The sequence below is a fragment of the Methylocella silvestris genome, assembly GCF_002891535.1.
Lineage (GTDB): Bacteria > Pseudomonadota > Alphaproteobacteria > Rhizobiales > Beijerinckiaceae > Methylocapsa > Methylocapsa silvestris_A.
The window spans coordinates 625250-739300 of record NZ_PDZR01000001.1 but is presented as its reverse complement, the minus strand read 5'-3'; the positions used below and the strand labels follow the sequence as shown (position 1 = coordinate 739300).

The 114051-nt window shown below is 61.8% G+C and carries 109 protein-coding genes, 2 tRNA genes and 1 pseudogene (2 of these 112 only partly in view); 31 read left to right on the top strand and 81 right to left on the bottom strand.

The features are described 5' to 3' along the window. A protein-coding gene (gene modB, locus CR492_RS03495) for a molybdate ABC transporter permease subunit (protein WP_102842268.1) crosses the window boundary here: on the bottom strand, positions 1–320 show its 5' end (the start). The gene continues 373 nt to the left of window position 1, outside the view; 320 of the gene's 693 nt are visible here — the first part of the coding sequence; its start codon is at positions 318–320; its stop codon lies off the left edge, out of view. A gap of 14 nt (positions 321–334) precedes the next feature. Then, positions 335–1132 (bottom strand): molybdate ABC transporter substrate-binding protein, encoded by a 798-nt coding sequence (gene modA, locus CR492_RS03490; RefSeq protein ID WP_102842267.1) that lies wholly within the window; start codon positions 1130–1132, stop codon positions 335–337. Between the two features lie 268 nt (positions 1133–1400). On the opposite strand from modA, the gene CR492_RS20385 reads away from it, so the two are divergent. Together CR492_RS20385 and CR492_RS03480 are read left to right on the top strand one after the other, a co-directional pair. Then, the gene (locus CR492_RS20385) at positions 1401–1640 is read left to right on the top strand and encodes a hypothetical protein (RefSeq protein ID WP_146030157.1); all 240 of its coding nucleotides are present in this window, start codon (positions 1401–1403) and stop codon (positions 1638–1640) included. Beyond that, positions 1637–2089 carry a PilZ domain-containing protein gene (locus CR492_RS03480; RefSeq protein WP_102842265.1) on the top strand — a complete coding sequence of 151 codons (453 nt, stop codon included), beginning with the start codon at positions 1637–1639 and terminating at the stop codon, positions 2087–2089. The genes CR492_RS20385 and CR492_RS03480 overlap by 4 nt, the downstream gene beginning before the upstream one ends. Positions 2090–2267: 178 nt before the next feature. Here the strand turns inward: CR492_RS03480 and CR492_RS03475 are convergent, their stop codons facing one another. The 9 genes from CR492_RS03475 to flhA form a co-directional block, all read right to left on the bottom strand. Continuing rightward, entirely contained in the window at positions 2268–2837 is a 570-nt protein-coding gene (locus CR492_RS03475; RefSeq protein WP_146030156.1) for a hypothetical protein, read from the bottom strand. A 326-nt stretch (positions 2838–3163) separates the two neighbouring features. Then, entirely contained in the window at positions 3164–3733 is a 570-nt protein-coding gene (locus CR492_RS03470; protein WP_180982399.1) for a hypothetical protein, read from the bottom strand. A 339-nt stretch (positions 3734–4072) separates the two neighbouring features. Continuing rightward, on the bottom strand, positions 4073–4483 hold the full coding sequence (locus CR492_RS03465) for a hypothetical protein (protein ID WP_146030155.1): 411 nt from the start codon (positions 4481–4483) through the stop codon (positions 4073–4075). Between the two features lie 35 nt (positions 4484–4518). After that, positions 4519–5061 (bottom strand): hypothetical protein, encoded by a 543-nt coding sequence (locus CR492_RS03460; protein WP_102842261.1) that lies wholly within the window; start codon positions 5059–5061, stop codon positions 4519–4521. Continuing rightward, positions 5058–5537: a rod-binding protein gene (locus CR492_RS03455; protein WP_102842260.1), complete on the bottom strand. Its 480-nt coding sequence runs from the start codon at positions 5535–5537 to the stop codon at positions 5058–5060. Before CR492_RS03455 ends, CR492_RS03460 begins: the two co-directional genes overlap by 4 nt. Positions 5538–5565: 28 nt before the next feature. Then, complete coding sequence (locus tag CR492_RS03450; protein ID WP_102842259.1) at positions 5566–5982, bottom strand: hypothetical protein; 417 nt, start codon at positions 5980–5982, stop codon at positions 5566–5568. Between the two features lie 86 nt (positions 5983–6068). After that, entirely contained in the window at positions 6069–6251 is a 183-nt protein-coding gene (locus tag CR492_RS21325; protein ID WP_280951511.1) for a flagellar biosynthetic protein FliR, read from the bottom strand. Next, positions 6239–6748 (bottom strand): flagellar biosynthetic protein FliR, encoded by a 510-nt coding sequence (locus CR492_RS21320; RefSeq protein ID WP_280951512.1) that lies wholly within the window; start codon positions 6746–6748, stop codon positions 6239–6241. Before CR492_RS21320 ends, CR492_RS21325 begins: the two co-directional genes overlap by 13 nt. A gap of 71 nt (positions 6749–6819) precedes the next feature. Then, positions 6820–8910, bottom strand: a complete 2091-nt coding sequence (flhA, locus tag CR492_RS03440; protein WP_102842258.1) for a flagellar biosynthesis protein FlhA — start codon at positions 8908–8910, stop codon at positions 6820–6822. Between the two features lie 9 nt (positions 8911–8919). On the opposite strand from flhA, the gene CR492_RS20380 reads away from it, so the two are divergent. Further along, positions 8920–9120: a hypothetical protein gene (locus CR492_RS20380; protein WP_146030154.1), complete on the top strand. Its 201-nt coding sequence runs from the start codon at positions 8920–8922 to the stop codon at positions 9118–9120. A 261-nt stretch (positions 9121–9381) separates the two neighbouring features. Here the strand turns inward: CR492_RS20380 and fliQ are convergent, their stop codons facing one another. Continuing rightward, positions 9382–9648: a flagellar biosynthesis protein FliQ gene (gene fliQ / locus CR492_RS03430; RefSeq protein ID WP_102842256.1), complete on the bottom strand. Its 267-nt coding sequence runs from the start codon at positions 9646–9648 to the stop codon at positions 9382–9384. Beyond that, on the bottom strand, positions 9645–10037 hold the full coding sequence (gene flgD / locus CR492_RS03425; RefSeq protein WP_102842255.1) for a flagellar hook assembly protein FlgD: 393 nt from the start codon (positions 10035–10037) through the stop codon (positions 9645–9647). Before flgD ends, fliQ begins: the two co-directional genes overlap by 4 nt. 349 nt (positions 10038–10386) lie before the next feature. Between flgD and CR492_RS03420 the strand changes: the two genes are divergently transcribed. Further along, a complete protein-coding gene (locus tag CR492_RS03420) occupies positions 10387–10776 on the top strand; it encodes a lysozyme inhibitor LprI family protein (protein WP_102842254.1) in 390 nt (129 codons plus the stop codon). 4 nt (positions 10777–10780) lie between these two features. Here CR492_RS03420 and ggt read toward each other — a convergent pair whose 3' ends face one another. From ggt to CR492_RS03395, 5 genes are all read right to left on the bottom strand, one after another. Then, positions 10781–12571, bottom strand: coding sequence for a gamma-glutamyltransferase (gene ggt, locus CR492_RS03415; RefSeq protein WP_102842253.1), 1791 nt, complete (start codon positions 12569–12571; stop codon positions 10781–10783). A gap of 151 nt (positions 12572–12722) precedes the next feature. After that, entirely contained in the window at positions 12723–14690 is a 1968-nt protein-coding gene (gene recQ / locus CR492_RS03410; protein ID WP_102842252.1) for a DNA helicase RecQ, read from the bottom strand. 59 nt (positions 14691–14749) lie between these two features. Further along, entirely contained in the window at positions 14750–15451 is a 702-nt protein-coding gene (locus tag CR492_RS03405) for an ABC transporter ATP-binding protein (RefSeq protein ID WP_102842251.1), read from the bottom strand. Further along, a complete protein-coding gene (locus CR492_RS03400; protein WP_102842250.1) occupies positions 15444–16184 on the bottom strand; it encodes an ABC transporter permease in 741 nt (246 codons plus the stop codon). Before CR492_RS03400 ends, CR492_RS03405 begins: the two co-directional genes overlap by 8 nt. Before the next feature lie 3 nt (positions 16185–16187). Further along, positions 16188–17243 carry an ABC transporter substrate-binding protein gene (locus CR492_RS03395; RefSeq protein ID WP_102842249.1) on the bottom strand — a complete coding sequence of 352 codons (1056 nt, stop codon included), beginning with the start codon at positions 17241–17243 and terminating at the stop codon, positions 16188–16190. Between the two features lie 162 nt (positions 17244–17405). Here CR492_RS03395 and CR492_RS03390 point away from each other — a divergent pair, with 162 nt between their 5' ends. After that, positions 17406–17804, top strand: coding sequence for a c-type cytochrome (locus tag CR492_RS03390; protein WP_102842248.1), 399 nt, complete (start codon positions 17406–17408; stop codon positions 17802–17804). Positions 17805–17819: 15 nt separating this feature from the next. Here the strand turns inward: CR492_RS03390 and CR492_RS03385 are convergent, their stop codons facing one another. The 6 genes from CR492_RS03385 to hemC are packed head-to-tail and all read right to left on the bottom strand — an operon-like array spanning position 17820 to position 23506. Continuing rightward, the gene (locus tag CR492_RS03385; protein ID WP_102842247.1) at positions 17820–18662 is read right to left on the bottom strand and encodes an ABC transporter permease; all 843 of its coding nucleotides are present in this window, start codon (positions 18660–18662) and stop codon (positions 17820–17822) included. 1 nt (position 18663) lies between these two features. Beyond that, on the bottom strand, positions 18664–19434 hold the full coding sequence (locus CR492_RS03380; protein ID WP_102842246.1) for an ABC transporter ATP-binding protein: 771 nt from the start codon (positions 19432–19434) through the stop codon (positions 18664–18666). 53 nt (positions 19435–19487) lie between these two features. Further along, positions 19488–20474 (bottom strand): YVTN family beta-propeller repeat protein, encoded by a 987-nt coding sequence (locus CR492_RS03375; protein WP_102842245.1) that lies wholly within the window; start codon positions 20472–20474, stop codon positions 19488–19490. After that, a complete protein-coding gene (locus CR492_RS03370) occupies positions 20459–21763 on the bottom strand; it encodes an ABC transporter substrate-binding protein (RefSeq protein ID WP_245411935.1) in 1305 nt (434 codons plus the stop codon). Before CR492_RS03370 ends, CR492_RS03375 begins: the two co-directional genes overlap by 16 nt. Before the next feature lie 31 nt (positions 21764–21794). Next, positions 21795–22556 (bottom strand): uroporphyrinogen-III synthase, encoded by a 762-nt coding sequence (locus CR492_RS03365; protein WP_102842244.1) that lies wholly within the window; start codon positions 22554–22556, stop codon positions 21795–21797. A 2-nt stretch (positions 22557–22558) separates the two neighbouring features. Further along, on the bottom strand, positions 22559–23506 hold the full coding sequence (hemC, locus tag CR492_RS03360; RefSeq protein ID WP_102842243.1) for a hydroxymethylbilane synthase: 948 nt from the start codon (positions 23504–23506) through the stop codon (positions 22559–22561). Positions 23507–23683: 177 nt separating this feature from the next. Between hemC and tsaD the strand changes: the two genes are divergently transcribed. Next, the gene (gene tsaD / locus CR492_RS03355; RefSeq protein ID WP_102842242.1) at positions 23684–24742 is read left to right on the top strand and encodes a tRNA (adenosine(37)-N6)-threonylcarbamoyltransferase complex transferase subunit TsaD; all 1059 of its coding nucleotides are present in this window, start codon (positions 23684–23686) and stop codon (positions 24740–24742) included. Between the two features lie 3 nt (positions 24743–24745). Here the strand turns inward: tsaD and ruvA are convergent, their stop codons facing one another. From ruvA to CR492_RS03285, 13 genes are all read right to left on the bottom strand, one after another. After that, positions 24746–25375 (bottom strand): Holliday junction branch migration protein RuvA, encoded by a 630-nt coding sequence (ruvA, locus tag CR492_RS03350; RefSeq protein ID WP_102842241.1) that lies wholly within the window; start codon positions 25373–25375, stop codon positions 24746–24748. Next, the gene (ruvC, locus tag CR492_RS03345) at positions 25372–25893 is read right to left on the bottom strand and encodes a crossover junction endodeoxyribonuclease RuvC (protein ID WP_102842240.1); all 522 of its coding nucleotides are present in this window, start codon (positions 25891–25893) and stop codon (positions 25372–25374) included. The genes ruvA and ruvC overlap by 4 nt, the downstream gene beginning before the upstream one ends. 56 nt (positions 25894–25949) lie before the next feature. After that, positions 25950–27470 (bottom strand): chromosomal replication initiator protein DnaA, encoded by a 1521-nt coding sequence (dnaA, locus tag CR492_RS03340; RefSeq protein ID WP_102842239.1) that lies wholly within the window; start codon positions 27468–27470, stop codon positions 25950–25952. Between the two features lie 895 nt (positions 27471–28365). Next, the gene (gene rpsT, locus CR492_RS03335) at positions 28366–28632 is read right to left on the bottom strand and encodes a 30S ribosomal protein S20 (protein WP_102842238.1); all 267 of its coding nucleotides are present in this window, start codon (positions 28630–28632) and stop codon (positions 28366–28368) included. A 246-nt stretch (positions 28633–28878) separates the two neighbouring features. Beyond that, entirely contained in the window at positions 28879–32127 is a 3249-nt protein-coding gene (treS, locus tag CR492_RS03330; RefSeq protein WP_102842237.1) for a maltose alpha-D-glucosyltransferase, read from the bottom strand. 427 nt (positions 32128–32554) lie between these two features. Next, positions 32555–34105, bottom strand: a complete 1551-nt coding sequence (locus CR492_RS03320) for an alpha,alpha-trehalose-phosphate synthase (UDP-forming) (protein ID WP_102842235.1) — start codon at positions 34103–34105, stop codon at positions 32555–32557. 190 nt (positions 34106–34295) lie between these two features. Then, positions 34296–35921 carry an ABC transporter ATP-binding protein gene (locus tag CR492_RS03315; RefSeq protein WP_102842234.1) on the bottom strand — a complete coding sequence of 542 codons (1626 nt, stop codon included), beginning with the start codon at positions 35919–35921 and terminating at the stop codon, positions 34296–34298. Further along, positions 35914–36390: a type II toxin-antitoxin system VapC family toxin gene (locus CR492_RS03310; RefSeq protein WP_102842233.1), complete on the bottom strand. Its 477-nt coding sequence runs from the start codon at positions 36388–36390 to the stop codon at positions 35914–35916. The genes CR492_RS03315 and CR492_RS03310 overlap by 8 nt, the downstream gene beginning before the upstream one ends. Beyond that, a complete protein-coding gene (locus CR492_RS03305; RefSeq protein ID WP_102842232.1) occupies positions 36383–36610 on the bottom strand; it encodes a hypothetical protein in 228 nt (75 codons plus the stop codon). The genes CR492_RS03310 and CR492_RS03305 overlap by 8 nt, the downstream gene beginning before the upstream one ends. Next, positions 36607–37773, bottom strand: a complete 1167-nt coding sequence (locus tag CR492_RS03300; RefSeq protein WP_102842370.1) for an ABC transporter permease — start codon at positions 37771–37773, stop codon at positions 36607–36609. Before CR492_RS03300 ends, CR492_RS03305 begins: the two co-directional genes overlap by 4 nt. A gap of 28 nt (positions 37774–37801) precedes the next feature. After that, complete coding sequence (locus tag CR492_RS03295) at positions 37802–38893, bottom strand: microcin C ABC transporter permease YejB (RefSeq protein WP_012592864.1); 1092 nt, start codon at positions 38891–38893, stop codon at positions 37802–37804. 9 nt (positions 38894–38902) lie between these two features. Next, a complete protein-coding gene (locus CR492_RS03290; protein WP_102842231.1) occupies positions 38903–40810 on the bottom strand; it encodes an extracellular solute-binding protein in 1908 nt (635 codons plus the stop codon). A gap of 150 nt (positions 40811–40960) precedes the next feature. Next, entirely contained in the window at positions 40961–41509 is a 549-nt protein-coding gene (locus CR492_RS03285; RefSeq protein ID WP_102842369.1) for a c-type cytochrome, read from the bottom strand. 283 nt (positions 41510–41792) lie between these two features. Between CR492_RS03285 and CR492_RS03280 the strand changes: the two genes are divergently transcribed. Then, positions 41793–42659, top strand: a complete 867-nt coding sequence (locus tag CR492_RS03280) for a prephenate dehydratase (protein ID WP_102842230.1) — start codon at positions 41793–41795, stop codon at positions 42657–42659. A gap of 1 nt (position 42660) precedes the next feature. On the opposite strand, the gene CR492_RS03275 is transcribed toward CR492_RS03280, so the two are convergent. The 4 genes from CR492_RS03275 to CR492_RS03260 form a co-directional block, all read right to left on the bottom strand. After that, the gene (locus tag CR492_RS03275; RefSeq protein ID WP_102842229.1) at positions 42661–43947 is read right to left on the bottom strand and encodes an NAD(P)/FAD-dependent oxidoreductase; all 1287 of its coding nucleotides are present in this window, start codon (positions 43945–43947) and stop codon (positions 42661–42663) included. Positions 43948–44097: 150 nt separating this feature from the next. Then, complete coding sequence (locus CR492_RS03270) at positions 44098–44496, bottom strand: response regulator transcription factor (protein WP_180982398.1); 399 nt, start codon at positions 44494–44496, stop codon at positions 44098–44100. A 19-nt stretch (positions 44497–44515) separates the two neighbouring features. Continuing rightward, positions 44516–44800 (bottom strand): chaperone modulator CbpM, encoded by a 285-nt coding sequence (locus CR492_RS03265; RefSeq protein ID WP_102842368.1) that lies wholly within the window; start codon positions 44798–44800, stop codon positions 44516–44518. A 17-nt stretch (positions 44801–44817) separates the two neighbouring features. Next, a complete protein-coding gene (locus CR492_RS03260) occupies positions 44818–45723 on the bottom strand; it encodes a DnaJ C-terminal domain-containing protein (RefSeq protein ID WP_102842227.1) in 906 nt (301 codons plus the stop codon). 448 nt (positions 45724–46171) lie between these two features. Between CR492_RS03260 and CR492_RS03255 the strand changes: the two genes are divergently transcribed. Continuing rightward, positions 46172–46606 carry a DUF1236 domain-containing protein gene (locus CR492_RS03255; protein ID WP_102842226.1) on the top strand — a complete coding sequence of 145 codons (435 nt, stop codon included), beginning with the start codon at positions 46172–46174 and terminating at the stop codon, positions 46604–46606. 681 nt (positions 46607–47287) lie between these two features. On the opposite strand, the gene CR492_RS20375 is transcribed toward CR492_RS03255, so the two are convergent. From CR492_RS20375 to CR492_RS03220, 5 genes are all read right to left on the bottom strand, one after another. Then, the gene (locus CR492_RS20375) at positions 47288–47668 is read right to left on the bottom strand and encodes a hypothetical protein (protein ID WP_146030153.1); all 381 of its coding nucleotides are present in this window, start codon (positions 47666–47668) and stop codon (positions 47288–47290) included. After that, the gene (locus tag CR492_RS21470) at positions 47572–47907 is read right to left on the bottom strand and encodes an ATP-binding protein (protein ID WP_432431193.1); all 336 of its coding nucleotides are present in this window, start codon (positions 47905–47907) and stop codon (positions 47572–47574) included. The genes CR492_RS20375 and CR492_RS21470 overlap by 97 nt, the downstream gene beginning before the upstream one ends. A 17-nt stretch (positions 47908–47924) precedes the next feature. Next, complete coding sequence (locus CR492_RS03235) at positions 47925–48674, bottom strand: histidine kinase dimerization/phospho-acceptor domain-containing protein (RefSeq protein ID WP_180982397.1); 750 nt, start codon at positions 48672–48674, stop codon at positions 47925–47927. Positions 48675–49603: 929 nt separating this feature from the next. Then, positions 49604–49758, bottom strand: a tRNA-Ser gene (locus tag CR492_RS20675). After that, entirely contained in the window at positions 49734–50978 is a 1245-nt protein-coding gene (locus tag CR492_RS03220) for a tyrosine-type recombinase/integrase (RefSeq protein ID WP_102842220.1), read from the bottom strand. Before CR492_RS03220 ends, CR492_RS20675 begins: the two co-directional genes overlap by 25 nt. A gap of 179 nt (positions 50979–51157) precedes the next feature. On the opposite strand from CR492_RS03220, the gene CR492_RS03215 reads away from it, so the two are divergent. Continuing rightward, on the top strand, positions 51158–51535 hold the full coding sequence (locus tag CR492_RS03215) for a response regulator (protein ID WP_102842219.1): 378 nt from the start codon (positions 51158–51160) through the stop codon (positions 51533–51535). Positions 51536–51831: 296 nt separating this feature from the next. Here the strand turns inward: CR492_RS03215 and CR492_RS20370 are convergent, their stop codons facing one another. From CR492_RS20370 to CR492_RS03195, 4 genes are all read right to left on the bottom strand, one after another. After that, positions 51832–52083, bottom strand: coding sequence for a hypothetical protein (locus CR492_RS20370; protein ID WP_146030151.1), 252 nt, complete (start codon positions 52081–52083; stop codon positions 51832–51834). A 1691-nt stretch (positions 52084–53774) separates the two neighbouring features. Then, positions 53775–54101, bottom strand: a complete 327-nt coding sequence (locus CR492_RS03205; protein WP_102842217.1) for a hypothetical protein — start codon at positions 54099–54101, stop codon at positions 53775–53777. Positions 54102–54104: 3 nt separating this feature from the next. After that, entirely contained in the window at positions 54105–54356 is a 252-nt protein-coding gene (locus CR492_RS03200; protein WP_102842216.1) for a hypothetical protein, read from the bottom strand. A gap of 2 nt (positions 54357–54358) precedes the next feature. After that, positions 54359–54790 (bottom strand): hypothetical protein, encoded by a 432-nt coding sequence (locus CR492_RS03195; protein WP_102842215.1) that lies wholly within the window; start codon positions 54788–54790, stop codon positions 54359–54361. Between CR492_RS03195 and CR492_RS03190 the strand changes: the two genes are divergently transcribed. The 4 genes and pseudogenes from CR492_RS03190 to CR492_RS21030 all read left to right on the top strand — a co-directional run. Further along, positions 54789–55157, top strand: coding sequence for a helix-turn-helix domain-containing protein (locus CR492_RS03190; protein ID WP_348626699.1), 369 nt, complete (start codon positions 54789–54791; stop codon positions 55155–55157). The two genes, CR492_RS03195 and CR492_RS03190, sit on opposite strands and share 2 nt — an antisense overlap. A gap of 1284 nt (positions 55158–56441) precedes the next feature. Beyond that, a complete protein-coding gene (locus CR492_RS03180; RefSeq protein ID WP_102842212.1) occupies positions 56442–56732 on the top strand; it encodes a hypothetical protein in 291 nt (96 codons plus the stop codon). After that, the gene (locus CR492_RS03175; protein ID WP_102842211.1) at positions 56720–56974 is read left to right on the top strand and encodes a hypothetical protein; all 255 of its coding nucleotides are present in this window, start codon (positions 56720–56722) and stop codon (positions 56972–56974) included. Before CR492_RS03180 ends, CR492_RS03175 begins: the two co-directional genes overlap by 13 nt. A gap of 28 nt (positions 56975–57002) precedes the next feature. Beyond that, positions 57003–57282, top strand: a pseudogene (locus CR492_RS21030) (SOS response-associated peptidase family protein); the annotation flags it as partial. A 90-nt stretch (positions 57283–57372) separates the two neighbouring features. Here CR492_RS21030 and CR492_RS03165 read toward each other — a convergent pair. Then, positions 57373–58347, bottom strand: a complete 975-nt coding sequence (locus CR492_RS03165; protein ID WP_102842210.1) for a HEPN domain-containing protein — start codon at positions 58345–58347, stop codon at positions 57373–57375. Positions 58348–58408: 61 nt separating this feature from the next. Here CR492_RS03165 and CR492_RS03160 point away from each other — a divergent pair, with 61 nt between their 5' ends. Both CR492_RS03160 and CR492_RS20365 read left to right on the top strand, forming a co-directional pair. Then, complete coding sequence (locus CR492_RS03160) at positions 58409–58876, top strand: hypothetical protein (RefSeq protein ID WP_102842209.1); 468 nt, start codon at positions 58409–58411, stop codon at positions 58874–58876. Positions 58877–58916: 40 nt separating this feature from the next. Beyond that, positions 58917–59558, top strand: coding sequence for a hypothetical protein (locus CR492_RS20365; protein ID WP_146030150.1), 642 nt, complete (start codon positions 58917–58919; stop codon positions 59556–59558). On the opposite strand, the gene CR492_RS03155 is transcribed toward CR492_RS20365, so the two are convergent. From CR492_RS03155 to CR492_RS20670, 11 genes are all read right to left on the bottom strand, one after another. Further along, the gene (locus CR492_RS03155; protein ID WP_102842208.1) at positions 59555–60121 is read right to left on the bottom strand and encodes a phage baseplate assembly protein; all 567 of its coding nucleotides are present in this window, start codon (positions 60119–60121) and stop codon (positions 59555–59557) included. The two genes, CR492_RS20365 and CR492_RS03155, sit on opposite strands and share 4 nt — an antisense overlap. A gap of 10 nt (positions 60122–60131) precedes the next feature. Beyond that, positions 60132–62039: a hypothetical protein gene (locus CR492_RS03150; RefSeq protein WP_102842207.1), complete on the bottom strand. Its 1908-nt coding sequence runs from the start codon at positions 62037–62039 to the stop codon at positions 60132–60134. A 147-nt stretch (positions 62040–62186) separates the two neighbouring features. Beyond that, the gene (locus CR492_RS20360; protein WP_146030149.1) at positions 62187–62798 is read right to left on the bottom strand and encodes a hypothetical protein; all 612 of its coding nucleotides are present in this window, start codon (positions 62796–62798) and stop codon (positions 62187–62189) included. Positions 62799–63246: 448 nt separating this feature from the next. After that, positions 63247–63678 carry a hypothetical protein gene (locus CR492_RS03140; protein ID WP_102842205.1) on the bottom strand — a complete coding sequence of 144 codons (432 nt, stop codon included), beginning with the start codon at positions 63676–63678 and terminating at the stop codon, positions 63247–63249. Beyond that, a complete protein-coding gene (locus CR492_RS03135; protein WP_180982396.1) occupies positions 63675–64406 on the bottom strand; it encodes a hypothetical protein in 732 nt (243 codons plus the stop codon). Before CR492_RS03135 ends, CR492_RS03140 begins: the two co-directional genes overlap by 4 nt. A 321-nt stretch (positions 64407–64727) precedes the next feature. Next, on the bottom strand, positions 64728–65900 hold the full coding sequence (locus CR492_RS03130; protein WP_102842203.1) for an AAA family ATPase: 1173 nt from the start codon (positions 65898–65900) through the stop codon (positions 64728–64730). After that, on the bottom strand, positions 65897–66112 hold the full coding sequence (locus CR492_RS03125; protein WP_102842202.1) for a hypothetical protein: 216 nt from the start codon (positions 66110–66112) through the stop codon (positions 65897–65899). Before CR492_RS03125 ends, CR492_RS03130 begins: the two co-directional genes overlap by 4 nt. Before the next feature lie 148 nt (positions 66113–66260). After that, positions 66261–66467 carry a hypothetical protein gene (locus CR492_RS03120; protein ID WP_146030147.1) on the bottom strand — a complete coding sequence of 69 codons (207 nt, stop codon included), beginning with the start codon at positions 66465–66467 and terminating at the stop codon, positions 66261–66263. Beyond that, a complete protein-coding gene (locus tag CR492_RS03115; RefSeq protein WP_102842200.1) occupies positions 66467–67258 on the bottom strand; it encodes a hypothetical protein in 792 nt (263 codons plus the stop codon). Before CR492_RS03115 ends, CR492_RS03120 begins: the two co-directional genes overlap by 1 nt. Before the next feature lie 220 nt (positions 67259–67478). Next, positions 67479–68174, bottom strand: coding sequence for a DUF3102 domain-containing protein (locus CR492_RS03110; RefSeq protein ID WP_180982395.1), 696 nt, complete (start codon positions 68172–68174; stop codon positions 67479–67481). Beyond that, a complete protein-coding gene (locus CR492_RS20670; RefSeq protein WP_180982394.1) occupies positions 68171–68392 on the bottom strand; it encodes a DNA-binding protein in 222 nt (73 codons plus the stop codon). The genes CR492_RS03110 and CR492_RS20670 overlap by 4 nt, the downstream gene beginning before the upstream one ends. 130 nt (positions 68393–68522) lie before the next feature. On the opposite strand from CR492_RS20670, the gene CR492_RS03105 reads away from it, so the two are divergent. After that, the gene (locus CR492_RS03105; protein WP_146030146.1) at positions 68523–69107 is read left to right on the top strand and encodes a hypothetical protein; all 585 of its coding nucleotides are present in this window, start codon (positions 68523–68525) and stop codon (positions 69105–69107) included. A 149-nt stretch (positions 69108–69256) separates the two neighbouring features. On the opposite strand, the gene CR492_RS03100 is transcribed toward CR492_RS03105, so the two are convergent. Next, positions 69257–69333: transfer RNA gene (locus tag CR492_RS03100), tRNA-Met, on the bottom strand. Between the two features lie 275 nt (positions 69334–69608). Beyond that, entirely contained in the window at positions 69609–70358 is a 750-nt protein-coding gene (locus tag CR492_RS03095) for an SDR family oxidoreductase (protein WP_102842197.1), read from the bottom strand. A gap of 193 nt (positions 70359–70551) precedes the next feature. On the opposite strand from CR492_RS03095, the gene CR492_RS03090 reads away from it, so the two are divergent. After that, complete coding sequence (locus CR492_RS03090; RefSeq protein ID WP_102842196.1) at positions 70552–70851, top strand: helix-turn-helix domain-containing protein; 300 nt, start codon at positions 70552–70554, stop codon at positions 70849–70851. 54 nt (positions 70852–70905) lie between these two features. Then, positions 70906–72615 carry a SulP family inorganic anion transporter gene (locus CR492_RS03085; RefSeq protein ID WP_102842195.1) on the top strand — a complete coding sequence of 570 codons (1710 nt, stop codon included), beginning with the start codon at positions 70906–70908 and terminating at the stop codon, positions 72613–72615. A gap of 29 nt (positions 72616–72644) precedes the next feature. On the opposite strand, the gene CR492_RS03080 is transcribed toward CR492_RS03085, so the two are convergent. Beyond that, positions 72645–74168 carry an aldehyde dehydrogenase family protein gene (locus CR492_RS03080; protein WP_102842367.1) on the bottom strand — a complete coding sequence of 508 codons (1524 nt, stop codon included), beginning with the start codon at positions 74166–74168 and terminating at the stop codon, positions 72645–72647. A 188-nt stretch (positions 74169–74356) separates the two neighbouring features. Between CR492_RS03080 and CR492_RS03075 the strand changes: the two genes are divergently transcribed. Both CR492_RS03075 and CR492_RS03070 read left to right on the top strand, forming a co-directional pair. After that, positions 74357–75589, top strand: coding sequence for an SGNH/GDSL hydrolase family protein (locus tag CR492_RS03075; protein WP_102842194.1), 1233 nt, complete (start codon positions 74357–74359; stop codon positions 75587–75589). 159 nt (positions 75590–75748) lie between these two features. Further along, positions 75749–76366, top strand: a complete 618-nt coding sequence (locus CR492_RS03070; protein WP_102842193.1) for a L,D-transpeptidase — start codon at positions 75749–75751, stop codon at positions 76364–76366. 78 nt (positions 76367–76444) lie between these two features. Here the strand turns inward: CR492_RS03070 and CR492_RS03065 are convergent, their stop codons facing one another. Next, entirely contained in the window at positions 76445–77482 is a 1038-nt protein-coding gene (locus CR492_RS03065; RefSeq protein WP_102842192.1) for an alpha/beta fold hydrolase, read from the bottom strand. A 204-nt stretch (positions 77483–77686) separates the two neighbouring features. Between CR492_RS03065 and CR492_RS03060 the strand changes: the two genes are divergently transcribed. Next, on the top strand, positions 77687–78166 hold the full coding sequence (locus CR492_RS03060) for an Hsp20 family protein (protein ID WP_102842191.1): 480 nt from the start codon (positions 77687–77689) through the stop codon (positions 78164–78166). A gap of 73 nt (positions 78167–78239) precedes the next feature. Here the strand turns inward: CR492_RS03060 and CR492_RS03055 are convergent, their stop codons facing one another. Next, on the bottom strand, positions 78240–79289 hold the full coding sequence (locus CR492_RS03055; protein ID WP_102842190.1) for a threonine aldolase family protein: 1050 nt from the start codon (positions 79287–79289) through the stop codon (positions 78240–78242). Positions 79290–79848: 559 nt separating this feature from the next. On the opposite strand from CR492_RS03055, the gene gltB reads away from it, so the two are divergent. From gltB to CR492_RS03040, 3 genes are all read left to right on the top strand, one after another. Next, entirely contained in the window at positions 79849–84546 is a 4698-nt protein-coding gene (gltB, locus tag CR492_RS03050) for a glutamate synthase large subunit (RefSeq protein ID WP_432431190.1), read from the top strand. Positions 84547–84704: 158 nt separating this feature from the next. Beyond that, on the top strand, positions 84705–86123 hold the full coding sequence (locus CR492_RS03045; protein ID WP_102842188.1) for a glutamate synthase subunit beta: 1419 nt from the start codon (positions 84705–84707) through the stop codon (positions 86121–86123). A gap of 4 nt (positions 86124–86127) precedes the next feature. Continuing rightward, positions 86128–86676 carry a hypothetical protein gene (locus CR492_RS03040; protein ID WP_102842187.1) on the top strand — a complete coding sequence of 183 codons (549 nt, stop codon included), beginning with the start codon at positions 86128–86130 and terminating at the stop codon, positions 86674–86676. Positions 86677–86724: 48 nt separating this feature from the next. On the opposite strand, the gene CR492_RS03035 is transcribed toward CR492_RS03040, so the two are convergent. The 9 genes from CR492_RS03035 to secE form a co-directional block, all read right to left on the bottom strand. Next, positions 86725–87492 (bottom strand): L,D-transpeptidase, encoded by a 768-nt coding sequence (locus CR492_RS03035; RefSeq protein WP_102842186.1) that lies wholly within the window; start codon positions 87490–87492, stop codon positions 86725–86727. Between the two features lie 216 nt (positions 87493–87708). Beyond that, positions 87709–91902, bottom strand: coding sequence for a DNA-directed RNA polymerase subunit beta' (gene rpoC / locus CR492_RS03030; RefSeq protein WP_102842185.1), 4194 nt, complete (start codon positions 91900–91902; stop codon positions 87709–87711). A gap of 121 nt (positions 91903–92023) precedes the next feature. Continuing rightward, positions 92024–96154 (bottom strand): DNA-directed RNA polymerase subunit beta, encoded by a 4131-nt coding sequence (rpoB, locus tag CR492_RS03025; protein WP_102842184.1) that lies wholly within the window; start codon positions 96152–96154, stop codon positions 92024–92026. A 335-nt stretch (positions 96155–96489) separates the two neighbouring features. Further along, the gene (gene rplL / locus CR492_RS03020) at positions 96490–96867 is read right to left on the bottom strand and encodes a 50S ribosomal protein L7/L12 (protein WP_102842183.1); all 378 of its coding nucleotides are present in this window, start codon (positions 96865–96867) and stop codon (positions 96490–96492) included. Between the two features lie 53 nt (positions 96868–96920). Next, entirely contained in the window at positions 96921–97436 is a 516-nt protein-coding gene (gene rplJ / locus CR492_RS03015) for a 50S ribosomal protein L10 (protein WP_102842182.1), read from the bottom strand. Between the two features lie 556 nt (positions 97437–97992). After that, positions 97993–98688, bottom strand: coding sequence for a 50S ribosomal protein L1 (gene rplA, locus CR492_RS03010; protein WP_102842181.1), 696 nt, complete (start codon positions 98686–98688; stop codon positions 97993–97995). Positions 98689–98692: 4 nt separating this feature from the next. Further along, a complete protein-coding gene (gene rplK, locus CR492_RS03005; protein WP_102842180.1) occupies positions 98693–99121 on the bottom strand; it encodes a 50S ribosomal protein L11 in 429 nt (142 codons plus the stop codon). A gap of 175 nt (positions 99122–99296) precedes the next feature. Beyond that, a complete protein-coding gene (gene nusG / locus CR492_RS03000) occupies positions 99297–99827 on the bottom strand; it encodes a transcription termination/antitermination protein NusG (protein ID WP_102842179.1) in 531 nt (176 codons plus the stop codon). A gap of 32 nt (positions 99828–99859) precedes the next feature. Further along, complete coding sequence (gene secE / locus CR492_RS02995) at positions 99860–100051, bottom strand: preprotein translocase subunit SecE (protein ID WP_012592812.1); 192 nt, start codon at positions 100049–100051, stop codon at positions 99860–99862. A 1015-nt stretch (positions 100052–101066) separates the two neighbouring features. On the opposite strand from secE, the gene aroQ reads away from it, so the two are divergent. From aroQ to accC, 3 genes are read left to right on the top strand one after another with little or no spacing between them, the layout of a single operon-like run. Beyond that, positions 101067–101513, top strand: a complete 447-nt coding sequence (gene aroQ / locus CR492_RS02990; RefSeq protein WP_102842365.1) for a type II 3-dehydroquinate dehydratase — start codon at positions 101067–101069, stop codon at positions 101511–101513. A gap of 5 nt (positions 101514–101518) precedes the next feature. Then, positions 101519–101974 carry an acetyl-CoA carboxylase biotin carboxyl carrier protein gene (locus tag CR492_RS02985; protein ID WP_102842366.1) on the top strand — a complete coding sequence of 152 codons (456 nt, stop codon included), beginning with the start codon at positions 101519–101521 and terminating at the stop codon, positions 101972–101974. Positions 101975–101998: 24 nt separating this feature from the next. Next, on the top strand, positions 101999–103357 hold the full coding sequence (gene accC, locus CR492_RS02980; protein ID WP_102842178.1) for an acetyl-CoA carboxylase biotin carboxylase subunit: 1359 nt from the start codon (positions 101999–102001) through the stop codon (positions 103355–103357). 43 nt (positions 103358–103400) lie between these two features. On the opposite strand, the gene dprA is transcribed toward accC, so the two are convergent. Beyond that, positions 103401–104666 (bottom strand): DNA-processing protein DprA, encoded by a 1266-nt coding sequence (gene dprA, locus CR492_RS02975; RefSeq protein WP_102842177.1) that lies wholly within the window; start codon positions 104664–104666, stop codon positions 103401–103403. Further along, positions 104663–105277 (bottom strand): glycerol-3-phosphate 1-O-acyltransferase PlsY, encoded by a 615-nt coding sequence (gene plsY, locus CR492_RS02970; RefSeq protein ID WP_102842176.1) that lies wholly within the window; start codon positions 105275–105277, stop codon positions 104663–104665. The genes dprA and plsY overlap by 4 nt, the downstream gene beginning before the upstream one ends. Before the next feature lie 538 nt (positions 105278–105815). Here plsY and CR492_RS02965 point away from each other — a divergent pair. Both CR492_RS02965 and CR492_RS02955 read left to right on the top strand, forming a co-directional pair. Next, a complete protein-coding gene (locus CR492_RS02965; RefSeq protein WP_102842175.1) occupies positions 105816–107087 on the top strand; it encodes a GGDEF domain-containing protein in 1272 nt (423 codons plus the stop codon). A 285-nt stretch (positions 107088–107372) separates the two neighbouring features. Then, on the top strand, positions 107373–107804 hold the full coding sequence (locus tag CR492_RS02955; protein ID WP_102842173.1) for a cupin domain-containing protein: 432 nt from the start codon (positions 107373–107375) through the stop codon (positions 107802–107804). A 46-nt stretch (positions 107805–107850) separates the two neighbouring features. Here the strand turns inward: CR492_RS02955 and CR492_RS02950 are convergent, their stop codons facing one another. The 3 genes from CR492_RS02950 to CR492_RS02940 form a co-directional block, all read right to left on the bottom strand. Continuing rightward, complete coding sequence (locus CR492_RS02950; protein WP_102842172.1) at positions 107851–108336, bottom strand: monooxygenase family protein; 486 nt, start codon at positions 108334–108336, stop codon at positions 107851–107853. 79 nt (positions 108337–108415) lie between these two features. Continuing rightward, positions 108416–109735 (bottom strand): dihydroorotase, encoded by a 1320-nt coding sequence (gene pyrC / locus CR492_RS02945; RefSeq protein ID WP_102842171.1) that lies wholly within the window; start codon positions 109733–109735, stop codon positions 108416–108418. Between the two features lie 62 nt (positions 109736–109797). After that, positions 109798–110748: an aspartate carbamoyltransferase catalytic subunit gene (locus tag CR492_RS02940; protein ID WP_102842170.1), complete on the bottom strand. Its 951-nt coding sequence runs from the start codon at positions 110746–110748 to the stop codon at positions 109798–109800. A 303-nt stretch (positions 110749–111051) separates the two neighbouring features. Here CR492_RS02940 and topA point away from each other — a divergent pair, with 303 nt between their 5' ends. Beyond that, positions 111052–113982 carry a type I DNA topoisomerase gene (gene topA, locus CR492_RS02935; protein ID WP_102842169.1) on the top strand — a complete coding sequence of 977 codons (2931 nt, stop codon included), beginning with the start codon at positions 111052–111054 and terminating at the stop codon, positions 113980–113982. Further along, positions 113979–114051: the beginning of a ribonuclease R gene (gene rnr, locus CR492_RS02930; RefSeq protein ID WP_102842168.1), read on the top strand. It continues 2291 nt past the right edge of the window; 73 of the gene's 2364 nt are visible here — the first part of the coding sequence; the start codon lies at positions 113979–113981; its stop codon lies beyond the right edge, outside the window. Before topA ends, rnr begins: the two co-directional genes overlap by 4 nt.

Here is a 114051-nt window from a genome sequence, read left to right as displayed (position 1 = left end):
ACCATCAGAGGAAATCCCATGACGGCGCAGGCGAGCGCGGCGCCCGTCCAGCGAAAGGACAGAACAATGCCTATGCTCGCGAGGAAGGGGCCGAAAACGCCTCTGCGCCCGAACAGGATCAGCAGAATGAAGCCGGTGACGACGGGCGGCATCACCAGCGGCAGATGAACGAGTCCGTTAAAAAGCGTCTTTCCGGGAAAATTCCAGCGCGCCAGCGCATAGGCGGTCAGAACGCCGAACGGCAGGCTGGCCATCGTCGCAACGATGGCGATGCGCAGGGAAAGCCAGATCGCGGTCCACTCTTCGGGTGAAAGATGCATCACGTGACGGGGCTTTATTTCGAGAGGATCGAGAAGCCCTGTTCGAGCAGAATTTTCACCGCCGCCTGCGAGGACAGATATGCGACGAAAGACGCCGCCTCGGGATTCTTGGAGCCCTCAAGAACAGCGACGGGATAGACGATCGGGCTGTGTGACGAGGATGGAAACACGCCGACAACCCGGACCTTTGGTTCGGCCTTGGCGTCTGTAGCGTAAACAATGCCGAAACGCGCCTCGCCCCGGGCGACAAGATTGAGCGCGGCGCGAATATTGTCCGATTGCGCCAGTTTGGGCTCGACCTTGTCCCAAACACCGAGCGCGACAAGCGATTCCTTGCCATAGACGCCGCCCGGACATGAAGTGATGGTGCAGACCGCGATCTTGCCGCCGCCGGTTTGGCCGGCGAGGTCGAACCCCGGCTCGATCTTGAGGGTCGTCTTCTGGTCCGCCGGTTCGACCAGCACAAGTTCATTCCCAAGGAACGCGCGGCGCGTGCCCGCCCGCAGCAATTTCGCCTTGTCGAGATAATCCATCCAATTGAGATCGGCGGATATGAAGATGTCTGCGGGCGCGCCCTGCTCGATCTGCTTGGCGAGCACGGCCGACGAGCCATAGACGAGCACCGGCGCCTTGCCGGTCTGAGCCGTCCAGGACGCCGCGATGGCGTCGAGCGCCGTCTTCATGCTGGCGGCGGCAAAGACCGTCGGTCCGGCCGCCGGCGCCTGAGCGGCCACGGTCAGCGGAGCCAGTCCGGCCGCCAGCGTCAAAACGAGCGCGATTGCGTTAAGCGTGCGGCGCGCGATCCTTATCATGTCCGAAATTCCTTTGGCGATTACGCAACGCGTCAGCGCTGGATGGCGGCGCCAATATATCCCAGTCTATACAGGATGAGCAAGCGAGCTTTGCCATTACGCGGCGTTCCGTCGCATAAAATGCCCCGCGTTGCACATTGCCCCGCGTCCGCTGATCGATCGCTGGCGGCGCCCCCAGAAGGGCCGCAAGCGCCATGATCGCGACAGGCGTTCGCCCCTTGGCGGACATTTGTTTAGCGTTGGGCGACAAGGATTGAAGATCGAAAAAATGACGCTGCGCTCTATTTTGCGTTTTGTCGCCGGCCTGACGCAGGGGACCCCGCTCCGCAACACGACTTCGCTGAAAAAAGCAATTGCAACGCGGCTGCCGCGCGCCTTCGACAAGTTGCGCAAACCGCGCGCCGGCGTTTACCACAAGACCAACCCGCAAAAGCAATCGTTTAATCGCTTCCGAAAACGCGGTAGTCTGCCCGCTTCCGGAAGCAGCGCGGCCGAGGGTTCGACATGAATAGCCGCACACGTAACCGGTGCGAGGATGAGGCGCCAGGACTGCTTTTCGAAGCGGCCAAGATCGCGCAAATCGACGACAACGCGAAAGGTGATTTCGCCTATTGCGTTTGCCCCCCAAAAAATGACGCGGACAGACGAGGCGCGCCGCGGCGCCGCACGCGCCTGCGGTCCGGCAAGCTGCTTGATAAGAACAATCGCTTTTTGATTGAATGCCAGATCCGCGATCGTTCGGACGGCGGCGCCCGCCTGCGGCTCTTCTCTGACATTCCGCCAGTTGCCGCAATCCGACTCTATGAGGATTGTCCGGAGCGGTTGCTGGACGCCGAAATCGTCTGGCGCAAAGAGGACGAACTCGGGGTGCGGTTTGTCGCCCGGCGCCGCGCGCGAGCCATCGGCAAAACCGCGCTGTCCTGTCTCCGCAATCGTTATTACGCGATCCTTGATTAAGCGTCTTTCGAAGCCTCCTCGATTTCAAATGTCCATGCTTCAATTCTCCACGGCCGAAGCCTGATCGACGTTGACTTTAGCTAATTTCTGCTTGCTCTGGACGCCCATCTCGCGCGGGCCGCCTTGCGCCTGTCTCCGGGCGACGGCCCGAGCCGAGGGATTCGGCATGCCAAGGCAGCTAATAGGATTCCGTAATCGCTCCTCTCTCCGTAACGACGACCCACCGGCCGTTGCGGTTCTCGATCGAGAGAATTCGTCCCACGTCGGGCAGCGACGCTCCCGGCGCGGCAGCAAAGCTGCCTTTTGGACTCTGCACCACAATAGAGCCCCCGGTTGAGAACTTCACCACATAACCCTTGAGAACTCCCGTGGGAGCGGCAGCGCTTGCCTCCCCGCGGTTCATGGCTCCCGCTGCCGGGCCTGTCTGCTTGGAATGATCGATCGAACCGGTGGCGCTGTAATCCACCGGATGTTTTTGCGAAGAACCCTGCGCCGCATCGGAGCCCTTATGCGATCCTCCGATCGGCTGCGCAAAGATCATCAGATGTTCGACGCCGCCAAAGAGCGGGCGGCTGTTGTCCGTCGAAATCATGACTGCGGCAAAGCTCACCGACCCGACCGCAGCAACAATGCCCGTTGCGATCAACCCATGATCAGCCGTCAGCGCCAGCGCGTGAATCGAGGACGCCTTCGTCGACGCCGACGCAGAGGTTTTTGCGGCGGCAGTTAAGGCGAACCCGAAAAACAAACGCCTGCGTCGCGCCGTCCCGTCGACCGCGGCGGCCGTGGCCTGCGGCGCTCCGCCCGTTCCACGTCGCGCCTTTTTGAACAATTTTCCTGCGACCGCCATGATCAAACCCTCCTCCCGCGTGGCGCTCCGGCGCGTTTTCCCACCGAACAAATTCATTGGGTCGGCAAGAACGTCCTTGAGCTTCAAAAGCTGGCGCATATTCTTGTCGAGCACATCCACCTCAACCGGATCGGAATATGCTTCAGGCCGGTCCCCACACTATCGTCGCCCCCCTTTCGTCGCGCATGCGGCGTAGCGCGAACCAGGCCGACCCACAACCGGTCTCAAGCGATGAATTCCTGCGCTTCCTGGAGGGAGGGAAACATACGGCGTCCAAGCAAGGTCTCGACCTCAACACTGCCATCGGCGAATTGAACGTAAGCCCGATCTTTCACCCATCCGCGCTCAAGTATCTTCCTGGCGTTCTCCGGCTTCGCCTTCGCGCTCACGGCCTTTGCCGGCTGAGGCTGAGGTTTCAGCGGGGGCTGAGGCGAAAGCGATGGCGAAGGCCGGCTAGCTGGGTTTTGCGGGGCCGGAGCTTGCGCCTGACCGCGACCACTCTTCGGCTGAGAACGCGCCATGACCGCCTCAAAGAACTTGTTCAAGGCTCCAAATCCGGTCTGCAAAGCGCCGATGATCGCGATCCCCAGCCCACACAAAATGACGCTTTGCGCCACCAGCGCAAAGTTAAGGCCGCCCGACCCGCCGATCTGACCGGAAAGCCGCGCTGTCACATAGCCCAGCTGCGGCGACGAAAACAACAATGCCCATCCCGCGGCTACAATCATGAAGCCGATCCAGGTTAACCGCTCGAAGACCATCTCAATCGCCTTTCCTTTAAGAAGCAGCGCCATCATTCAACCCTATGCTTTAGGCGGATCATTTCAGCTGGATCGGAACTTCGCCCTGCTTTGCAACATGGCTCCACATTTCATTATCAATTCGCGCGCCAGAGCGCTTCTTGACCAAATGGACTCATTCGGTCGAGAAGAAATCGGCCCAGAGTCAAAAACTTGAGTATGTTCATGCCGATCAGATTTCTTCAATCTGATCGGATTATGCCCGAGCATCCGGCAACAGCGCCGCTGCGGGCCGCCCCGAAGAGACAAACGACGCTCCAAAGGCGCATAGGTTCCATTCTTCGGCGCCATTCTGTGACATTCCCGACCGGCTCTGTAGGCGCCACGACCCTACTACTTCGATATGTCGTTCTTTGAGATAAAGTTGAACTGATCGACGAGAATGTCCTTGATAATGTCGGCCCCGAGCCGTCGATTCACTTGCGTGGTGAGAAAGCGCGTCAACGCCTGCAGATCAAATTTCTCGAGATGCGCGAAATCGATCTTCTCAACATAGAGTTTCCGAAACGCCTCGTCCGTGATGAAGGCGTCCGGCGGCGCCGCCAACCGCTTCAGCGCTTCGGGATCGACGAGATAGATAAACTGAGCCACGACATAGCCGGCGACATTGCCGTCTGCGATCACTGGCACGCTGATCGGCTCTGTCTTCTTGCGCTCGAGATGCTCCGGGCTTTGCCGCGAATCCGTTGATTGCTCCGGGGGCGATTTCCATGTCGCGCCAAGATAGGTCGCGGTCAATGTCACCGCCAAAATCCATGCGCAACTCGCGGCTGTCCGGATCATTTAATTTCGGCTTTCGCCATACGCAACGCGGTGTAGGTTCCATCGGATTCATGATCCTCTATCGCGCGCGCTATGATCGTTGCAATCTCGCTAACGGCCCGCAACTGCATGCGCAGTCCGACCAGATTGCGTTCGAGCTTCGTGCGGAGACCGGCCAGCGCGGCTCTCGATTCTTCCTCGAAAGTCGCTCGATCAAGCGCCCGGCAGGCGTCGATCGCTCGCTTCAGCTCCAAAAGCCCGTGGCTTTTCATATGATTATATTCATGTAAATCGACGAGACTGTTCCGCTCCAGCGCGCCGGTTTCAAGAAGGATCGTTCGCTCAAGCCTTTCGATTGCGCGCAAAAGCGCTTCCATTGTCCCCTTTTGCTGCACGTCATCGATGACGTCCCCAAGTCCCCTAATTTGCAAAGAACAGTCTTCTGCGGACGCCGCGACTTCAAGCGCAAAGGCGTCAACCGGGATCTGCGCCGCAAAACCTTGCGCCGCGGGGACGCTGGCGCCGCGGCCAATGTGACGTTCGGTGGCGTCCGTGGTCAAGACTGTCCCCGATTCGAATCGACGATTGACGGATGGGCATGCGCTTCATTCTTTAGGGTTGCAGGCGGGGATGATCTCGATTTCGCCAACCCGAGATCGATCGATTTGCCGATCTGTTTCGCCAATTGCTCGGCCAACATCGATCGCCACATGTCGCCGGCGGTTCCCGCGCCGAATAGCCCCTCCCCTTTAGGCAATATGGTTTCGACGACTCCTTGCAGGAAGAACTCCTCAAGCCCCTTGTATGCTTTCGCGCCTGGATCTGATTGTGGCGCAGACGCGCTGAATGATCCCGGCTCACTCCGCACGGAAAAGCCGCTTCCGCCGGTCGCGTCAGCGATGAATTGAGAGAAATCCCCGCCCGACGCCAGGGAAGAGCGAAAACTCGACAATCGTCCCGCGGCCGCCGCGACCTGAACAGGATTGGCCGCTCGAGCAACGTCGAGAACTATGTCCGAGACAGGATTGATGGACATGCTTTTCTCCCTTTCCGCTCAGGCCTGCTTAAGATGAACCTTCAATCTTGCCCGGACCTTGCTTGCTGATTTGCGGCGACGCCTCGATCATTCTTTCAAGCAAGGCCTTTTCGTCATGGCGTCGCTGAACGTTGACAAGATGATCCACGAGCGTCTCCGCCCGTCGCAACCGTCCCCTCGCCTCAAGGCGGCGTTCGGTCTCGCCGGCGATCTCGGAGCGCAAACGGACGCGATGCCTCTCGATCTGATCGAAACGCCGCATCATCGCCTCCGCAAACAGGCCCGCAACTGAATCCTCGGCCGCCATAAACGCCGCCAGCTCCGCTCGTCTTCGTTCGAGCTCGGCCGCGCGTCGATTGACGTCCGCGACACGCTGTTCGGCCAGTCGATCGAATCCGATAACTGCCTTGAGCAGGCGCCTTGCCTTGCGAAGCCTCTCGTCCATAGCTGGTCCTTTGCTGCCTGTGAAAGATGCAAGGCGGGACATATGACGTTGGCCCGACATACGTGGAGAAGCTCGGCCGAAGCTGATCAGCCCGAAGCAAGCCACAGGGAACATCCCGCGATGAAGAGCTCCAACAGGCTGCGGCAGGTGATGTAAAGGAGGAACAATCCACCGGCCGCAACGGCTGGAACTGTTATGAAGTAGATTGGGATTTGCGGCGCAAAACGGGATGCAATCCCTATCGCGAGATTGACGATCAAGGCGTACACGATAAACGGACTGCTGACGCGCAGCGCCAGAATGAAAGAACGTGCAAGCGTATTGCCGATTTCGGCAAGCCCCAGGCGTGCGTCGAAAAGCCGGAGACCGGCCAGACGGAGTAGGACGCAAGCAGCCCGCGCAAGACCTCCCAATGGAGATTGGTCAGGAAGAACAACATCAGCGCCCCGAGCGAAATGAGCGAGACAATCGCCGGGGCCGGCTCATTATCGTCAGCTGGTGGGGCCAAAGGGCTTGAAAGGCCTATCGCCATGGCTATGGCGTTCGCCAAAGCGTCCAGCGCCCCGAAGAAAATACGCCCGAGAAATCCGATAAGTCCGCCGATCAGGCTCTCGCTTATGATCGTTCGGATCAGCAAAAAAGGCGACGGGGCGGAAATTGCCGGGCCAACCTCGTCCGACAAGAGAGGCGTCAGCCCAAGCGTTATAGCAAAGCCGACGAAGAGCCTGACCCGGGCGGGAATGCGCGCGCTGGATATCCCCGGCATGATCATGAGGCAGGCGCCGATGCGGCAGAAAAGAACGAAGGCGGTCAGAACCGCATTCGATCCAATTGCGGTCAAGAGATGGACCCCAACGACGTGATGGTCACGCCGCGCGCAATCTCAAGATGGGAAAGGACGGGTAGAGTCGCAAACAGACGCTCAACAATCATTCGCACATAGGGCCGCGTCTCGGGCGTCGCGACAAGGACGAATTGATGCCCCTGATCCATGCGTTCACGAATCGCCGCCGAAGCCTCCTTGCCGAAATCTTCGACCATTTGCGGATCAAGATCGAACTCGGTCACATCCCCTTTGGCGTCACGCTTCAGACTTTGGTGGAAAGCAAAGTCCCAGCGATTGCCGAGCCGCAACACCTTCAGCACTCCGCCCTCGGAGAGGTCGCCGCAGATCTGTTGCGCCATGCGCATGCGGACATGTTCGGCCACCTGTTCCGCCCGGCGGGCGTGTGGCGCGATTTCAGCAATCGCCTCCAGAATGAGATGCAGGTTGCGGATCGAGACGCGTTCGGCAAGAAGAAGCTTCAGCACCGCCTGTAGTCCAGAATAGGAGATCTGCGAGGGGCAAATATCGTCGATCAATCGCTTATATTCCGGCCCCAGACGATCCAACAAAGTCCGCATATCCTTATACGACAAGAGCTGTGGAAGATTGTTGCGAATGACCTCACTAAGATGTGTCAGGAGGACGGAGACATTGTCGATCGGACTAAACCCCTCACGCTTCAGCTCGTTGGCGAATGCAGATGACACCCACATCGCCTTCATGCCGAAGGCCGGCTCCCGGCAATCTTCCCCCGGTAGTTTCGGACGCCGGCCATCGTTGATAATGACAAGAAGATCGCCGATCTTCAGCTCATTCGCCGCGGCGATCGTCCCGTGAATCTTGATCTGATAGGCCTTGGTCGGCATCGCCAAACTGTCCGACAGTTTGATTTCCGGAACGACGAAGCCGTATTGCTTGGCAAATTTGCGCCGCATCTTGGCGACGCGCGCCGCGAGTTCGTTGTGTGAGGCGACGAGACGCGTGGCGAGTTGCTTGCCAAGGCACAGTTCGATTTCAACTGATCTGATCGACTCCTTGACCGAGTCCTTGGCCTCGCTCTGCGCCTCTTGCTCCTCTGCCGCCCGTCTCGCGCGCTGGACTTCTTCGTCTCTTGCGATCCGCTTCGGCGCTTCATAACTGACGAAAGCAAGCACGCCGCCGAGAAGCGCGAAAGGGAAAAACGGCAAACCTGGCGCCAGCGCCATCCCGAACATAAGAAGCGCGGCGACCAGGAGCGCCCGCGGATATCTGATAAGCTGGCTTAAGACCGCCGCCTCGGTGGCGCCGCGTGTGCCGCCCTTCGACACCAGAAGGGCGGCGGACAGGGAAATGATCAGCGCCGGTATTTGCGACACCAGACCGTCGCCGACGGATAATTTCGTGTAGACATCGGCCGCTTGTTGCAGCGGCATATTGTGGCGCGTGGCGCCAATGACGATCCCGCCGAAAATATTGACCGCAAGGATGATCAGCCCGGCGATGGCGTCTCCGCGAACGAATTTCGAGGCGCCGTCCATCGATCCGAAGAACGAACTTTCCTCCTCAAGTTCGCGTCTGCGCCGCTGCGCTTGCTTGTCGTCGATCAGGCCGGCGGACAGATCTGCGTCGATCGCCATCTGCTTGCCCGGAATCGCGTCAAGGGTGAAGCGCGCCCCGACCTCCGCGATGCGGGTTGCGCCCTTCGTTATGACGACAAAGTTTACCGTCATGAGAATAGCAAATACAATGAGACCAATGACGAAATCGCCGCTCATCACAAGCTTTGAGAAGCCGCCGATGATAAAGCCGGCCGCGGTCAGGCCCTCGGCGCCATTCGACAAGATCAGGCGTGTGGTCGCAATGTTGAGTGCGAGACGCAAGAGCGTCGCGACAAGCAGCACAGTTGGAAACGCCGAAAAGTCGAGCGGTCTCTCAATCCACAGCGAGACCATCAGGATGAGGACCGAAAGCGCTATTGAAAAGGCAAGCCCTATGTCAATCAAGACCGAAGGGATCGGTAGAAAAAAGATTGATAGAATAGCGACGATGCCGGCGGCGAATGCGACGTCCCGAGCGCTCTTTCGCCCAGGCGGAGACGTCCCTCGTAAAGCAATATCCGACATGAAGCGCTCTTGGCCGTTGAAGACGTCCGCTTTTTATTTACCCAAGCTTGCGCGAACATAGCCAAATTGACGTTGCGCGATGGATTGCATTTACCCGCGGCGGGTCAGGGTCAAGGCGCACCGCAGCAGGAACCGGACGTCCGGCAGATATCGAAGCGCTTCATCGTCGGTGATGGGATTCCGTCCGCCTCGATCGCTGGCGACGCGTGAGAGGGAGGCCTCCCGCGCCGCTCGTTGCTGAAGTTCGCTATTGTCCCCAAACGACGCCTCGAGCGGGTGATGGGTCAAGATTGGTCGCGAAGCTATGTCGTGCATGGCGCCAGCTCGCGCGTGGTTCCAGGTCCTGGCCGGCTCCGCCTTGCATGGCCGCTGCGCTCAACCGGTGTGACGCTGACAGCGCACCCGCCGCGACGCGGGGACTGCTGGCTGGCACAAGCCAAAGCCGGCGGCGCCTCGACGTTCCAACATCAGTCAGAAACCTTTTTCGATTCGAGCGTAGACATGTTCCGTGAACGCATAGATCTGGGCGCCGATGAATGGCCCCCCAACGGACATGACCAAAAATATGACCACAATCTTCGGCACAAAGGTCACCGTTGTTTCCTGGATCTGCGTCAGAGCTTGCAGCAGGGCAATGATCAATCCGACGAACATTGCTGCGGCGACTGGAGGCCCCGATCCAACGATGATCGTCCAGATCGCCACCCGGATGAGCTCAAGCGCGTCTGCCTCGTTCATGTGGCGCTGATCGTGACGCCCGATCCAAGTGTGATCGTGCTTCCATCCTTCAGCGTGGCAGTAACGTCGCCGCCCGCGCTCGTCGTCACCGACGTGATTACGCCGTTGATCGTTCCGTCCGCGGAAGTCGCCGTCTTCCCGATCAGCGTTCCAGCCTGCGTTGCGAGAAGCGCGTCCAGCGTCGAATTCGTCTTGACCTGCTGTTCGACCGAGGAGAAGGAAGCTAACTGGCTCATATACTGGGTTGGATCGGTCGGGCTCGTTGGATCCTGATTCTTTATTTCAGCAATCAACAGCTGCAAAAATTGATTATAATCCACCGTCGCCGAGGTTGCGGCGGAAGTCGACGCACTTGCGCTCGTCCCTGTGGCGCTTGCCACCGAATTGATGTTGGCGACCGACGCCCACCTCTTGCCTTCGACAACCTTGAAAAAATGATTAACGAGCGGGCCTTGCTTCAGGCTGAATTCAATCGCGCGAATTCGACTGAATTGACGCGATCGGCAGCTTTGCGGCCGCCAATCATGAGTACGGCTCGGAATCGGGCCCGCCTTTGGAGCAAGATCAATCTCACTGAACGGACTTTTGCTCGAACCTATTGTTTCAACGCATCCGGCGCGTCGAAAAGACCTTCAGCTTTTCAGGCGGATGCTTTAGCTCTTGACCTGACGCGACCTGCGCGGAACAGTCTTTCTGCGGCGGCGTCTGCGCGCTCCCCCAAAAAAATGGAAGGTCTCGATGGTCGCCCCAAAGTTTCTTTTCGTCGGCGCCTGTCTTGCCGCGATGTCCACGGCGGCGCCGGCGCAGACGGCGAGCTTCGACTGCGCCAAGGCGGCCTTGCCCGCGGAAAAGACGATCTGCAGCGTTCCCGCGCTGGAGGCCAGGGACATCAAAATGGCCGCCTATTATCAGATCCTGACGGACGTCGAACCCGCTTGGAGCGGCATGGCTTATCGCGAATTTCGCGACAATCAGCGGGAGCTTCAGGCCAATTGGGCGTCAAAGATACGCAACGTCTGCGCGCAGGATGTCGCCTGCCTCGGCGAGGCCTACGACCGGCGCATCGACGAACTGGCGTCGACCATTGGAAAAAGCCTCGGCCTGACTTACGGCCGGATGTGCGACTGAGTCCCTAAAAGCCTGCCGCCAGTGTGCCGCGCTGTCTTGTGTCCGCCGCCCCCATCAGCAGCCCGCCGCCGCAAAGAATGCTCTGCGCCGATCCCCAGGCCCCCCGCTGCGCAACTTTGTGGCCGAGAGCCTCAAGCAGCCGCAATGTGTCGGGCGACAAGCCGCTCTCGACGTCAAGTTGATCGGGCGTTCCCTGATGGTGAACGCGCGCCGCCGCGGTCGCCTCGGCGATGTTCATGTTGAAATCGATGATGTCGCTGATGATTTCCGCAACGATGGTGATGATGCGCGAGCCGCCCGGCGAGCCCGTCACGAGTTCGAGTTGATCGTCCCGAAAGACCATGGTCGGCGCCATGGAGGAGAGCGGCCGCTTGCGCGGCGCCGGCGCATTGGCTTCGCCGCCGGTGAGGCCGAAGGCGTTCGGCGCCCCGGGCTTGGCGGCGAAATCATCGAGCTCATTGTTCAAAAGAACGCCGGTTCCCTCGGCGACGAGGCCGAGTCCATAGGAGAAATTGAGCGTGTAGGTGTTTGACACAGCGTTGCCTTCGGCGTCGACGATGGAGAAATGCGTCGTCTGATCGCTCTCATAGGGCGTTGGATCGACAGGAGCGATTTCATTGGCGGGCCTTGCGCGCTGCGTCGAGATCTCGGACCGAAGACGCGCCGCATAGGCTTTCGAGAGGAGCGCCTGGAGCGGAATCGAAACCTGATCCGGATCGCCAAGATAGCGCGCGCGATCGGCATAGACGAGCTTCATCCCTTCCGCGAAAAGATGAATGGTCGCGGCTGAATCCGGTCCGAGGTCAGCCAGCGGAAAGCTTTCGAGAATATTGAGAAGTTCGATGACATGAAGCCCGCCAGAGGATGGCGGCGGCATGGAGATGATTTGACGCCCGCGATATTCCCCGCGCACAGGTTCGCGCTCTACGGCGCGATAGGATTTGAGATCGTCGCGGGTCATGCGGCCACCCGCCGCCGCCACGCTCGCCACGATCTTGTCCGCAACCTCGCCCTCGTAGAAGGCGCGGTCGCCGTCGCGCCCGATCGCCTCGAGCACATTCGCCAGATCCGGTTGCAGCAAAAGCTCGCCGACGCGGAGCGGCGCGCCATCCCCGTGCATAAAGATGCGGGCGCTCGACGGCCAGCGCGCGAGGCGGCGCGCCTGCGGCAGGGAATCGGCTAGATCATCGCCGACAATGAGGCCCTCGCGGGCAAGGCGCGCCGCAGGAGCCGCAAGCTCGGCAAGCGTGAGCTTGCCCGAGCCATAGCGCTGGTAGGCAAGGACCAGCCCGGCGACAGTGCCCGGCACGCCGACGGCGAGGCCGGAATTGCGCGATTTGTCGGGATCGGCGGCGCCGCTTGCATCAAGGAACATGTCGCGCGTTGCGGCGGCCGGCGCCGTCTCGCGATAATCGATCGCGGTGGTTTTCTTCGACTTTGCGATATGGACCAGCATGAAGCCGCCGCCGCCGAGATTTCCCGCGCGCGGCAGCGTGACGGCGAGCGCCAAGGCGACGGCGACGGCGGCGTCGACCGCATTGCCGCCCTGACGCAATATTTCGACGCCGATCCGCGTCGCGGTCGCCTCCTGTGTGACGACCATCCCATGTTCCGCCAACACAGGCAGAAAACGCGCGCCCTGGCCGATGATGGGCGCCGTCTGTGGCGTCGTATCTGCGAGCGACGCCGGGGCCGCGAATATCGCAACAGTCAAAGCGGCGGCGAGGATCCGGCGAGGCAACAGGCCAAGACATAGTCTTGTGATTGGCGATTTTTTTATATGATGACGAGCCATAACATCTTCATCCGCGCTGAATTGCGATGATCTTATGTGAAACGGCCAAAATCGGAATTGCAGCCGATTTCGGCGCTCTGCAACAGGGCCGCTCATCAAGCCGCGGTCCCCAAGGGCGCGCCTTACCGATTGCGTTCCGCGTCCCTGCCCATCAGTTCGCGCCTTCATGCCCCGCCAGCACGTCGAGAAACGCCGCCCCATAGCGTTGCAGCTTGGCCGGGCCGACGCCGTGCACAAGCGCCAGATCGCCAAGGCTCAAGGGGCGGGCCCTCGCCATCGCGATCAGCACGCTGTCGTGAAAAATGACGAAGGGCGGCTGCTTTTGCGCTCTTGCGATTTCGAGTCGGCGCGCCTTCAGGGCCGAGAAGAGGCGCGCCTGCATCGCCGTCAGATCCGCGGCCTTGTCGGGCAGGCGTTCGCGCCGGGTCTCGCGTTCGCCAACGGGCGCGTCCTCCTCCGTGGCGACGGCCTCGATCCGCTGGAGCGCTTGCGTCACGCCCATGCGCCGGCCGCTCGGCAGGCCGATCTCGGCGCGAAGCTCAAGCGCGGCGCCTCCCGTCAATACATCGCGGCCGGCCGGCGTGATGATCCAGCGGTCGCGGTCGTCGGCCGCCTGCTCGATCAGCTCGGCCGCCTGCAGCTGCCGAAAGACGCTCCGCCATTCGGCCGGCGTGAACTCCTTGCCAACGCCAAAGGTCGGCAACAATTCATGGCCGTGCCTGACGATGGCCGCTGTGGCGTTGCCGATCAGCAGATTGGCGAGATGGCCGTAAAAAAAGCGTCCCGAGGTCCGGTGAATGGCGGAGAGCGCCTTTTTCGCCGCGAGAGCGCCGTTATAGAAGGGCCAGCGTCCCTCGCAGATGTCGCAATTGCCGCAGGGGCCGGATTCTTCGCCGAAAGCCGCAAGCAGCGTGCGCCGGCGGCAGCGCGGCGTCTCGCAGAGCGCCAGCAGCGCATTGAGCTTGCGTCGCTCGAGGCGCTTGCGTTCTGGCGCGGCCTCGCCCTCGGCGATCTGCCGTTCGCGCAGCCGGACGTCGGCCTCGCCGAACAGAAGCAGCGCATCCGCCGGCCGGCCGTCGCGGCCGGCGCGGCCAATCTCCTGATAATAGGCCTCGACGCTCTGCGGCAAATCCGCATGGCAGACGAAGCGGACGTTCGGCTTGTCGATGCCCATGCCGAAGGCGATGGTCGCGACGATCACGACGCCCTCACGATGCAGAAACTCATCCTGATGCGCCGAGCGAATGTCTGGCGCGAGCCCGGCATGATAGGGCAGCGCCGGAACGCCAGCCGCGCGCAGGGTTTCGCTGAGCTTTTCGACGCCCTTGCGCGAGGCGCAATAGACGATTCCGGCCTCGCCGCGGTGGCGGTCGATCTCGGTTGCGATCTGGGAGAGGACATTCGCCTTGCGCCGCATGGCCAGATGAATATTCGGACGATCAAACGAGCGGATGAAGACGCGCGGCGCGGACGGAAACAGTTTGGCGATGATCTCGGCGCGGGTCGGCGGGTCCGCCGTCGCCGTCACGGCGATGAGCTGCAGCGCGCCGCCCTCGCCGCCCGCAATGGACCGCGCGACTGTGGAGAGATCGGCATATTCGGGGCGAAAGTCATGGCCCCATTGCGACACGCAATGGGCTTCGTCGATGGCGAGAACATTGGCGCCCGCCTCGCGAAGAAGGGCGCGCGTGTCCGCGCGCGCAAGCCGTTCCGGCGCGACATAGACGAGACGATAGCGGCGCTGCCGCAGTCCGGCTTCGATCTCGGCATTGTCGGCCGAGCTGTTGACGGAATTCAGCGCCGCGGCCGCGATTCCGCGCTCGCGCAGCTGCTGCACCTGATCGCGCATCAGCGCGATCAGCGGCGAAACGACAATGGTCAATCCCGGCCGCATGAGCGCGGGCAGCTGATAGCAGAGCGATTTGCCGGAGCCGGTCGGCATCACCGCAAGGATGTTTTCGCCGGCAAGCGCTGCGTCGAGAACCTCGCGCTGTCCGGGACGGAAATCGTCGAAGCCGAAAAATCGCTTGAGCGCATCCCGCGCTTCGCCCGATCGGCCCGGCGCCTCGATCTTCTCGGTCGAAGGCGCGGCTGGAGTGCGGGCGTCGGACGATTGCATTCTGCTCCAAATTCCTAAGCCGTCCGATGTCGATCGGAGAAGTCTGCGCGTTTTCGGCGTCACGCTTCAGCGATCAGCGCCTCGATCTCGATTTTGGCCTGCGCCGCAGCCGCCGGCGTCATGGCAAGGCGCGGCGTTTCGATGAATTTGTCGGCAACCATCTGGCCCGGTTGCGAGGAGAGAATGATGATGCGATCGGCAAGCGCCACAGCCTCCTCGATGTCATGGGTCACAATCAGCGTCGTCGTCCTTTGCGCCTCCACAAGGGCGACAAGTTCGGCGCGAAGGCGCAGCGCCAGGGCAGAGTCGAGGGAAACAAAAGGCTCGTCAAGCAGGAGAAGCGTCGGGCTGATCGCAAAAGCCCGCGCGATCGCGACGCGGCGGGCGAGCCCAAGCGACAATTCACCGGGATAATGATCAAGATGGGCGGCGAGCCCGAGCGCGGCGACGATCGAATCAAGCACGGGGCCGGCGACACCGCCGGCCAGCAGCAGATTCTGCCGCACGCTCCGCCACGGAAGCAGCCGCGGCTCTTGAAAAACCATGCCGATTTTACGCGGCGACGGCAGCATGACCTCGCCCTCGAAATCTCGGTCGAGGCCGGCGATGATCCGCAGCAAGGTGGTCTTGCCGCAGCCAGACGGCCCAAGCACGGCCGCGACCTCGCCGGATTTGAGGCCAAAGGCCACCTCGCCCAGAATGGTCCGCCTCTGCCCCGCGGCGGTGCGCAGCGCCTTGCGCGTGACCTTGACGTCAAGCATGCTGCGGTCGCCAGCGCGAGACGCGCCGCTCGATCGGCTGCACCACGAAAGTCTCGATCGCCAGCATGATGGCGACGAAGGGCAGCGCATAGGCGAGCAGGCGCGTCACGTCGAAGAGCTGGAAGGCGGTGCCGATCTCAAAGCCGATCCCGTTCGAGCGGCCGAGCAGTTCGACCACCAGCACGATCTTCCACACCAGCGACAGGCCGGATCGCATCGAGGCGGCAAGATAGGGCGCAAGCTGCGGCAGCAGGACGTCGAAGATGCGGATCTTCAGCGGCATGGCGAAGATCTCGGCGACCTCGTCGAGGCCGCGGTCGAGCGCCCGCGCGCCCTCGCGAACCGTCGCCGTCGTGTTCGGCAGCTTGTTCAGCGCCACTGCTCCGATCGCCGCGACCTCATTCAGGCCGATCCAAATATAGGCGAGCACGATGACGACGAGCGCCGGAAGGTTCAACAGCACGATCAGCCAGGGATCGCAAAAACGGTCGACGGCCTTGCTGCGTCCCATGGCGACGCCAAGGGCCATTCCGACCGCCATGGCGAGAATGAAGGCGGCGACGACGCGCGCAAGCGTCGCCGCAAGATTGAAGGCCAGTGCGCCGGACGCCGCCTCCGCGCCGACGACGGACAGCACGGCCTGCGGCGACGGCAGGAGGCGCGAAGCGGCGATCGTCGACGCCGCCTCCCAAAGCAGCAGCAGCAGCAGGAAGGACAGGAGGCGAACTGGCACGGCTCAGCGGTCCGCCGGCGTTCGCTGGCCCGCGCCCTTGTAGAAGACGCCCGGGTTCAGCGTCGTCGCGGCGCCGACGAGCTCCGGACCGCCGATCTCGCGCACGATCGCATAGAGGGTGGCGGCGTCCGCTTCATCGTCCGAGACCGGGCGCTTCGGAAAACCGTCGACATAGCGTTGCCGGTAAAGCGCCAGCTCCTTGGGGTCGGTAACTCCCAATTCTTTTCCGATCCTCTGCCAATCCGCGTCCGAGCTGGCCAGCCGCTCCCGCGCCTGATGCGTGACCTGGAAGAATCGCGCGAGCGCGTCGCCATGGGTCTTGGCGAGGCTTTCGTCGAAGACATAGCCCGTCATCGCCAGCGGCCCTTTCGCGCCGAGCCTCCGCTCGACCTCGTCCATGCCGATCAGCCGGCGAAAGCCGCGCGACTCGAGCGCGACAGCGTAATTCCAGAAAGTCAGATTGGCGTCGAGCTCGCCGGCGACGGCTTTTTCATAAAGCAGGGCCGGCGCGCCGAACACCACCCGCGCGCGCGCTTTGAGATCCAGTCCGTCGCGCTGCACAAGGGCGCGCAGGAGAAGCCAGCTTTTATCGATCGGCCCGCCGGCGACCCCAAGGGTCTTGCCGCGCAGATCGTCCAGTTTTTGCGCCGCGGAATCTCCCGGAACCATCAAGGCGCCGAGCGCCGTCGAGTAGGGATAGAAAACGAGATTGGTTTCGAGGCCACGCTCGCGCGCGACCCACAGCCAGTCGCTGATGATGAGGTCGACCGAACCGCCGAGCAGCGCGATCTTTCCCGCTTCCGTCGAGGCAAGCTCAGTGACGACGAGGTCAAGATTCGCCTTGGCGTCCAGCTTTTCGGCCTTGATGACCGCGAGCTCCCAGGCGAAGGTGCCGGTCTTCTGTACGCCAAGACGGAGCGTGTCGGCGGCCTCCGCCCGGCCGCAAAGGCCGATCATCAGGGTGAGACAAATGACCGCTGCGGCGGCAAGCCCGCCCTTGTGCGCGCTCCGCCTGTTGAATGAAACGTTTCTCCCGATTAGGCGTTTTCCTGCGCTCAAGTTCCACTCGCTTCCGATTGTTCGGGTTGTCTTTTTTCGCTGCCTTAGGATACATGTTTTTTCGGGCGAGCGACAATCTTAAGGATCGTAAGCTTCATTCAGTCCAGAGGCCAGGCGTCGGCCGGGGCGACAGCGCATCGCTCAAGGGGAAGGAAACCAGCTATGAATTTCAGATATGCTTCGATCATCGCGGCGCTTGCTTTCATGGGCCCCACGGCGGCCGCTTATGCCGCTGACGCGGCGGCCGGGGAAACTCTCTTCAAGCAGAAATGCGCCGTGTGCCACAAGATTGGCGAAGGGGCCAAGAATTTCGTCGGTCCTGAGCTCAATGGCATCGTCGGCCGCGTCGCTGGCGCGGGATCTCCGGGATATTCCTATTCCGATGGCCTAAAGGCTTACGCCGTCACCTGGGATTCGGAAAAGCTGCACGCCTGGCTGACCAACCCGAAGGCCGTGGTTCCCGGCACCAAGATGATCTTCGCCGGCCTCCCGAAAGAAGACGACCGCGACAATGTCGTCGCCTATCTGTCGCAATTCGACGCCGACGGAAAGAAGAAATAAGCTTTCCGTCATCATCTAACCCTCGCGCCGCATCAACATGCCGCGCGAGGGATCATAGGCGATGATGGCGGCGCCGAGGAATAGCGCGGCGCATCCCCCGACCACCGCCAATGACGTAAGATTGACCTGTCCCCAGAAGGCGAAGCGGATCAATTCGACGGCATGCGTAAACGGGTTGATTTCGCAAACGAAGGCGAGCCACGGGCTGCCCTCCCTGACGCGCCACAACGGATAGAGCGCGCTTGAGGCGAAGAACATCGGGAAGATGACGAAATTCATCACGCCCGCGAAATTCTCCAGCTGCCGGATCAGCGAGGACAGCAGCATCCCGAGCGCGCCGAACATCAAGCCCGACAAAATCAACGCGGGCAAAATGGTCAGATAGCCCCAAAGCGTTGGCGGCTCGATCTCCCAGAACCAGGCGATCAACAGGAAGGCGTAGACCTGCAAGATCGACACCGATGCGCCGGCGACAAGCTTTGACGTCAAGAGGAACCAACGCGGCAGCGGGCTGACCAGCAGCGTCCGCATATTGCCCATTTCCCGATCATAAACCATCGACAGCGACGATTGCATCCCGTTAAAAAGCTGGATCATCGCGATGAGTCCCGGCGTGATGTAGACGTCGTAGAGCACATAGGTGTCGTAGGGCGGAATGATCGAGACGCCGAGCACCGAGCGAAAGCCCGCGGCGAAAATGAACAGCCAGACCAGCGGGCGCACCAGCGCCGAGACGAAGCGCTCGCGCTGATGCAGGAACCGTAGCGCCTCGCGCCAGACGATCCCCTTGAGGCAGACGGCATATTGGACGAGGCTGAAGCCGCGTGGTTCGACGGGCGCGGCGGACTGAACGCTCATGTCACTGCGCCTCCGTAGCGGCTTCGCCGGTCAGACGGTTGAACGCCGCGGTCATGTCAGGCGAGCCGGCCCGCGCGCAGACCTCCTCGACCTTGCCCGCGTCGAGCAATTTGCCGCGATGCAACACAACGACATTGTCGCCGGGCAGGATCTCGTCGATGAGATGGGTCGCCCACAATACGCCAATTCCCTCGGTCGCGACGAGATTGCGCACATGCGCGAGGATGTCCGCGCGGGCCTTGATGTCGAGGCCGACAGTCGGTTCGTCGAGCAGCAGCATCCGCGGCCGGTGCAGCAGGGCGCGAGCGATCTCGACGCGGCGCATCTGCCCTCCGGACAGCGCGCGGGCCTTGTCGTTGAGCCGATCAAGCATGTCGACCTTGGCGAGGACATCGGCGGCGCGCGCTTTCGCCGTCGCGTCTCCAATGCCGTGCAGCGCCGCATGATAGGCAAGATTTTGCGCGATGGAGAGATCGAGGTCGAGCGTTCGCGCCTGGAACACTACGCCAAGCCGGCGCAGCGCCTCGCCCGGCGTTCGCGCGACATCGAAGCCGAAAATCGAAATCGCGCCGGAGCGCACGCCAAACAGCCGCGTGATCAGGGAAAACAGCGTGCTCTTGCCGGCGCCGTTCAACCCAAGCAGCACGGTGAAACTCGCCGGACGCACCTCAAAGGAGACATCGTCGAGCGCCTTGCGCTTGCCATAGAAATGGCTGACCCGGTCGATTTTCAGCGCAGCTTCGAGCGCGTGGTCTTTGGAAGAATCAATCAAGCTGAGGCCTCGTCACGGATGATCTTTCCAACAGGCCGCGCTTGCGACAAGCGCTATGGCGCGATGGCGACGCCCCAGGGGAACGGACCGACCGGAATCGATTTCACGACCTTGAGGCTCGCCGGGTCAATCACGGAAACGTCGTTCGAGACGCCGTTGGTCGCGTAAAGATGGCTGTAGTCGGGCGTGAAGGCGAGTTGCCAGACGCGTTGGCCGACCAACAGATATTTTGCGACCTTGCGCGAGGCGACGTCGATGACGGCGACGCGATTTGCCGGCCCGAGCGCGACAAAGGCCTTCGCGCCGTCCTGGCTGAAACGGATGCCGACAGGCTGGATCGCCTCCTTGGCGAGACCGGGAATATCGAAGGTGATTTTCTGCAACACCTTGGCGTCGGCGACGCTTATCACGCTCACCGTGCCGCCGACCTCCGCCGAAACCCACAGCTCCTTGCCGTCCGGCGTGAACTGGGCAGAGCGCGGCCGCGCATCGACGAGGACATTGGCGAAGATCTTGCGCGTCGCCGTGTCGATCATGTGGGCCATATTGGTCGTCTCTGAGGTGTTGACGAGAATCCTCCCGTCGGGGCTCAGCGCCATGCCCTCCGGCTCGACTCCAACCGGAATTTGCTCGATGACCTTGCGCGTCGCGACCTCGATCACGGTGACAAGATTATTGTTCTCGTTCGCGACATAAAGAAGCGCGCCGTCCGGGCTCAGGATCAGCAATTCGGGGTCGGCGCCCGACGGCAGATCGCCGACAATCTTCAAAGTCTTGAGATCAAGAATCTGGATCGTGTCGTCATCGCCGGCGCAGATGAACAGCTGGGTGTTGTCCTTGTTGAGGACGATTCCGCGCGGACGCCGACCGACCTTGACGGTGTCTGTGACGGCAAGCTTGTCATCGTCGATGACCGTGATGGAGTTGCCCTTTTCATTCGAGACATAGGCCGTCGCCGCCGTCGCGGGAGAGCGCGCGAAGCCGAGCGACAGCGCTAAGACGACAGCCGCCCTCGCGGAAAATTTCAGCGCAATTTGCATTTTGTTTCCGGTTGATCGAGGCCGAGGGTGTCGAGTTCCGACGTCTGGTGCAGAAAACCTTCCTGCGGCGAAACGGACACGATCATGCGCCCGTCGCCAAGCAGGATCGGCTGGCGCAGCTGTTGATTCCACGTCCGCAAGGTTTGCTTCTGCCCCTTGAAGGCGGCGATGGAAAACTCAGGGCCGACGATATAGTCGCGCAGCGTTTTCGGATCATTCGAGCCCGTGCGGGTCGCCGCCTCGCCGATGATGCGGGCGGCGACCCAGGCCTGATTGTCGCGTTCGTTCATCCGCCGCGAAGCCAGCTTGTAGAATCGGTTCTGCAATTGAATGGCGCCCCATTGTTCATGGGTCGCGTCCCAGCTCGTCGGCTTCAGGCCGGCCGAGCCGACGACGGGGCGCGGATCGTAATTGCGATAGGGCAGATAGCCCGCGAAAACGTCGGATTCATCGGCGGCGACAAGCACGTCATAGGCCGGGGCGCTCTGCGTTGCGGTCGGGATCAGGCGCTGCGTCTGCACGCTGCCGGAATCGGAGCGGCGCCCGCCCTCGGTATCTTCGTAGACGCGCTCTTCGACGATCTTGGCGCCGAATTTTTTCGCCGAACGACGCAGCGCGGCTGCGAAAAGCTCGTCCTGCGGATGCGAGCCCTTGATCAGGAACCAGCGCGGCCAACGCTTCCAGACAAGATATTGCGCCAGCCCATCGGCCAGCATCGAATGGGTCGGGCCGACATGGATCACATTGGCGCGGCAATCCTCCTCGCGCAGCGAATCCTCCGGCGCGCCGACATTGAACAACAGGACATTCTTGCCGCGCGCGGCGTCGGCGAGCGCAAGAAGCTGCGCGGCCGGGACGTCGGCAAGGATTAGGCCAATTCCCTGATCGACAAGCGCGTTCAGCGCGACGACTGGATCCTCGCCCTCCTTCAGCTTGACGTCGGCGATCTCGAATGTCTGGTTGAGGAATTTTCCGGTGGTGTTGTTGTCTTCAATCGCGAGCCTTGCGCCGGCGACGCCATCGTCTTCGGCCGGGATGTCGAGAATCGAAATCGTGTCGCGCGAATGGATGGCGCGAATAACGCCAATCTTGACATTGAGCGGCGCGGCGGCGCCCCCGGTCTGCGGCGCCGCCGTCGCGGCGAAGGCCCACAGCGAGGCGACGAGAAGCGCAAAGGCGCATCCGACCCAAAGCGATCGAACCGTCTTCCTCCCCTTTTGTATCGGCGCGTCATCTTCCTCCGCGGCGGCAAGCGTTGCGGGAAGAGGCGCCTTTGCGGCATTATTCATGGTTTCATGATGGGTTGCAAAAAGGCGCACATCAAGACTTCACATAGTCGGCGCGATCAACACTTTCTTGATGGGCGAGCCCTTGCAGGGCGTCGAGCATCCCCTGCTCGTTTGGAATTTCGGCAATGTGGACGGATGCGAAGCGCGCCGCCTTCAAGGGCGTCGCGGCATCAGCCGAAATCGCAATATGCGCGACGCGCGATATGTCGAGCCCCGCCTCTGCCACGAGGCGCAGGAAAATATCCGCACTACGTCGGGAATAATGCAGGATCGCGCCGATCTGCCCCGCCTCGATCAGAGCCGCGGCTTCCGCATCGAGCTCGTCCAGCGCCTGCGCCGCATAAACCTCGACGACGTCGACACTGTGGCCCGCATCGCTCAGCGCCGCCTCGAGGTCCGGCTTGCGGTCGCGGCCGGCGAGATAAACGAACCTCGACGGCGTCCTGCCGGCGAGCGCGCCGATCAGGCTCGAGGCGAGAATTTTGGCGTCCGGAGCGACGACGGTTCGTCCTTCAAATCCGCGTTCGCGCGCAGCCGCTTTGGTGCGCTCGCCGACGACATGCAGCGGCGTCAGACGCCGCGCCTCCGGCGATGGCCGGTCTCCCGACTGGGACAAAAGCTCGAACGCCTGTGTGCTGGTGGCGAGTGCGCCATCGACGACGCTTTGCGGCCATTCCGCACCGGTTGGCGCCATTTCGAACACTGGCGAGAGAATCGCGTGATGGCCGAGCGCGGTCAGCTTGGCCGCCGTGCGCATCGCCTCGTCCAAGGCTCGGGTGAGCAACACCAGCATGATCAATCCTCGAACAGATCGGGCGGGATGCGCGAGATGAGATCGCGCCCGGCGCCTTCGCCGAGCGCTATGGCCTCGCCTGGCTCGCCGCTGACACGCGCCTCGAAACAGGCCGAGCCGTCCGGCTTCAGCACAAGCGCGTGGAAGATGAGGCGCCCGCCCTCCAGCCGCGCGTAAGCGCCGATCGGCGTTTTGCAAGAACCATCGAGAACGGCAAGGAACGCGCGTTCGGCTGCGAGCGCGAGCCCCGTGTCCTGATCGAGGATCGGCGCGATCAGCGCGCGCGTGGAGTCATCACCCGTCCGCGCGGTGATCGCGATCGCCCCCTGCCCCGCCGCCGGCACAAATTCTTCCGGGTTCAGCAATGCGCTCGCCTTGCCCTCGAGGCCAAGCCGCTTCAGTCCGGCGAGAGCGAGCAGAGTCGCGTCAACCTCGCCGCCCGCGAGCTTGGCGAGCCGCGTTTCGACATTGCCCCGTAAAAGCACGACATTAAGGTCCGGCCGCAGCCGCCGCACGATCGCGCCGCGACGCAGCGAGGCCGTGCCGACGACGCTGCCAGCGGCAAGGCCAAGCGGATGCTGCGCGTGAGGTGAGATCCAGGCGTCGCGCACATCCTCGCGCGGCAGATAGCCGAGAATGGCGATCTCGTCGGGCAGCTGCGTCGGCAAATCCTTGGCCGAATGGACGGCGATCCCGATCTCGCCGCGCATGAGCGCAAGGTCGAGCTCCTTGGTGAAAAGACCCTTGCCGCCCGCCTCGCTCAGGGCGCGATCGAGGATGATATCGCCTGTCGTCTTGATGACGACGATGTCGAGCGCCTCTTCCGCGACACCATGCGCGGCGGCGAGACGGCGCCGCAGCTCGCGCGCCTGGGCCAGCGCCAAAGGGCTGCCCCGCGTCCCGATTCTGAGTTTGAGGTCCTGGACCGTGGGGCGGCTCGAACTGAGAATCGCTGATTTCCTTAATGGAACTTATGGTTCTATAGGGTGCATATTAGCTTGGGTAAACTCGCCCGCCAAGACCACCTTTTCGATAGGCCGCCTCGCCACAAAGCCGGCTCGCCGTCCGCGACGGAACGGCCCCGCCCCAGATAATTTTCGCAACTGACGAAAGCGTCGAAATCCGCCATGCGCGTACTTGGCATTGAAACCACCTGCGACGAAACCGCCGCCGCGGTCGTGCAGCTGAACCCCGGCGGCGCCGGCGAGATTTTATCCAATGAGGTGATGAGCCAGATCGCCGAACACGCCGCCTATGGCGGCGTGGTTCCCGAAATCGCCGCGCGCGCTCATATCGAAGTGCTGGACAGGCTCGTCGCCCGCGCCCTCTATGACGCCAAGGTAAAGCTAGCCGACCTTGACGGGATCGCCGCCGCCGCGGGGCCGGGATTGATCGGCGGCGTCATCGTCGGCCTCACGACGGCAAAAGCTCTGGCTCTGGCGAGCCGCAAACCCTTTATCGCCGTCAATCATCTGGAGGCGCATGCGCTGACCGCCCGGCTGACCGACGGCGTCGAGTTCCCCTATCTGCTTTTGCTTGTGTCGGGCGGCCACACCCAACTCGTCGCCGTCAAGGGCGTCGGTGACTATCTGAGGCTCGGCTCGACTGTCGACGACGCCGTCGGCGAGGCTTTCGACAAGGTCGCCAAGATGCTTGGCCTGCCCTACCCCGGCGGTCCCGAAGTGGAGCGCATGGCGGCCAAGGGCGATCCGACGCGATTTGATTTTCCGCGGCCGATGCAAGGACGCGCCAAGCCGGATTTCTCGCTTTCCGGGCTGAAGACCGCCGTTCGGCTGGCGGCGCAGCGCATCCATTCGCCGAGCCAGACAGACGTCGCCGATCTTTGCGCCTCGTTTCAGGCGGCGATCGTCGACATGATGATCGACCGCTCGCGCGCGGGCCTGCGCCTGTTTCGCGAGCGTATAGGCGACTGCAACGCGATGGTCGTCGCCGGCGGCGTCGGCGCCAATGGCGCGATCCGCCGCGCCCTCAGCCGGTTTTGCGGCGAAAGCGGGCTGCGGCTGATCCTGCCGCCGCCGCAGCTTTGCACCGACAATGGCGCGATGATCGCCTGGGCCGGGATCGAGCGGCTGTCGCTCGGCCTCGTCGACGATATGACTTTCGCCGCGCGGCCGCGCTGGCCGCTCGATTCCAACGCCGAAGCCGCCCATCACGGCAAGGCTTAAGCGCTAACCGGATTGCGCCAGCTCTTGCAGCGCGCGCTTGGCGAGGTCGCCGGCGCCGGCGAGATCTCCCAAAGCCTTGCTGGAGGCGGCGACGGCGACCGCAGCTTGCGAACGGCTGAAGCCGAGATTGACCAGCACCGAGATCGCGTCCGAGACCGCGCCGGGCGCGGGCGCCTCAATGCCCGCAGTCGCGTTCCCCGGCCCTGCAAGAGTCTGAAGCGAGGCGCCCAACGCCGGCGCCTTGTCCTTCAATTCCGCGACGATGCGCGCGGCAAGTTTCGCGCCGACGCCCGAAGCTCTGGCGAATGCCGCCCTGTCCTGAGCCGCGATCGCGGTCACGATCTCGCCCGGACGCAGAACGCCCTGGATCGCCAGCGCGACCTTGGCGCCGACGCCCTGCACGGATTGCAGCAGGCGAAACCAGTCGCGCTCCGTCTCCGACGCAAAACCGTAGAGTTTGATTGAATCCTCGCGCATCTGCGTGTCGATCGCCAGCGCCGCCGCCTCTCCCTGCCGCGGCAGGTTTTGCAGGGTGCGCGACGAGCAATACACGATGTAGCCGACGCCATTGACGTCGAGAATGACGTAATCCTCCCCCTGCGAATCGACGAGGCCCTTCAGCTTGCCGATCATCGCGCCGCCGCGGCGGCGGATTTCAGCAAAGCTCGGCTGGCGCGCAGCTGAGCGTGCGTGATCGCGACTGCGAGCGCATCGGCCGAGTCGGCGCTTTTGGCTTCGCTTTTGGGCAGCAGAAATTTGACCATCATGGCGATCTGCGCCTTTTCAGCATGGCCATTGCCGGTGACGGTCTTTTTGATGAGGTTTGCGGCATATTCGGCGACCGGCAGCCCCGCCAGCGCCGGAGCGACCAGCGCGACGCCGCGCGCCTGGCCAAGTTTCAACGCCGACTGCGGATCGCAATTGACGAAGGTTTCCTCGACGGCCGCCTCCATCGGCGCATGCAGCGCGATGGTTGCGAGCAGGCCCTCGTGCAGCGCGCAAAGACGCTCGGCAAGGCTCAAGCCGCTCGCTGAATGGATGACGCCGCAGGCGACGAATGACAACCGCGAACCAGACGCCTCGATCACGCCCCATCCCATGTTGCGCAGCCCCGGGTCGATGCCAATGATTCGAATCACGGAGGAATTCATCTGCGCAATCTAGATCATCAAGCTTAAAATCGCACCCGCTCGGCGCGCAGCCGCCCTCACTCCATCAGCATGCGTTTCAAAAGCTCGATCTCTTCCGAAAGCGCGCCGTCTTTCGCGGCGAGTCCGTCGATCTTGCGCACCGCATGGAGCACGGTCGTATGGTCGCGCCCGCCGAAGCGGCGGCCGATTTCCGGCAGCGATCGCAGCGTCAACGCCTTCGAAAGATACATGGCGATCTGCCGCGGCCGCACGACATTGGCCGTGCGCCGCGAGGACAGGATGTCGGCGCGGCTCACGTTGAAATGGGTTGCGACGAGCTTTTGAATATCCTCGATCTTGACGCGTTTCGGGTCATGCGCCCGAACCAGATCGCGAATCGCAAGCTCGGCCGTCTCGACTTCGAGGGGAGCGCCGTTCAGGGAGGCGTGCGCAAGCAGGCGATTGACGGCCCCGTCGAGATCGCGGCCGTTGGTCTGGATCGCATGCGCCACGAACGCCATCACGGCCGAGGGAACCTCGAAATTCGGATGGGCGTGTCTCGCCGCGGCGATTCGCCCTTCCAGAATTTTGACCCGAAGCTGTTCGTCGAGGCCGCCGATTTCGACGCACAGACCGCCGGCAAGGCGCGACCTCACCCGTTCGTCAAGGCTCTCGAGCTCTGACGGAGGGCGATCGGCGGCGATAACGATCTGGCGATGCGCGTCGATGAGGGCGTTAAGCGTGTGGCAGAACTCCTGCTGGATCGATTTGCCCTGAAGGAACTGGATGTCGTCGATGACGAGAATGTCGATACCGCGCAGCTTCTCCTTGAAAGCGATCGCAGTCTGAGCCTTCAAGGCCGAGACGAAGCCATACATGAAGCGCTCTGCCGTCAGATAAATGACGCGGCGCGACATCGTCTGCGCCATATGGGCGACGGCCTGCAGAAGATGGGTTTTGCCGAGGCCGACAGACGCATGCAGGTAAAGCGGATTATAGGGCAGCCGCTCCTCCGGAGTCGCGGCGGCGACTCGCTGCGCGGCGGCAAGCGCCAGTTGGTTCGAGCGTCCTGCCGCGAAATTCGAAAAGGTTAGCCGTCCGTCCAGCGGCGAGCCCGCGATGATGTCGGCCTCGCCCTCGGCGCGGCCCCTCGCCGATTGCGGCTCGTTCGGCCGCAGTGGGGCAAAGCCTCTCGCGTTTGCCGGCACGGCCTCCTGCGCCGCCATTTTGCGGACGCCGTGACTCGAAATCGGTCCGAATTCCTCATCTTCGATGTCGACTGCTGCCGGAACCCCGAGCGGCGGACGATTGGATGACCGTATCGTGACGACAAGCCGCTTCACCGTGGGGAATTCGCTGGCGAGCGCCGCGAGCAGCTTTTCGGAATAGTGCGACTGAATCCAGCTTTTCAGGAACTTCGTCGGCACCGAGAGAGCGGCGGTTCCGTCCGCAAGGCTATCGAGTTCAAGGCGCCCGAACCAGGATGAGAAGACGTCTTCTCCGACGTCGACGCGCAACCTCCGGCAGATGCGCATCCAAGCTTCGCCGGCGCCGCGATCCTGTGGTTTGTCGTTGACGGAGGTGCGCAAATTCAGCATCGGCCTTCTTCTGAACGCAGGACATTGGCGGCGGGCTGTGAAAGCACAGCGCCGTGACAAGTCGACAATGGGAGATTTAGAGAGCCGAGCCTATTTACGGCGGCGGCGGGCCGGCGCGCGGAGCGCATCTGGCGGGGGGGCCTGGCGACCGAATCGCAGACCATTGTCGCGCTGGAGCTGATGGATCTGATCTAAGTCGAATCTGTTCAAGATCACGGAATCCCCCCTTGTCCCGCTGCATCGCCCGCGAACGCGATCGTCCGCGGTCCTCCCCAATTAATAACACCTTAAGAGTTGCCCCCTCTCATCGCCATGATTTCAAGCAAATCGCTTCAAGGTTTGGCAAAAGCGACTGCATCCAAGCGTCACTATAAAGCATTCAGCCAAATTTATGCAAGACTATCCGGCGCCTCAACACGCATATACGCTTCACTAAACCGGAGATTGCAGAAGAGGCAGCCTGGAAAGCCTTTTTGCTTCGCCATCCCGACAACCTGAAGACTTTAACATAGGCCAAGCTCGCCGCAAGGCGCCGTCCCCGAAATTTTCGTCCCGATCCGGCCGCTTTGCCGCCGCGTCCGACGGCTTCGTCGAAACGGTTCGACTAAACGCCTGATTCTGCGCGTCCGGCGCGAGAGCGGCAAAGATGCAGCCGCCTTCGAAAAAAAGTCAAAAAACTGTCTTGAAAGTCGGGGAAAAATCGGCGGCGAAGCGTCGTTTCGGCGGAAAGGTCGGGCTTTGGTTACAAGCTGTTGGAAAGCATGGAAAATAGATGTGCAGCACATTTCTTCCCCCGATTCGGCATCTCGCAAGCGCGTTGAAGCCCCGCAAAAAGAAAAGCCCGGCGATCGCCGGGCTTTCATAAATAGAATTATTAAGCTTTACAGCGGGCTACTTAGTTTCCCAGCGAGCTTACTCGAGCGCTCAGCCGAGAGACTTTTCTGGAAGCGGTATTTTTGTGCACAATTCCTTTTTGCGCCGCACGCATCACCAGAGGCTCAGCCGCGCGCAAAGCCTGCGTCGCGGCCTCCCGATCACCGGAAGCGATCGCCTCTTCGACTTTGCGGACATAAGTCCGCATCTGGCTGCGCCTCGACTTGTTGACCGCAGTGCGACGCTCAATCTTACGGACGGCCTTCTTGGCCGACGGGGTATTCGCCATATCGAAATCTGTCCTGGACAAGGCCGTGCGCCGCGCCGCGTGAAGCGGACCGCATCTGACCGGGAGCCGTGCTTATAGTCATCAAGGCCGCCGCCGTCAACGATCTGTCGGGGGTCCTACCCAACTAAGATGCGGCGGGACGGCGGCCAACCGCCTCGCGAGACCCGGAATGCCGTAGCGCGACGATGAAAACAAGCCGGAACGACGGGATAAATAATTGGCGGAACAAGTGTTTCATCGCCATTGTCAGAGCAGCCGCGCCGCGCGATCGAGAATTGCGTTCAATCCCTTTGCTGCGACGTCGATCGTCTCGGCTGACGGATCATCGCCACTGATTTCCTCGAAAGCGGCGGCGAGCAGATAAAGAATAAGAAGACGCCGCCGCGTGCCCTGATCGACGATCGACACGGCTCCGCCGCGCGTGGCGCTGAAATAGGCCTCGACGAAAATTTCAGAGAATTCCACAACCTGCTCGCTGAGCCGCGTCGCCGCCATGACCGGATCTGGCACAAGGGTCGCGATCGCCCGCTCCGCTGCGGCCGCGACTTGCGCGAAGGAGCGCAGCATGGTCGCGACATCGCGCAGCGGGGAATTTTTCTCGCGCGGATTCTTCGCCATCCTGTCAGCGCCGCGAAAGCCGACAATGATGACGTCATCCTTCACGACGAGCGCGCGACGCAAATTATAATCGCCGTGGATGCGGATCTTGATCGCGCCCTGCGGCTCTGCGTCGAGCATCGCGAACAGGCTTTCGCATTCCTCCCGCCGGTCGAGCAGCCGGTCGATCTCGGCGTTCGCCTCCTCCACCCCGGCGAGACGCTCGAAGCCGCGCGCGGCCGCCTCGCGCAGCAGAAGGACGCTCTGGCGCACGTCGGCTGCGGCGAGCGGCTCGGCCGCAATCGCCGGATCGTCGGTCGGCGTCGCCAGCGCCTGATGTATTTGCGCGGTGCGCAGCCCAAGCCGCTGCATATGCGGCGTATAGGTGGAAAAGCTGAGCGGCGGCGGCGGCTCGCCCTGATCGGTCGCGGCCGGCGCCATGGCGAGGGTCTCAAGAATGCGCTTCAGCGCTTCGAGCGTCCAGGTCCAGGCGTCGCCCTGACAGCGCACAAAAGTCTCGAATGTCGCAAGCGTCATGCGGGCGCCGGCGGCGTCGCTGTACTCGACCGCGCCGAGCAGGGCCGGCATGTTGGGAAAGCGGGCGACCTCGGTCAGAAAGCGCCTGACCTCCATGTCCGGCCGAGCTCCGGCCTCGAGCCGCCGGAAGATCTTGAGCGTGATCTGCTTATCGAGCACGAGCGTCGAATGACTTTGCGAAGCGGCGACAAGCTCGCACTCGAGCGCCGCGATCGCGAGCTCTGGACTGTCCGGCTCGGCGGGCGAGAAAATGATCTTGCCCCCTTTGGCGGCGCCGGTCGTCGCGCCACGGCGAAACGCGTCAAGCATCGCAGCGCCGAAAGGCGCGCAGGCGTCGGCGTCATAGAGCAGGCCCATTTCGGCGCCGCGCCGCAATTTGGCGACCGCAGCGCAGGGCGAGGGCGTGAATTCGCCGTCGCGCTCGGCCACAAAGGGCGCGAAGTAGACGCCGGTCGAGGCGTCCAACGCCTCGACGTCAAGCAGGGTCAGTACGAAACGCCGCGCGTCGCCGGCCTCGGTGAGGAGCGCGAAATCCTTGACGGCGACGCGCGGCGGCGCCGATGTTTGCGCCTCGAACCAACGGCGCGTCAAAAGATATTGCGGCGCGACGTTGCGCTCGAAGGCGATCAGCTCGCGGCCTGAAAAAATGGTCTCGAGCTTGCCCACCGCAACCAGAGTGAACAGTTCCGGCATCGAGTCGCGCAGCGGGCGCTCCTGCGGCAGTGGTTCGATCCTGAACCAGAAGAAGCCGTAGGACGGCAGGGTGAGGACATAGGGCGCGGCGCCGATCGCCGGGAACTGACTGCCGGCCGTCATTTCGACAGGCGCCGAGCCGCGAAATTCACCAAGATCGAGCTCCACCGCCTGCGGCGCGCGCGAAACATTGACGACGCAGAGAATTGTTTCGGACGGGAGTTCGCGCAGATAGGCGAGCACCTTGCGATTGGCGGGATAGAGAAAGCGCAGCGCGCCGCGCCCGAATGCAAGGGTGGAGCGGCGCACCGCGATCATTCGCCGCGTCCATGTCAAGAGGCTCGACGGGCTCGCGAGCTGCGCCTCGACATTGACCGCGCTGAAGCCATAGATCGGATCCTGAATCGCCGGCAGGAACAGGCGCGCCGGATCGGCGCGGCTGAAGCCGCCGCTGCGGTCAACCGACCATTGCATCGGCGTTCTGACGCCATCACGGTCGCCAAGGTAGATATTGTCGCCCATGCCGATCTCGTCGCCATAATAGAGGACCGGCGCCCCCGGCATCGAGAACAGCAGCGAGTTCAGCAATTCGATCTTGCGCCGGTCGTTCTCGAGCAAGGGCGCAAGGCGGCGCCTGATGCCGAGGTTGATGCGCGCCCGCCGGTCCGCGGCATAGAACGACCACAGATAATCGCGCTCCTTGTCGGTTACCATGGCGAGCGTCATCTCATCGTGATTGCGCAGAAAGATTGCCCATTGCGATCCGTCGGGCAGCTCCGGCGTCTGACGCATGATGTCTGTGATCGGGTGGCGATCCTCCTGCGCCAGCGCCATATAGATGCGCGGCATCAGCGGAAAGTGAAACGCCATGTGGCACTCGTCGCCGTCGCCGAAATAGCCGGCCGCCTCCTCCGGCCAGACATTGGCCTCGGCCAGCAGCATGCGGTCTGGATAATCGGCGTCGACCGCAGCCCTGATCTTCTTTATGATCGCATGCGTCTCGGGCAGGTTTTCGCAAAGCGTTCCTTCGCGCTCGACCAGATAGGGAATGGCGTCAAGGCGCAGTCCGTCGACGCCCATGTCGAGCCAGAAACGCATGACGTCGAGCACCGCTTCCAGCACACGCGGATTATCGTAATTGAGGTCCGGCTGATGCGCGTAGAAACGATGCCAGTAGAAGGCCTTGGCGACCTCGTCATAGGTCCAGTTCGATTTCTCGATATCGAGAAAGATGATCGGGACGCCCGTGTAGGCCTCGTCATCGTCGGCCCAGACATAGAAATTCCGCGCCGCCGACCCAAGCTTGGCGGTGCGTGCGCGCTGGAACCAGGGATGCTGATCGGAGGTGTGGTTGACGACGAGTTCGATGATGACCCGAAGACCGCGGTCATGCGCCTCGCGGACGAAGGCCTTGAAGTCCCGCAGCGAGCCATAAGCCGGATTGATGTCGCGATAATTGGAAATGTCGTAGCCGTCGTCGCGCAGGGGCGAGGGGTAGAACGGCATCAGCCAGATCGCCGTCGCGCCAAGATCTTTCACATAGTCGAGCTTTTGCGTCAGACCCTTGAAATCGCCGATGCCGTCATTGTTGCAATCGAAGAAGGATTTGACGTGAAGCTGGTAGATTATGGCGTCGCGATACCAATGCACATCGCTGCGATCGATCATGAGCACACTCGTTCGAGACTGGGGAGGCGGCGGCGGTCACTCGCGCCAGCGGCGCGAGACACGAGGAATCAATGATGAAGAATCTTAAAGGATCGCGTCGATGCGAATAAATCTGCTCGTTCGTGGCATTATGCACAACTCCCGGCCATCGTCGCCAGCGAGCGCTTCAGGAAGCGCTCTTGGGGCCTGATTTGAGCATGAAGCGCAATGATTTTTCAAATCAAGTCAAGATGATATAGCTTTGCGCCGGTGGCGGCCGGCGTTGCAGCCTGCTTTCGACTCCGCAAAATGGAGACAGGCCGCATTCTGTTGATTTCTCCGTTTTCTCCGCGAGCGTGACGCCGGCGAGTAGCAAGACGGCCTCGACGGCCACCTCGCTAACATGCCCAAACAGTTCGGGCGCATTGAAATTTGGGAGCATCGCGATCTAGTGGCGGAGCCCCGGCGCCGGAGATTGCGCGCAAAGCCACGGCTCCGCCACCGGTATCACACCCGAGCGAATGATCGAGCCCGCCGGGTGAAGCGAGCTTTCATTGGCCGCTTCCCCTTCGCCGCTGATCGCCTGCAGGCATTTGTGCGTCCAATGATCGATGCTGTTGCCGCGTAGCGCAGCCATCATGTCGCGCCAGCGGTCCTGGCGCTCGTCCAGCGGCATCGCCACGGCGCGGGCGATGGCCGCCGCCGTCGCCTCGATATCATAGGGGTTGACAATCAGTGCGGCTTTGAGCTCCTGCGCGGCGCCGGCATATTGCGACAACACAAGTACGCCCGGATCATTCGGATCCTGCGCCGCCACATATTCCTTGGCGACGAGGTTCATGCCGTCGCGCAGCGGCGTCACCAGCCCGACCCGCGCAAGCCGGTAGAGCCCTGCCAGCGCCGCCTGGCTCATTGGTTTGTTGATGTAACGCAATGGCGTCCAGTCGATGTCGCCGAGCTTGCCGTTGAGATGGCCGACCTCCTCGGCGACCTCTCTCTGGATGCGCGCGTATTCCGGCACCTCCGAACGCGATTTCGGCGTGATCTGCAGCATGGTGACCCGCGCCTTCACGGCGTCGGGATTGGTCTCAAGGAACGCGGCGAAAGCTTCGAGCCGGTGCTTGATTCCCTTCGAATAGTCGAGCCGGTCGACGCCAATCACCATGGCGCGCCCTTCAAGGCTGACGCGCATTCGCTTCACAAGAGAATTGCGTTCGGCGAGGCGCGCCTCGAGCGCGAAACTGTCTGGATCGATGCTGATCGGAAAGGCGTCGACGAGGAATTTTCGGCCATAGGCTTCGCAGACGCCGTCGGCCCCGGTGCGTCCGGCAGCCGACTGAATGAGGCAATCGCGGAAATTATCCGCATCCGGAACGGTCTGGAATCCAACGACATCATAGGCGCTGAAGGATTCAAGAATGCGGTCGTAGAAGGGCAGCGCCGAGGCTGTATCAGGTGAGGGCCATGGAATGTGATGAAAATAGCCGATGCGGTTCGCAGCCCCAAGCTCGCGCAAAAAGCCCGCCAGCGGAATCATGTGGTAGTCGTGAATCCAGATGATGTCGTCCGGCCGCAGCAGCTTGACAAGCCGGCGCGCGAAGAATTCGTTGACGCGAAAATAGCCGGCAGCGTCGCGCTCGGAGCTATTGGCGAGGTCGAGGCGATAATGGCAGATCGGCCATAGGGCGCGATTGGCGAAACCGTGATAGTATTCCTCTATATCACGGCGGGTGAGATCTGAGACCGCGAAAGTGATAGGGCCAAGGCTGCGCGTCTGCACCTGCCTGTCGGCGGCGTCCTGAGCGGTCTTTCCCGACCAGCCGAACCACACGCCGCCCCGGCTGCGCAAAGCCGCCTGCAAGGCGACGGCGAGGCCGCCCGCCGCGGGAACACCAGAGGCGTTCGGAACCGGCACGCGGTTAGACACGACGACCAACCTGCCAATTGACCCCTCAGAGCTGTTCGCCACAGGCTTGTAAAGAAGGTCAAGGTTAACCATAGGCGGATACATCTCCTAAACTGGACCCATCTTCGCCTTGTCAACGCGTCATCGGCAGAATCGTTGCACGTTCTGGCGGAGGGCGTTCTTTTGACTTGGCCAGTCTTGGATCGCACAATGGCGAAGTTTAGGCTCACAGTTGTTCAATCAGCGGCGCTGGCGCGACGATGTGCGGCAGAAACAGCGGGGATCAAACCGGGATCGCCGCGCCCTCTTCCGCCCGCATGTCGAAGGCAGCGGCGAACAAGGCGCGGGTATAGTCGCTCTTTGGATGCGCCAGCAATTCGGCGGCGGGACCGGCTTCGACCAGCTTGCCGCCACGCATGACGATGATTTCGCTCGCCAGCGCGCGTACGACGCGCAGATCATGGCTGATGAACAGAAAGGCGAGGCCGCGGCGGCGCTGGAGGTCGCGCAAGAGATCGACGATTTGCGCCTGCACCGACATATCGAGCGCGGAAGTCGGCTCGTCGAGAACGATGAATTTCGGCTCAAGCACCATGGCTCTGGCGATGGCGATTCGCTGACGCTGGCCGCCTGAAAATTCATGCGGATAGCGATCCATCGCCGCCGGATCGAGGCCTGTGTCGGCGAGCGCGCGGGCGACAATCTCCCGCTTCCGGCTGTAGCTGAGGCTCTTGTCCTGCACGCCGAGGCCTTCGGCGACGATATCGGCGACGGGCAGGCGCGGCGACAGCGACCCATAGGGATCCTGAAACACAATCTGCATGTCGCGCCGTATCGGCCGCAGCTCCTTGAAGCGCAGCCCGTCGATGCGTTGCCCGAGGAAGACGATGGCGCCCTCCGAGCGAATCAGCCGCAGCAAGGCGAGGCCAAGCGTCGTCTTGCCGGAGCCCGATTCGCCGACGACGCCGACGGTCTCGCCTTCACGCACGGTGACGCTGACGCCGTCGACCGCCTTGACATAGCCGATGGTGCGGCGAAAGAAGCCGCGCCTGATCGGAAACCAGACCTTGATGTTGTCGGCGCTGACGATGGGTTTTGCCGCGGCGTTGAACGGCGGCGGAGCTCCTTTGGGCTCTGCGGCGAGCAGCGCGCAGGTATAGGGATGGCGCGGCGCGGAAAAGATCGACGCGACCGGCCCGGTCTCGACGATGCGCCCCTTCTGCATCACGGCGACGTCGTCGGCGATTTTGCGCACGATATTGAGGTCATGGGTGATGAACAGCATCGCCATGCCATGGCGCGCCTGCAACCGCTTCAAAAGGTCGAGGATCTGCGCTTGCACCGTCACGTCGAGCGCGGTGGTCGGCTCGTCGGCGATGAAGAGATCAGGCCGGTTGGCGAGCGCCATGGCGATCATGACGCGCTGGCGCTGACCGCCCGACAGCTGGTGCGGATAGGCGCCAAGCCGCGCAGCGGGATCGGGAATGCCGACCTCGCCGAGAAGCTCCACCACCCGCGCACGGATTTTTTCGGCGCCGTGGGCGCCGTGCAGTTCCAGAATTTCACCAATCTGCTTTTCGATGCTGTGCAGCGGATTGAGCGATGTCATCGGCTCCTGGAACACCATGGTGATCCGCGCGCCCCTGATGGCGCGAAGCCGCTCCTCGGACGCCGTCAGCAGATCCTCGCCGTCGAACAGCGCCTTCCCCTGCGTCTCGGCTCCTGGCGCCAGCAGCCGCAGGATCGAGAGCGCTGTGACCGATTTGCCCGAGCCCGACTCGCCGACGAGCGCCAGCGTGCGGCCGCGCTCAAGCGCAAAAGAGACGCCGTCGACTGCTCGCATGGCAGTAGCGCCAGCGCGGAAAGAGACGGAGAGATCGCAAATGTCGAGAAGGGGGGCGTCAGGCACGGAGGGCGTCCAGGATGGTCACAACGCCGGAGGAATCGGGCAACAGAGCCCTCATGCCGTGCGGAATCTTATTTGCCTTCATATCCTTATCATTGGACATGAAGAAGTTGCAGCCCGCTCGTATCGCGGAGACCACGCGTATTGCATCGGGCAAGCTATGCCTTGCGACTTTCCGCAGATCCGGCGTTTCGAGCAGGATGGAACGAGTTACTGGAAGCAAATCTATAAAACCCGACCAGACGATCAAATCCAAATAGAAACGACGCTTGATAAGGAGATCCGGTCCGGTTCGCGCCGGAGCCAATACTTCTGCGAGAGTGAGCTCGCTGGTGACAGCGCGCTTCGGGTCGTGACGAAGCGCTTCCAACATCCTTCTGATCGGCGCTGCTTCCACTTCGGGGCTTTCGAACGCGCGAATAAAGACGTTCGGATCTAGATAAACGCGCTGTCGAGCCACGATATCAGCCATCCCATTCGTCTCTTTGACGCCGAAGATCGGCGTCAATCTCTTCGCCGGAGCGAAATGGAGGATGGCGTAGAGCGAAAAGCTCTGCCAGAGACATCACCTTCTCCGGCGGCGCGTCTTCCTCGACGACAGTAACGGTCACCTGCGATCCTGGCGTCAAATCCGCGCGCAAATCCTCCGGGAGATTTTCCGCCGGATAATGCTCCTTGACGATCCTGTTCATGCCGCCTCCATCTGCCCGACCCTATCATTTCCCAATTGCAGCGTCTTGCGGGGATCGAAAGCGTCGCGCACCGCCTCGCCGATGAAGACGAGCAGCGACAGCATCAGCGCGATCACGATGAACCCCGTCAATCCAAGCCAAGGCGCCTGAAGATTGGATTTGCCCTGCAAAAGGAGCTCCCCGAGCGAGGGCGAGCCGGGCGGCAGGCCGAAGCCGAGAAAATCCAGCGCTGTCAGCGTCGTGATCGACCCGTTGAGGACGAAGGGCAAAAAAGTCAGCGTCGCGACCATGGCGTTCGGCAGCACATGGCGCCAGATGATCGCCGGATTGCTGAGGCCGAGCGCGCGCGCGGCGTTGACATATTCGAAGTTGCGGGTGCGCAGACATTCCGCCCGGACAACATGGACCAGAGAGACCCAGGAAAACAAAAGCAAGATGCCAAGCAGCACGAAGAAGCTCGGCGTGATGATCGAGGAGATGATGATCAGGAGATAGAGATGCGGCAGCGAGGACCAGACCTCGATGAAGCGCTGGAACAAAAGATCGGTCCAGCCGCCATAATATCCCTGCAAGGCGCCGGCGGCGACGCCAACCACCGACGAGACGATCGCAAGCGTCAGACCGAACAATAACGACAGGCGGAAGCCATAGATCAGCCGCGCCAGCACGTCGCGTCCCTGATCGTCGGTGCCAAGCCAGTTCCACTCGATGGCGTTGCAGCCTCCGCCTGGATCTGACTTGTTGAAGCGTTCGGCGGCGGCGGCGCATTGCGCGCGGCTCAGCATCCAGGTCGGCGGCGATGGGGCCGGCGTCGGCAATTGCCGGTTGATGGTGCGGTAGGAAAAATGGACCGGCGGCCAGACCATGAAGCCATGCGCCTTGATCTCATCGGCGATCACCGCATCGCGATAGTCGGTGCGGGCGAGGAAGCCGCCAAATTTTTCTTCCGGATAGTCGATGGCCACCGGAAACAACAATTCGCCCTTGTAGACGACAAGGATCGGCCGGTCGTTTGCGATGAATTCGGCGAATAGCGACAGGACGAACAGGACCAGGAAAATCCAGAACGACCAATAGCCGCGCCGATGCGCCTTGAACAGGGCCAGCCGGCGCTGGTTGATGGGGCTGAGGCGCGCCCGCTGCAAGGGGGGCGCCCCCGTCATCAGGGCTTCGACCGCAGGCGCGTCCAAGTCAGACCTCCCGCGTCGAGAAATCGATCCGCGGATCGATCCACGTATAGGTGAGATCCGACAGGAGATTTACCACAAGGCCCAGCAGCGACATGATGTAGAGATTGGCGAAGACGACCGGATAGTCGCGGTTGACGATCGATTCGAAGGACAAGAGCCCGAGCCCGTCCAGCGAGAAAATGGTCTCGATCAGCAGCGAGCCGCCGAGAAACGCGGCGAGAAAGGCGCCCGGAAAGCCGGCGACGACGATCATCATGGCGTTGCGGAAGACATGCCCATAAAGCACGCGCCGCTCGGACAAACCCTTCATGCGGGCGGTCAGCACATATTGCTTGCGGATCTCGTCGAGGAAGGAATTTTTGGTGAGGAAGGTCGAGGTCGCGAAGGCGCCGAGCGTCAGCGACGTCACCGGCAGAGCAATATGCCAGAGATAATCCTTCACCTTGCCAAACAGCGAAAGCTGATCGAAGTTTTCCGAGGTGAGGCCCCGCAGCGGGAAGAGCTGCCAGAACGAGCCGCCACAAAACAAAACGATCAACAGGATGGCGAACAAAAAGCTCGGAATCGCATAGCCGACGATGACCACCGCCGAGGTCCAGACATCGAAGCGCGAGCCGTCGCAGACCGCCTTTCGCACGCCGAGCGGAATGGAGATCGCATAAGAAAGCAACGTCATCCACAGGCCGAGCGAAATCGAGACCGGCAGCTTTTCCTTGATCAGCTGCAGCACCGGCTCGTCGCGGAAATAGGAGCGGCCGAAGTCGAACAGAGCGTAATTCTTCAGCATCATGAAGAAGCGCTCATAGGCAGGCTTGTCGAAACCGAACTGCTTTTCGAGCTCGGCGATGAATTTCGGGTCGAGCCCCTGCGCGCCGCGATATTTGGATGAAAAATCGCCCGCATTGCCGGCGCCGATCTCGCCGCCGCCGCCGCCGAAATGGGCCGTCGCGCCGCTATCGAGACCCTGCAATTGCGCCAGAATGCGCTCGACCGGGCCGCCTGGCGCGAATTGCACGATGACGAACGAAATCGCCAGGATTCCGAAGATCGTCGGAATCATCAACAGAATGCGGCGGGCGATATAAGCGAACATCAGGCTGCGTCAGCGGCCGGCGAAATTGATGCGTTTGGCCTTCTCTTCATCATACCACCAGCTGTTGAGCACGCCGATCTCATAGCGCCCGCTGCGCTCGGGCCGGCTGAACAGATCCCAATAGGCGACGAGATGATTGGGCTTGTTCCACATCGGAACCCAGGGGTGCATGGCGCGCAGGATGCGGTCGATCGAGCGGCAGATAAAGGTCAGCTCCTCGCGCGTCTCGACCACAAGCGCTTTTTCGATCAGCGCGTCGACCACCTTGTTCTTGACGCCCGACACATTGCGCGAGCCCGCCATGTCAGCGGCTTCCGAACCGAAGGTCGCGCGCATGCCCTCTCCCGGCGTCAGGCCGAGCCCGAAGCGTGAGGTCACGATGTCATAATCGAAATCATCGGTGCGGCGCTTGTATTGCGCTGCGTCGACAACGCGATAGCGCGCCTCAATTCCGAGCAGCTTCAGATTCTTGATGAAGGGCGCCGTATGCGGCTCAAGGGCGCCATCGAAGTCGAGAAATTCGATCTCGAACGGCTTGCCGTCCGGCAGGATCAGGGCCGAGCCCTGCCGTTTGCATCCGGCCGAAACGAAGAGATCATTGGCGCGGCGGAGGAGAGCACGGTCCTGGCCCGAGCCATCCGAGACGGGCGGCGTGTAGACCTCGCCGAACACGTCGGGCGAGAGTTCGCTGCGATAGGGTTCGAGCACCGCCAGCTCCTCGGGCGAAGGCACGCCCTGCGCCGCCATTGGCGAATTCTGGAAAAAGGAGACGGTGCGCGAATAGACGCCATACATAATATTGCGATTTGTCCATTCGAAATCGAAGGCGAGGCCGATCGCCTCCCTGATGCGCGGATCCTTGAATTTGTCGCGGCGCATGTTGAGGAACCAGCCCTGCGTTCCCATCGGCGATTCGTCAGGCAGCGTCGCGCGCTGCACCCTGCCGTCCTTCACCGCGGCAAAATCATACCCCGTGGCCCAAACCGCCGAGGTGAATTCCTCGCGAAAGCTGAAGACGCCCGCCTTGAAAGCCTCGAACGCCACCTTCCGGTCGCCGAAATATTCGAAGCGAATCCGGTCGAAATTGGACTGGCCGACATTGACCGGCAGACCCTTGCCCCAATAATCGGAGACGCGGTCGAAACTGATGAAATGGCCCTGATCGAACCGGCCGACCTTATAGGCGCCGGAGCCGAGCGGCGGTTCGAGCGTCGTCTGGTCGAAATCATGCGTCTTGTAATAGGCCGCGGAGAAGATCGGCTGGCCCGCGACAATCAAAGGCGCCTCGCGGCTGCGCTGCGACTTTAGCCGCACCATTACGACATCGTCGGCCTCTGCCTCAGCGGCGTCGAGATCGCGCAGCGCCTGGCGGATCGAGGGATGTCCCTTAGCTTTCAAGATGTTGAGCGAAAAGGCGACGTCCGCCGCGGTCAACGGAGATCCGTCGTGGAAACGGGCTTCCTTGTGCACAAGAAAGCGATAGACGCTGCGGTCGGCGGAAACCCGCACCGCTCGGGCGACGAGACCGTAAAGCGAATCCGGCTCGTCCGCATTGCCCGTCATCAGCGAATCAAAGATCAGCCCCATGCCGGCGGCGCCGTCGCCTTTCAGGATATAGGCGTTCAGCGTGTTGAAGGTCGTGAAATTCTGGTTGCCGGAGGTGGAGCTGACCTGCAGCGAGATCTCGCCGCCCTTCGGCGCCGCCGGATTGACATAGGCGAAATGTCCGAAATCGGCAGGGAGCGCCAGATCGCCGAACACGGAGAGGCCGTGGACCTCGTTCTCTCCGGAGGCCAGGGCTTCGGCGGCCAGCGCTTCGGCGGCCAAGGCCGGCGACGTGAAAAGGCGGGGCGCGATCAGGCCGCAGGCGGAATATTGCACGAAGGAACGGCGGGAGAAGGCCAATGAATCGCGCAAGAGTCTTCCTCGTCGGATGGCGGGTTGATCGCGTGACGCCGGGTCTCGCAGGAGCTCCGGCGCGGCCGCGCGCTGGTCCCTCCGCGAAGCGACGCCACGCGACCAGTCATCACCCTATCTAGGTTTTGTCATGGCCCGCGCCAAGCGGCTTCACTTGCCGGGGGCTGGCAGCGGAACCGGACTATCCGACAAAGTTCGGAGGTAAGCGATGATATCGGCGCGTTTTTGCGGATCTGGCTCTCCGGCGAAGCCCATTTTGGTGCCGCTGATGAAGCCTTTGGGGCTGGCGATGAAATGATCGAGATCGTCGAAGGTCCAGGCGCCGCCCTTGGCCTTCATTGCGTCCGAATAGCCAAAGCCCGCGATGGAATCCTTGGGGCGGCCGACGACGCCGAACAGCGGCGGTCCGACCTTCACGGGCCCGCCCTTCTCAAAGCTATGGCACGCCTGGCAGGCCTTGGTCAGCGACTCGCCCCTTTTGACGTCCGCCTTGGCGAGGCGCTCGGGCAAGGGCGCGACCGCCTCAGCGGCCGGCGCGCCGCCACTGTCGGCGGTTTCGACCAGAGCCGGCAGGTTGAAGCCGGGCGTCTTCAGGGGCGGATGCGAGAAAATCATTTGCCCGATGACGCCAAGGCCCATGGCCAGCAGGAGTGATCCCAGAACGGCGCCAGCGATCTTGTTGGTTTCGAAGGAAAACAAATGCGTCCTCCCGATTAAGGGGCGTTGGCCGATGATGCGGTCTGTCTCGTCAAAACCCCGCTCGCCGCGACCGGGCGGACTCAGCTGAGCTTGGGCGCTGCATAGCCTATCCGGATTAAGGCCGCCATCACAATAATGATTCCAGCCTGCGCGCAAATCCTTCTTTTTTCACCGGGCGCGGCGCTTCGGAAATTTCCGCTCCAAGCCGCCGCGCGCCGGCTTCCTCGCAGGCAGTTTGCGTGCCATTAGATCGCGTTCCTGAGATTTTGAGATTTCCTCTGTCATGACCGTCCAGAAAATCGCCTATCAGGGCGAGCCCGGCGCCAATTCCGAAATCGCCTGCCGCGCCGTCTATCCGCAAGCGACGCCGATTCCCTGCGACACTTTCGAAGAAGCGCTGAGCGCCATCGCCGAGGGCGAGGCCGAGCTGGGCATGATTCCGATCGAAAATTCGATCGCGGGCCGCGTCGCCGATATTCACCATCTGCTGCCCCGCGCCAACCTTCATGTCATCGGCGAGCATTTCATGCCGATCGACTTTCAACTGCTCGGCCTCAAGGGCGCAAAGCTTGGCGACGTCAAATCGGTCTACAGCCACGTTCATGCGCTCGGCCAATGCCGCAAGATCATTCGCGAATTGCGCCTCGCTCCGCATGTCGCCGCCGATACGGCAGGCTCGGCGCGCCAGGTCGCCGAATGGGCCGATCCCTCGAAGGCCTCGATCGCCACCTCGCTCGCCGGCGAAATCTATGGCCTCGAGGTTCTGGCGCGGGACATAGGCGACGAGCCGAATAACACGACGCGCTTCGTGATCCTGTCGCGAACGCCTGCCTGGGCTGCGTCATCAACTGCTACGCCGACGGTCACGAGTTTTGTCTTCCGGGTCCGCAACGTGCCGGCCGCGCTCTATAAGGCGCTCGGCGGCTTCGCCACCAATGGCGTCAACATGACCAAGCTTGAAAGCTATATGGTGGAAGGGCACTTCACCGCGACGCAATTTCTGGCGGACGTCGACGGCCACCCCGACGAACCGGCGCTGGCCCGCGCGCTTGAGGAACTGGCGTTCTTCTGCAAGGAGCTGAAGATTCTGGGCGTCTATCCGGCGCATCCGTTCCGGATCGAGAGCCGCGCCAATGGCTGGAACGGCTAGATCACGCCGGCGGCGCGAGGACGAGATCTTGCCTGCCCAAACTCTCCGCGGCGTGTTCGTGCGCCGCCCACTGGAGCGCGCCCCGCCCGGCCGCAGCGCCTGTCGCAAAGCAGGCCTGCATCAGATAGCCGCCGGTCGGCGCTTCCCAATCGAGCATTTCCCCCGCGACGAAGGCCCCCGGCCGGCGGCGCAGCATGAAATCGCAATCCACCTCATCGAAGACGACCCCGCCCGCAGTCGAGATCGCCCGGGCGAGCGGCGCGACGCCGGTCAGCCGGATCGGAACAGCGTTGACGAAACCGGCGAGCCGCGCCGGGCTCATCTCGCCAAGCGGCGCAAATGCGGCCCGCGCGCTCTCCTGCATGAGGCCGATGGAGGCCGGAGACAACCGCAGCGATTTTCGCGCAAAGGTTGAAAAGGACTGTTTCGGATCGCGGCTGGCGATGCGCCGCTCGAGTTCGGCCTCGGCCATATCTGGCCGCAGCGCGATCGTCAGGGCGGCCTCGCCGGTGGCGGCGATGGCGTCCCGCAGCGGCGCTGCGAGGGCGTAGAGGGCGCCGCCTTCAAGTCCCGCGCGGGTGATCGTCGCCTCGCCGCGCACGCGCTGGGCGCCAAAAGATGCGGCGATCCCCTTCAAGGGCTCGCCGGCGAACAGATCCTTGAAATGATCGGACCAGTTCGCAAGGAAGCCGCAATTGGCTGGCCGCAACGGAGCGGTGGCGATGGCTGCGCGCTCCAGCGCGCCGACCCAGCCGCCGTCGGAGCCGAGCCGCGGCCAGCTCGCTCCGCCGAGCGCAAGAATGGTCGCGTCGGCCTCGACCGCCGTTTCGCCGCCGGGGCCCGCAAACAGAAGAGCCCCGTTGGCGTCCCAGCCGCGCCACTCCTGGCGCAAATGCATGGTGACCCCAAGCGAGGCGAGCCGTTTCAGCCATGCGCGTAGCAAAGGTGAGGCCTTGAAGGTCGCCGGGAAGACGCGCCCGCTCGTCCCGATAAAGGTCGCCTGCCCCATTTCCTCGCACCACGCGCGCAGCGCCTTGGGCGAAAAGAGTTCGAGCGCCTGACGCAGCCGGTCGCGCGCCGCGCCATAGCGCGAGAGAAGAATCTCGAAATCCTCGCTATGGGTGAGATTGAGGCCGCCGCGCCCGGCGAGAAGAAATTTGCGGCCGGGCGCGGCCATGCGATCATAAATGGAAACCCGAACGCCGTTCGAGGCGACAGTTTCGGCGGCCATCAGCCCGGCTGGGCCGGCCCCGATGACAATCACATGCGGCCGCGCGGCGAGAGGCAAAGGCTTCTTCCCGTTTGGATCGCAGCAAGGCGGCGGAAGCGTCCCCGCCGGCTGCGGCTCAGGTTTTTCAGCTTGTTGTTTCGACGCTAGTTGTGGCCAAAAGCCGGCCGCGTTCAAACTTTTTTTACCTTAAGACGGCTCCGGCCCGGATCAATGGTCCAGCTGCAGCTCTGCGCGCGACAAAAAAGCGGCGAGGGCTTCGTCCGAAATCGGGTTCTGCAGAAAGACGGCCTGGAGGTCATGCGCGCGCATCACGGCGTCGCCCTGCGACGAGGCGATGGCTATTGGCGCCGCGTTGCGGGTGCGGCGGATCAGGGCGGCGAGTTCGACGCCATCCGCGCCCGGCCGGCTGAAATCGATCAGAATGAGGTCGATTCGCTGCATCGCCAAAGCGCCGAGCGCCTCGTCGGTATTGCGCGCGCTGATGACTTCTGCGGCCGGACGCAACCTCCGGACAGCGTCGGCAAGCGTCGCGCGACCGGGCGGCCCATCGTCGGCGACAAGGAGCCTTTGGCGCGCCGGCCGCCCGTCTGATGATGGAACGCTCACAAGACCTCTTTCGCCTGGCTCAGTCTCGATCCAGCGCCGGCGGGCTGCGCTTCAACACGTCCCGAAGCGTCCGACGCACGCCGTGAAGCTGGTCGATCAGATGCAAAATCACGCCGATTCCTTCGTCATTGACGCCGATATCGGCCTTGAGATCACGGATCAGATTCGCCCGCGCGACGTCCGCGTCGGAAAACGCTTCCGCGCCGGACTGGCGCTGGGGGATCACCCATTCCTCGGCGATGAAGACATCCAGCGTCGCCGACTCGATGCGCGCGCGGATCATGAATTCTCGCCGATCGACCATTTCCGCCTCCAACGCCTTCACGGTTTCATGTCCGCGCGAGGATCATGCGCCTTGCCGACGGCCCAATTCGCGACAAAGGACGCCAGTTCCGGATCGCTTTTATCGGGCAGCACGATCTTGAGGGTCACATATTCATCGCCCCTGCCCCCGTCCGGCCGGGCGACGCCCTTGCCCTTGAGACGAAGCTTCGTTCCAGAATTTGCGTTTGTCGGCAGCCGCATGCTGACCGCGCCCGTCGTCGTCGGAACGGTTACCTCGCTCCCGAGCACGGCCTCGGCAAGGCTTACCGGCAAGATCAGATGGATGTCGTCGCCCTCGCGGGTGAAGAACTTATGCGGCGCGATTTCGAGTTCGACCAAAGCGTCGCCGGGTTCGCCGCCGTTCAATCCGGGCTCGCCCTTGCCGCGCAGCCGCAAAGTCTGTCCAAGCTCGGCGCCGGCCGGAATCGCGACGTCGAGCGCCGCGCCGTCGGGAAGCAACACGCGGGCGGAGCCGCCATTGACGGCGGTCAGAAAATCGACGCCGAGCCGGTAATGCAGGTTGCGCCCCTTGGCCGGTCCGCGCCGGCGGGAGCCGCGAAGAATGCTCGCCAGCGTCTCATCGTCAAGAAAATCGGCATAGGCGGATTCATTGGAATAGGGGCTGGCGTCGGGATCGGCGCCGGCATAGGAGCGGTAGAAATGCTGCGGCGGCCGCTCAGCGCCGGACGCGTCGATCTCGCCGGCGTCGTAGCGCCTGCGCTTTTCGGTGTCGCTCAGAAGATCATAGGCGGAGGCGGCCTCCTTGAATTTCTCCTCCGCCGCGGCGTCACCGGGATTGAGGTCGGGGTGATGCGCCTTTGCGAGCTTGCGATAGGCTTTCTGGATCTCCGGCGCGGGGGCGTCACGCTTAACGCCTAGGACCTCATAGGGATCTCTGCTCACGCCAATACCTCACCCATCGCCACGGGGCATAGCTCCTTACAATATCTTGAGCGGGAATGCAGCCGCCTCGGTCAAGTTGGCGAAAAACTGCGTTTCCAGCCTCTGTTGGCGGCGGCTCGGCGGGCTCCTTGCCGCCGCACCCGCTCACAGCAGCAGCCCAGAGCTTGAAGATCGCCTTGAAACGTGCTTGAGCAAGGCTGCTTGTCTAGCGGCGCTTCGGGCGCCGCTAGATAGAGTCTTTTTCGCAGAGGCCGCGAGCCTTTGCGATTTGAATAATGCGTTATAGCTAAAGAGATGGAGCGTTTTCGCCATTCTATTCTATGAATAGTGAAACCGCTCATGCGGCGCGACGCGCCGAGGGTCCGATCGCGGCTCCTCAGCGTCCTTCTGCGGCTAGCCTCGGGTCGGCTGCAGCTTCACCAATAATCCGCAAGGGATTTGGACTATCATGAAAAGCAAGCTTCTTATTGTCAGCGCCATCCTGTCGCTGCTGGCCGCGCCGGCCGGAGCCTTCGCCGATGAACTCACCAGCGGCGTCCAGAGCGGCGCATCCGAGGGCGCAAAGTCCGGCGGTCCGGTTGGCGCGGTTATCGGCGGCGTCGCCGGCGGCGTTATCGGCGGCGTCAGCGGGACCTGGCACGTCCTGACCGGCGCGCCGGGCCAAGCCTACAGCCTGCAGCAATATGTCCGCTCAAACGGCATTCCGTCGCATAGTTTTGCTGGACAGGTCCAGCCCGGCATGCGCGTTCCGAAGGGCATCGCCATGTACCGCGTGCCCGCGGAACTCGGCGACAGCCGCCTGCTGTTCACTGTCGTGAACAACGAGATCGTCCTCGTGCACCCGCGCAGCCGCCGTATTCTTCAGGTCGTTTCCCCGGCCTGAAACTAAAAAAGCCAGATCCGCTCGGCCAGACGGCTGCACCGGCAAAAAACTGCGCGCTGGCCGATATCGTCGGCGAGCGCGCAGCAAGTGCTTCTTTTGGCGTCACGGGAAACTAGCGTGCGACCCGTTGCGTCTGCTTGGGTCCGCTCGCGCTGGTCCTCCATCCGGCCGCCGGATCGCCCGCGACTTCCTCGACGATCCGAAGGATTTCCGAGCGCGCGTCGATCGCGCGGTATTCCTTGCCATGGCCGAGGCGCGCAACTTATAAACGGGCTCGTCCAGCACACGGCGAACAGCCTTGCGGAGCGCGGAATCGGCGCGTTGGATTGAAGATCAACGCCCACTCCCGACCATGAGATTCGGGCGTTCACATCGGCTTTGTCTTCGCCCAGCCCCGCCGCGACGATCGGGACGCCAAAGCTTAAAGCCTGATTGACGCTTCCGTAACCGCTGTTGGTCGAGCGCGCCGCGCCTGATCTGGACGGAGGCGTCGGCTACATGCTCCCTCCCCGTCGAACGGCTTTAATCAGCAATTGACCGACGTGGCATGCGTCGGCGAGGTCGAGTCCGACCCTGACTGAGATTGTATCAGGCCGCTGCAAGACCCACCGGCCAGCCAAGGACGGTTGAAAGCGCAAGCGCAGTTTCGTCAGGCGCGCCCCATCCCTATCGAAACGCGGGTCACGACACCTGCGCCCTTGCCGGGGCCGCCTGCGGATCAGCCAGGCAATGTCTTAATGCAGCGGCGACCTCGGCCGAAATGAAGGGCAGGCGCACAACCTCGCGCACACCGGCCAGAAGCAGCGCGTCGACCCCGATCTCATCGGCTGACGCCATCGCCAGGACGACCGGCAGATTGGGCTCCATGTCGCGAATCGCCGCCGCAAGTTTGAGGATAGGCGCGGCCTCGCTTGAGCAGTTCGCCACCACCGCGTCAAACCGTTGTCGTCCAGCGCTGTAGGCTGTCAACGCCTCGCGGGGGCTGGTAAATCCGACCTGTTCATAACCGAGGGCCGCCAGAATTTCTTCGCTTTTGAGCAATTCCTCGTGATTCTCGTCCATAACCAACAATGTTGGCCTTGCCCCACAGGAAGCCGCGGTCTGCTCGGCTCCGAGACGCCCTCCATGATGCAGGGCGCCCAGGCTTCGACGGAAGTTCCGACGCCGGGCTTCGTCCATACATTCATAACCCCATCATGTTCACGGACGATATCGCGCGCTGTCGCAAGTCCGAGGCCGCTTCCCGCAGCGCGAGTGGTAAAAAACGGCTCGAAAACATGTCTAAGTACTGCCTCGTCGATGCCAGGGCCGGCGTCGCTTATTGCGATGCGGATATAGCGGCCCGGCGCAAGGCTTCCGTGACTGAACGCTCGCAGCCTCGTGACGTCGTGGACCTCAGAGGCGATTTCGATCCGCCGCTTCCATCCATCGCCTGGACCGCGTTGTTGCAGAGATTGAGAACCACCTGCTGCAATTGCGCGCGATCTGCGAATACCACAGCGCTGCCCGGCGCCTCATTGACGATCAGCTCGATGCCTGAGGGGATCGAAGCGCGAAGCAGCGAGACCGCCTCGCCGAGCAGTTCTCCCAGACGGACCGGGACCCGGCGGGCGTCGCGAGGTCGTCCGAACATGAGGATCTGGTCGATGAGGTCGCGCGCCAACTCTGCGGCGCGCCGGATTTCATGGAGGTCCCGGCTGAGCCGGCCGTTCGACCCGGCTTTCGCTTTCGCCATTTCCGCATAACCGAGAATGGCGCCAATAATATTGTTGAAATTATGCGCTATGCCGCTGGTCAGCACGCCAACCGTCTCCAGGCGCCGCGCTCGCGCAAGATGCTGTTCCAGACGGGCCCTCTCCTGTTCGAGACGGCTGCGGCCGACGGCGTTGGCGACGGCGTCCAGCGCCATGCGCATCAAGCCGAAATCATCGTGTGGCGAAACAACGTAGGGCGTTGGCGTATCAAAGGCGAGGATCGCGTCGACGTCATCTCCGCTCAATCTGACGACGCTGGCCCAACCGCGCACGCCGGCCGCGGCGAGACGATCCCTGTCGTCTCCCGGCTCCATATTCTCCACGTTCGGAGTGTTGCGATCGTAACGAGCCGTTTCGACGCGTGGCCACATGTATCGGAAAGTGCAGTCAGGCACATCCGACGCCTCACCAGAGGCGCTACGCTTTCACTGCGCCAGGGGGAGAAGGCGCAGGCGCGTCCGGAGCCGCTGGCTGCGCTCGCCGGTAATGAGGATGTGTTGTTTTTGGGGCGCAAGTAGATAGGGGGGCCTTTCTAGGCCTGTCACTCTGTCCTATCCTGGTTCGTGAATTCACGGACAGGGCGATGCGGTCCGGCTAGCAAATCGAAGAAGGCATGAACTCACGGAGAAAGATTGTGAGCAAGCCTGTCACAAGCACACTCACCGTCCGGTTCGCCGCAATGTTTATCATCTTTTTGGAGTGTGGCATGTGGGCCCGCGCCGACGACGACCTACCCTCCCCGATCGAACCGTCGCTCGCTGAAGCGGGCGACTGGGCCGCAGACTTCAATGACGCCCAGATTGCCTGTTACAATGGGTCCATGAACGCATGTGACTCGCTCTGGCTAAGCAAACGGGTCCTGATGGACACGTTCCTATGGCAATATGGGCGGACCTGCGGTGGCCGCGTGGATCTCGCCGCGTTACGCAGCGCGGGAGCCTTTCGCCTAGGGGGGCCAGACCTCCACTGTACCGATATCTTCCTTGGGCGCGAATGAGCGAATCCAGCATATTCGCGCCGCTGACGCGCTATCTCGAGCTGATCGAGCGCCTTTCGGCGGAGTTGGCGGCGGGAGACCGCATCCACGGGGACGGCTGCGCGCCTGCGTTCCGCGACCTGGTCGACAGCGTCTTGTGCGCCCAAGCCCGCCGCGGGGGCCGCTGGAGATCGAACTCCGCGGCTATCGCCAAGCTGACGCAAGAGCCGGGGCTGGCCCCGTCAGGCAGATTGAGTGGGTTTGCGCTGGTAGCGGAGGAGGGACTCGAACCCCCGACACAAGGATTATGATTCCTCTATTGATCGTTGTTTTTAAAGCTATTTCTGGCTGCATGTTGCGGCTATGTCGCTGACTAGTTTCCCGTGACCCCGAAAAGTCACCCGAGCAAAGCCTTTTCCGCCGCCGCAAGCTCGGACCCGTCGTCGCCTCGCGGAAACAAATGCCCGTAGGTGTCGAGCGTCATCGCGATTGTCGAATGACCGAGTCGACCCTGCGCCGCCTTCGCTGAGAGCCCCAAGCCGCCATCCTCCCGCGAGTTGACGCACCAGCTCGCATAGAAGTGCCGAAAGGCGTGTAAGCCCGTGTATTTGGCGCGGATTACCGGCTTGCCATCCTCGTCCTTGAGAGGCATCCCCTTTGCGTCATGCGCTAGCGTTGTCACCCCTGCCGCGAGCTGCGCGGGAATTAGCCCGCGGTTGATGACGTTGGCGTGGTTCTCGGGCGTCCCCCTGCCCGTCGGAAATACCAGATCGACTTTGCTTTTCGGGCAGGCAAGTTTCCATTCGCGAAGCGTATTTGCCACGACCGGCGGCAGCGGAACAGTTCGCTGTCCCGATTCAGATTTGGGGGCGCCCATGACGCTGTACTGGTCGACCCGTTGTCGTACGTGGAGTTCGCATTTTTTGAGATCCACGTCGGACCAGCGCAGTCCTCTCAGCTCCGAGGAGCGCAAGCCGGTAAAGATCGCAGTCAGCAGAATCGGCCGCCACCGCCCCTCCAGATGATCGACAATCGCTTTGACCTCATCACGCGACGGGATATCGACGCCGATCTTGAGTTTGCCCTTATGCCGCTTCTCAAGCCGCCGATCGGCTCCCTTTCGCCGCTTGCTCAACTCCCGAACGACATTGCGCCCGATCAGGCCGCGTTCCTGCGCATCGGCAATAAGAGATCCAAGGCTCCCGATGATCTTCTTGACCATCGCAGATGACCGAGGTTTCCCTTCAGCCGCTCCTGGCGCGGCGGCGCCATTTCTCAACCTGTCTTCAAACTCGCGCACCATCGGCGCCGTGAACTGCGAGAGCTTTTCGCGGGCGAGATACGGTGCTATGTGATTCTCCACATGTTGCGCATAGGCGTCGATTGTCGATCGCTCAAGCTTATGTCCGCGACACGTTTCCAACCAAAGCTCTGCGGCCTTCGCGATCGTTACACTCTGGCTGTCCGGCGTACGGAAGCCCTTCTCAATCTCGAAGCCGGCTGCCTTCCACCAGGCGTCAGCTTCCTTTTTGCGATCGAACGTCTTGAGGCGCCGCTTCCCCTTCTGGTCGACGTAATCAACGACCCACGCTTCTTTTTGAAGTCCGTCGCCGGTTTTCCAGGTGCGCTTGCGGATCGACATGACGTTCTCCTAAGAAAGTAGCATGTCGCAAAAAAATCCTTTGGTCAATTATTTCTCGGCGTGCATACGGCTCAAAATTCGCTTTGAAGTGTCGGAGCCAGAGTATTCCGAAATTATTCAGTGAAAGATGGTAGATCCAGGGGGAACTCCGTGGAATTTGGATGCAACGGGTAGTTTAGATGGTCAATCTATGTGTGGAACCCGACATTATAGTCTTAATTATTGAGGATGAGCCACTGCTAATGCTGCTGGCGGTCAGTATCGTTGAAGACGCCGGGTACGTCGCTCTCGAAGCCAAAAGCGCCGCCGACGCCATCATTATCTTGGAAAGCCGCACCGACATCCGGATCGTGTTTTCTGATGTGGGCCTTCCCGGCGACATGGACGGACTGCAACTCGCAAACCTTATCCGTGATCGATGGCCCCCCATTGCTCTTTTGCTTACATCTGGCCGCCAACTTCCCCGCTCTGGAGAGTTGCCAGCGGGAGGAATATTTATCCCAAAGCCGTACCAGAGCGAGGAGGTGACCGACGCTCTGCATGAGTTGGCGGCCTAGTCTCGACGCTCGCCATCTCACGTGTGCGGTTTATACGTCGAGCGCTCAGACAAAGGTAATCCAACTCGTCGCGAAGGAAGTAATCATCCAGCGGATTAAACGCTCGCGTTATTTGTTTGGTGGATGCCATTTCAGCGAATATCGACGCCCAGCCGACATGTTGACCCGAATTTGCGAGCTGGCGCGCAATCTTCATCGCTTGCTGGCGCTGCGCTAGAGTAGACATTCATGCCTCCCGTGACGGCGCGTTCACAAACAGATGCCGGGCAGAGATTGCCCGGCCCAATGACGACGTCTCATTTTTGCTCTGGCGCCATTTTGTCGTTTGGATGAGCCCCGCTTTGCGAACCGGTCTTCCCTTCGACATTGGGCGTTTCGGCAGCTGCCGGCGACCCTGCCATTCCACCGTTACCCGTTGCGCCTTTATCCGTAGCGTTCGTATCGCTGCTGGCAGCGGATGGAGAAGTTTTGGTCGTGGAATCCGCAAGAGCCGTCCCGCCTATAAACACGGTCGCGACAGCGGCGAAAGTCATTAGTCGTCTGTTCATTGGCGTTCTCCCTTTTTGTTTTGTGCGGAGCTAACCAATTACTTTGGCTTTCGTTCCTTAAGCCTAACTTCAGGCGTCCTCGCGCTTCCGCTCACTTTCGGCGCTAGCCGTCGACTAGCCGTTACATCCGACCAGGCCGCTCGGTCTTTCCCCACCGGCGTGAAAAACGGACTTCATTCGGGCAACTAACAACTACGACGTGCGTTCATTCGTTATATGTAACGACGAAGCCCCGCTCAGTCGCAGCTCTTGCTCGTTGGAGTCTGTGACGGCGGGAACATGGCCCAAAATCTGATCCCATTCATTGCCCGCAAGCCGAACTTAGCGACGGACCCCGATTTACAGAATTATCTCGACCACCATTTAATTCGGGGTTGGCGGCAGTCGCTCGTGAGCATTGGGATAAAAGCCGAGAACGGTGACGGCGATGCTGCGAAGGTGGCCATCGCCATGGCCGCCTGGGTCGCCGCCTTATGCCGCAGGCAAAAACGGGAAAGTCGCAGGGCCGCATTAGTTGGCGCGGGCGGCGCAGTCATCTCGCTGGCTAAGTTTCGGGCCGCTAGAGGTCCACGCGGTGACCATAGCCCTGCAAGGTAGCGTTCCCGGTAACGATTGGCAGCGGTTTCACGCTCTTGTCAGGCAGTCTTTCCCATTTCTGCTAAAGCCCGATCGAAAGGAAAGATGAAGGACGCGAGACGATTCGCAAATAAGTTGTATCTTTCCATTGATAATTGTGAGCATCTGTCATGAGTTGGAGAGGACCTCTCTGGCTCTTGCATCGGCGAAAGCAACGCTGCATGGCAAACAGATACGTGGCTCGGCCCTTCTGTTTGTTCCCCGAAATGCTTTCAACTTAAAGCCGGGCAAGGGCCCGGCTTCTTTTATTTTCGATCCGAGTTAGCCGTTCGGGAGGGGCGCGTTGAACCCCCGTACAATGCCGTCTCTTCTGTTAGGCGGGAGTCGGGCAACCGGCTCCCGTTTCAGCATCCTCCAATTCGCGGATTGCGTTCGGCTTGGCGCATCGCCCTCCTCCGCAAATATCCGAAGCCAAAGAAGCGTGACACCTCCCGCACGCGGAGCGGGCCGGGCCCGCGCGGGCCCCTTGCGTGGACAAACGCCTCGTTCAACGTCCTTCCCACCCCTCTTTTGTAAGTTGGCGGGCTTGAACTAACCATTTGGACCGTCCAAGCCCCACCTATCCGCGTAACGTTGAGCGCTATGTCCGAGTTGTCGGCGCCACAGTCGCGGGACGCCTGTTCGACGCTGACCTCAGCCGCGCTGGGCTCATGTAGCGTCATGGTCCGCCCTCCCTGATAGATGGCGTGCCGAGATGCGGGCGGTACGGATTTCTTCAGCCCATGCCGACTCGACAAACACGGACTTGGCTGTGCCCTGCCGTTGTTCGATTCTAGTGATGACGTCCAAATCCATCAAAAAACGCAGTCTAGATTTCCTGCCAGCGCGTAAATAGGCGCGCCATTGCAAATTCGATCTTGCGCCTTCTATCGAATATTGGCAATCATCATTCATCCAGAGGGGTGGATATCTCTGGAGCAACGCGGCCTGCTAAGAAGCTGCGATCTAACGCTTTCGTGCCGGGCCTCCTCACGAAAGGTTTTGATACTCCGGATTAGAAACCAGGCCTTGACCTGGTTTTTTCTTTGTCGCGCAGCTAAACCCGCCGCGGAACCTCATGCGTCCTCTAGCTCACGGACGCGAGCGCGCGCGGGCTCTGTCGTGTCGGCTCGATGCTGCGCCGTCTGCAACACGCGGAAGCGCTGCGGGGCGTAGCCACATTCATGGCGCCGGACCCCGTCCCGTCCGCGGAGGATTTCGTCGATATAGACGACGAAGCCGCTGATCATGTCTTCGTCGGGATGGAAGCAGCGAACCGTGTAGACGCGGCCTTCCGTCAGGCCGTCGAGGCTTCCTCGGGTGCTGATCGGGCGAGCATAAAAGGTGTCCCGCGTATTTATGCAGACAACCCTGGTCCCCGCAGGAGTGTTCGGAGAGATCATCGCTCACATCCTCTGATAGTTGAGGTTCATGTCGAAGTCGCCTTCTTGCGGCTCGAGCTGCCACGGCTTCTTGCGGGGAGCGACGGGCGCCGGGGCTTCCTGCCCTTGCGGATCGCCTGCCTCAAGTAAGGCAGTGGTATTGCGGATAAGCGCGTAAAAAACGGAGGCGTCCTTGCCCGCGGCTTCTGCTGCTGCAGCTTTCGCGATGAAATTCGCGAGCGCGGCCGTGAGGAATTGCTTGCGTGTATCGGCCATCGCTAGGCCCTCCATTCGCAAGCCGCAGAGAGCAGATCGTTGACGATGGAATGGCCCAACGTCTTGCTCCACACGCAGTCGTAGGGATCGACTATTTCGACGACGGCTGCCTTGAACAGGATGTCGTCGATGGTCTTTGAGCGAGCCTTCCTGATCGTCGTGATCGGCTTTCTCATAAAGCGGCGTATCTCTGCCGCCTTATCCTGTAGGGGGCCAACTTCTTTTCTGCGATCCTCCCACCGATCAATCCCGGCATCGCAGCGGGCGCGAATATGCCTCTCTCTCTCGGCAGCCCTGGCGTACTCGTCGAGCTGGACAAGAAATCGATCTAGCTCCTCTCCGGAGAGCATCGACGGCCGCAGCGCCTTGATGCTTTGCGAGCGAATGACGGCGAGCCCCGCCGGGTTTTCTGCTAGGCCTGACGGCGGGTTCATGTCTGAATTTGGCAAGCCTGTAGCGGCTGCCGGAACGGTGTCGTTCGGCATTGTGGTTGCTCCCGTTGTCGCATTGTGCGATACTTTTAGTATCGCTAGGGGAAACGCCTTGTCAATACGAAAAGTATCAATTCGGCAGATCAAGGCGGCCCGCGCTTTGCTGGCCTGGTCACAAGAGCAAATGGCTGAGCAGTCGTCCGTGTCGGTTCCGACAGTCAAAAGGATCGAGGCGGCGGATGGGCCGATCGGAGGCCGTGATGACACGGCTCAAAAGCTGATCGCCGCGCTGGAAGAGGCTGGCATCGAATTCATCCCGGAAAACGGATCTGGCGCCGGCGTTAGGCTCAGGAAGGACATTCAGAATTAGGGAGCGCTTTTGGTCAGCGACAACGGATGCAGTGGATCCGGTTTAACGCATGCCTCGAAGACACAATCGCGAAAGCTTACCAGGAATGGAAAGCTAACCTCGCGACGCATGACGCAAAAGAGGCTAATCAGGATCAGGTCGTCGAGGGACCAAAAAATAGCGCGGTCGTCGCCAGATTGGTCGATAGGCGCTTCATTGATTACCTTGTCGAAATCGGCGTTCCGTTCGAGCGCCCCTAGCCGATTTTCAGGCGAATAGGCCCACCAGGACGGGGTTCGGTTTCTTGCCAGCGAATGACTTTTAATTTGACAGATTTATGAACCGACGGCGACTATCCATAGGAACAATGCGTGCTTGTTAGGAAAGAACGTGGAACCACAAGTCAGAGATCTTGCGGAAACGCTTCGGCTAATTGCCCTCTATAGTCCCGACGGCGAGAAATAGCGGGCTCGAGTGAGCTCAGCTCTTCCTGCGCTGTCGGTAGAACAGATACGTCGGGCGGCCTTGTACGCTCTTACGGACAGAAACAGGAAAGACGACGAAATAATTTCAAAATTGCATCATTTAGCCCTGCGGGGACCGCAAAGGCAACGCTAACGCCTACGGGCCACGACGAACCCTCAGCTAGCCATTCCAGCCTGCAAGCGGCGACACACTGCGTCGAGTTCATCGCCGAGAACGGTGGCGGACCGGGCGTGAGGCTGGGGAAGTGACAGCCGCTAGATCTTGTATGGACATTGGCATGTTCGTCAAAATATATGGGTAAAACTCACATGTGGTATCAAAATACCACATTGCGCGGTGCGAAAAGATTTATCTGGAAGATCCTGCGTGGAGGATTTTCAGCCGTGGCGCGCAGGCTAGTTCCCAGACCACGGGAAGTGCGCGGATGCACTGGAAGGGCAGCCCTAAGGCTTGAAGCCCATGCCGCGCCGGCAGGACCGAATTCCTGTCGAGAAGTTGCAAGCCTGTCGCGCGACGGTCGGTCGTAGGCGCGACGCCAGCGAAACGACGGCGGCTCCCTTCGAGCGCACTCGTTCTGGCGGGGGACGCTTTCCACCGGTTCGGCCGTGGGAAGTGTCTGCCCTTTGCCAACTCACTCCGGCTCACCGCTTGAGCGCTCGGCGCCAAGCCCTCAAAAATCGATTTTTGTCCTCTGAGCTGTCAATCATCGCCAGTTCAGCGCGAAAATCGCCATCGGCCTCGACGACGCAGGCAACGCTCGCTAGACAAATACCTCGGAGGCGGTTAGAACAAACAGGGAACAATTGCGGAGGCGTCGCGATGGTGAGACGGCCCTATCGGCCCGAGATGCCGGAAGATCCAGCCGCGGCCATTCGTTCCCTGCGCGCCTGCCGCGACGCGATGATTGGGATTGCGATACGGGTCAGGATAGGAGGGCAGGTCTACCAGATGGTGCACGCCGTGATCGCGGCTATCGACGCGCTTGCCGCCGAACTGACCGCAGAAGCAGACTATTTCATGCCGCTAAGCCCTGGCGCGACCGAAGGGCAGCGCAAAGTCGAAGAGGAGAAGGCGGCGTGGGAACGAGGGGAAATCCCATGGCGGAAGTGACGTATTTCGTGGCCATGCCCTTCTTCAGGACAGAGGACGGCGACTTGGCTGCCGGCGACGCGAAAGAGCTTCAGACTGCCGGGGCGGCTGTCCGGGAGGCGCAACGCCTGGCGATGACAGCTGCGGGCGCCGTCGCCTTCAGCCGCAGGGGCGATCCAGGGACGGGAGAGTTTCAAGACGCCGTCGTGATCCAGCGCTTTGGCGACGTGCCCGCCGCCGAGGCGCTGCTGGGGGCGAGGTAAGCGCGGGCCACCGTCGCCTTTGACGTTATCGCCGAAGACCAAGCATCGCTTCACGTTGAACGCCGCTCCGTTCATGGCCATTGCCGGCATATGGCGTGACCAGAAGGGAGATCAGCCGCCGGCCTTTTCGATGCTCACGACCGCCCCTGGAGCCGACGTCGAACCCGTCCACAACCGCCAAATCGTCGTGCTGCGGGCCCGAGGACTGGAAGGCGTGGATTTATCTGCAAAAGCCCGAGGCCGCGCTCCTGCGGCCACTGCCGGCGGGTTCGCTGAGCGTCGCAACGGTGCGAGTCGGGCGGGGATAGCTGGGGCTTGTCGTCGAATCATCCCGGCGAATAGAGAGAAGGGCGATGGCACCATTCCAGTCGCCTTCGTATCGCAGAATGATTTGTAGCTTAGTCTTGTGGTTTTCCATCTTCCTTCATTCGACGAGATAATCGTTTCATGAATGAACGAATTGAAACGAAGATTTCTTCGGCCTCTTCCTCAGTATATTTCTTCTCAACATGCATTGTCGGATTTCGCCATGCGTCTTTTGCTGAGCTCAAGAGTGCGAATATTTCTTGAAAGTCATCTCTCTCAATCCAGTCGCGTCCTCTCTCGGTAATTTTCTCTCGTATGCGACCGAGAATTCGGCCCCAGTTTCGTTCGATTCCCGCTGCCGCGACATCAATCCCTAAGTACACATGAACGGCACGCAAACCAGACTCAAGTATACGCATCAGATGAAACACGGCGGCGGTACTTCTACCAAGCGCGATACACTTTCCCGCTTCCGATAAGTCATATTTAGCACCGGGAAATCGCTCTTCAAAATCTCGTCCGAAAGAAGGGACAATTTGATCATAATGCATTGCGGTGTGGGTTGGAATTACCAACAGCAATCTCAATCCAAGCTCATCCTTTATCCTGCTACAAACCTCATCAGTACGAGCCTGAAGACCAAGAACGGTTTGAAAGTCCAACTCTACAGTTCCATTTTTGGACCTATCGCTAATTTCCTCGCAACACAGAATGAGCTTATTAGCGCTTATAGTTGTCATCGCGAGTTGTAACTCAGAACACATCGTCGCAAAAGCCACAGAGTGGTCCACAAATTCTTGAAAGATTTCAAACGACATTTGACGAACGTGGCCTTCGGCTCGCATCCAGCTGAGGACCTGCGCCATCTTGCTAATTCTGATCAGCGCTTCAAGGAAAGGTGCCGCATGGAGCTTCAACATATCCGGTGAGATCCGTGTGCCGCGATCGAAAGAATCAGCGTCTTGAGGAAATGTTATGGTATTGATGCTAGCATCTTTTGCGGATGTGCAGCAGAAAACGCCGCAACGGGCGCTCATCCGATCTTCCCTGAGATCTGTCCTGCCCATTCGGCACCTCCCGTTGCGGTAGTCGAATTACCGTTGCGAACTCATTTTTTGGTGGCCGCCCATGAGAGAGGAAAGCCGACACTGCCTTGTCCGCGTTGCGAACAAGAACGACGCCGAAGCGATTTTCTTCGTGCTTCGAGAATGCGCGGGCGAGGTGCCGGTGAGAATGGACGGGCCGGATGGAGAAACGTTGATACGACAATTGATCAAGGAAGGATACAACAGCGGCCACTCGTACGTTGCCGTTTATGGAGATCAAGTGGTCGGGTTTCTGCTAGCGCCGCACTCTAACAACGGCTGGTTTGAGTTGAATTACGGCGCTATATTGACACCCTACCGTGGCATGGGCCTCTTCTCCGATATGCTCAACGAAATTAAACCTCGAGTTGTTGGCCTCTACGCAACTGTGAAGGACATGAACAAAAGCGGGATGTCCGCTCGGCTCCTAAAAGCGGGTTTTATAGAAACGGATGATCGCGAATCACCCGACGAACGGACTTTTCGTTGGGTGCAGGCACCTCTTTCATAAGCGAGCGAGTTATCGCTCAAATCAGCCCCGAGGATGCGTTATGACGGACGTTGCGCTTATCAATGGCGATCAAAATATTCCTCGGCGCGAACCTCCGGAGGAGATGAGGTCAGCCTACCGAGAGCACAGTGAGCGGATAGGCATGGCTATCGCAGCATGGAACGATCTCCATGCTAATTTATACATAGTATTCTGGAGCATCATAGGACTACATGAGGATCCAAGGAACGACACGTTTGCTTTAAGTCTTTGGCATGCTGCGCGGAGCGAGCGCGTCCAACGCAAAATGCTTCTTGAAACGGCAAAGTTAAAATTGCCAAAAAGGGACGAGTACGCCAGCCGTGAAATCCCATGGATCTTACAACAGGTGGACATCCTGTCTGGCTATCGCAATATTCTTGCTCACACAGCAATTATTTTTCATCAAAGCCCTGCTAGAATTCCAAAAGCCGATCCATGGAGTAGTAACGCTAAGTCCAAAAGATTTTATGCGCTTGTAGCAGAAAATAATCTCTGGAGCCAGCTTTCCGGCGACTTCTGGGCATTGTCTCACTACACAGCGTACTTTGCCGATCGCCTTTGGAGACCAAACAAATTGACACCATCAATGCTGCGGCCTGAACTTTTTGCGTCGCCGTTACTTCAGAAAGTTGCAGGATTATCACCCTGCAGCAAAGTTTAGAAATCGGCTCTAAGGATACAGTCCCCGATTATTGGCACATCTTTGCGTGGAAATGTAAATGCGGACGCTGTTTTGGGCGCGAGAACCCCTTGACTGATGATCGTGCGCATTACAATCCGCATCACCGCCATTTCGATGACGGCGTCCTTGGCGGCATGCTCCATCGCGATGCTGATACCGAACGGCTTCAAGATCTTCTTCGCGATTTGCTCGAAGCTATAGTTCCTGAACTGCGACTGCTCGATAGGCACTTCGGAGACGATGGCGTCGATGAACTTCGAATAGCCTTGAATCATCACGCCGTGGTTGTCTTTGTCGTACGATGCCTGGCGGTCCGAAACATAGCCGCTGATGACTTTGTGACCGGCGAGGATGATGTCGACGCTGTCGGACGGCTTCAGCTGCAAGGCTTTGAACGTGGCATTTTTCGAGACCGGTTCCACGCAAGTGAAGCGAAACGTCGTTAGGGGATCTGGCCAGTCGACAACAACTTCGACGCTCGTCCACGCGTCGTAAATCTGACCATTGCAAACGATCTGGGCTATCTCGGTTGGGTTTGGCATGGATTATCCTTCAGGCCAGTTTCATCGGGCGGGCGTTGAAGACTTTCATTTTGTCGAACAAGCCGTCGCCATCGGTCTCGGTCCGCGTGCCGTTGGGAAAGCCAGCCAGCGTGATCTTCATGGAAGGCTTACCGGACAGGCTCGACTGTTTGTCTCTGGCATCCTTGGCCCGCAGCGCGGCCCCAGGATCGTGATCAAGAGGGCGCGCGCCCTGAAGGCCCTGACCGTTGCCGATCCCGGTATTCCTGGCCCCATGCCAGTCCGCCCAACTCCGTTTCCGCGCGGCCTCGTCGAGGGCAAAACCGACCTGCGCCTTCCACGTCTCCCGATTACGCGCGTCAAGACCCGTCTTCCTGCTGAAGGCGTCCCCGAGCCCGGCGTTCGACAGTCCGCGAATATTATTTTTGTAGTGCAGCTGGAACGGCCCAAACGATGTGCCGCGGTCGCCGCCAGGATCACGACCATGCGTGGTATAGCCGCGAAGGCCCTCGCTTTTCGCCACGGCGACGGCGACATCAGGATTGATCCCGCGGGCAAGGGCTTGTTCCCGGATATAAGCCGTTACCTCCCGCTCATCAGGGCCTCCGGGACGGCGGGAATCCGTTGCGCCACCCCGACCCGATGGCGGAGTATCCCCGGCATCTGCCCCAGCCTTGCTGGGTGTGCGTCCTCCGCCACGGGACTTCTCGGATGGCGAACGGCCGCTGCCGCCACTGAACGGCGTTGCGACACCGTCGCCAAGAAAACCGCCCGCAGCATTAATCTCTCGGATCGCCTCGATGACGCCTTTCTTCGTGCCCTTTTCAACCTGTTCGGCATAGGCCTCGCGAATGGCTGAGACGCCGGAATTAGCGAACAGGCCCTTGTCCGGCAGCGCGCCATAGGGATTGCCCCGCTTCTTCATCTCATCGGCCGACGCGGCCGTTACGAAGAAATCCAGGAGGCCTTTGCCGGCCGCGTTCACTGCGTCCCAGAACGGCCCAGAATTCGGCGGGACGCCGCGCATAGGCACGTTAGGCCGATCGGTGGTATTTTTGCCAAAGGTCTTCCCAGCTGCCGCAATCGCCGCTGGAACGCCATCTTTATTCGACTTCTGCATAAAGGCGTCGAGGGCGCGAACCACCGCGCCGAGAGGCCCGACCAGAGCCTCGTCAAGTTTTTGTTTCGTCGAGTTTAGTGTGGTGCCGAGATTTTCGATCGCCGTATTGAATTCCTTGGCTGCGGCCGTGGCCGCCGGAGAAACTGGCTCTACGCGAGCGCGGTAGTCCGCCACGCGCTTCTTGTAGAGATTGAAATCAGTCGTCTCTTCGTTGATCGCGTTCGTACCGAACAGCTCGCCAGAATAATGCTCCCGAGCTAGATTGCTCTTCATCTTGCCGATCGCATCGACGCCGAGCTTATACTTTTCGTCAACCGAAAGCTTGTCGCTCTGAAACGCTTCCAGCAGCGCTGGATTGACTTTCCGCAGTTCGGAGATCAACGGCGATGTCTTGTTCTTGATCGCCTCGATGTTCTTTGAAAACGTCAACGCCGAACCGGCCATGGTATCGAAGCTTTGTCCGAACTCGGCGCCGACATCCGTGATCTCGCGAATGGCCTCGGCGCTCATTTTCGCGCTGCGGCCTACCTGATCAAGACGCTCGCGGAGGGAGGAGAAATCTTTGACGCTCTTGACCATAGCAGCGACAGCGGCCGAGGCCGTGAATGCTGGAAGAGCCATACCAACAAGACCTTCGGAGAAAGCATTGACGCCCTCTCGTGTCGTCTTCCCGATCTCCCCGCGAAGCTTCTCGAAGTCGCGTCGCATCGTCTCGATGCTCTTCGGCTGCTTGACGGTCGCAAGCTGCTGCTTCAAATTTTTCAGAGGGGCGCTAAACTTATCCGTGACGCTGGCCTCAAGGACTAGGCGTTCGCTCATGTTTCTAATGCCTTGTATGCGGCTCGATCTCTTCGAGCACGATGTCAATTAAGGAACAGATGCGGGCAATGTGAGCCCGGTCCGCCGCAAGGCGTGGATCGCAACTTTCCAGCAGCGCTTGGAGCGCGGCGAGCATCTTCTGGGCAGTCATTTTGAGCCCTTTCGCGCGACGTCCTTGGTGAGATCGGCGGGAGAACTGATCTCCTCAAGCGCTTCCGAAATCTCGGCGAGGATCGCGTTCTCGATATAGGCCCGCTCGCGGCCAACGAGCTTGTCGGCGAGCTTGCCGGGAATCGACAGCAGCCGTTCGCGTACGACCGCGAAGCAAGCCTCGACCTCCTGACCAACGACTTCGATCTCGACCAACGCGCCGCTAGCGACCTCGAAATCAAGCTTGGCTTTTCGGGCTACGTAGTTCTCTCGAAGGGCATGCGCCTCGGCAAAACTCATTAGCTTGCCGTCGACCAGCACATCGCCGTCGTCGACTTCGTCAACCGTGGAAGGCCGTGCATCAGCTGTTGATGCACGCTCTGATGCACGCCCCTCGTCGTCGCCATCAGAGCCGCCCTGCGAGCGCCGCGAACGACTGAGATCTATATTGCGAGCACGATCTTCGAATACCTCTGAGAGCAAAACTGTTCCGTTGTGACTACGCACAGAGCCGTCTCGGACTTGCCTGCTCAAAGTAGAGCGAGCAATCCCGACCGCCGCCGCCGCGGCGCCAATCGATAGGAATTCCTCGCCGTTTTCATTTGTCATTCGTCAACCCGTGCATCAGTTTGAAGTGCGGCCGTAGGGACGGATCGAGCTGGCGCGTAACCCGATGGGGGCGTACCCTCTGGGAAGTACCTTGGGTCTCAAGAAATAGCCTCCCCGGGAGCCTCCCTGACGGCCATTTCGTATCCTCTGTGTCTTTCTCCATGCACCATCTTCATTCCGCATGTACGTGCCCTTCTCAGTGCTTGGTGATGTTGCCGAGGTTGGACACCTTGACCGCCTTGCCTGCGCGCCGCACGGAGGTGGCCTATCGCTATTGGAGCCCTCGGCTGCCCCTCGAAAGGCGCGGCGCGTATAGAAAGAATTAGTTGCCGGTCGGTGATCGCCTTCGCCCGTGAAGAAGAGCATGGGGGAACGGGAGGCGATCTTTGGTTGTTCAGCGCGAGCCGGCACCGCCGTCACTATGCATGCACCCCCAATTCGCGAAAGATCAGCGCACGCGGGCGCCCGGATCGATTGAGCGGAACAATATGTTCGGCGCATATTCCGGATGGGCGCGCTTGAGCATGTCGGTCAAAGCCTTGCCTTCGTAGCGGACCCGCCCGTTCGACATCCGCTTGCCGCCGTCAGGCAGCACTCTCACCACTGTCGGCTTCGGCGCCTTGGTCCGGTTCGGGTCGCGGCGAGCAGGCTGGGGATTGGCCCTCAACCGCGGAGTCAATCTAACGGGCTCGTCGATATCGTCGTCCACTGGATCGGCATCGGTTTCAGCATTGATGAAATCGTCATCCGCCTTCCCGAGCAACTTCTGCGCCCACGCCGCACCGTCTGCCTCGTCGTCGGTTGCGCGTGCGGACCGTCCGAGCAAAGCGCGGGCATCCGCGGCGCCGGCCGCATAATCGTCTTTTTCTCTGCGGTTCATTGTATTGCACTCCAAAAATCTAGATCGCCGGGACGGAGGCCCGGCAACACAACTGCTTCAACCAACGGCAATTTTTGCGTCCAGACCCTTTCGGGACTAGCGATGACCTCAACGTCACGAAATTCGACATGCATGCCTCCTGGCAGCTTGCCGTTTTCGGTCACGCAGGTCGTGAATTCGGTACCTTGCTGGTTAACAAAAATCTTGCGGTGTTCGATCTGGAAAACCGGCGGATCTGGGTTGCGATGGCGACAGGCCTCAAGGCCGTAGCGGGGCGCGCCGGCAGGCAGGATCCGATTGGCGGTGTCGATGTCGAACTGAAGGACTCGCAGCTGCTCTAGAACGGCGGCAACGTCTTTGGCGGCCCTGGCGTATCGGCCCTCGATTAGCCTTTTTGCTTCGGCCTGCGCAGCCTGCGCGCGGGCGAAAACTTCCTCATCGGCGTCCGCTTTTTCCTTCGCCCTAGCCGCGGCCAGGTCAGCTTCGAGTTTGGCGATAATCGCGACGATGCGTTCCACCGACCGATGCGCCTTCGCGGCTTCGGCATCATGGTCGGCAAGAATTTCGTCCGAGCCATTGATGAGTAGCGCTGGCCGGGCGTCCATGAGGCGAGTGACCGCAGCCTGGGCTTCTCGGAGTTCGCGCCGCTTGTCGTCAAGTAGGTCTGCGATTTCGTTCGCGCTTGGCGGCGCTGATGTTACTTTTCGCAATGATGTTAAAATTCCCAAAGTGGGTTCCTCCAGTTTGACAAGTTGGTTGAGTGTTTGGATGAAGACTCGAAGAGGCGGCATCGCTTCCGTTCAAACCTTGATCATATTTGCCAGTCGTAACGCTCTTAGCTTTCCGATGAGCCGCCATCTGGGTTTCGGCATCACCGGCAGGCCTGCGATCTCGGCGCTGGCGAGACGCCCGGCGGGCAGCCCCCGCTCTCACCGAGCGGGGGTCTCACCGCACCATGGGGGTTATAGGGGGTGAGAGAGAGAGGTTGGTGAGAGGGGGTGAGAGTAGGGTGTGACCTCGGTGTGAACGATCGATGAGAGGCGAGCAGTTCAGTCCTCATTACTCTCTCCCATAGCTGGGAAGGCGAGCTTCGAGCGCCGCGTCGACGGCGGCCCGTATTCGACGTTTTCGATCCTGCCAGTTGCGAGAAGTCGGTCCATAGACTGTTTGAACGTTCCCTTGCTGACGCCTCGGGAATCGGCATGGCTGGCAAATTCTGAGGGCGCATAGGATTTTCCGGGCGTCGCGACCACGTTTCGATTTTGATTGATGAACAGCTTGAGAAGATTGACGAAGACCTCATCTACTTCGGCGTTGGATTGCGATGCTTGCCATCCGCCACCTGCAAGAACGAATCGGCCGCGCTCCCATCGGAGCGAGATTGTCTCGCCGGTCGGGCCATAGTTGTTCTTCATGACCGTCAGTTGCTTCAGGCACGGGTCCGGGCGAACTCCCTCAGCTGTCTTCACGGGCGCGAGGTAAAGCCGGCTGCGAACGCTATTGCTCCATGCGGTGCTGCCGCCAGTTCCGGCGCCGCTCGTCATTCCCGACAAGCTCGGATGCGCCAGCACAACGACAGCCATTTCGTATCGGATAGCTAGTCCGGTCAGCAGGCCAAGGAACTGCCTGACCTGCGATCTGACATTCTCATCGCCGCCGAATACGTCGGCCGCCGTATCAATGCTGAGCAAGATCGGGCGATGTTCCTCGACGAGACGTTCAACTTCTGTGAATAACGGCGTTGGCGTTAATAGGATGCTCCGGCCCTGAGGAGCCGCTAAGATGGCGTCCTCGCCAGCGAGATCGACGACCCGTAAATTCGACAAATCATCGACATTGATATCGGGCCGGCCGCTCACGATATCCGCCAGTCTCCGATGTACCTCATCAACGTCGTCTTCGGCCGAGATAAGCAAGACGCCGCCCGGCTCTGGCATATGGCCTATCCAATCCGTGCCCGTCGCGACTGCGACGTTGAGCTGCAAATTCAGCAGAGATTTTCCATCACCACCATTGCCATAGAGCAGTGTAGTCTTGCCGCGCGGGATCATTTCGGGAACGAGCCAAAGCCTTTCCGGGGCTCTCTCATTCGCTAGATCATGGGCGCTGACTACCTTGAGGGAGCGTCGACGCGGGATCTCTTGACCCCACGCCATCGGCCCTCCTGGACTGCCAAGCGAGGCGAGATAGGCGTCATCAAGAAGTGGGCCAAGTTGCGTCACTTCGGGCTCGCTGTCTCGACCGCGCTTTTCAGATCCACACCGGCTTTCCGAATCTCTGGAACGAGTTCGAGTAAATCCCGAAGGGCCTGCAAGGCGTTGGCGTCGTCGTCGATGTTGAGCCGCGCGCGCACCAGATCAGCGCGCGATTTCAGGTGGTCCATAAGCTCCCAGGTAAAATCTCTGTTCAGCGTCAAAATGGCTTGGCGAACCATCGCCGGGTCGGAGAAATTCCCTTGCGCCGAAGGCGTGTTTATGCGATTGGTTGGATGCAAGAAATACCTCCACGATGAGAGCTTGCAGGCTCTGTTCGGAATGGATCAAAGCCGCTTCGGGATTGCCGTCCCGAGCGGCTTTTTCTTTTCAGACGATGGTCGCTAAGACCTTGGCTGCCGACCATTCGGCGGCGACCTTTTTGTCGAATCTTACGACTGGGCCGGCCCTGAAAACGCCCGGCAACGCATCAGCGAACACGCGAACTGCCGCCGGCGTCAGATTGAAAAATCTGGCGGCGTCGCGCTCGTCGCCGAAACGATGGATATTCGTAGCTTTGCGCAAAAGGTCGTTCATCATTCACCTCCAATATTAAACACGGCCTTCAACAATGCGATTTTGTCAGTCAGCGCCGGGTCGACTCGTTTCGTGTAAATCGACGTGGCGTCGCCTTCATCGATGTCGGGCTTTGCCCGGAACGATGGCGCATCCCGATGGAGCGGTGGTCCGTACAGGTGAAGCGCGGCTAACCCCTTAAGAACGAGTAGCTGATCGGCGTCATTATCGATGGACAGCTCCTCGACACAAAGACGGTGGAGCAGTTTCGATCCGCGGACGCCGATGGCTTCCCGAACGATCTCCAGTGAAACCACATAGGGCCGTTTCACGCGCTGCACCTCAGCGCTGAAGCTCTCCCATCGCGCACGGGTGAAGCGATCGACAAGGAGGCGCGTTCGCTGGGAGACGCGCATCTTTTGATCGTCGTCCGTGTCATCCTCCACGTCCGTGTTTTCGGTACTCCAGAACACGCTCCGTTGCTGATCACTATTGCCGCCGGCGCCAATCGCGCTGGTCCACGCATAGAATTTTAGAGCGAAGTCGCAGCCCCGCGTCCATAGCTCGCGGGGGGCGCAATGGCGAAGGACAACGAGTCCGAGCGGCGATTCCAGTAGGCGGTTGTCGGACCCCAGACGGTGCGGCTGCGCGACCGCAACGGATTTTTGATCGACTTCCGTCTCTTTTAGCTTCGCGAGCGTGGTGCGTTCGGCAACGGTTGGTTTCTTGGTGGCGCCAGATACATACCTAAGAGCGTATTGTTTCCGCGGCCGACCCCGTCCATTTTCGCCTTGACGCCTCCACCGCTTCATGTAAAAAGATCCCGTAGATGTCGGCGCGCAGCCCGCGACGGTTGCCCGACGCTTATATTTTAATTGTAGCACACACAGCATGAGGTTTGCTCGCAAAGAGGCGGCAAGCTACTGTTGCTGTTGTGTTATTTGGCGTGAATTTCGAGAAGTTGATTCTGCAAAAATGTGTCGTTCAAGACGCGCCATCGCCTCACGGCGCCTTCGGTCACGAGCGCGAGGTTCATTTCGCCCCGCCGATCTTTTTGAGGAATATCTCGCGCGCGACCGTATCTGTGCATTCCCAAATGCCCATTAAGTAGCCGAGCTGTTCCTTGTTGGCCTTACACTCCTCGGCTTTCTGTTCTCTGATCTTGCGATTGATCTCATCGCCGATCAGCACGCCGAACATGTCACCGTTATCCTTGATGCCCCGCACACATAGCGCGACGATCTTTTCAAACTGCTCCGGCGGCGCGTGCTTGCGCAGGGTGGCGACAAAATCTTGACACGCGCGCTTCTCCTCCACTTCGCGGTCCGTGATGCTCAGCGCGCCGAGGCGAGCCTGGGCTGCTTCGTATCCGGCGCGAGTCTCGGGGAGAAGCTTATGTTTGATCGCATCGTATGACGGTAGCGGCGGCGGGTTCGCAGCCCGTTCAATTTCGGCGAGAAGTTCGCGGAGGCTCAAATGCGCAGCGTGCTGCGTTTTTGCCTCATCTCCGGCCAGATGCTCCGCGATGCGCATGTAGACCTGCGCCGTCCGCATGGCGAAATCACAGTTCTGCTTTACCCATTTGGACCAATGGCCATGGGTGACGCCGCCCTTGGCTTCCAGCAAGAGCCGCCCGCATTCGATGGCGTGGCGGACCGCCTGCTCATGCGCCGCCGTCGCAGCGCGGTGTTCGCTGTTTATCACGGTCGCGATATTGGAGATCGTCACCGGCCGGACTTCTCGGCTATCGCGTCGATAGGTGATGGAGCCGCCGCGATCGGCGTCAGCGCTTCGTGAAGGGCCTTCTTTGTTGAGACCCACTTTTTGCCGATTTTGCGGGCCGGCAGCCGCCCGGCCGACAGCATGTGAAATGCTTGGGGCCTAGTGAGACCAAGCGCCTTGGCGATGGCTCCTGCTCCCCAAATGTATTGCTCGTCCGATTCCATATCAGCGACTCCAAATGGATAATATTGCTCATATATGATTATGGCGGCGCAGATGGCAATAGGATAATCCTGTTCATTAACAGGATATGGACTTGTGTGGATAAACTAGCGGGGAAGCAAATTGGAGTATTTGAGGAAGGACGAACCGCTTACCTTCAGTCAGAAAGAGCTTGAGGCGGCAATACTTACGTTACATGACATCCCACCGGAGCGTCATTCTGCGTTTAGTGGTAGAGTACGTAATTTTCAGAAAGACAAAATTATTTCTGGATCGCCGGGTAAAGGCATACGCATCAGATTTTCGATGCTTGACGCTATCGCATGGGCCATGGCGTTTGAGTTTTCAGAATTAGGCTTGGCTCCTACTGAAATAAAATTAGCGATGATCTACGCCTTACCTTTGGTATTTGATGCGATACTTTCTGAGAAAGAGGAGCCTGAAGACGATATGTTGTTTTGGATTAATGGAGATATGCTTAGCCAATACTTACAACGCCAAACGAGTAATGCATCGCTTTCGTTGAAGATGGGGATTTCAGCCGCATCAAAGATCAGCGAGCTTTTCTTAGAAGCACGGGTCGACCGAGCGCTCGTTGTAAACGTGAGCAGCCTATGGAGACGCCTTAACAAAGCGCTCGTCGATATAAAGCCGCGCGAGCTAGAGGCGGCCCCTGATTTGCGACTTCCGGAGCGGTCCCGAAAGTCTCAGTCATAACCATGCGGCGTGTCGCGTTTCATGTCGCGTCGAGCAGCCGCGACATGATGGAAATCGTTTGGAATCAATGGGATCAGCTCGCAACATATGCGACATGAAAATGCCGCCTCGGAGGGCGGCGAAATCATCTTAAGTCATTGATTTTGTTTTGGTAGCGGAGGAGGGACTCGAACCCCCGACACAAGGATTATGATTCCTCTGCTCTAGCCGGCTGAGCTACTCCGCCTCGCTTGAAGCGATGCCGGGTTTGGATAGGCAGATGGCGGGAAGGTGTCAAGCGAGCAGTTTCGCCGCGAGTCCTGCGCGGGCGGCGGAAATCGCGCTCTTTTCCCCCAGGCGGCCTTCGAGCGCTGCCCGGGCGCGATGACGCCGCCGCCCCTCTCGCCAATCGGGGCCGCCGGCGGTCGCTCGAAGCGAGAGGGAAGTCCAACGACGCCCCGATACGCTCATCCTTGCGGCGCCGGGCGGCGCTTCAAAATCGGGGCCCCTCGAACCGACGATCTATCCCCGTCCTATGAAGGGCATGTTGGTGGCCATGACAGTCATGAACTGAACATTGGCGCCGGGCGGCAAATCCGCCATGAAGGCGACTGCCTCGGCCGCGCGCCGGACCTCCATGGTCGGCTCAGCTGCAACGTCGCCATTGGCCTGCAGCGCGCCCATTGCTATGGCGCCCGTCATATCCGTCGCGGCGTTGCCGATGTCGATCTGGCCGCAGGCGATATTCCAGGGCCGGCCGTCGAGCGAGATCGATTTCGTCAACCCCGTGATCGCGTGTTTTGACGCCGTATAGGCGATCGAGCGCGGCCGCGGGGCATGGGCCGAGATCGAGCCATTATTGATGATGCGGCCGCCGCAGGGATCTTGCGATTTCATCGCGCGGAACGCCGCCTGCGCGCATAAAAACGAACCTGTCAGATTGACGTCGATCATCGCGCGCCATTGCTCCAGCGTCAGTTCATCGATGCGGCCGGCGCCGGCGAAGGAGCCGGCGTTGTTGAACAACACGTCGACGCGGGAAAACCGGCCGACCGCTGCGTCGAACAGGCGGCTCACCGCAGCCTCATCCGTCACATCGGTCGGGACGACGACGACCGATTGCGGGTCCGCGCAAAGATCCCGGGTCGCCGTCAGCGCCTCCTCGCGCCGGCCGGCGAGAATGACGATATCGCCGCGACGGGCGAATTCGAGCGACGCCGCCCGGCCGATCCCTGAGCCCGCGCCGGTGACGATCACGATCTTTCCGCTCATTTGAAACTCCGCAATTCGTCCGGCGAAGGCAGCTCACCCGATGAAGCATATTTTGCCTCGCTTGTCTGGCCGCGCCAAGCGCGAAGCCCTTCTGAAAAGCGCGACATGAAATAAAAACACTGATTTATCATGTTTTAAACATGAGAAGTTATGCTATAAAGATGAAGCTCAAAATCGGAACAGACGCTCGACCGTGATGACCGCCGCCCAAATGCGGGCCGCTCGCGCCCTGCTCGGCCTCGATCAGAGGCAGCTCGCCGAGATGTCCGGGCTCTCCTTGCCGACGATCCAGCGGATGGAGGCGAGCGAGGGAAATGTGCGCGGCGTCGTCGACACGCTGACACGGGTCGTCGAGGCGCTCGAGCGCGCCGGCGTCGAACTGATCGCCGAGGGGGCCTTGAGCCCCGCGGGCGGCCGCGGCGTGCGCTTCAAAGAGGCCGCAAAAGAGAGTGTCAGGGAAGCCGCCAGGGAAAGCGTCCCACGGCGCGACTAGAATTCTGATCGGCCTTGCCGGCCTGCCGGCGGACCCGGAAAATGGACTCGTAGGATGACGACCGCCGCGATAGGCCCGAGTTTCGCCGCCCTTTTCACGCCAAAGCTCGTGACAGTTCTGCGCGAGCGCTACGGGCTCGCGGATTTCCGCGCCGACGTTATCGCCGGCCTCACTGTCGCAATCGTCGCCCTGCCCCTTTCGATGGCGATCGCGATCGCCTCCGGCGTCACGCCGGACCGCGGCCTGTACACGGCGATCGTCGGCGGATTCTTCGTGTCCGCGCTCGGCGGCAGCCGGTTTCAGATCGGCGGCCCCGCGGGCGCCTTCATCGTGCTGGTGGCGACGACCGTCGCCGTCCATGGCGTCGACGGCCTCATCATCGCAACCTTCCTGTCCGGAATCATTCTTCTTTCGATCGGCTTTTTGCGCCTCGGCGCCTTCATCAAATTCATTCCCTATCCGGTGACGGTCGGCTTCAGCGCCGGCATCGCCGCGATCATCTTCGCGAGCCAGATCAAGGATTTGCTTGGCCTGACCCTCAGCGGTCCCGAGCCCGGCCCCTTGTTCGAAAAGCTCGGCGCCCTCGGCGCGGCTTTGCCGAGTTTGAGTCTGCCCGCCCTGTGCGTCTCGGGCGCGACCATCGCCATCATCCTCTTCATCCGCCGCTTTCGGCCGCACTGGCCCGGCATGCTCATCGCCGTCGCCGTCGCTTCGCTCGCGGGCTTTGCGCTGGCCTTGCCGATCGACACCATCGGCTCGCATTTCGGCGGCATTCCGCGCGGCCTGCCGGCCCCAAGCCTGCCGGCGTTGTCGCTCGACAAAATTGTCGCGCTGCTGCCGGTCGCTTTTTCCTTCGCTCTGCTCGGCAGCATCGAGAGCCTGCTCTCCGCCGTCGTCGCCGACAGCATGTCGGGACGCCGCCACCGCTCGAACTGCGAACTTGTCGCACAAGGCGTCGCCAATATGGCTTCGGCGCTGTTCGGCGGCATTTGCGTCACCGGAACCATCGCCCGGACGGCGACCAATGTGCGCTCTGGCGCGCGAAGCCCGGTCGCCGGAATGCTGCATGCGGCGTTCCTGCTTCTTTTTATGGTGGTCGCGGCGCCCCTCGCCTCCTATATCCCGCTCGCAGCGCTCGCCGGCGTGCTGACGATCGTCGCGTGGAACATGGCGGAAAAACACGCCTTCACGACGCTGATCCGCGCCTCGCGCGGCGACGCCGTGGTGCTGCTCGCCACCTTCCTCCTGACCATCTTTCGTGACCTGATGACCGGCATTCTCGCCGGCTTCAGCCTCGCCTCGCTCGTGTTCATGCGCCGCATGTCGCAATCGCTTCAGGTCGAGGCGGTGGGAACCTTCGGCGCCGACGATGAGGGCGACGCCGGCGAAAACGGGTCCGGCTACGGCGCGCTGACGAGCGACCGCGACATTGTCGCCTTCAAGATTTCCGGCGCATTCTTCTTCGGCGCGGCGGCCGGCGTCAGCGCCGTGCTCGACGAAATCGCCGAGCAGCCGAAAGCCTTCATCATCGATCTTTCGGCCGTCTCGGCGCTCGATTCCACGGCGGCGGCGGCGATCGGCGATTTCGCCGCCAAAGCGCATCGCCGCGGCGCTTTTGTGTATATTTCGGGCGCTACCAAAATGGTTCGGCGGGCCTTGCTGATGTCGACGGATGGCGTCCGGCGGGTGCGCTTCAAGGATGACATCCGCACCGCCGCAACCGCCGCGCGCGGCGCGATCGGCGCCCCGCCCGCCCCCGTCTGACGGCGGCGGACGCGGCTTGATCGCCGCCCTCAGCCGATCCGCGTCGTGATCGCCTTCGCCTCAAGGTAGTTCGACAGAACCGCCTGTCCCATCTCGCGGCCCCATCCCGACTGCTTGTAGCCGCCGAAGGGCAGCGCCGCGTCGAAGACATGGTAACAATTGATCCACACCGTGCCGGCGCGCAGCCGGTTGGCGATCTGATGCGCCCGCCCGGTATTGCCGGACCAGACACCCGCGGCGAGGCCGTAGATCGTGTTGTTCGCCTCGGCGATCAGCGCGTCGTCGGGCTCATCGAACGGGGTCGCGACGAGCACCGGTCCGAAGATCTCCTCGCGCACCACCCGCATGCCCGGGTTTGTGTCGACGAGGACCGTCGGCGGCACGAAATAACCGGCGCCGCCAAGCCCTTCCCCGCCGCAGACGGCGCGGGCGCCTTCCTGACGGCCCGAGGCGAGCAAACCCGTGACGCGGTCATATTGGACGCGCGAGACAAGCGGGCCCATTTCCGTTTCCGCGTTGAGGCCGTGGCCCAATTTGATCTTCTCCGCCTGCGCCGCGACGCCCTCGACGACCTTGTCGAAAAGATTGCGCTGCACGAATAGCCGCGAGCCGGCGTTGCAGCACTGACCATGATTGAAGAAGATCGCCGCGGTCGCGCCGGCGATCGCCATCTCCGGATCGGCGTCGCCGAGCACGATGTTCGGCGATTTGCCGCCAAGCTCCAGCGAGACTTTCTTGAGATCGCGCGAGGCGGCCTGGACGATCAGGCGGCCAACCTCCGTTGAGCCGGTGAAGGCGACCTTGTCGACGCCCGGATGGCCGGCCAGCGCCGCCCCCGCCGTTTCGCCAAAGCCCGGGACAATATTGACGACGCCGTCCGGCACGCCGGCCTCGATCAGAAGCTCGCCGAGTCGCAGCGCCGAAAGCGGCGTCTCCTCGGCGATCTTGAGCACGACCGCGCAGCCGGTGGTCAGCGCCGGGGCCAGCTTCCACGCCGCCATCAGAAGCGGGAAGTTCCACGGAATGATCTGACCGACGACGCCGATCGGCTCGAGCCGCGTCATCGATACGAATTCCATGCCCGGGGCGGCCAGCGCCGAAATCGGGATATGCTTGCCTTCAAGCTTGGTCGCCCAGCCTGACATATAGTGGAACATGTCGGCTGACAAAGTCACGTCTGCGGCCTTCGCGACAGATTTGGGCTTGCCATTGTCGAGCGATTCGATCGCGGCCAGTTCATCGGCATGGTCGAGAATGAGATCGCCGATGCGATGGATAATGCGGCCGCGTTCGGAGGGCGTCATGCGCGACCAGGGGCCGCTTTCAAACGCGCGCCGCGCAGCCGCCACCGCGAGATCGACGTCAGCTGCGTCGCCTTCCGAGACCGAAGCGATCTTTTCCCCTGTCGCCGGATCGAACACGTCGAACGTCTTGCCAGAGACCGATTTGACCCATTTGCCGTCGATCAGCATCGGCCGCGGGCCGGATAGCCAATTGCGGATCTCATCGGGAATGACCGCCGCCGCGGCGGAAACATTGGCTCGTATATTCATTGAGCGCTTCTCCCTGTTGAAGCTCATCCCATGCGGCCGCTTTTGCTTGGCTCGCCCGGGGCCGGCGCCAAGGCCGGACGCCCAAGCATATGGGCGGGGATTCCCGCTTGTGAAAGCCGCACGCGCTGCTTTGTGATCTGGCGCGCTTGCGGGGTGCGCCGCGCGCCGTCGCGGTCTATAATGGGCGAATGACGACGATTTCGGCTCTTCGCCCCCGCGCCTTTTCGCCTGGCCGCTTCGGCCGGCTCGCGTCGCTTTTCCTCATGCTCGGCCTCGCCGCTCTAACGCTGGCGTCCGTCACGGCGCCAGCCGCCGCCCAGGAAAATCCGTTCAGCTGGTTCACCAATCTGTTTCAGCCGGCGCCGCAGCCGGGCCAGCTGAAGCGCAGGCCCGAGATCCATCGGCGGGCGCGGGACTATGACGCTCCGCGAGCCAAACGCGCTGTCCGCTCCGATGAAAAACGTGGCAAGCAGGTTGAAACCGTCGAAAAGCCGAAGGAGCCGGCGGTCCCGCCCTCCTATTTCGTCGCCGTTCTCGGCGACAGCCTCGGCCAGATGCTTGGCCAGGGGCTGACCGAGGCCTTCGCCGACCGCCCCGACGTCGCGATCCTGCGCAAGGGCAAGGAAAGCAGCGGCCTCGTCCGCGATGATTTTTACGATTGGACCAAGGCGGTCGAGGATCTGCTGGCCAGCGGCGAAAAGATCAATGTCGCCGTCATCATGATCGGCAGCAACGACCGCCAGCCCCTGCGCGATGCTCAAGGGGGCGTATTGGAGCCGCGCACGCCGCAATGGAACGAAGCCTATGGCCGTCGCATCGAGGCCATCGCCGCGATGTTCCGCGACAAGAAAATCCCACTGATCTGGGCCGGCCTCCCGGTCATGAAAAGCGAACGGTTCTCCGCCGACGCCTCCGCCTTCAACGACCTTTACCGCGAATACGCCGGCAAGGGCGGCGCGAAATATGTCGACCTTTGGGAGGCTTTTGCCACGGAGGGCGGCGCCTTCAGCGCGACCGGACCGGACGTCAATGGCGAGATCGTCAAGCTGCGCGCCGCGGACGGGGTCCATTTCACCAAGGCCGGCGCGCGCAAGCTGGCGCATTTCATCGAACCCGACATCCGCCGCAATCTCGACGAGACGATCCAGCAGCAAAATCCCGAGAGTCCGGCGATTTCGGCGCCGGCGGAAGCAAACCTGCCCGCCGAAGAAACCCAGCCCGGCGCGGGCGAGAGCGAGGCGCCGCCGCCTGCGCCAAAGCCGATCGCCGGGCCCGTGCTGCCCCTGACCGGCGCCGTTCGGGCGCCCGGCGGCGAACTCGCCTCGCGCACGCCGGTCGCAAAGGGGCTGCCGCGTCAGAGTCTGCGACAGAGCGAACCGCAGCCCGGCCGGGCCGACGATTTTAGCTGGCCGCGAAATTAGCGCGCGAAGACGTTCGCGCCCGCCCGGATCGCGGCGATCGCTTGGCGCAAATGCGGCCGACATGCGAAATCTTTGCAGTTGATCTGGAACAAAACGCACAGCTGTAGCGTTAGGACTTCAGCTATGCCGCATTTCGTGCATTTGACCGGGGGTTCCAGAATGATTTCGATGAAAGGGCTTATTTTCGCTGTTTCCGCCGCGGCTTTGCTCGCCTCCACGACGGCGCAGGCCTTTGACGGCGGATCGTCCGGCGTCGTGCGCGGGGCCGCTCCGGCTAGCCCGCCGACGCAGACAGCGAGCCTTTCGACGGAACTCAATCGCGCCGCTCAGCCGACCCACACGCTGGTGCCCGACCCGACCGAGGAAAAACCCGGAACCATCACCGTCGACACCAAGAACCGCTATCTTTATCTCTCGCTCGAGGGCGGTCAGGCGATGCGCTATGACGTCGGCGTCGGCCGCGAGGGTTTTGAGTGGCAGGGCCGCGCCTATGTCGGACGCCGCGCGCAGTGGCCGACCTGGACGCCGCCGGCGGCAATGCTGAAACGCCGCCCCGATCTGCCGAAGACGATGATCGGCGGCGTCGAAAATCCGCTCGGCGCCCGCGCCATGTATCTTTACAATAAGAGCGGCGACACGATGTTCCGCATCCACGGCACCAACGAGCCCGACACCATCGGTCAGGCCGTATCGTCGGGCTGCATCCGTCTCCTCAACGAGGACATCGTCGACCTCTATGAGCGGGTCAAGGTCGGCGCGGTCGTCAACGTGCTCTGAGCAGAGCGCGAAAACTTGTTTACGCGCAGCGGCCGAAGGGCCGCTGTTTTTTTGGGGCATCGCAACTCAGGACCTGGTTCAGCTCAGGGGCGCCGAGAGGCTTGTCGCGAAAGGGTCCGTTCCCTTCAGCGATCCGGGGATGAAGGCGTCGAAGGCGGCCCAGAACTGCGCGCGGACAGGGTCCCGCTCGATCAGAATTTCATGGCGAGCGCGGCGCAGCGTGATGCAGCGGCCGGCCTTCAGCCTGCTGGCAAAGGCTTCGATCGCCGGCGTATCGACGACCGCATCGGCGCCCGCAGCGACGATCAGCGTCGGCGTCAGGATCCGGCGTGGATATTCGCCGTCCTCGAAGCGCCTCATTTGTCGAAAGGCGGCGCTGGCCCAGCCGATCGTCGGTCCGCCGATGGCGAGCTCGGGGCTGGCTGCGATATAGGCTGCCATGCGCGCATAGCGGACGGGATCCGACGTCAGCACATTTCCCGCAAAGGGCCGCGTCAGATAGGGCGTCGCGCCGCCGGCGCCCGGCGCGAAAACGCGGGAAAAGCCCGTCAGGCAAAGACCGCGCGTGAGGCCGCGCACGGGTCGCGCATAACGCAGCTTCGGCAGATCGATCATCGGCGCGGTGAGCGCGATCCGCTCGAAAAACGACCGGCCGGCATGCGCCTGTTCAAGCAAAATCGCCCCCGCCATGGAATGGCCGAGCGCAAAAAACGGCAGCCGCCCGTAGGGCTCCAATATTTCGGCGCGCAAGGCGTCGAGATCGCGCTGATAGGCCCCAAAGTTGCCGATATGGCCCTTGACCGGATTTCCGGCCTGACGCGACGAGCCGCCCTGCCCCCGCCAGTCCATTACGACGACGTCGAAATTGCGCGCCAGCAACTCGGCGGCGACCTCATAGTATTTTTCGATGAACTCGGCCCGGCCGGGCAGCACGACGACCGTGCCGGCGCAAACGTCGCCGCAGCTCCAGCGCGCGACCCGCAGCGCGGCCCTGTCCGCTGTCCGGATCCGCGTCACGATCGCGCCCGGCGGACAGAGGCCCGCGCCCGCGCCGCCCTCAACCGCATCTGCAGCGCCCTTGTCCCTGCCGGCGTCGCCGACGCTTCGATCCGTCATGGCGTCCCTCGTCGAGATGGATAAATCAGCGCAAATTTTTGCCACGTGCCCGATAGCGACCCTCTTGCGACCCGATGGCCACTGCCTACATCATCTTTGCGCGGGCCGCTTGAGGACGCGCGAGCCGGGTTCGAGAGGCGCAAAGCACTTCGCCAAACAATCCTGCTCCAGACAACGTGTCGCTTCATTTCAGGAGGATATGCAATGCGTCAATTCGATCTCTCTCCGCTTTATCGGTCAACCGTCGGATTTGACCGGCTGTTCAACATGCTCGATCAGGCCGCGGGCTATGAGTCCGCGCCGAGCTACCCGCCTTACGATATCGAGAGGACGGGCGAGGATTCCTACCGAATCTCGATCGCAGTCGCTGGCTTCGCCGAAAAGGATCTTTCCGTCGAAACGCGTGAAAACACCCTGAGCGTGCGCGGCTCGCGCGTTGCGCAGACCGGCGAGGACGCGCCTGCGCCCGAAGTCCTCTACCGCGGCATCGCCTCACGCTCTTTCGAGCGCCGTTTCCAGCTGGCCGAACATGTTCACGTGACCAAAGCCAGCCTCGAAAACGGGCTGCTTCATATCGATCTCGTGCGGGAAATTCCAGAGGCCCGCAAACCGCGCCAGATCCCGATCGAGGCCGAAGGCGCGAGTGCTCAGCCGCAGGTCGTATCGCCGCAAAAAGCCGCCTAATTTTTCACCGGACGCGAATATGTCCGCCCGAAGGCGCCTCAATCGAGGCGCCTTTTTCGCGCCCGACGAAAGGTCAACCGCGCGCCAGAGCGATGAACGCGTCGATGTCCGCCGCTTGCGTCGCAAAAGACGTGACCAGCCGCACGAAAATTTCGCCGTCGCGGCGCATTTCGCCGAAGTCCCGATCCGACCAATCATAATAGCGCGCGCCTGCCGCCCGCAGCGCAGCGTCGGCCCGCTCGGGCAGGAGCGCAAAAACCTCATTCGCCTGCCGCGGCCAGGGCAAGCGAACGCCGGGGGCCTCGGCAAGGCCCGCGGCGAGCCGCGCCGCATGGGCGTTGGCGAGGCGCGCATTGTCGAGCCAATGGCCGTTTTCGAGATAGGCCGCCATCTGCGCGCCCAGAAAACGGCCCTTGCTCAAGAGGTGCCCGCCGCGCTTGCGCTGGAAGGGAAGGCTCGCCGCCTTGGCCGGATCGAAGACGATAATCGCTTCGCAGGCCAGGGCGCCGTTCTTGGTCGCGCCGAAAGACAGAATGTCGATCCCGGCTTTCCAGCTCATGTCGGCCGGCGAGCAACCAAGTTCGACGAGAGCGTTGGCGAAGCGCGCGCCATCCATATGGACGCCGAGGCCGGCGTCACGGGCGATGCCGCAGAGCTCGGCGAGTTGCGCAAGGTCATAGACCGCGCCGGCTTCCGTCGCCTGCGACAGCGACAGCGCCGCCGGCTGAACCTGCTTCACGGCGCCGCGGGGAAAGGCGGCAAGGGCCTCGCGCAAGGCGGGGGGCGCGATCCGGCCGGCCTCGCCGGCTACGCCGACGAGCTTTGCTCCGGCGGTGAACATCTCGGGGGCGCCGCATTCATCGTCGACGATATGGGCGCGCGCATGGCAGAAGACGGCGCCCCAGGGCGGGCAAAGGGCGCCAAGCGCAAGAGCATTGGCCGCCGTACCGGTCGCGACAAGAAAGACTGCGAGCTCCTTTTCAAAGATCTCGCTCAAGAGGGCGGTGGCTCTCGCAGTGAAGGGATCGGCGCCATAGGCCGCGGACGATCCAGCGTTCGCCTTGAGGATCGCCTCCATCATTTTTTCGCTGACGCCGGAAGTATTGTCGCTCGTAAAATCCATTATTCCTGCGTCCTGTCGCGGGCGGCGACGCCCGGCGCGCAAAGCCCAAGCGTAAGCTTGCCATGGCGCACAACTTGCAATGCTTCTAAACAGACCGGGCCGGGAGGCTCCGGCGGCTCGACGAGGATAAAGACCTCTAAATCCCGTCTCAGCCAAGGCTTATCGTTGAGAATGCCTCTTGTTAAGGCAAAACAAATGACATATTTTCTGCCGCGGATAGGACAGTGATGCTGACGTGTTTTCCGCGAACTGCGCTGCGTCGCTTCTTGCGGGACCTCGCGTCCGAAAGGGCTCGGATGCGTCCGTCGCGCCCTTCCTTACAAGGACGCCTCGCCTTGCAAGGACGTCTTGCCGTGGAAGATTTTCTTGAAGGCGCTCGGTTTCGAGCCAAAATGGACTAATCGTCACGACGGCGCGACAGACGCAGGCGCCCGCGCGACAAAGATCGAGGCGGGCGGGAGGAATCGGGCATAAAGCTTTGCGTTGGCAAGCCGCTCTTTGTCGCCCGGCCGCTTCATTCCGACGCTGCGCACAAAATTCCGTAAAGAGGGTTTAGATGATGACTGATCCGACGCAGCCAGCGGCTCCCCGCGAACCCCTCTCCCGCGCCATCCGCGATCCCGGCCTGCCCAAGGCGCAGGGACTCTATTCGCCCGACCGGGAGCATGACGCCTGCGGCGTCGGCTTCGTCGCCAATATGCACAACAAGAAGTCGCATGAGATCGTCGAGATGGGTCTTCAGATCCTGCTCAATATCGATCATCGCGGCGCTGTCGGAGCCGATCCCAAGGCGGGCGACGGCTGCGGCATGCTGGTTCAGATCCCGCATGATTTCTTCGCCGCCAAGGCGCGCGAACTCGGCTTCGAGCTGCCGGAGCCGGGTGAATATGCCGTCGGCGCGCTGTTCCTGCCGCGCGATCCCGACGGCCGTAAAATCGTCGAGGGCATCGTCGAGAAGGTCGTCGCCGACGAGGGTCAGATTTTTCTCGGCTGGCGCGACACGCCGGTCGATCCGTCAAACCTTGGCGAGAGCGTCAAGCCGACCGAACCGTTCAGCCGCCAGATCTTCATCAAGCGCGGCGCCAACGCCGCCGACCAGACCGAGTTCGAGCGGCGGCTGTTCCTTTTGCGCAAGGTCATCTCGAACACCGTGCATGACCTCGGCGACCCGCGCGTCGAGGGTTTTTATCCGGTTTCGCTCTCCTCCCGGACAGTGGTGTACAAGGCACTGCTGCTCGCCGGCGCACTCGGCCCCTATTACAAGGACCTGACCGACCCGAATTTCGTGTCGGCCCTCGCCCTTGTGCATCAGCGCTTCTCGACCAACACTTTCCCGACCTGGTCGCTGACCCACCCGTTCCGCATGGTCGCCCATAATGGCGAGATCAACACGCTGCGCGGCAACGTCAACTGGATGGCGGCGCGGCAGGCCTCGGTCGCCTCGGATTTGTTCGGCGCCGATATTTCGAAGCTCTGGCCGATCTCCTATGAGGGCCAGTCGGACACGGCCTGTTTCGACAATGCGCTCGAATTTCTGGTGCAGGGCGGCTACTCGCTCGCCCATGCGATGATGATGCTGATCCCGGAGGCCTGGACCGGCAATCCGCTGATGAATGATGCGCGGCGCACCTTCTATGAATATCACGCCGCCATGATGGAGCCATGGGACGGCCCGGCGGCGATGGCCTTTACCGACGGGCGCCAGATCGGCGCGACGCTCGATCGCAACGGCCTGCGTCCGGCGCGCTATATCGTCACCGACGACGGCCTTGTCGTGCTCGCCTCCGAGGTCGGCGTGCTGCCGATTCCGGATGAGCGCATCATCGCCAAATGGCGCCTGCAGCCAGGCAAGATGCTTCTGGTCGATCTCGAACAGGGCCGCATCGTCTCGGACGACGAGATGAAGACCGCGCTCGCGACCTCGCACCCCTATGCGGAGTGGCTCAAGAACACGCAGATCTTCCTTGAGGACCTGCCGCATGTCGAGCCGCGCTCGACCCGCACCGACGTGTCGCTGCTCGACCGGCAGCAGGCGTTCGGCTACACGCAGGAGGATCTCGCGATCCTGATGGAGCCAATGGCTGTGACCGGCCAGGAAGCGATCGGGTCGATGGGAACCGACACGCCGATCTCGGCGCTGTCCTCGGCCTCGAAGCCGCTCTACACCTATTTCAAGCAGAATTTCGCGCAGGTGACCAACCCGCCGATCGACCCGATCCGCGAAGAGCTGGTCATGAGCCTTGTGTCCTTTATCGGTCCGCGGCCGAATATCCTCGACCATGACGGCAGCTCGAAGCTGAAGCGGCTCGAGGTTCGGCAGCCGATCCTGACCAACAGCGATCTCGAAAAGATTCGTTCCATCGGCCATTTCGAGGAAACCTTCGACACCAAGACGCTCGACATCACCTATAAGGCGGACGCCGGCGCCGAGGGCATGGGCGAGGCGATCGCGCGCCTTTGCGACCGCGCTGACCAGGCGGTGAAGGGCGGCTTCAACATCATCATCCTCTCGGATCGCCTCGCCGGCCCGGACCGCATCCCGATTCCGGCGCTGCTCGCCACCGCCGCCGTCCATCATCATCTGATCCGCAAGGGGCTGCGGACCTCGGTCGGTCTTGTCGTCGAGACCGGCGAGGCGCGCGAGGTGCACCATTTCGCGCTGCTCGCCGGCTATGGCGCCGAAGCGATCAACCCCTATCTCGCCTTCGAAACCCTGGCCGCGATGGCCGACGAGTTTCCGGAGGAGGTCGACGGCTATGAAGCGTGCAAGCGCTTCATCAAATCGGTCGACAAGGGTCTTCTCAAGGTCATGTCGAAGATGGGCATTTCGACCTATCAATCCTATTGCGGCGCGCAGATCTTCGACGCCGTGGGCCTCGCCGACGATTTCGTCGCGAAATATTTCACCGGCACCGCGACCCACATCGGCGGCGTCGGCCTCAAGGAGATCGCGCAGGAAACGGAGCGCCGCCACAAGGACGCCTTCGGCGATTCGCCGGTCTACCGCAACGCGCTCGGCGTCGGCGGCGATTACGCCTTCCGCATCCGCGGCGAGGCGCATTCCTGGACGCCGCAATCGGTGACACTGCTGCAACACGCCGTGCGCGGCAACAATTCGGACGCCTACAAGGCCTATGCCGCGCTGCTCAACGAGGAAACCGCCAATCCGTTGACGATCCGGTCGCTGTTCCGCATCAAGACCGCCGAAGAGGACGGCCGTACGCCGGTTCCGATCGAGGAAGTTGAATCGGCGGCGACGATCGTCCGGCGCTTCTCGACGGGCGCCATGTCCTATGGCTCGATTTCGCGCGAGGCGCATACGACGCTCGCGATCGCCATGAACCGGATTGGCGGCAAATCGAACACCGGCGAAGGCGGCGAGGAATCGGATCGCTACAAGCCACTCCCCAACGGCGATTCGATGCGCTCGGCAATCAAGCAGGTCGCCTCGGGACGGTTCGGCGTCACTGCCGAATATCTCATGAACGCCGACATGATCCAGATCAAGATGGCGCAGGGCGCAAAACCCGGCGAAGGCGGCCAGCTACCCGGCCATAAGGTCGACGCCGTGATCGCCAAGGTGCGTCATTCGACGCAAGGGGTCGGCCTGATTTCGCCGCCGCCGCATCATGACATCTATTCAATCGAGGATCTGGCGCAGCTCATCACCGATCTTAAAAACGTCAATCCGGCGGCGATGATCTCCGTAAAACTCGTCTCCGAGATCGGCGTCGGCACGGTTGCGGCCGGCGTGTCCAAGGCGCGCGCGGATCACGTCACCATATCGGGCTATGAGGGCGGCACCGGCGCTTCGCCGCTGACCTCCATCAAACATGCCGGCAGCCCATGGGAAATCGGGCTCGCCGAGACGCAACAGACGCTTGTCCTCAATCGCCTGCGCACGCGCATCGCGGTGCAGGTCGACGGCGGCTTGCGCACCGGGCGCGACGTCATCGTCGGAGCGCTGCTCGGCGCCGACGAATTCGGCTTCGCCACCGCGCCGCTCGTCGCGGCGGGCTGCATCATGATGCGCAAATGTCACCTGAACACCTGCCCCGTCGGCGTCGCGACGCAGGACCCGGTGCTGCGCAAGCGCTTCGTCGGCCTGCCTGAACATGTCATCAACTTCTTCTTCTTCATTGCGGAGGAAGTGCGCGGTCTGATGGCGCAGATGGGCTATCGCACCGTCGACGAAATGGTCGGGCAGATGCAGATGCTCGACAAGCAAAAGGCGATCACACATTGGAAGGCGCAAGGGCTCGACTTCACCAAACTGTTCCATAAGCCCGAGCCTGGGCCCGGCGAGACAATCCACCGCTCGACGACCCAGAACCATGGGCTCGACAAGGTGCTCGACCGCAAGCTGATTGCGCAGGCAATGCCCGCGCTTGAAGCGCGGACCAAGGTGACGATCGAAACGCCGATCCACAACACCGATCGCGCGACCGGGAGCATGTTGTCCGGCGAGATCGCCAAACGCTACGGGCATGTCGGCCTGCCGGCGGATACGATCAGCATTTTCGCTGCGGGCACCGCCGGCCAGAGTTTTGGCGCCTGGCTCGCCGCCGGCGTGAGGCTGCAGCTCGATGGGCAGGCCAATGACTATGTCGGCAAGGGACTCTCCGGCGGCAAGATCATCATCCGGCCTCCCGCCACATCGCGCGTCCTTGCGGACGAGGCGATCATCGTCGGCAACACCGCGCTCTATGGCGCCATTGCCGGCGAGTGTTATTTCTCCGGCGTCGCCGGAGAACGTTTCGCCGTGCGCAATTCCGGCGCGGTCGCGGTGGTCGAGGGCGTCGGCGATCACGGCTGCGAATATATGACGGGCGGGATCGTCGTCGTCATCGGCTCGACGGGGCGCAACTTCGCCGCCGGCATGTCTGGCGGCATCGCCTATGTGCTCGACGAGGCGGGAAATTTCGCGCAGCGCTGCAATATGGCGATGGTCGAGTTGCAGCCGCTCGAGGAAGAAGAACAGGCGATGCAGGACAGCTATCATCAGGGCGGCGATCTCGACTCGCACGGGCTCGTCGATGTGATGGGCGATATGACCCGCTTCGACGCAGAGCGCCTGCATCAGCTGATCTCAAATCACGCCGAATACACAGGCTCGGCGCGGGCGGAGCTGATCCTTGAGAATTGGGACGAATACCGGCACAAATTCCGCAAGGTGATGCCGGTCGAATATCGCCGCGCCATCGAAGAGATGAAGCTGGATCAGGGCCGCACCTTGATGGCGGCGGTCGGAATGTAAGGGGAGCGGGCCGCGCCTCTGTCAAGCCGGGACGCCGGCTCGCCAGAGGCGCGGATCCTGCTTGTTGATCGGCGCGCATTCGAGGCCTTGCGGCAGAGAACGCGCCAGAACGTGACCAGGGCGAGTTGCGGACGGGAAACGCCGTCGAAGGGGCTTTTATGGGCAAGGTGACAGGGTTCTTGGAGATTGACCGGCGGGACCGGCGCTATGCGCCCGCGTCCGACCGGATTCGCCATTATAAGGAGTTCGTCATTCCGTTGTCGGAAGAGGCGACCAAGGATCAAGCGGCCCGCTGCATGAATTGCGGCATCCCCTATTGCCACACCGGATGCCCCGTCAACAATCAGATCCCCGACTGGAACGATCTCGTCTTTCATTCGGACTGGGAGGAGGCCTCCCGCAATCTCCATTCGACCAATAATTTCCCCGAATTCACCGGCAGAGTGTGTCCCGCCCCGTGCGAAGGATCCTGCACGCTGAACCTCAACGACCAGCCTGTAACGATCAAGACAATCGAATGCGCGATCGTCGATCGGGCGTGGGTGAACGGCTGGCTGCCGCCCGAAATAGCGACGAAGAAGACCGGCAAGAAGATCGCCGTCGTCGGCTCCGGGCCGGCCGGTCTTGCCTGCGCGCAGCAGCTCGCCCGCGTCGGCCATGAAGTGCATGTCTTCGAGAAGAACGGTAAGCCCGGCGGATTGTTGCGCTACGGCATCCCCGACTTCAAGATGGAGAAACATATCATCGACCGCCGCGTCGATCAGATGCAGGCCGAGGGCGTCGAGTTCCATGTCAACGTCAATGTCGGGATCGACATCGGGGCGGCGACGCTCGTCAATGATTATGACGCCGTGGTGCTCGCCGGCGGCGCCGAGAAGCCGCGAGATCTGCCGGTCCCCGGCCGCGACCTCTCCGGCGTCCATTTCGCGATGGAGTTTCTGCCACAGCAGAACCGCCGCGTCAGCCGCGAGCCTGTCCAGAGCAACGAGCCGATTCTTGCCGCGGCGAAACATGTCATTGTCATCGGCGGCGGCGACACCGGCTCCGACTGCATCGGCACGTCGATCCGGCAGGGGGCGCTGTCCGTCACCCAGCTTGAGATCATGCCGATCCCGCCGGAAAAAGAGAATAAGCTCCTGACCTGGCCGAACTGGCCGCTGAAATTGCGGACCTCCTCCTCTCAGGAAGAAGGGGCTAAACGCGAATTCTCGGTTCTGACCAAAGCGATCCATGGCGAGGACGGCGTCGTCAAGAAGATCGTCTGCGTCCATGTCGATGAAAAACTGAAGGAAATTCCCGGTAGCGAGTTCGACATAAGGGCCGACCTCGTGCTGCTGGCCATGGGCTTCGTCTCGCCCGTGCAAGAAGGCATGCTGGCGGCGCTCGGCGTCAGCCTCGATCCGCGCGGCAATGTCGCGGCCGATCAGACGAGCTACAAAACCTCGCTCGACAAGGTGTTCGCCTGCGGCGACATGCGCCGCGGCCAGTCGCTGGTGGTCTGGGCCATTCGCGAAGGGCGCCAGGCGGCGCAATCGGTCGATATGTTCCTGATGGGCGCGAGTGTGCTGCCGCGGTAGAACTATGGCGACGAGCGCGGCAACCGCGGGCGCGCCCGTCGCCCAATCAATCGCCTTGAGTTCGATGCCTATGTCCGACAATGCGGAAAGCGCGGTTTTGAACGACCGCTTCTTTAAGGCAGCGCAGGAAATCCCGGATTTGTTTAGGCGGCTTGCTTCCCCAGAGGCAATTTTAGCGAAAGGCGTTTCTCAAAAAGCAAAATCAGGCATGTACGCGTTTGATGAAAATGGACGTGCAGTTCATGTAGGCCGCACCCGGAATTTGGAGGCCCGTCTGCGCGGCCATGTTGCCAAGAGCCGCCACTCGGCTTCCTTCGCGATGAAGCGAACGCGAAAAATACTCGGCAAGGTCGCGACATATAGACCCGCAGGCGGAGCGGCAGCTTTATTTCGCGACGACGCTTTTTTGACTGTGTTTCTTGAACAAATCGAGCTGATAAAACGCATGGAAGTGCGTTTCATTGAAGTGACTGATCCGATGCGGCAGTACTTTCTCGAACTCTACGCGCACCTTGAATACGATTTACTGCTGGATGAGTTCGACACTCATTAAGATGCGACGCATCTCTGTGTCGACAGCTGCTCGGGCAACTCACCATGCCTACAACACAACCACCCGCACGCCGACGCCAACCCGCTCGTAAAGATCCATGACATCGGCGTTCATCATGCGGATGCAGCCGGACGACACCGCCTGCCCTATCGTATTCGGCTCATTGGTGCCGTGGATGCGAAACAGCGTGTCCTTGTTGCCTTGATAGAGATAGAGCGCGCGCGCGCCGAGCGGATTTTCAAGCCCGCCCTCCATCGACTCCGGCAGATCAGGGCGCCGCGCCAGCATTTCCTTCGGCGGAATCCAGCGCGGCCATTCGGCCTTGCGCCCGATCCGCGCCGTCCCCTTCCATTCAAAACCTTGCCGTCCGACGCCGATGCCATATTGGATCGCCCTGCCGCCCGGCTGCACTAGATAGAGATGCCGCGAACGGGTGTCGATGACGATCGTGCCCGGTGGCTCATTGGTGGGATTTGGCACCACCATGGCGGTTCGCTGATTGTGGTTGACCGCGAGTTCCGAACTCCTCGGGTCGCCGCCATGCGGCTCGTAGGCTTCGCCGCGCGGCTCGGCGTCGGGATAGTAGCCGCCATAATAGGGATCGCCCCCGCGCGCGACGGGTTGCGAGCCATAGGGCCGCGCGCCGGGCGGCAACGGATAGTCGGGATAGGCCGGCAAAGGCGCCGGCGGATAGAAGGGATAGGCCTCATAGCCGCCATAGCTGCGCCATTGCGCAAACGCGGCCTCCGGCGCGCCAAATGCAGCGATCAGAAGGAGTGCGGCCAAAGCTACGACGCTGCGTCTTGCTGCATGCATGGTGGAACCCGAATTGCCCTTGCAGCGCCCACAATGGCACGCGCATGAGGCGAAGAAAACGCAAAAACGCAGGGCGCATCAGCCCCTTAAAACTCTGATCGATCAAACTATCGCGAAGCTTGCTCCAAGGCGCCGGCCCCCCTGCCGCAATAAAAAAGGAGCATGACCCGAGAGTCATGCTCCTTTCAGCTCGATGGTCGCCTCGTCGCGGCTTTGCTATTCCTGCGGCACAGACTCGGCCGGGGGCAACAGCGGCACGGGCGTTTCTGCCGCGCTGGCGCTCTTTTGCGCCAGGATCAGCTCGTCGCGCATCAAGGCGACGCGCTTCAGCTTAGCCATGGCCGCGCCGGTGCCGGCCGGGATCAGCCGTCCGACGATCACATTTTCCTTCAACCCCTCGAGCGTATCGGCCTTGCCGTTGACTGCGGCTTCGGTCAGGACGCGCGTCGTCTCCTGGAAGGAGGCGGCGGAGATGAAGGAGCGCGTCTGCAGCGACGCCTTGGTGATGCCGAGCAGGACCGGCGTCGAGGTAGCCGGCTTGCCGCCCTCCTCCAGCGCCTTGGTGTTGGCGGCGTCGAGTTCGACCTGATCGACCTGCTCATTGGCGAGGAAGTCGGTGTCGCCCGGATCGACGATATCCACCTTCTGCAGCATCTGCCGGACGATCACCTCGATATGCTTGTCGTTGATGGCGACGCCCTGCAGGCGATAGACCTCCTGGATCTCATTGACGAGATAGGCGGCGAGCTCCTCGACGCCCTTGATCGCCAGGATGTCGTGCGGCGCAGGATTGCCGTCGACGATATAATCGCCCTTTTCGACCACATCGCCGTCCTGAAGATGGATGTGCTTGCCTTTCGGGATCAGATATTCGATCGGCTCGGCGTCTTCCTCATTCGGGATGATCGAGATGCGGGTCTTGTTCTTGTAGTCGCGCCCGAACTGGACCGTCCCCGACGCCTCGGCGATGATCGCGTGATCTTTCGGGCGCCGCGCCTCGAACAATTCGGCGACGCGCGGCAGACCGCCGGTGATGTCGCGCGTCTTCGCCGAATCCATCGAGATACGGGCGATGATGTCGCCCGCGCGGACCGAGCCGCCCGGATCGACGCCGATGATCGATTCGACCGGCAGCGGATAGCGGGCTTCGCCGCCGCGCAGCAGCTTGCCGATCTTGCCGTCCGCGCCTTTGATCACGATTGCCGGCTTCAAGGTCGCCGAGCGCTGGTTCAAACGCCAGTCGATGACCATGCGCTTGGCGATGCCCGTCGCTTCGTCGATCGTCTCGGTCATCGAAGCGCCCTCGACGAGATCCTCGAAGCCGATGATTCCGTCGATCTCGGTCAGGATCGGCCGCGTATAGGGGTCCCATTCGGCGATGCGCTGGCCGCGCCGGATCTGATCGCCCTCATCGACCTTCATGCGCGCGCCATATTGCACGCGATGAACCGCCCGCTCGGTACCGTCCGGCCCCTCGATGACCACGGCGACGTTGCGCGCCATGACCATGAGATCGCCGTCGGTGTTGCGGGACAGATGCCGGTTGCGAATACGGATGACGCCATCGAAATTGGACTCGACGAACGACTGATCCGCGATCTGCGCCGCGCCGCCGATGTGGAAGGTGCGCATGGTGAGCTGGGTGCCGGGCTCGCCGATCGACTGCGCCGCGATGACGCCAACGGCCTCGCCCATGTTGACCGGCGTGCCGCGCGCAAGGTCGCGGCCGTAGCAGGTGCCGCAGACGCCGTTTTTGGCCTCGCAGGTCAGCACCGAGCGGATCTTCACCTCCTGAATGCCGGCGGCGTTGATGCGGTCGATGTGCCATTCCTGGATCATCTCGCCGGCGGCGACGATGATTTCGCCGTCGAGATCCTTCAGGTCCTCGGCCGTCGTGCGGCCGAGAATGCGGATCGCGAGCGAGGCGACGACCTGGCCCGCGTCAAGAATGGCGCGCATGCGGATGCCGCCCTTCGAGCCGCAATTGACCATGGTGATGATCGAATCCTGCGCGACGTCGACGAGACGACGCGTCAGATAGCCTGAGTTCGCGGTCTTCAAGGCGGTGTCGGCAAGACCTTTACGGGCGCCATGCGTCGAGTTGAAGTACTCGAGCACGGTGAGGCCTTCCTTGAAGTTCGAGATGATCGGGCTCTCGATGATCTCGCCCGAGGGCTTGGCCATCAGGCCACGCATGGCGGCGAGCTGCTTCATCTGCGTCGGCGAACCGCGCGCTCCCGAATGCGACATCATGTAGATCGAGTTGATCGGCTTGTCGCGGCCGGCGTCGTCCTTGTGAACGGCGGAAATGCGCGCCATCATTTCTTCGGCGAGCTTGTCCGAGCATTTCGCCCAGGCGTCGACGACCTTGTTGTATTTTTCGCCCTGGGTGATCAGACCGTCATTGTACTGCTGCTCATATTCCTTGGCGAGCGCGCTGGTGTCGGCGATGATCTTCGGCTTCGTCTCCGGCACCACCATGTCGTCCTTGCCGAAGGAAATGCCGGCCTTGAACGCCTCGCGGAATCCGAGCGCCATGATGCGGTCGCAGAAAATGACCGTCTCCTTCTGACCGCAGTTGCGGTAGACGACGTCGATCATGTTCGAGATTTCCTTCTTCGTCATGAGCTTGTTCACGACGTCGAATGGAATCTTGGGGTGCTTCGGCATCAGCTGGCCAAGGATGAGACGGCCCGGAGTCGTGTCGAAGATTTTCGCCTGGCGCTTGCCCTCGCCGTCATAGGTCCAGGCCCTGCCCTTGATCTTGGTGTGCAGGGTGACGGCCTTGGCGTGAATGGCGTGCTCCACTTCGCCGATATTCGAGAAGGCCATGCCCTGCCCGGGCTCGCCATCGCGCATCAGCGACACATAATAGAGGCCAAGCACAATGTCCTGGCTCGGCACAATGATCGGCAGACCATTGGCCGGATGCAGGATGTTGTTGGTCGACATCATCAGGACGCGCGCTTCAAGCTGCGCCTCCAGCGACAGCGGCACGTGGACCGCCATCTGATCGCCGTCGAAATCCGCGTTGAAGGCGGCGCAGACAAGCGGATGCAGCTGGATCGCCTTGCCCTCGATCAGCTTCGGCTCGAAGGCCTGGATGCCGAGGCGATGCAGGGTCGGGGCGCGGTTCAGCATCACCGGATGTTCGCGGATCACCTCATCGAGGATGTCCCAGACTTCCGGCTTTTCCTTCTCGACCAGTTTTTTAGCCTGCTTGACGGTGGCCGACAGACCCTTGGCGTCAAGGCGCGAATAGATGAAGGGCTTGAACAGTTCGAGCGCCATCTTCTTCGGCAGGCCGCACTGATGCAGCTTCAGATCCGGACCGACGACGATCACCGAACGGCCGGAATAATCGACGCGCTTGCCGAGCAGATTCTGGCGGAAGCGGCCCTGCTTGCCTTTCAGCATGTCGGCCAGCGACTTCAGCGGACGCTTGTTGGCGCCCGTGATGACGCGGCCGCGTCGACCGTTGTCGAACAGCGCGTCGACCGCCTCCTGCAGCATGCGCTTCTCATTGCGCACGATGATGTCCGGCGCGCGCAATTCGATGAGGCGCTTCAACCGGTTGTTGCGGTTGATGACGCGGCGGTAGAGATCGTTGAGATCGGAGGTCGCAAAGCGGCCGCCGTCGAGCGGAACCAGCGGGCGCAGGTCCGGCGGAATGACGGGCACTTCGGTCAGGATCATCCACTCCGGCTTGTTGCCGGAATGCATGAAAGCCTCGATGATCTTCAGGCGCTTGGCGAGCTTCTTCGGCTTCAGCTCCGTCGTCGATTGCGCGATCTCGATCTTGAGCCGCTCGGCGATCGCCGGCAGGTCCATGTTGCGCAGGATCTCGCGGATCGCCTCGGCGCCGATCATCGCCGTGAAGGAATCCTGGCCATATTCGTCCTGCGCGCGGAGATGATCCTCCTCGTTCAGAAGCTGGCGGTCCTTCAGCGGCGTCAGGCCGGGGTCGAGCACAATGTAGGATTCGAAATAGAGAATGCGCTCGAGATCCTTCAGCGTCATGTCGAGCAACAGCCCGATGCGCGAGGGAAGCGATTTCAGGAACCAGATATGCGCCACAGGAGCGGCCAGCGAAATATGGCCCATGCGCTCGCGCCGGACGCGCGACAGCGTGACCTCAACGCCGCATTTTTCGCAGATGACGCCCTTGTATTTCATCCGCTTGTACTTGCCGCACAGGCACTCATAGTCCTTGATCGGACCAAAAATGCGCGCGCAGAACAGACCGTCGCGCTCCGGCTTGAAGGTGCGGTAGTTGATCGTCTCGGGCTTCTTGATCTCGCCGAACGACCAGGACAGAATCTTTTCCGGACTGGCGATCGATATCTGAATCTGGTCGAACGCCTGCGGCTGCACGACCGGATTGAAGAGATTCATGACCTCTTGATTCATTGCCATCTCCTGATGCTTGGGACGGCGCGCGACAAAGGCGCGCTCCCGTGCCGGAAACCAAAATTGCGGGACGCGGCGCGCCGCCCGAAAAGGTGCGCGCCGCAGGGTGTTCCGGCGCGAATTATTCGGCTGCCTCGGCCTGTGGCGGCAGCGCGACCTTGTTCGACATGGTCAGCTCGACGTTGAGGCAGAGCGAGCGCATCTCCTTGACGAGCACGTTGAAGCTCTCGGGGATGCCGGACTCGAAGGCGTCGTCGCCGCGCACGATCGATTCATAGACCTTGGTGCGGCCGGCGACGTCGTCCGACTTCACGGTCAGCATTTCCTGCAGCGTGTAGGCGGCGCCATAGGCTTCGAGCGCCCACACTTCCATTTCGCCGAAGCGCTGGCCGCCGAACTGCGCCTTGCCGCCAAGCGGTTGCTGGGTGACGAGGCTGTAGGGACCGATCGAACGCGCATGGATCTTGTCGTCGACGAGATGGTGCAGCTTCAGCATATAGATGTAGCCGACCGTCACTTTACGATCGAAGGCCTCGCCGGTGCGCCCGTCATAGACGGTCGATTGCCCGGACGGGTCGAGACCCGCCTGTTCGAGCATCACCACAATGTCGGCCTCATGCGCGCCGTCGAATACCGGCGTTGCGATCGGCACGCCGCGGCGCAGATTTTCGCCAATCTCGACGACGACATTGTCGTCCAGGGCGTCGAATTCGGCCTTGGCGTCATAAATCTCGCCGAGCTTCGCGCGCAGCGGGCCAGCGTCCTGATTGCGCATATAGGCGTTGACCGTCTCGGCCACCTGCCGCCCAAGGCCGGCGCAGGCCCAGCCAAGATGCGTCTCGAGAATCTGCCCGACATTCATCCGGCTTGGCACGCCGAGCGGATTGAGCACGATGTCGACCGGCGTCCCGTCCGCGAGGAAGGGCATATCCTCCTGCGGCACGATCTTCGAGACGACGCCCTTGTTGCCGTGCCGTCCGGCCATCTTGTCGCCCGGCTGGATCTTGCGCTTCACCGCGACGAAGACCTTGACCATCTTCATGACGCCCGGCGACAGCTCGTCGCCGCGCTGGAGCTTTTCGACCTTGTCGAGGAAGCGGCTTTCGAGGCCTTTCTTCGATTCATCGTACTGCTTGCGCATGGCCTCGAGCTCGCCCATCGTCTGGTCGTTCTCGATCGCAAAAATCCACCATTGCGAGCGCGGATATTCCTCGATGATGTCCCGCGTCAGCACCGTGTCTTTCTTGAAGCCCTTCGGACCGGCGATGGCTTTCTTGCCGGCGAGCACGTCGATCAGACGCGCATAGACGTTGCGGTCGAGGATCGCGAGTTCGTCGTCGCGGTCCTTGGCGAGCCGTTCAATCTCTTCGCGCTCGATCGCCTGGGCGCGCTCGTCCTTTTCGACGCCGTGCCGGTTGAACACGCGCACCTCGACGATCGTGCCCGTGACGCCCGGCGGCACGCGCAGCGAGGTGTCGCGCACATCGGACGCTTTCTCGCCGAAGATGGCGCGCAGCAGCTTTTCTTCCGGCGTCATCGGGCTCTCGCCCTTCGGCGTGATCTTGCCGACGAGAATATCGCCCGCCTGCACTTCGGCGCCGATGTAGACGATGCCGGCTTCATCGAGATTCTTCAGCGCCTCTTCCGAGACGTTTGGAATGTCGCGCGTAATCTCTTCCGGGCCGAGCTTGGTGTCGCGCGCCATCACCTCGAATTCATCGATGTGAATCGAGGTGAATACGTCGTCCTTGACGATCCGCTCATTGAGCAGGATCGAATCCTCGAAGTTGTAGCCATTCCAGGGCATGAAGGCGACGAGCACGTTGCGGCCGAGCGCGAGATCGCCGAGGTCGGTCGAAGGGCCGTCAGCGATAATGTCGCCCTTGCGCACAAAATCGCCGACGCGCACCAGAGGCTTCTGGTTGACGCAGGTCGACTGGTTCGAGCGCTGGAACTTCATCAGCCGGTAGATGTCGACGCCGGGCTTGCTCGGGTCAGACTCTTCCGTCGCGCGCACGACGATACGTGTGGCGTCGATCTGGTCGATATAGCCGGTGCGGCGGGCCGCGATGGCGGCGCCGGAATCGCGCGCGACCACCGCCTCCATGCCTGTGCCGACGAGCGGCGCATCTGCGCGCACCAGCGGAACGGCTTGGCGCTGCATGTTCGAGCCCATCAGCGCGCGGTTGGCGTCGTCGTTCTCAAGGAACGGAATCAACGCCGCCGCGACCGAGACGAGCTGCTTTGGCGACACGTCCATGAAATCGACGCGCTCGCGCGGCACCATGACGACATCGCCGGCGTGGCGGCAGACGACGAGGTCTTCCGTCAGGCCGCTGTCGGCGTCGAGCGGCGCATTGGCCTGCGCCACGTAATATTTGCTCTCCTCCATCGCCGACAGATAGACGACCTCGTCGCTGACGCGGTTTTCCTTGACGCGGCGGTAGGGCGCTTCGATGAAGCCGTATTTGTTGACGCGCGCGAAGGTGGCGAGCGAGTTGATGAGGCCGATGTTCGGGCCTTCCGGCGTCTCGATCGGGCAGATGCGGCCGTAATGGGTCGGATGCACGTCGCGCACCTCGAAGCCGGCGCGCTCGCGGGTGAGGCCGCCCGGCCCAAGCGCCGACAGACGGCGCTTATGCGTGATCTCGGACAGCGGATTGGTCTGATCCATGAACTGCGACAGCTGCGAGGAGCCGAAGAATTCACGCACCGAGGCGGCCGCCGGCTTGGCGTTGATGAGATCCTGCGGCATCACCGTGTCGATATCGACGGAGGACATACGCTCCTTGATGGCGCGCTCCATCCTCAGCAGGCCGAGACGATACTGATTTTCCATGAGCTCGCCCACCGAGCGCACGCGCCGGTTGCCGAGATGGTCGATGTCGTCGATCTCGCCGCGTCCGTCGCGCAAATCGACGAGCGCGCGCATCACCGCGATGATGTCTTCCTTGCGCAGGGTGCGCACCGTGTCCGCCGCGTCGAGATCCATGCGCATGTTCATCTTGACGCGTCCGACCGCGGAAAGATCATAGCGCTCGGAATCGAAGAACAGCGAATGGAACATCGCCTCGGCCGAGTCGAGCGTCGGCGGCTCGCCGGGACGCATCACGCGGTAGATGTCGAACAAAGCCTCTTCGCGCGCCTTGTTCTTGTCGACGTGCAGCGTGTTGCGGATATAGGGGCCGATGTTGATGTGGTCGATATCGAGCAGCGGCAGCTCGTCGAAGCCCGCCTCGATCAAGAGCGGCAGCGTCTTGACGGTGATCTCCTCGCCGGCTTCGGCGAAGATTTCGCCGGTCGCGGAATCGTAAAGATCGGTCGCGATATACTGGCCGTGGAGGTCCTCGTCCTGCATGCGCAGGAACTTCAATCCGCGCTCGGCCAGCTGGCGCGCGGTGCGCGCCGTCAGCTTCTTGCCGGCTTCAAGCACGACCTCGCCCGTTTCCGCGTCGAGAAGATCGACGACGGCCTTGAGGCCCTTCAGCCGCTCGGCGTCGAACGGCTGGCGCCATCCTTCCTTGTCGCGCGTGACAGGAATGGTCTTGTAGAAGGTCGAGAGAATCTCTTCGCCGTCCATACCGAGCGCATAGAGCACCGAGGTCGCCGGAATCTTGCGGCGGCGGTCGATGCGGGCATAGACGATGTCCTTGGCGTCGAATTCGATGTCGAGCCAGGAGCCGCGATAAGGGATGATGCGCGCCGCAAACAGGAGCTTGCCCGACGAATGGCTCTTGCCCTTGTCGTGGTCGAAGAACACGCCCGGCGAACGGTGCATCTGCGAGACGATGACGCGCTCGGTGCCGTTGACGATGAAGGTGCCGTTCATCGTCATGAGCGGCATGTCGCCCATATAGACGTCCTGCTCCTTGATGTCCTTGACCGACCGCGCCGCGGTGTCGGGATCGACGTCGAACACGATGAGACGCAACGTGACCTTCAACGGCGCGGCAAAGGTCATGCCTCGCTGGCGGCACTCGTCGACGTCATATTTCGGCGGCTCGAATTCATATTTCACGAATTCGAGGAGAGCGGTGTTGGAGAAATCCGAAATCGGAAACACCGATTTGAAGACGGACTGCAACCCTTCGTCGGGACGGCCGCCCTGCGGCTCGTCGACGAGGAGGAACTGATCGTAGGATGCTTTTTGAACTTCAATCAGATTGGGCATTTCCGCGACTTCGCGGATGTGGCCAAAAAATTTGCGGATACGCTTACGGCCGTTGAATGTCTGCGCTGAAAAATGAGCCATGTCGCTCTCGCACCTTTCAAAACGGCGATCTCCCCAACGGGCGATCGCCTCATCCGCCCCCAGTTCGGACGCTGGGAGCGGGACCGTTCGATCCCCGCGGCGCGGCTTCAGATCGCGATGATTTTGAACTGAACCAGTCCAAAATCATGAAACGCGATCGAGTCCGACGATCTGGAGCGTGATGTCCGTCCGGAAAGTCGGCAACTTTCCGGCACCACGCTCTGGCGCCGCGTTTAACCGCAAGGCTCGAACACGACCTTCCGGCAACAGTTCGACGGCCCCCCGTTTCCGAGGCGCCGCCGTTATTCAGATTGCAATCGCCGCAGCGATCGATCTCACTTAAGCTCGACTTTCGCGCCGGCCTTTTCGAGAGCGGCCTTGATCTTCTCAGCCTCTTCCTTGGTGACGCCTTCCTTGACGGGCTTCGGCGCGGCCTCGACAAGATCCTTGGCCTCCTTGAGGCCGAGGCCGGTCACGGCGCGAACTTCCTTGATCACTTCGATCTTCTTGTCGCCGATGGCCGCCAGCACGACGGTGAACTCGGTCTGCTCCTCGACAGGAGCCGCGGCGGCGGACGCAGCGGGACCAGCGGCGACAGCGACGGCGGCGGCGGCCGAGACGCCCCACTTCTCTTCAAGCAGCTTGGCGAGCTCCGCCGCCTCGAGCACGGTCAGGCTCGAGAGATCCTCGACGATTTTTTCAAGATTAGCCATGTCAGTTCCTTCGATTGGTCAATTGATGATGTTGGTCTGTCAAGAAATGGCCGTCAGGCGGCGTCTTTTTCGGCGTAAGCCGAAAAGACCCGCGCGAGCTTGGCGGCCGGCGCATTGGTGAGCTGGGCGAGCTTGGTCGCCGGGGCCTGAATGAGGCCGACGAGCTTGGCGCGCAGTTCATCGAGGGACGGCATGGTCGCAAGCGACTTCACGGCGTCCGCGTTCAACGCGGTCTTGCCCATCGCCCCGCCGAGGATCACGAGCTTGTCGTTGTCCTTGGCGAAAGCCACGGCGGCCTTAGCCGCCGCCACCGGATCCTCCGAATAGGCGATCAGGGTCGGGCCACGCATGAGGTCGGCGATCGAAGCGACCTCCGAACCCTCCAAAGCGATCTTGACGAGACGGTTCTTGGCGACCTGCACGGCGGCTCCGGCTGCGCGCATTTGCTTGCGCAAATTCTGCATCTGAGCCACTGTCAGGCCGGAATAATGCGCAACGACGACAACCGAAGTCGATTTGAAGACTTCGGAAAGCGACTCGACGCATTCCTTCTTTTCCGCTCTGTCCACAGTGCTTTCTCCTGGAGCGGGCCAAATCGGCCTCCTGATTGAGAGGCCGGGCCCGCGGGCTGCATTTGCCGCGGCGGTTTGCGGGCGAACCCGCGCCGCAACGGCGCTGTGCCTGTCCCCGGAACGAACGAGCCGCTCCGGACAGAGGGAGTAGACCAAAATCGAAGGACAGGGGCCGGCAAGCCGGCCTCACATCCGAAACTTTGTCATCGACCCCGTCTATGCTGGCCTCCCCTCCCCGTCCGGACGAACCGGAACTGGATGGGAAATTAAGCCTCGCCCGAGAGCTTGGCGCCTGCAGTCTTGGACAGGACATGGCCGGAAAGGACAGACGTCGCCGTCTATCCTCCAGCCTTATCCACCGGACAACGAACCCTATTTGCCAACAGACTGAACCCGTAAGTCAAATAGACGGCTCGCGATCGCGGAAGCTTTATGGGTGCGGGGCGCCATCACGGATCAGCCCCGAACACTCTATTTAGACCAACCGATCGGCGCTGCCAAGGCCCCGAGCAAATTTTCGGCCGATGTCAAGCAATAAATCGCGATTAACGCCTCAGGCGGTCAGCGTCGCGGGGTCGACCTTGACTCCCGGACCCATCGTCGAGGAGATCGCGACGCGCTGAATATAGGTGCCCTTGGCCCCCTGTGGCTTGGCCTTGGCCACGGCGTCAACGAAAGCCGCGATATTTTCGGCGAGCTTGTCGTCATCGAAGGACGCCTTGCCGACGCTGCCCTGGATGATCCCGGCCTTTTCGACACGGAACTCGACCGCCCCGCCTTTCGAGGCCTTGACCGCGGCGGCGACGTCCATGGTGACCGTTCCGACCTTCGGGTTCGGCATCAGGCCGCGCGGGCCGAGCACCTTGCCGAGACGGCCGACGAGCGGCATCATATCGGGCGTCGCGATGCAGCGGTCGAAGGCGATGGTCCCGCCCTGCACGCTCGCGACAAGATCCTCCGCGCCGACAATATCGGCTCCCGCCGCCGTCGCCTCGTCGGCCTTCGCGCCACGGGCGAAGACGGCGACGCGCAGCGTGCGGCCGGTGCCGTTGGGGAGATTGACGACGCCGCGCACCATCTGGTCCGCGTGCTTCGGATCGACGCCAAGATTCATCGCGATTTCAACGGTTTCGTCGAATTTCGCGCTGGCCCGCTCCTTGATGAGCGCGATTGCGTCGCGGATAGGGTAGAGCTTCACCCGGTCGATGCCTTCGCGCGCCTTGCTGATGCGCTTTCCAATGTGAGCCATGTTCTTACCCCGTAATCTCAAGGCCCATAGACCGGGCGGAGCCTTCGATCATCGTCATCGCGGCGTCGACCGACGCGCAATTCAGATCGGGCATTTTCTTCTCGGCGATCTCGCGGATCTGCGCCTTGGAGATCTTCCCGGCGAAGCCGCGGCCCGCCGTCTTCGATCCCGACGTGATGCCGGACGCCTTCTTCAGAAAATAAGAAACCGGCGGCAGCTTCATCTCGAAGGTGAAGGAGCGATCGCCATAGGCCGTGATGACGACGGGAATCGGCGTCCCCTTCTCCATCTGCGCGGTGCGCGCATTGAAGGCCTTGCAAAACTCCATGATGTTCAAGCCGCGCTGACCGAGCGCGGGACCGATCGGGGGCGACGGATTGGCCGCCCCGGCCGGCACCTGAAGCTTCACGAAACCCGTGATCTTCTTCGCCATGTTAAACTCCCATACAAGCCAGCCGAGGTCTTGCGAAAGACCTCGCGCGGCGGTTGCGGTCGTGGTGCGACTTTATGGACATCGGCGTGGCGCGCCGGGCCCTGTCTCCCACGTCTGTGTCACGGCGGATTTTCCGCCGCGCGTCCGGGCGGCTAAGCCCGAATTCTCCAGGCCCTCAGACCTTCTCGACCTGAGCGTATTCCAGCTCCACCGGCGTGGCGCGACCAAAGATCGAAACGGCGACCTTGACCCGCGAGCGGCTCTCGTCGACCTCCTCGACAGTGCCGTTGAAGGAGGCGAAAGGTCCGTCGGCGACCCGCACGGTCTCGCCGATCTCGAACGAGATCGACGCTTTCGGCCGCTCGACGCCGTCGGCGACCTGCCCCTTGATGCGATCCGCCTCGGCGTCGGAGATCGGCATCGGCTTCTTGTCAGCGCCAAGGAAGCCGGTGACCTTCGGCGTGTTCTTTATGAGATGGTAGATATCGTCAGAAAGATCACATTTTACAAGCACGTAGCCCGGAAAGAACTTGCGCTCCGAATTGATCTTGCGGCCCCGGCGCACCTCGACGACCTGCTCGGTCGGCACGAGGATCTCCTCGAACTTGGCCGCGAGGCCGCGCTGCGCCGCCTGCTCCTTGATTGATTCTGCGACCTTCTTTTCGAAGTTCGAATAGGCGTGGACGATGTACCAGCGCATGCTCATTGGGACAGCTTCCGAACTCCGTTGTGTTGCGATCAACGTCCAAGACCCATCAGCAGGGTCACGGCGAATCGCAACGTCTGATCGACCGCCACAAAGAAAAGGCTTGCGAACAGGACCATAAGAATAACAAGGCCGGTCGTGATCATGGTCTCGCGCCGCGTCGGCCAGGTCACCTTGCCGGCCTCGGTACGAACCTCCTGAATGAACTGGAAGGGATTTACCATTTTAACTTCAGACCTCTGCGCGAAACGTCCAAACCGCCGAGCGGTCTGGATTGAATCGCTTGTCAACAGGGCGACAGGAAGACGGAGCCGGCCTTTTCGACGAACCCCAAGCCAGCGCGGCTGGCCGCCTGCCACAAAAAAATCAGGGCGCGGAGCCTTAAGGGCCACGCGCCGCGTCGATGGACTATAGTCATTGCGGCGTAGAACGCAAATGCAATTTTACCGGGCTATCTGCAAGGTCCGGCGGCCGAGCGACGGCCTGTCGGACCTCTCGCGAGCCGGAAACGCGCGAGAGGTTCGCGCCGATCTTATCGGCAAGGCAAAGCATGACAGACGGCGAACCGCGTCCCGCCCTGAAATCGTCGAACAATGCGGCGAGAGTCCCCCCAAGAACCTCCCGTCCCGCTCGCCTGCTTTTGAAACGCCCAGAAGACATGCGCCCGGCTCGTCACGCCAAATCCAGAGCCAACAAGCGCAGGAAAGCCGGTCGGGCGCGCTGCGAGAGGGTTTTGCACAAGTTGTTCGAGCCGGCTCAAATGAAACAGCGGATTTCGAGCGAGTAGATGACTGAGGGAAAAGGGTCTGCGACGGAAATTGGCTCCATCCGCTGACGCCCATCGGAACTATATGGTCGAGGCAGCGACTCTATGAAGGGCCGCATCGCGAGAATGCGCCATTAGAAAATATATATTTGTGTCAATCACAAAAAATTAATATAAATATGCAACACGTTTATAATAAATTTGACAAAAAACTTATAATATACTTATATTTTTGACGATTTTTTTCATCTGTCTCGAATATATAGGGATATTATTTTCAATCTTGCATCATAATTTTAATGTTTATCTGCCTCTATGCTCCGCACGCGGTTTCCACAGCGAGGCCCATGCGCGCATTTTTTGTCGAGGCGCCAGGATCGGCCGGCGCCGATGACTCCGGCGGGCTTCCCTTGTTTTTTGATCCCGGTTATGGATTGCCGCTTCGGACGTTTGCGCGCCCTTTCGAGTCTTTCATGAAAACCGTCCATTGCCTGAACGGGCCAAACCTCAATCTGCTCGGATCGAGGCAGCCGGAGATTTACGGCGCGCAGACGCTCGCCGCGATTGAGTCGCGCCTCGCCGCGACCTGCGCCGAGCGCGGCGTCACGCTCCGCTTCCGCCAGAGCAATCACGAGGGCGACCTCATCTCCTGGGTACAGGACGCGGGACTTGCCGGCGAGCCGATCATCCTCAACGCCGGCGCCTTGACGCACACCTCGATCGGTCTTCACGACGCGATCAAGGGCGCGAAGGCCAAGGTCGTCGAGGTGCATCTTAGCAATGTCCACGCCCGCGAGGAGTTTCGTCGCCACTCCTATATCGCCCCCGTCGCCGAGGGCGTGATTTCGGGCTTCGGCGTCTTGTCCTACACGCTCGCCCTCGACGCCTTGATCGCTCTCACAACCGTCAGCGAAAGATGAAGAAAATGAAATATACAGGGCCGAAACCCGCGGCGCCTGCGCAAGACGTCGGCGTCGACACCGAGCTCGTCGAGGCGCTCGCCAAGATCGCGACGCGCCTTGGCCTTTCCGAGATTGAGATCGCCCATGGCGATATGAAGATCAGGATCGCGCGCCAGTTCGCTCCCGCGCATGTTCCGGCGACGGCGACCGTGGCCGTCGAGCCGGTCGCCGCGGAGATCGAAATCGCCGGCGTCGTCAAATCGCCGATGGTCGGGACCGCCTATCGGCGGGCGTCGCCTGAATCCGCGCCTTTTGTCGAGATCGGCTCCGTCGTGAAGGCGGGCGACAAGCTTCTTCTCGTCGAAGCGATGAAGACGTTCAACGAGATCGTCGCGCCGCGCGCCGGCTCGGTCACCCGCATCCTCGTTGAGGACGGCTCGCCCGTCGAATACGGCCAGCCGCTCTTCGTCATCGAATGAGCGCCGCGCGCCGGGTGGATTAAAATGTTCGAAAAAATCCTCATCGCCAATCGCGGCGAGATCGCGTTGCGGATTCTGCGCGCGGCCAAGGAGCTTGGCATCGCGACGGTCGCGGTCCATTCGACCGCCGATTCCGAAGCAATGCATGTCAAGCTCGCCGACGAATCCGTCTGCGTCGGGCCGCCGCCCGCGCGCGAATCCTATTTGAATATTCCAGCGCTCCTCGCTGCCTGCGAGATCACCGGGGCTGAGGCGCTGCATCCCGGCTACGGATTTTTGTCGGAAAACGCCCGTTTTGCGGAAATTCTCGCGGAGCATCACATCGTCTTCGTCGGGCCAAAGCCGGAGCATATCCGACTGATGGGCGACAAGATCGAGGCGAAGCGGACCGCGCTTCGGCTCGGCATCCCCTGCGTGCCGGGCTCGGCCGGCGCCATCACGGATGAGGCGGAGGCGAAGGCCGCGGCGAAAGAACTCGGCTATCCCGTGCTCATCAAGGCGGCGGCGGGCGGCGGCGGGCGCGGCATGAAGGTCTCGTTCAGCGAGGACGACATCGCCTCGGCGCTGGAGACGGCGCGCATGGAGGCGAAATCGGCCTTTGGCGATGATTCCGTCTATCTTGAAAAATATCTCGAAAAACCCCGCCACATCGAGGTGCAGATTCTCGGCGACGGGCGTGGCGGCGCGATCCATCTTGGCGAGCGCGATTGCTCGTTGCAGCGACGGCACCAGAAAGTCTGGGAGGAAGGCCCCTCGCCGGCGCTGAATGAGTCGCAGCGCAAGGAGATCGGCGAGATCTGCGCCGCGGCCATGCGCGAACTGCAATATGCCGGCGCCGGCACGATCGAATTCCTCTATGAAGACGGCAAATTCTATTTCATCGAGATGAACACGCGCATCCAGGTCGAGCATCCGGTGACCGAGATGATCACCGGCGTCGATCTCGTCAATGAGCAGATCAAGATCGCGGCGGGATCTGCGCTGACCCTGACGCAGGACGACGTCATCTTCAACGGACACGCCATCGAATGCCGCATCAACGCCGAGCATCCGGCGACCTTCCGCCCCTCGCCCGGCTTGATCAATTATTACCATCCGCCGGGCGGCCTTGGCGTTCGCGTCGATAGCGCTGTCTATGCCGGCTATACGATCCCGCCGACCTATGATTCGCTGGTCGGCAAGCTGATCGTGCATGGCCGCAACCGCAACGAAGCCCTGATGCGGCTGCGCCGCTCGCTCGATGAATTCATCATCGACGGCATCGACACGACGATCCCGCTGTTCCAGACGCTGGTCCGCAATTCCGACATCCAGAACGGGCTTTACGACATCCACTGGCTGGAGAAATTTCTGGCCGACGGTGGCATGGACGGGACGGAGTAGGCTTGAACGGGGCGGAGTAAGGCCCGGCCGCAGATCCCGGATTTCAGATCTTCGACACGAGATCGGCGCCGTGGCGCTCGAGCCGGCCGTCAAGCTCGAGCTCGAAAAGAATCGCCCGGACCTCCCGCGCCGGCGCCTCCGAGGCGCGGACGAGTTCATCGACCGAGACAGGCGCCGGCCCCAAAAGTTCGATCACCCGGGCGAAGGTTTGTTCGCGCGAAGGTTGAGGGGCGCTCTCCTGCCGCGGCTCGTCGGCCGGCGGCGGCGCGGCGCGCCGCAATGAAGCGGGTGCTTGCCGCGGCGTCATTTGCCCCGCCGCGCCAAAGGCGGCGCCGTCATTCTTCGCCAAAATATCCGGCAGTTCGAGTTCGTCCCAATAGGGCTCATAGGACGCCCCGTCAGCTTCAGCGAAGCTGAAATCGGCGGCGGGCAGAAGATCCTGCCGGGCCAGCGCGTCGAGCACATCCTCGGCCCTTGTGCAGAACGTCGCGCCCTCCCGCAGCAATTGATTCGGACCCTCCGCGCGGGGGTCGAGCGGCGATCCCGGCACGGCGAACACTTCCCGCCCCTGCTCCGCAGCAAAACCCGCCGTAATCAGCGAGCCCGAACGGCGCGCCGCCTCGATCACGACGACGCCGCGCGACAAACCCGAGACTATGCGGTTGCGCCGTGGAAAATCGCGCCCCCGCGCCTCCCATCCAAACGGCATTTCGCTCATCGCAGCGCCATGTTCGAGCAGACGCTCCATCAGTTCGCTGTGTGCGGCCGGATAAATATTGCCCAGGCCGCCGGCGAGCACGGCGATCGTCCCGGTCGCCAGCGCGGCCTGATGCGCCCGCGCGTCGATCCCGCGCGCAAGGCCGGAAACAATGACATGCCCGGCGCGGGCGACGCCGCGCGACAATTGTTCCGCAAAGGCGAGGCCGGCCGCCGACGCGTTACGCGAGCCGACGATCGCGACCTTGGACCGTTTCAGGCAGGCGTATTCGCCGCGCACCGTAAGCAGCGGCGGAGCCGAATGGATCTGCCGCAACCGCGCCGGATAATCGGGCTCGGGCAAACAGATCAGCGCCGCGCCGGCGCGCTCGATCGCTTCCAGTTCGGCCTCGATCTCATGGATCGGGGCAAGGGCGATCGGCCGGCCCGCCTTGCCGCTGGCGACGACGCCCGGCAAGGCCTCAAGCGCCGCCTGGGCCGACCCGTATCGGGCGAGCAAGGCCACGAAGGAGCGGGGGCCAATCGTTTCGCTGCGATAGAGCCGCAGAAAGGCGAAGCGCTCCTGCGGCGTCAAAGCAGCCGCCGACGTCATTTCTTGCCGATCTTCGTTTCGGCGCCGGCCTTCAGCCGCGCGATATTCTCGCGATGCTTCCAAAATATTAGCGCGCTCATGCCGGCGAAAAGAATGGCCGCGCCGGTCTGGTGGAGCGCGAGCAGAACGACGGGCGTCAGCGCCGCGGCGATCAAGGCGGCGAGCGAGGAATAGCGCGTGAGGAAGGCGACGCCGAGCCAGGCCGCGATGAAGGCGAGGCCGGCCGGCCAGGCGACGGCGAGAAGACAGCCAAGATAAGTCGCGACGCCCTTGCCGCCCTTGAAGCCGAGCCAGACGGGATAGATGTGGCCGAGAAAGGCGCCGAGCGCCGCGGCGAGCACGGGCGCAGGCGGCCAGGCCGAAAGCGGCGGCAGACGGCGCGTCGCAATGAAGGACACGATCAATACGGCGACGGCCCCCTTGGCGAGATCGAGGAGAAGGGTCGCGGCGGCGAGATCCTTGCGTCCCGTGCGCAGTACATTGGTCGCGCCGATATTGCCGGAGCCGACCGTGCGCAGATTGCCGACGCCGCTGAGGCTCGTCAGGATCAGGCCGAACGGAATCGAGCCGCAAAGATAGCCGAACAAGAGGGCGAGAACGGAGAGGATCACAGGCGCATCCGCAGCAGGGCCAGCCAGCCTAGCTTGCGCGCCATGGAGTGGCAACCAGCGCGCCGGCGCTTCCGCAATGTGCAATGAATCCCCGTTTCCTGGCGGGCAAATGGGCCGCTGCCAAGTTCAAGCAATTGCGCTTTTTCACGGGAGTCCCGCGGAGCAAAGCTCGGATGCAGAAAATAAATCAGGTCAAACGGCCAATATTCGCTTCGTGATCGCAAAATAAGGCGTATGTTAGTTTTGATAAGTTTTGCTTTTTATCAATTATCATACGTCGAATTCGTCCCCCGTTTCCCAGCATGACGCCAAAGCCAGGCTCCAAGCTTGCAAAAGTTGATGCTGCTTCTTGGAGGTCGCTCCCTTGGTCATCCCCGCAGTGATCCACAGCCCATCCCGGCCCGACCTTCGAATTCTGTCAGCCGTAGCCCGACTCGAAAAGCCTGCGCTATGCCTTGTCGCTGTGGTGGCGGGATGCATTCTCACACTATGGTATTTTCCGGCCGTCGCCGCTTTCGCGCCTTCGGGTTGGTCACGCATGACGGCGAATGCTGCGGCGGGAATGCTGGCCGCCGCGGCAAGCCTCGCTCTTTCGGCGCCGGGGAGATCGCCCTTAGCGCTACGGCTCAGCCTAGTCGCGGCCTTGGCGGTCCTCGCGCTCGGTTGCATTACATTGCTGGAATATGCCGGCGTTCGCATGGAAATCGAAGGCTGGTTGCCGAGGGATGCGTCCGCAAGCCACGGCCGCCCATCTCCCCAAACCGCGCTGGGCCTGACGCTCATCGGCCTATGCTTGGCATTCCTTTCGCGCCCCGGGCGCAGACGGGGCATGTTATGTGACCTCGGCGCGATTTCCCTCGTTACGCTCATCCTCGTTCTGGTCAGCGGTTACGTTTACCAGATGGTCGAGTTGCTCGGCCTCTCGAGAACCAACCTGACTTCACCGCAAACGTTCTTCTGTCTTTTTCTGTTGTCGACTGTGATCGTCGTTAGACGCGCGAGCGCCATTGGCTGGCTTTCTTTTTGGTTCGACGGCGGGATCGGCAGCCGCGTCGGGCGGCTCGTCTTGCCCTTAGTCGTCGTCACGCCATTTGTTGCGTTCGCCACAGTCGGCTATCTCGACAGCGCCGACATCTTGCCGCCGGCTTACACGCGCGCTGTCGAGACCCCGATCGTCGTGCTGACGGCGCTCGCAGTCATTGCGTGGATGGGCAGGGTGACCAACAGGCTTGAACGCGAGCTGCGGTCTCAGTCGTTGAAAGACCAGCTTACGAATATCCTGAATCGTCGTGGTTTTTTCTCCGCCGCCGACTACGCCGTAAAGAATGCAATCCGATTGCGGGCCGGATTAACGTTGTTTTATTTCGATCTCGACGGTCTGAAAAAGATCAATGACAGCCTGGGCCACACCGCCGGGTCAGAATTGATCACGAGCTTTGCCAATGTCCTCGTCGCCACATTCAGGAAGACCGATGTGATCGGCCGCATCGGCGGAGACGAGTTCGTGGTGCTCGCGTCCGGCGCTTGCGGAACAGCCGAGGTTATGCTTGCGCGCATGACGGCCATCATTGCGGCGCGCGCGACAGCTGACCCGCTGCTGGAAATTTCCTTCAGCGCCGGCTACGCCGAAACGGCGTATCCCGCCGCCACAAAGATCGACGATCTGATCGCTCAGGCTGACATGATGATGTATGAGCGAAAGCAGTTGAAAAAGGGCGCCGCCTCGCTGGTTGGCGCAATTGCCAAGACCGAATTTCTTTTTCCGCCGATCACGCCGAGCCTGCGCGGAGTCAGGCTAAGCCCGGCGTGAGCGATGTCGTTTATTTTGGCATGACGCCGGGAACCCGTGTTCGAAATCATGTCCGCGCCCGGCGCGTCTCCTTTTGCCGTGGCATGTGGATTCCCCCAGCGCCTTTCGGCCATTCGGCGCGCGGCGGCCAGCTACCTCAACAGGCCGTCGCTTGCTCGGCGCACGCCATCGAGATGAAAAATAAATATTATCATCACATATCATTGATACACTGACTGCATTGCGTAGAGCGCAAACGCGCCCCATGATGCGGCAGAACGCCGCATACTGTCGCAGGAGCAGGCCGTGCCTTCAGTCTTTGTCGTTTCGACCCAGGATCTTCCCAGAGCGCAGGTCGGCGGAGTTAGCGACCCCAAAGTCCGCTGGGCGGGCGCGTTCGCGGCCTATGGCGGCCACGGGACGACGCAATCCTCCACCATCGTTTATGAAATCGAGGCGGGCGATCGGCTCGGCTGGCATACCGACGCCACCGAGGAGACACAGTATATCCTCGCCGGCGCCGGAGAGCTGCGGATGGAGGACGGGACCGTGCATCAGGTTGGTCCGGGGAGCGTTTTCGTTCTGCCGACTCCTGTGCGGCATGATCTTGTCAACACGGGCGCGGAAACCTTGAGGGCGGTCGCGTTCTTCGCGGCGCCGATGTTCACCCAGACTTTCGACGACGCGATGCTGCCGCCAAACATCCACGTGCTCGGCACTCCGAACCGCGAGGGGTAATCTCTCTTCCCTGCGAACAGGGTTCGGTCGCCTGGCCGCGGCTGGATCAGCGCCGGTCCGTTGGCGCTTCGCCAGGACCAGGCGAGGCCCATTCCTTGTGGCGGCTCGCCATCGTGCCGCGCGCGGCGCCCACCGGCATGAAATTGGCGAGGCCGATTGGCTTCGTCATGTCGAGATAGATCGCCTCCATGCCGCCGCGCATATGATAGGTCTCATGCCAGAATTCGGTCCCGCCGGAATCCGTCATGAATTGGCTCCACCACAGGCGATGCGGCCCGGATTTCGCCCAGGCCTCGAGCGCATCGATATCGCGCCAGTACCAGCGCATGCCGAGATGCAGCGGATAAAAGCCATAAATGATGGCGTTGTCCGCGTGGAGCAGGCCATCCGGGCGGGCGGCGCCGGCCGCCTCAATCGGCGGCCCCAGGCCAAGCAGCGTCTTAACGCCACGAAGCGTTCTCACCCGCATGCCGAGCATCATGATGACGAGATCGGCATAGGCGGAAAAATCGGGGACTTCACGTTTCATCATTGGACAATCTCCCATGACGAAGCCGCGATCCTAAACCTCGCTCACCACGAAGGCGAATCTCGCGAAGAGGCTGAGCGCCTCACTCCTCCTCGAAAACAACCCGCCCCTCGACCAGCGTCAGCTTCACGCGGCCTTCCATGGTCGCTTCGTCGAAGGGTGTGTTCTTGCTGCGCGAGCGCAGTTTCGACGGATCGACCACATACGCCGCCTCCGCATCGAAACGGATGATGTCGGCGGGAGCGCCAACCCGCAACCGGCCCTGCGGCAAGCCCAGGATCTCGGCCGGGCGCAACGTCATCGCGCCGATCAGCCGCTGCAGCGAGACTTCGCCGGAGGCGACAAGCCGCAAACCCGCCGCCAGCATGGTCTCCAGCCCGATCGCGCCATTCTCGGCCTCGGCGAAGGGCAGACGCTTGGTCTCGACATCCTGCGGATTATGGTCCGAAACGATGATGTCAATCAGCCCGGAGGCGAGCGCCTCGACGAGCGCGCGCCGCTCATCCTCGCGCCGCAGCGGCGGGGCGAGTTTGAGAAAGGTGCGGTAATCGCCGATATCGGTTTCATTGAGCGTCAGATGGTTGATCGAGGTCCCGGCGGTGACCGGCAGCCCCGCATCCTTGGCGCGTTTGATGATGTCGAGCGACAGCGTCGTCGTCACGAGGGCGGCGTGATAGCGCGCGCCGGTGAGATTGACGAGACGGATGTCGCGGTCGAGCGTGATCGCCTCCGCCTCGCGCGGGATGCCTGCGAGCCCGAGCCTTGTGGCGAATTCGCCCTCGTTCATCACGCCCTCGGCGGCGAGATCGCGATCCTCGGCATAATGAATAATGAGCGCGTCGAAATCGCGCGCATAGGAGAGCACGCGGCGCAGCACGCGGGAATTGGCGATGGAATGCGCGCCATCCGAGAAGGCAAGCGCGCCGGCCTGCTTCAGCAAGCCGATTTCGGCGATCTCCTCGCCGCGCAGCCCCTGTGTCATCGCCGCACATGGAATCAGCCGCACGCGGCCGGTGTCCCGCGCGCGGCGCAACAGGAAATCGACGACGGCCGGTTCGTCGACCGGGGGATTGGTGTCGGGCCGCGCCAGGATCGTCGTGACGCCCCCCGCCGCGGCCGCGGCCGTGGCGGTCGCAATGGTCTCGCGATGCTCTCCCCCCGGCTCGCCGACAAAGGCGCGCATGTCGATGAGTCCGGGGCTGAGAAAATCGCCGCCGCAATCGATCACGCGCGAATGAACGGGGAGGTTTTTCGGCGCGACCTCGGGGCCAAGATCAAGAATCCGGCCGTCAAGAATGAGAATTCCGCCGCGCACGCAATCAAAGGTCTGCCCGTCGACGAGGCGTCCGTTGACGAGCGCCAGCGGCTGATGCGCAACCGAGGGAGAGGCCGGAATCTTCATCTTCACTTGAGGGTCTCTCGCAAGGTCTTGGGCGCCTTTCGCGTGTCGGCCTGGCTCATGGGTCACCCGTTAGGCAGATGCGCGGCGAGCGCGCCAAGGACGGCGATGCGCACCGCAACCCCCATTTCGACCTGCTCGCGGATGCGGCTCTGGCCGCCGTCGGCGACGGCCGAATCGATCTCGACGCCGCGGTTCATCGGGCCGGGATGCAGCACCAGGGCGTCCGGGCGCGCATAATTCAGTTTTTCCTCATCAAGGCCGAAGAAGCGGAAAAACTCCTTCGGCGAGGGAATGAAGCCGCCCTGCATGCGCTCGCGCTGGAGCCGCAGCATCATGACGATATCGGCGTCTTGCAGCCCCTGTTTCATATCGGTGAAGACCTCGACGCCCATGCGCGCGATCCCGGCCGGCAGCAGCGTCGAGGGGCCGATCACGCGCACGCGGGCGCCGAGCGCCGTCAGGAGCAGGATGTTCGAGCGGGCGACGCGCGAATGCAGAATGTCGCCGCAGATCGCAACGATGAGGCCGGCGATGCGGCCGCGGTTGCGCCGGATCGTCAGCGCGTCGAGCAGCGCCTGCGTCGGATGCTCATGCGCGCCGTCGCCGGCGTTGACCACCGAGCAATCGACCTTGCGCGCCAGAAGATGCACCGCGCCGGCCTGCGCGTGGCGCACGACAATGATGTCGGGCCGCATGGCGTTCAGCGTCATCGCCGTGTCGAGTAGGGTCTCGCCCTTCTTGACGCTGGAGGAGGCGACCGACATGTTCATAACGTCGGCGCCGAGACGCTTGCCGGCAAGTTCAAAAGAGGACTGGGTCCGCGTCGAGGCCTCGAAAAACAGATTGATCAGGGTGCGCCCGCGCAGCGTCGACAGCTTCTTTTCGACCTGGCGCGAGACCTCGATCGCCTGTTCGGCAAGGTCGAGCAGCACGTCGATATCCTGCGGCGAAAGCCCCTCGATGCCGAGCAGATGGCGGTGCGGGAAGGTCAGCTCTCGATCATGGTATGACATGAGCCGATCTCTTACAGGATGATCGGGCCGCCGTCATAGCCTTGGGCATGGAGGGCGGCCGGCCGCGCACAGATTTTCCGGACCGGTCCCGCGGTTTCCGGCAGCGCGCCAGCCCGGCGGCCGCTCCAGTCCGCCGCGCCCCGATTTGACTAAGGGAGCGCCCTCCCCCATGTTCTGCCTCAAAATTTGCGCGGCGCCGCAATAGAAGGGGAGAGCGCCGGCCCCCGGCAGGCCCCGCCGTTTAAAGCCTTTTTTAAACTCGCCAGCGGCCCCGCCGCCAGTGGAGATCAAGGATTGTCATCAATGTATGTTGTCATCGTCGAATCGCCGGCGAAGGCTAAAAGCATTAATAAATACCTCGGCAAGGGCTATGAGGTTTACCCGTCCTATGGCCATGTCCGCGATTTGCCGGCCAAGGACGGATCGGTCGACCCCGACGCCGATTTCGCCATGCTGTGGGACGTCGACGTCAAATCCGCCAAGCGGCTGAATGAGATCGCAAGGGCCGTCAAGGACGCCGACAAGATCATTCTGGCGACCGACCCCGATCGCGAGGGCGAGGCGATCTCCTGGCATGTCCTCGAGGTTTTGAAGGCGAAGAAAGTCCTCAAGGACAAGCCGGTCGAGCGCGTCGTCTTCAACGCCATCACCAAATCCGCCGTGCTGGAGGCGATGCAGCATCCCCGTCAGATCGACGTGGCGCTGGTCGACGCCTATCTGGCGCGCCGCGCGCTGGATTATCTCGTCGGCTTCAATCTTTCTCCGGTGCTGTGGCGCAAGCTCCCCGGCGCCCGCTCGGCGGGACGGGTGCAGTCCGTCGCGCTGCGGCTCGTCTGCGACCGCGAGCTTGAGATCGAGGCATTCACCGCGCGCGAATATTGGTCGATCGTCGCCCATCTCAAGACGCAGGCGGACGCTCCGTTCACGGCGCGGCTCGTCGGCGCCGACGGCAAGAAGATTACGCGCCTTGACGTTGGGACCGGAGCTGAGGCCGCCGCCTTCAAGACCGATCTCGAAAACGCGACGTTCCGCGTCGCCGAGATCGAGGCCAAGCCCGCCAAGCGCCACCCTTCCGCCCCCTTCACGACCTCGACGCTGCAGCAGGAAGCCTCGCGCAAACTCGGCTTCGCGCCGGCTCGCACCATGCAGCTCGCGCAGCGGCTCTATGAGGGCGCCGACATCGACGGCGAGACGGTCGGACTCATTACTTATATGCGAACGGACGGCGTCGATCTCGCCCCCGAAGCGATCACCAGCGCAAGGTCCGTTATCGCCCGCCAGTTCGGCGAGGCCTATGTCCCGAAGGCGCCGCGCAAATATACGGTAAAGGCCAAGAACGCGCAGGAAGCGCATGAGGCGATCCGTCCGACCGACCTCGCACGGCTTCCCCGCGCCGTGGTTCGGGCGCTGGAGCCCGATCAGGCCAAGCTCTATGAGCTGATCTGGACCCGCACCATCGCCAGCCAGATGGAATCGGCCGAGCTCGAGCGCACCACCGTCGACATCGAGGCGCTTGCCGGCGCGCGCAAGCTTGATCTACGCGCAACCGGTCAGGTGATTCGCTTCGACGGCTTTCTGAAGCTCTATCAGGAAGGCCGCGACGATGAAGACGATGACGAAAGCGCCCGCCTGCCGGATATGGCGAAGGACGAGCGCCTGAAGCGCGAACGCATCGACGCGGCCCAGCATTTCACCGAGCCGCCGCCGCGCTTTACCGAGGCGACGCTGGTCAAACGCATGGAGGAGCTCGGCATCGGTCGCCCCTCGACCTACGCCTCGACGCTCGCCGTGCTGCGCGAACGCGATTATGTGCGGATCGAGAAGAAGCGCCTGCATCCGGAGGACAAGGGACGTCTCGTCACGGCCTTCCTCGAGGCGTTCTTCGCCCGCTATGTCGGCTATGACTTTACCGCCGACCTCGAGGAAAAGCTCGACCGGGTCTCAAACCATGAGATCGACTGGAAGCAGGTGCTGCGCGATTTCTGGCAGGATTTTTCGGGCGCGCTCGCCGGCACCAAGGATTTGCGCACGACGGAGGTGCTCGACCGCCTGAACGAGATCCTGGGGCCGCATATTTTTCCGCCGAAGGAAGACGGCTCCGATCCGCGCGGCTGCCCCTCCTGTGGCGATGGCAAGCTGTCGCTGAAGCTCGGCAAGTTCGGCGCTTTCATCGGCTGCTCCAACTATCCCGAATGCAAATTCACGCGGACTCTCGCGACGCCGGAGGGCGCCGAGGCGAGTAGCGGCGAGCGTCCGGGCGTCAAATCGCTTGGCGTCGATCCCGACAGCGGCGAGGAGATCACCCTGCGCGACGGCCGCTTCGGCGTCTATGTGCAGCAGGGCGAGGGCGAGAAGCCGAAACGCTCCTCATTGCCCCCGACAATCGCGGCAGCCGAGCTGACGCTGGAACAGGCGATCGCGCTTTTGTCGCTGCCGCGAGAGGTCGCGCGCCACCCTGAATCGAAAGAGCCCATCGTCGCCGGCATTGGTCGCTATGGGCCCTATGTTCAGCACGGCAAGACCTACGCCAATGTCGCCAAGGATGAGGATATTCTCTCGATCGGCGCCAATCGCGCGATCGACCTCATCGTCGCCAAGGAAAGCGGCCTCACCGGGCGCCGATTCGGCAATTCGGACAGCGCGCCGGCCCGCGTTTTGGGGGACCATCCTTCCGGCGGCGCGGTGAGCGTCAAGGCCGGACGCTATGGGCCCTATGTCACGCATGGCAAGATCAACGCGACCTTGCCGAAGGACGCCGACCCCACCACATTGACGCTCGAAGGAGCCGTGGCGCTGCTCGCCGCGAAGGCGTCGGGCGGCGGCGCGCCCATTCAGGGGCGCCTTCTTGGCGAACATCCTTCGGGGGGCCCAATTACCGTGCGCGCAGGCCGTTTCGGCGCCTATGTCAATCATGGCAAGACCAACGCCACCCTGAAACGCGACGCCTCCCCCGAGATGATCACTCTCGAAGAGGCGATCCGCCTGATCGAGGACAAGGAAGCGGCGGGCGGGACGAGAAAAGCGGCCGCGCCGAAGAAGACGGCCAAATCCTCGGCCGCCGCCAAAAAAGCGGCGCCGAGTTCAAGAAACAAAACCGCGCCGGCCAATGACGAAGATCCGCCATTCGAGCCGACGCCCAACCGAAAACCCGCCGCCAAGGCGGCCGCGGCGGCGCGGAAAAAACCCGCCGGCAAGGCCGCGACGGCAAAACCCAAACAGGCAAAACAAGCGTGAACAAAATAGCCGGGACAAGAAAGTCCGGCCAAAGCAGCGTCCATCGGGCGCAGCATCAAGACGGCGCCG

Excerpts from the sequence above, each read along its gene's own strand:
- CR492_RS03070 (WP_102842193.1), top strand. The coding sequence starts at position 75,749 with ATGATTTCGATGAAAGGGCTTATTTTCGCTGTTTCCGCCGCGGCTTTG.
- ggt (WP_102842253.1), bottom strand. The coding sequence starts at position 12,571 with ATGGCTCGTCATCATATAAAAAAATCGCCAATCACAAGACTATGTCTT.
- ruvA (WP_102842241.1), bottom strand. The coding sequence starts at position 25,375 with ATGATCGGCAAGCTGAAGGGCCTCGTCGATTCGCAGGGGGAGGATTAC.
- CR492_RS03305 (WP_102842232.1), bottom strand. The coding sequence starts at position 36,610 with ATGAACAGGATCGTCAAGGAGCATTATCCGGCGGAAAATCTCCCGGAG.
- CR492_RS03055 (WP_102842190.1), bottom strand. The coding sequence starts at position 79,289 with ATGGATTTTACGAGCGACAATACTTCCGGCGTCAGCGAAAAAATGATG.
- CR492_RS03320 (WP_102842235.1), bottom strand. The coding sequence starts at position 34,105 with ATGGTTAACCTTGACCTTCTTTACAAGCCTGTGGCGAACAGCTCTGAG.
- CR492_RS03265 (WP_102842368.1), bottom strand. The coding sequence starts at position 44,800 with ATGGTCGATCGGCGAGAATTCATGATCCGCGCGCGCATCGAGTCGGCG.
- ruvC (WP_102842240.1), bottom strand. The coding sequence starts at position 25,893 with ATGAATTCCTCCGTGATTCGAATCATTGGCATCGACCCGGGGCTGCGC.
- CR492_RS03125 (WP_102842202.1), bottom strand. The coding sequence starts at position 66,112 with ATGGTTCGCCAAGCCATTTTGACGCTGAACAGAGATTTTACCTGGGAG.
- rpoB (WP_102842184.1), bottom strand. The coding sequence starts at position 96,154 with ATGGCTCATTTTTCAGCGCAGACATTCAACGGCCGTAAGCGTATCCGC.
- CR492_RS20385 (WP_146030157.1), top strand. The coding sequence starts at position 1,401 with ATGACGCTGCGCTCTATTTTGCGTTTTGTCGCCGGCCTGACGCAGGGG.
- flhA (WP_102842258.1), bottom strand. The coding sequence starts at position 8,910 with ATGTCGGATATTGCTTTACGAGGGACGTCTCCGCCTGGGCGAAAGAGC.
- gltB (WP_432431190.1), top strand. The coding sequence starts at position 79,849 with ATGACTGATCCGACGCAGCCAGCGGCTCCCCGCGAACCCCTCTCCCGC.
- CR492_RS03280 (WP_102842230.1), top strand. The coding sequence starts at position 41,793 with ATGACCGTCCAGAAAATCGCCTATCAGGGCGAGCCCGGCGCCAATTCC.
- CR492_RS03310 (WP_102842233.1), bottom strand. The coding sequence starts at position 36,390 with ATGGCTGATATCGTGGCTCGACAGCGCGTTTATCTAGATCCGAACGTC.
- CR492_RS03080 (WP_102842367.1), bottom strand. The coding sequence starts at position 74,168 with ATGAATATACGAGCCAATGTTTCCGCCGCGGCGGCGGTCATTCCCGAT.
- CR492_RS03075 (WP_102842194.1), top strand. The coding sequence starts at position 74,357 with ATGACGACGATTTCGGCTCTTCGCCCCCGCGCCTTTTCGCCTGGCCGC.
- CR492_RS03480 (WP_102842265.1), top strand. The coding sequence starts at position 1,637 with ATGAATAGCCGCACACGTAACCGGTGCGAGGATGAGGCGCCAGGACTG.
- treS (WP_102842237.1), bottom strand. The coding sequence starts at position 32,127 with ATGATCGATCGCAGCGATGTGCATTGGTATCGCGACGCCATAATCTAC.
- rplA (WP_102842181.1), bottom strand. The coding sequence starts at position 98,688 with ATGGCTCACATTGGAAAGCGCATCAGCAAGGCGCGCGAAGGCATCGAC.
- dprA (WP_102842177.1), bottom strand. The coding sequence starts at position 104,666 with ATGACGTCGGCGGCTGCTTTGACGCCGCAGGAGCGCTTCGCCTTTCTG.
- CR492_RS03035 (WP_102842186.1), bottom strand. The coding sequence starts at position 87,492 with ATGCATGCAGCAAGACGCAGCGTCGTAGCTTTGGCCGCACTCCTTCTG.
- CR492_RS03405 (WP_102842251.1), bottom strand. The coding sequence starts at position 15,451 with ATGCTTGACGTCAAGGTCACGCGCAAGGCGCTGCGCACCGCCGCGGGG.
- aroQ (WP_102842365.1), top strand. The coding sequence starts at position 101,067 with ATGAAAACCGTCCATTGCCTGAACGGGCCAAACCTCAATCTGCTCGGA.
- CR492_RS02985 (WP_102842366.1), top strand. The coding sequence starts at position 101,519 with ATGAAATATACAGGGCCGAAACCCGCGGCGCCTGCGCAAGACGTCGGC.
- CR492_RS03180 (WP_102842212.1), top strand. The coding sequence starts at position 56,442 with ATGGTGAGACGGCCCTATCGGCCCGAGATGCCGGAAGATCCAGCCGCG.
- CR492_RS03140 (WP_102842205.1), bottom strand. The coding sequence starts at position 63,678 with ATGAACCGCAGAGAAAAAGACGATTATGCGGCCGGCGCCGCGGATGCC.
- dnaA (WP_102842239.1), bottom strand. The coding sequence starts at position 27,470 with ATGCTGAATTTGCGCACCTCCGTCAACGACAAACCACAGGATCGCGGC.
- CR492_RS03040 (WP_102842187.1), top strand. The coding sequence starts at position 86,128 with ATGGCGACGAGCGCGGCAACCGCGGGCGCGCCCGTCGCCCAATCAATC.
- CR492_RS03190 (WP_348626699.1), top strand. The coding sequence starts at position 54,789 with ATGTCTGAATTTGGCAAGCCTGTAGCGGCTGCCGGAACGGTGTCGTTC.
- rplK (WP_102842180.1), bottom strand. The coding sequence starts at position 99,121 with ATGGCGAAGAAGATCACGGGTTTCGTGAAGCTTCAGGTGCCGGCCGGG.
- CR492_RS21320 (WP_280951512.1), bottom strand. The coding sequence starts at position 6,748 with ATGCCGGGGATATCCAGCGCGCGCATTCCCGCCCGGGTCAGGCTCTTC.
- CR492_RS03165 (WP_102842210.1), bottom strand. The coding sequence starts at position 58,347 with ATGGGCAGGACAGATCTCAGGGAAGATCGGATGAGCGCCCGTTGCGGC.
- CR492_RS03095 (WP_102842197.1), bottom strand. The coding sequence starts at position 70,358 with ATGAGCGGAAAGATCGTGATCGTCACCGGCGCGGGCTCAGGGATCGGC.
- CR492_RS03175 (WP_102842211.1), top strand. The coding sequence starts at position 56,720 with ATGGCGGAAGTGACGTATTTCGTGGCCATGCCCTTCTTCAGGACAGAG.
- fliQ (WP_102842256.1), bottom strand. The coding sequence starts at position 9,648 with ATGAACGAGGCAGACGCGCTTGAGCTCATCCGGGTGGCGATCTGGACG.
- rplL (WP_102842183.1), bottom strand. The coding sequence starts at position 96,867 with ATGGCTAATCTTGAAAAAATCGTCGAGGATCTCTCGAGCCTGACCGTG.
- recQ (WP_102842252.1), bottom strand. The coding sequence starts at position 14,690 with ATGCAATCGTCCGACGCCCGCACTCCAGCCGCGCCTTCGACCGAGAAG.
- CR492_RS03385 (WP_102842247.1), bottom strand. The coding sequence starts at position 18,662 with ATGAGCGTTCAGTCCGCCGCGCCCGTCGAACCACGCGGCTTCAGCCTC.
- CR492_RS03370 (WP_245411935.1), bottom strand. The coding sequence starts at position 21,763 with ATGAATAATGCCGCAAAGGCGCCTCTTCCCGCAACGCTTGCCGCCGCG.
- CR492_RS03205 (WP_102842217.1), bottom strand. The coding sequence starts at position 54,101 with ATGATCTCTCCGAACACTCCTGCGGGGACCAGGGTTGTCTGCATAAAT.
- secE (WP_012592812.1), bottom strand. The coding sequence starts at position 100,051 with ATGGTAAATCCCTTCCAGTTCATTCAGGAGGTTCGTACCGAGGCCGGC.
- CR492_RS02940 (WP_102842170.1), bottom strand. The coding sequence starts at position 110,748 with ATGTCATACCATGATCGAGAGCTGACCTTCCCGCACCGCCATCTGCTC.
- CR492_RS20365 (WP_146030150.1), top strand. The coding sequence starts at position 58,917 with ATGACGGACGTTGCGCTTATCAATGGCGATCAAAATATTCCTCGGCGC.
- rpoC (WP_102842185.1), bottom strand. The coding sequence starts at position 91,902 with ATGAATCAAGAGGTCATGAATCTCTTCAATCCGGTCGTGCAGCCGCAG.
- CR492_RS03365 (WP_102842244.1), bottom strand. The coding sequence starts at position 22,556 with ATGCTGGTGTTGCTCACCCGAGCCTTGGACGAGGCGATGCGCACGGCG.
- CR492_RS03255 (WP_102842226.1), top strand. The coding sequence starts at position 46,172 with ATGAAAAGCAAGCTTCTTATTGTCAGCGCCATCCTGTCGCTGCTGGCC.
- rpsT (WP_102842238.1), bottom strand. The coding sequence starts at position 28,632 with ATGGCGAATACCCCGTCGGCCAAGAAGGCCGTCCGTAAGATTGAGCGT.
- CR492_RS20360 (WP_146030149.1), bottom strand. The coding sequence starts at position 62,798 with ATGACAAATGAAAACGGCGAGGAATTCCTATCGATTGGCGCCGCGGCG.
- CR492_RS02965 (WP_102842175.1), top strand. The coding sequence starts at position 105,816 with ATGACGGCGAATGCTGCGGCGGGAATGCTGGCCGCCGCGGCAAGCCTC.
- CR492_RS03235 (WP_180982397.1), bottom strand. The coding sequence starts at position 48,674 with ATGGAGCCGGGAGACGACAGGGATCGTCTCGCCGCGGCCGGCGTGCGC.
- modA (WP_102842267.1), bottom strand. The coding sequence starts at position 1,132 with ATGATAAGGATCGCGCGCCGCACGCTTAACGCAATCGCGCTCGTTTTG.
- CR492_RS03295 (WP_012592864.1), bottom strand. The coding sequence starts at position 38,893 with ATGTTCGCTTATATCGCCCGCCGCATTCTGTTGATGATTCCGACGATC.
- CR492_RS03160 (WP_102842209.1), top strand. The coding sequence starts at position 58,409 with ATGAGAGAGGAAAGCCGACACTGCCTTGTCCGCGTTGCGAACAAGAAC.
- nusG (WP_102842179.1), bottom strand. The coding sequence starts at position 99,827 with ATGAGCATGCGCTGGTACATCGTCCACGCCTATTCGAACTTCGAAAAG.
- CR492_RS03085 (WP_102842195.1), top strand. The coding sequence starts at position 70,906 with ATGACGACCGCCGCGATAGGCCCGAGTTTCGCCGCCCTTTTCACGCCA.
- CR492_RS03045 (WP_102842188.1), top strand. The coding sequence starts at position 84,705 with ATGGGCAAGGTGACAGGGTTCTTGGAGATTGACCGGCGGGACCGGCGC.
- topA (WP_102842169.1), top strand. The coding sequence starts at position 111,052 with ATGTATGTTGTCATCGTCGAATCGCCGGCGAAGGCTAAAAGCATTAAT.
- CR492_RS03060 (WP_102842191.1), top strand. The coding sequence starts at position 77,687 with ATGCGTCAATTCGATCTCTCTCCGCTTTATCGGTCAACCGTCGGATTT.
- CR492_RS03155 (WP_102842208.1), bottom strand. The coding sequence starts at position 60,121 with ATGCCAAACCCAACCGAGATAGCCCAGATCGTTTGCAATGGTCAGATT.
- CR492_RS20375 (WP_146030153.1), bottom strand. The coding sequence starts at position 47,668 with ATGGACGAGAATCACGAGGAATTGCTCAAAAGCGAAGAAATTCTGGCG.
- CR492_RS03120 (WP_146030147.1), bottom strand. The coding sequence starts at position 66,467 with ATGAACGACCTTTTGCGCAAAGCTACGAATATCCATCGTTTCGGCGAC.
- pyrC (WP_102842171.1), bottom strand. The coding sequence starts at position 109,735 with ATGAAGATTCCGGCCTCTCCCTCGGTTGCGCATCAGCCGCTGGCGCTC.
- accC (WP_102842178.1), top strand. The coding sequence starts at position 101,999 with ATGTTCGAAAAAATCCTCATCGCCAATCGCGGCGAGATCGCGTTGCGG.
- tsaD (WP_102842242.1), top strand. The coding sequence starts at position 23,684 with ATGCGCGTACTTGGCATTGAAACCACCTGCGACGAAACCGCCGCCGCG.
- CR492_RS03150 (WP_102842207.1), bottom strand. The coding sequence starts at position 62,039 with ATGAGCGAACGCCTAGTCCTTGAGGCCAGCGTCACGGATAAGTTTAGC.
- CR492_RS03200 (WP_102842216.1), bottom strand. The coding sequence starts at position 54,356 with ATGGCCGATACACGCAAGCAATTCCTCACGGCCGCGCTCGCGAATTTC.
- CR492_RS03420 (WP_102842254.1), top strand. The coding sequence starts at position 10,387 with ATGGTCGCCCCAAAGTTTCTTTTCGTCGGCGCCTGTCTTGCCGCGATG.
- CR492_RS03220 (WP_102842220.1), bottom strand. The coding sequence starts at position 50,978 with ATGTCGATCCGCAAGCGCACCTGGAAAACCGGCGACGGACTTCAAAAA.
- CR492_RS03215 (WP_102842219.1), top strand. The coding sequence starts at position 51,158 with ATGGTCAATCTATGTGTGGAACCCGACATTATAGTCTTAATTATTGAG.
- CR492_RS03195 (WP_102842215.1), bottom strand. The coding sequence starts at position 54,790 with ATGAACCCGCCGTCAGGCCTAGCAGAAAACCCGGCGGGGCTCGCCGTC.
- CR492_RS03300 (WP_102842370.1), bottom strand. The coding sequence starts at position 37,773 with ATGACGGGGGCGCCCCCCTTGCAGCGGGCGCGCCTCAGCCCCATCAAC.
- CR492_RS02950 (WP_102842172.1), bottom strand. The coding sequence starts at position 108,336 with ATGATGAAACGTGAAGTCCCCGATTTTTCCGCCTATGCCGATCTCGTC.
- CR492_RS20670 (WP_180982394.1), bottom strand. The coding sequence starts at position 68,392 with ATGGAATCGGACGAGCAATACATTTGGGGAGCAGGAGCCATCGCCAAG.
- CR492_RS03450 (WP_102842259.1), bottom strand. The coding sequence starts at position 5,982 with ATGGACGAGAGGCTTCGCAAGGCAAGGCGCCTGCTCAAGGCAGTTATC.
- CR492_RS03115 (WP_102842200.1), bottom strand. The coding sequence starts at position 67,258 with ATGAAGCGGTGGAGGCGTCAAGGCGAAAATGGACGGGGTCGGCCGCGG.
- CR492_RS03470 (WP_180982399.1), bottom strand. The coding sequence starts at position 3,733 with ATGGCGCTGCTTCTTAAAGGAAAGGCGATTGAGATGGTCTTCGAGCGG.
- CR492_RS20370 (WP_146030151.1), bottom strand. The coding sequence starts at position 52,083 with ATGAACAGACGACTAATGACTTTCGCCGCTGTCGCGACCGTGTTTATA.
- CR492_RS03455 (WP_102842260.1), bottom strand. The coding sequence starts at position 5,537 with ATGTCCATCAATCCTGTCTCGGACATAGTTCTCGACGTTGCTCGAGCG.
- CR492_RS03375 (WP_102842245.1), bottom strand. The coding sequence starts at position 20,474 with ATGCAAATTGCGCTGAAATTTTCCGCGAGGGCGGCTGTCGTCTTAGCG.
- CR492_RS03065 (WP_102842192.1), bottom strand. The coding sequence starts at position 77,482 with ATGACGGATCGAAGCGTCGGCGACGCCGGCAGGGACAAGGGCGCTGCA.
- CR492_RS03390 (WP_102842248.1), top strand. The coding sequence starts at position 17,406 with ATGAATTTCAGATATGCTTCGATCATCGCGGCGCTTGCTTTCATGGGC.